Genomic DNA, 115,343 nt, shown 5'->3' on the forward strand with positions numbered 1-115,343 from the left:
ATTGTAAAAGCTAAGTCCTAAATGACTTAAAACCAAACAACCATTGTTCACTCATAAACCTCGCTATCTCTAGCGAGGTTTTTTTATGTCTGAATCATTTCGAATGGATGCCTCCGCCTTTGGCGCTTCACTTGACTACGCATATACAAGTTCTCACCAAAGATGAAGAATATAAATTCTGGCTGGATCTAATTGTTTTGGTAGGTTTTTTTCCAGGATCATGTCAATAAAAATAGAATTCCTGCCCAGTCTTTGCGACACAATGCCCAAGATTGGAAGTTAGTTATCGTTAAGGTGACTCTGTTTTATTTGAAATGGTTATTAACCGTTAGTCGAGTCTCTACCATGTTGGTACTGTTCTATGGAGTAGAAGGCTGTAATAAAAATATTCAATGAACTTTTAGATTCTGTTTTCCTATCTATCATACTCCTGTTCGCCAATAATTATTTTCTGATAGTTTTGTATAATTCGAAGTATACGAAAATATTTCTATGATTCCATAGGACAGATAGTAGTTTTCCACATTTGCGGAAATCCACTATTTTGAAAGAGTTTGTGTTATGCGAAAATGCAATTATGAAACGAACAATTTACCTTGCATTCAGTTTTCTCCTATTGACGATTCAATGTGCGAATCTTCAAATGAGATCAGAAGATCGATTTCACAATCTTTATTACCAGGTTGCAATAGGTAATACGGAAAGAGTAAAACAACTAATAACTTTAGGATACGATATCAATAGTCCCGAAGACACATTTGAAAGACTAACACCTCTTATGATTGCTTCTAAAGAAGGTCACACGGAAATTGTATCACTATTAGTTTTCATGAAAGTCCAATTAGATGCAAAAACTAGAAATGGACACACTGCCCTAATGATGGCATCTTATAACCGTTATCCGAAAATAGTTAGGATATTACTTGATGCAGGAGCAAATCCTAATTTAGCCACGAATGAGGGACACACTGCCTTGTCCGAAATTCTCTTTTCCGAAAGAGAAGAGATTGTTAGGTTATTGATGGAGAAAGGAGCTAAATGAAAGTCCTCAATTTTTCACCGATTTTATTCATTTCATGTTTGTTTTTATTGTTGTTTGTTAGATGTTCCAATTCATTTTCCAATCAATCGTTCGATAGTTGCCGGAAAAAGTGTGTTGCGGACCAATCACTTTGTTATATGATCACTATGCAAAGTTCCGCTACAAATTCCAACCAAGTGAATCTTACCTGTCCTGCCCTTTACATGGGTTGTTACTCCAAATGTGATTCGAAATATCATTCATCCTCATCCCACTTTACTTCCTCCAATCGGCCAGGGTCAGGTAGTCGCTCTGGAGGTGGTGGCCATTCCTCTTCGGGAGGAGGAGGTCATTCCTCATCAGGTGGAAGTGGCGGTGGTTCAAGTGGAGGTGGTCATGGAGGAAGTGGGCATTGAGAAATTTGATCCTATCATTCTAAATCGCCGAAGAAGGGATTTCCTCTGCTGAATCTTGATCATCAAATGATAGTGATGATAAGTTGAAATAATCAAATGCGATTCAGTAGTTTCTTGGTTCAATGCCGTTCCAAAAATTGATTCGCAAAAAAATAATGGGACTTATACAGATCCAGAATCACTTATTTATTTTTTTGGGGAGAAGCGATTTCCAAACTCTTTTTTTTGGCTTTTTTCTTTCCTGGTAGAGATTTTTGATTGTACTCGAGAGATAATTGAATCCAATATCCAATTTCTTTTTTTGTTTTTATATCTTCTTCCTTAACGAAAACAAATCCTTTCATCAGGTGTCCGTTATGGATCATCGGGCGCGCCTTTTTCTTCGATAGAATGGATTCAAAAGTTTCAGGATCGATTCTGCACATGATTTCATCACTTCTGACGCAGATACACATTTTACCGTTTACCATAAAACATAAGCCACCAAACATTTTTTTCTCTTCTACATTTGTTTGTCCTTCCATAGACTTCCGAACTCTATCTAATAATTTTTCATTGATGGCCATATGTTTGAAAGGAATAGAATCTATTTCGAGAAATGTAAACTTTTTTTAAAAACGGGAAACCTCGTTGAGATGATTGTTTCGCATTCGCGAGAGGGATAGTAAGGGCGCGTGAGCGGTCGCGCTTAGCGACCGAAGCCCTGGATAGCCCGACCCCAAATGATAAATTGAATTGATATTTGGCAATGTATGGAATCATCAAGACAAACTAAATTTTTGGGGGCTCGCCCACAATTAGCTAATTCACACAAAGGGGTTCAAATACGGTGGAACTGGTGAAGAGGGTAGTCTTAACAAGTTAGTTACAGAATGGATTCCAGTAATTTGCAGTGAGGTTCGTTCGACCTTCTTTTATAAAGGAAACCAATTACCTTTGTTCGATTTGTCGTCACGTTACTGAAATCGCTAGAGATTTTGACTGATGGCTTTTAAGGTTTTATTTTTTGATTTAAAATGGAATGTTAATTTCTCAGACTTTCTCTTTCTTGCCCCGCAACCAGTAATACCGAAATACACCGATGCAAGCAAAGAAAGCGCAGACAAAAATTCCCGTGGTAGAAAAAATCCCAACGATATCTTTTGCGCTGAAAATATCGATTGGATGTGGGCCGAATTGTGAAAGTAATGGATTGAGTATCCCCACCCAGACCACAAACACAAACATTAATGCGGAACCGCGGCCAGCCCAACGTCGAATGATTGTTGGATCGCCTGGTTCCATTTTTCCCCGGACGACTATATAGTCCACTAACAGACTTAATGTGATTCCAAGAAATATCCCTTTGATGAGTCCCAGAATTCCAGAGATGGTGAGTAAGGAAAAAAACGACAAGACCATTAGAAACAGGAATACAAGAAGGATCGTCAGTAGGAATGGTCCTCCCACTCGGGCGGCAGGCAAAGATCCCGATCCTAGTTCGATTGAAGAAAAGGCGCTGGCAAATCCACCAAACCCTGCGATGACTTCTGCTGCCAACGAAAAGAGAATGCTAAAGATAAATACGAAAATCCAAAGTTTCCGGCGCATTCGCTGATTTCATGGCCAGGACGGTTTCTCGCAAGTACTTTGTAAATGCAGAACTTACTTTCCTTATGTTTCTCCTCTTCTGCTGTTCGCTCGTAACTACCATCCTACCGAACTGATTTTTTAAAATTGATCTCTAAAAAGTTTAATCGAATTGCAGAATGAATAGAATGTGTTAAGATCCTCCCACCAAGTTTTGGGCAGGCTAAAATGATGAAAAAAATAATGAACCTTTTGTTTCTCGCCTTTCTTTTTTCCAATGTATCTCTTTCGAGTGAAACGATTCAACTTAAGTCCGGAGAAAAATGGGAAGGTTCCATCCTCGGCCAAGACAAAGATTCTGTGACAATTAAACTTGCAGACGGTAATACGAAAGTGATTTCGAAGTCGGTGATCCGTAAAGTTTCCTTTGCAAAGAAGTCCGAATCCTCTCCTCTTAAAATAGAACCTCAGATTTCGGAGAAAGAAAAGAAAATCAAAGAAGAAAAAGAACTCGCAGAAAAACAAAAACTGGAAGAAGAGAATCTCAAATCTAAGGAAGAAAAGCAGAAAAAAAGAGAGAATCAACTTTCCAATGCGAAACGACATTATCTAGAAGGTTCCTTTGGAGTCGGAAGTGGTGAGGGCCAATCAGAACTCCGTCCTTTCTTTCAAACCATTCAGGTTGCTGGACTTCTTTTTAGCAGTGGCGGTCAAGCCGAGCTCCAATCGACCCCGTATAAAAGTAAAAATCACAGTGCCACAACACGTTTGTTTTACGCTTGGGACCGGTTCACCGTTGAGGTTCGTGGAACAGAAGCGAAAGGAAATTTAGACATAGGTGGCATTCAGACTCTTGCTTACGGGAGTGGAGGAGGTTCTTCTTCTTCCTCTACTGACCGATCTGCAAATGTCCTTCTGGGAAACGGAGATACAAAGTTTCAAAAACTTTCCTCAAGGGTCGGTTTTTCTCCTTACCCACACCCGGTTTTAGACCTTCAAATTTTAGGAGGGCTAGAAAGAATTTGGACAAAGAGCCATCAAGAAGTTGATAGTGTCGGAGGGATTACTACCACTGGAATCAATCCCAACCGAGTGAGTTACCGGGAAACAAACAATTCGTTCAAAGGTTATAGTCTAGGGATTGGATTCGAATGGAAATTTTGGGAAAGGTTTACTCTACAAGGACAGGTTTTGCATTTGGATATGCGAGGTCCGTCCTCGTTTCGAAGTAACGAATTTCGATTAGATACCACTCCTTTTAGATACAATCATTATGGACTAGACTATCAATGGAAATCTACGGGAACCGAAGTGAATGTGAAATTCACAACAAAGATCAAAGGTGATTTCAGTTTATTCGTTGAAGCAAGTAACATGACCCTGAATAACAAATTACAGTCAGGTTATATAACAGAAAATGAAGGTGGAGGAAATACAGATCCATCCCAAATTTTACTAAAAGTGTATGGACCTCAAATATTAATTCCTATGTTATATGATTCTAAGACGATACTGTCATACGTTCAAGTTGGTGCAAACTATCGTTTTAATTTTTAGAATCATAAACTTGTTTTTGATTGTTCGTATATCGAACAAGGATTTAAGCTAAAAACAAATATTTGAACTCATTGCGGATAAATGTGAAAAATAAATTTGATCATATTTATCTTGTTAATTGGGAAAAGTTTCCTTCTCGAGTCTCCATTTCTCTGCGGATCTTAAAATTTCTTCCGCAAGCATTGTAAGTCCGGGGCCAGATTTTTTGCGATAACAGAGGTAAAATTTTCTTTCTACATTCCAATCTTCGAATTTAATTTTTTTTAGTTTTGGATTCATGGAATATTCAGATAAAAAACCGATTCCGAGTCCCGCTTCCAATGATTTGATCACGGATTCTACACTTCTCAATTCCATGGCAATGTTAGAACTAAATTCTTTTGAAAATGATTTGATCTTCTTTTCCACTGCCTTTCTTAGAGCAGAACCTGGGTGGAAGAATACGAAAGATTGTTTTTTTAAGTCTTCGATTCTAATTTTCTTTTTTAGAAAGATAGGATGATCTTTTGCGGCACATGGAAAGATCTGATCGGATAAAAATTCTAAAACATTCAGACTAGAGTCTGTTATAGGACCCGTCAAAATCCCTAGATCGACTTCACCTTTTAACACAGCGTTTTTCGTTTCTGTAGCGTCTCCTTCTCTGACCGAAAGAGAAAGTCCTTGTCTTGATTTTAAGATTTCCTTTAAGATTTGTGGTAAAATCCAAGCAGAAACGGTCCCTCCCGCAGAAATAGAATAGTTACCTTTTAGTTCATTTTCTTTAGAAAAGCCGTTTTGTATTTCTTCCCATAATTCTTTCATTCTAATCGAATATTGATAGAATTTTTCTCCTTCGTGTGTTAGGCGAACCGACCTTCCTCCTCTTTCCAAAACACTGACTCCTAATTCCTTTTCCAAAAGAAAAATCTGTTTAGAGAGTGCAGGTTGTGTTAATCCCAAACGGGATGCTGCCTTTTGGAATGTGCCTGATTCTGAGATTTCTAGAAAATAAACGATCTGTCTGAATTCCATACGACATATAACTTTTAGTTATACATTTTATAAAACCAATTTATTTGCATTATATCAATTAATTTGGTATCTTATTTACTAAGAGGGAAATATGGGACAAACTCTATATGACAAAATTTGGGAAAGTCATCGGATCTCGGAGAATTCTGACTCTGAATCTATTTTATACGTGGACCGCCATATCCTACATGAAGTGACTTCTGCCCAAGCATTCGAAGGATTAAGAACTAAGAAGAGGGACGTAAGAAGGAAGGATCTCACTTTTGGTGTTGTGGATCATAATGTTTCCACAAGAGATCGTAAGAACAGAGATGCAGCAGGACCTATCTCCCGATTGCAGATCGATACAATGGAGAAAAACTGCAAAGATTTTGGAATCCGTTTGTTTGGTCCGGAAGATCCTGAACAAGGGATTGTGCATGTGTTAGGTCCTGAGTTAGGGTTCACAACTCCTGGATCTGTGATTGTATGCGGAGATTCTCATACGGCAACTCATGGAGCCTTTGGGGCATTGGCCTTTGGAATCGGAACAAGCGAAGTCGAACATGTGCTTGCAACACAAACTCTCAAACAGGCGAAAACAAAATCAATGTCCGTTCGATTTGTTGGGAAACCTGGATTTGGAATCACTGCAAAAGATGTAGTCCTCGCACTCATTGGAAAGATGGGAACCTCGGGTGGAAGGGGTTACACTTTAGAATATTCAGGAGAATGGATTCGTTCTCTTTCTATGGAAGGGAGAATGACTCTTTGTAATATGAGTATCGAAGCGGGAGCCAGGGCAAGTCTTGTGGCACCGGACCAAATCACATTTGATTATTTGAAAGATAGAAAACTTGTCCCGAAAGGAAAAAGTTTTCAGGAAGCAATCGAATATTGGAAAACGTTTTTCACAGATAAAGATGCCGTTTTTGATGAGATAATAGAATTAGATATTTCTAATATAGAACCTCAAGTCACTTGGGGAACAAATCCATCTCAATCTTTATCTATCGATGGAGTGATCCCAAATCCAGAAGAATTCCAAGACAAACGTGCTAGAGAGACAGCAGAGAATGCCTTGGCGTATATGGATTTAAAACCAGGAACTCCCATTTCGGAGATCAGAATTGATAAGGTATTCATAGGCTCTTGTACAAATTCAAGGATAGAAGACTTACGGTCTGCGGCAGTTGTTGCCAAAGGAAAAAAAGTCCATCCTGGAGTGCAAGCTTTGGTGGTTCCGGGTTCAGGTGCTGTGAAACGACAGGCTGAGTTGGAAGGTTTGGATTTAATTTTTAAAGAGGCCGGATTTGAATGGAGAGAACCTGGTTGTTCTCTTTGTCTTGCTATGAACGACGACGTGTTAAAACCGGGGGAAAGATGTGCCTCCACTTCTAACCGCAACTTCGAAGGAAGACAAGGTAGAGGTGGAAGAACTCATTTAGTCAGTCCTTCGATGGCAGCTGCCGCAGCAGTGACTGGAAAATTTGTAGATGTGAGGAAATTAGCATGAGCTTAAACAATTGGACAATCCATTCGGGAGTTGCCGTTTCAATCCCTAGGGAAGATATTGATACGGACCAAATACTTCCAAAACAATTTATGAAACTCATCGATAAAAAGGGTTTTGGTAAACATTTATTTCATGATTGGCGGTATTTGGACTTAGAAGGAAAGATTCCTAATCCTAAATTCGTTTTGAACCAGGAAGGATTAAAAAATGCCAGCGTGCTCATTGCAGGAAAAAATTTTGGCTGTGGTTCGAGTAGAGAACATGCACCTTGGGCACTTTCTGATTTTGGATTCAGAGTCATTTTGGCTCCGTCTTTTGCGGATATATTTTCTATTAATTCTGCGAAGAATGGGATCGCACTTGTTCGATTGAAAGAAGAAGAAATCCATTCTCTAAATGAATGGGTTTCTAAAAATCCTGGATCTCAAATTAGGATCAATTTAGAAAATTTGGAAGTACAAGCGGGAGACCAAACATTCTTCTTTCTTTTGGATTCTGCTTCCGTCAATCGGATCCGGAATGGTTGGGATGATATTGATACCACTCTAAAAAATGAAAGTGAGATCTTCGAATTCGAACGGATACGAAAAACGGAAAAATCATTTTTGGAAGTGTTTTGGTAAACTTCCTAAAGACGGGAAGAGTGCATTGGTTGGAACAAAGTAACTGCGAGAGGGATAGTAAGGGCGCGTAAGCGGTCGCTCCTGCGACCGAAGCCCTGGATAGCCCGGCCCCAAAAATGAATCTAGTTTGAATGTATTAAAAATGAAATTCGATTCATGATTCAGAGTTTGGGGACTCGCCCAAACTAACGGCAACGAGGCGTTCGTATAATATGCATTAGGTGTTAGTTGGAATGTAATGTGACATAATCTGAACGCGAATCCAAAATCCCCCGCCCGAGTTAGGGTGGAGGGGTGTGGCTCGTGGGATGTGCGAATTTCCCCCTATCACGATTTTTCCATCCAGACAATTCCCTTCCTAAATTCCCCAATTTTATTCCAAATCTTTTCGCTTTTTCGAACCGCTTTGTCCATTTTTTTTATCTTCGTTTGATATAAAGACAAGGAGGTCGATATGACCCAAAATCAAAAAAGAAACCATCAACCTAGGAGGTTTCGAATTCTTGTTAAACTCTGTTACGGCGCGGTGATCGTTTTTACGTTGTTCCTCTTTGCTGTCGCTTTCGGAATCTGGTCTGCCAGTAACCAGATTTTATTTCCTAAGTGGAATGGGCTTAGTAAAAATTTTTTGGAATGTAGTTTTGATGGTGAAAAGGCCTGGGGTAGGTCTTGTGGGAACATTCGCCTAACAAATGAATATCGGTTTAAAGAAATTTGGATTCCATCCTTAAATGGATATGATTTGCCTGGATGGTTGGTTCCGGCTTATGAGAATGGTGGTTTGATGTCTAAGGGAGTGATCCTTCTTGTGCATGGTGGCGGATCAGATAGACGAGAACTCACACGTTTGATTCCCTTTTATCTGAATCAGGGTTTTGATGTTCTCAGCTTTGATCTATCATGTCATGGAGAGGCTCCCTGTGTCGTGCCAGGTTTGAGTTTCGGGAACCGTGAATCTAGAGATGTATTGTCTGCCTATTTATATCTATCAAAGAAATATAAGAACATTTTAATGTTTGGATCTTCCGTAGGAGCCTCTTCTTTATTGATTGCACTTCCTTTTTTGCATGGCGTGAAAGGACTTATTTTAGAAAATCCAATGATTAATTTTGATAGATTGATTTTAGATTCTCCCGAATCTGTTTCGCTACCGAATTGGATGGTCCAGTCTTTGATTGGTCTCGTCACAAGTAGAGGGAAATTTGATTCATTACTCAGTCCCGAAAATTCTTTACGATTTTCAAGTTCTGTGCCTTTATTATTGATTCATAGCAAAAAAGATTCTGTTGTTTCCTACAAACATTCAGAGTTTCTTGCAAATCTATATTCTGGCCCAAGTGAAGTTTGGTTCCCTGATTTAGGTTCTCATGGAAAAGTTTGGGATGAGAATCCAAGCGAATATGAAACTAGAGTTAGAAATTTTATAAGAAGAAATATAAATAAGTGAGACAAACCATGGAAGATTATTTGATTTTAATGCGACTCGATATCCTTACAAAAGAAGCCCAACCTTCACCTGAACAATTGCAAGTTTATATGAAACAATACCAAGAATGGGTAAACGGGATTGTTGCTAAAAAGAAGTTCAAAGGCGGAACGGCTTTGTCTACAGAAGGAAAGGTGATCCAATCAAATCATATCATCACTGATGGCCCTTTTGTAGAAACAAAAGAATCCCTTGCCGGTTTTATCATCATTCAGGCGGAGAGTTTTGAAGATGCTGTGAGTATTGCCAAAGATTGTCCGATTCTAATGGGAGAGGGAAATAGTGTTGAGGTAAGAAAAATTATGAACATACATAAAGAAGAATAAAATAATATATTCGTAATCTCTAATGGATCATTCAGATATTATACCAAATTTGTTTCGAACAGAGTATTCAAAAATTATTGCGGTTCTCTGTAAACAATTTGGGTTTTATCAGATAGAAATAGCCGAAGACATCGCAAGTGAAACCTTTTTAACTGCGGCTCAAACTTGGGGCTTCAATGGAATCCCAACAAATCCAGAAGCCTGGTTGTATGCAGTTGCTAAAAATAAAGCAAAGAATGTAATCCATAGAGATTCTATTTTCCAAAACAAAATACTTCCATTTTATCAGCGAGATCAGAATCCGTCTGGATCGGAATTGGATCTTTCGGAAGAGAATATCCAAGATAGCCAACTTCGAATGATCTTTGCGCTCTCCCATCCGTCGATTCCTACCGAATCACAGATTGGTTTGTCTCTTCGGATTCTTTGTGGATTTGGGATTGAGGAGATCGCGAGAGCTTTTTTTTCGAACAAAGAAACGATTGGTAAGAGATTATACCGTGCGAAGGAAAGGCTTAGGGAAAAAAATATAACATTGGAACTTCCGGCGCCGCATGAGTGGGACGATAGATTAACTTCTGTTCTAAGAACTATTTATTTATTGTTTAATGAGGGTTATTCTTCTTCAAGCGAGGAAAAGATAATCCGGAAAGATTTATGTTTGGAAGCAATTCGACTTTGTTCTATCCTCCTAGAAAATAAAAAAACCAATACACCTGAAGTGAATGCCCTTCTTTCCCTATTTTGTTTTCATATATCTCGATTTGATGCAAGGTTAGATTCAGATGGAGAAATGATTTTGTATGGAGATCAGAACCGCGCCCTTTGGAATACAGACTTTATTAAAAAAGGTGAGTATTTCTTTTTTCAGTCAAACAAGGAACCTATGTTTTCTAAATACCATCTGGAAGCAGCAATTGCTTATTGGCATACGGTAGCTGCAGAAACGGAACAAAAATGGGAAAACATTTTTCATCTTTATACAGGACTTTTGGAGTTGGAATCCTCACCTTTTCTTTTGTTGAATCGAGCCTACGCTCTTTTTCGGGCAAAGGGTAGGGAAGTCGCTTTAGTTGAGATAGAAAGTTTGGACTTAAAAACAAATCCTTATTATTTTTCACTCCTTGGAGAATTGTATAGGGAAATAGAACCTGTAAAAGCTAGAGAATCCTTCCAAAAGGCACTACTATTGACTAAAACTGAAAGAGATAAGGTTGTGATTCGGAAGCAATTGGCACAGTTACCAACTTAGTCATTGTGTTACGGGAAGGTTTAGATCAAATATTAAGTAGTGTCGCTAGTTATCAAATAATCCAGATAATCTTTATCTTTTTAATCGATATTCTAAACTGGACCTTCGGATGCCTAAGATTTTTGCTGCATGTGATTTATTCCCTTTTGTCTTTTGTAAGGCGGATTGGATGACTTTTAGAGCATACGCATCCATAATTTCGTGAAAATTACCTTGAATGTCAGCGGGGAAATCATCTCGTAAGAAGTGATTTTTATGATTTTGATTTTTCAGATACTCCTTAGCTAAAATAGGAAAATCTTCTAAACTAAGACCTTCTTCTTTTGTTGTACTCAATGCACGGAGTAAACTATTCTCTAACTCTCGTATATTCCCTGGCCAGGAATAATTTTGAAAAGCAGTAATCACAGCAGGAGGAATGTTTTGAATTTGGGTATTCATCTCCTTGGTAAAGGAAGATAATAAAAAATTTGCGAGTGGTAAAATATCTTCCTTTCGTTGTCGCAGTGGTAATAGATCAATCCGAAAGACATTGATCCTATAATATAAATCTTCTCTGAACTCTCCACTACGGATAAGGGCTTCCAAATTTCGATTCGTTGCAAAAATAAATCTACATTCTGCTTTCAAAAGTGTAGAAGACCCAATGGGTGAAAACTGTCTTTCTTGTAAGAGGCGAAGCATCTTCGCCTGCATCGACAGTGGCATCTCGCCGATTTCATCAAAAAACAAAGTTCCTTTTCCTGCCTTTTCAACGGCACCAGCTCTATCATTTTTTGCGTCGGTAAAGGCTCCTTTCACATGACCAAATATTTCATCTTCCCAAAGATTGGCAGGCAGAGCGGCACAATTGAGAGGAACAAATGGTTCACTAGGCCTCGATTTTTCATGTACCAAATTTGCAAAAAGTTCTTTTCCTGTTCCTGTTTCTCCATGGATAAAGACAGGGCGTGTGAGGGGAGCAATGCGTTCAATATGTTCTATAGTATTTTCCATCGTTTGACTTTTGTAAACGAGGGTTTTGTTTGCAACTGCTTGGAAAATAACCTCTCTTTCCGTTTGTGTTGTTTTTAAATCTCTAAGTTCTGCCTCTGCTTGGTTTTTGAGATAATGAATTCGGGTACGATCGTTGAGATTACGGATGAGGGCGGCAAATGGAATTCGCAAACGTTCTAAAAGCTCTACTTCATTTTCAAAAAATGGACGTTTTGATTTTTTATCTCCTAGAAATAGATAACCACAAATTTGATTTTGAAGAACCAATGCCATGACTACCCGATAACCTAAAGAAACTACTTTGGGTCTGTAACCTACTGTTCGCCTTACCAACCTAAAATAATTGGATGTAAAACTAGTTTTTTCTCTAAAAGGTATCGATGCATCTTCATCTAACAAAAAAAGCCGATCACTTTCTTTGACTAGTTCCATTGGTAACTTTCTATCTCGACTAACTCGACTAAAAACTAACCTCGATGCAATTTCTTTAATTTCAGCCGAATTTCCGCCAAAGTCATGTAAAATTAAATGGTCCTCATGGTCTACAACGGCTGCCAGGATTTTGGAAAGTCCTAAGTTTGTATAAATTGGTTTTAATAAATCTTCTAACATCTCATTCAAAGAAAAATAAGATCCTGAGGATTGTTTCAGAAAGACTTGGACAACTGCCTCTTCTACATTTGTTTTGGATTGAAAAATTAAATTTTCAAGTTTCGGATGGAGAATGCTACCGTATAGAATCCCTGCTGAAAATAATAATGAGAAAACGATTAAGTTTTTGTATGAGAATGTTTTTTCATCGCGAAAGGAATCTACATAATTGATTAAAAAATAAATTAATACACAGATGGTAATTCCAAATAACAAACGAATGCCAATTTGTAACATTGCTTCTCTTAGGTTGAGTAAGGGGTGAAATTGGATTGCGTAAATGATAAGAACAATTCCTAAAACAGAGGTTGCGGGGCCTAAAAAGAAAAACTCCCAAGATCCAAAAACTGGAAGTATGACTGAGAAAAAGACAGCAAGTACTAAATGGAAAATGATGGATAACAATAAACGAAGAATCCTATTTCTTTTCCGCGGATCATTGGTTTTCGTATACTTCCAAATTTGTAAAAAAACGCCAGAGATAATTGTGAATACGATCCAAAAACTTGTTACATAAAAGAAGGGGCCGACAATTCCTACCTGACCTCTATTTTTAATCCATAAATCTGAATAAGTGAGTGGGGCAAGGGATGCTGAAATAATTCCGAAAAAAAGAATTCTGTATTTCGAAGATTTGTTTTGTGATCCTTCCGGAAATAATTCACAAAAGATATACATTGCAGTACCTACACAAAGAACAGATATACCTGCGAGTGTAGCCACCATATAAGAAGGTTCATGATATTTCGAAAGATAGAAAGAAAGAGTATGAAAAAAATACCAGGCAAAAAGGGAAACCACAAGTCCAAGAAATGATTTACCAACTTTACCTAGATTCTCTTTTAAAAAAGTAATGACTGTGATTACGACGATACAAGTTAGAATAATAAATGCGATAAATATTCTAACTTGGTCTAGTCCCATATAATGATCAATCACCCATTACGGTATCTGTTGAAGCGCCGTGTGCTTTTTCCCATGCCGCAGCATAATCTTGTAAAACACGCAAACGTTCCTTTTTGTCGGATCCTTGGTATTCAAGTGGGGAAAATTGGGCCACATCATATCTGTTAAGTGTAATGTATGGTTCTTCCGGAAGAGGAATCCATTCTTGTAGCGGTTCAAAAGTGTCGGGGATTTCTATACCTTTGGATACCATTTCATTTAGTTTCCTTGGATCGTAAGGTAGGTTCATGCGGTGACCTCGCAAATTCCGTAAGATAAACCTACCTTCTTCAAAACCTCTGTCGTGAAAAATTGCTCCAAAAAAAGGTAAATCAATCCTTTGGGAAGTTCCTTTTTCTAGATATTTTCTCATATATACCCAATGATAAGGTGTTCCTGTTTCTTTGTCAAAAAGGTTTGCTTCAAAGATATACTGTCCTGGTTTATAAATATCGATTTCTGCACCTATCAAAAGAGATCCATTTTCTATAGATTCGCGATAATTACCTGTAAATTTTGCTGGAATGATCGGTGTTGAATTGAAAGTAAAACTAGCTTCCGTTTCTTTCAATTTGATACTTGGTGCATCAAACCGAACTTTCATCGTGAGTTCCCCCCAGTGAAGTTTTTCTCCTTTTCTCGGAATCCATGAAAAAGTATAAATACCATCATTGGCTTCAAGGTCATAACCGGCACCTGAATCGTTGTAATCAGCAACACCTACAGGTTTTTCTCCAAAGACCAAATCAGATTGGATTTCTGCAGAAAGGATTCTTGCTCGCACCGGTTTATCGGTTTTGGCATCGAATACTTGTAACCATGCAACAGCAGGTTTATCCTCTGTTACCATATACAAACTGCTAAACCATGAGAAGTAACCTTGAATTTCTCCGTTTGAATCTGGTTTAAAAATAGGAACTTTCTCTTGATTGATTTTAAATGGATCTAAAAGATCCGCCATTTTTTTAGTTAGTGGTCTCGAGTCGGAAGGATAACGGTATTCAAGTTGGTATTCCATAAAAAGTATTTTGGGTGTTGCCAATTCTGATTTTTGTAATACTTTTTCTGTTTCCAAAAAGTTCGGACGCCAGACTTTTGATCCGTCCCAACTCACTATAGAAGAATCATGAGGAATCCCTCTCGTATTTAATAACTTTTCTTCTTCTAATCTTACAGCCAGATGTTCCTTTTTATTAGAACCTAAAAAAAATAATATGAAAGCCAAAATGATAAATCCAGATACGGAACCAATACCTATCAAAATTTTTTGATTAGAAAGATACTTTTTCATAGTTTTTCCTATTATAGAATATGTATTTTAAATTTGATTTTTCGGATAAAAAATAAAAACACGAATCCAATAAAAAGAGCGAAAGGTAAATCTTTCGCTCTATCAAAATTAGAGTTATATATTTTTTAGTTTTTAATTATAAGTAACCAAGTAAACGATCTAAAGCATCTCTTGCAACAGGTTGCATGGCACTATGGTCTGCATTATATGCCCCAGAGCCCTTACTTGTGTTACAGGTAACAGCACCTTTTGTATTACAATAGGATACATGTTTTGTATATTTTGCGTTGCTACCATCTGCACAATTTGTCATCGAACCATGGGATGAATAGCCACAAGCTCCAGAAAAGTTTACGAGTTTATCGTCTTCACCTTTAATTGCAGTTGCTGCGGGTTGGGATGATTTATAACCAGCAAGACTATGTATTGTTACCTTGGAAGTGTTGTGATTAAAACTTCTTGCGGTTCCAGTTTTTAATGCTTTGGTCATATTGTTTGGTTCTCCGGCTACGGCCCAACCAAGTAAACTTAGAAGTGGGCTGATTAGAGTCGCAGTGGTTCCAATATCAGCGACTGAGGATCCACCCGCTGCACTTGCTCCGGCTACTACATAAAGTAAATTTGCTGGAGTCCCGGTTGTTGCTAGATAATACTCTGTCGCATAACAACCAGCGCTATGACAGATAATGATACAAGTATTGGATCCCGTACAAAACGAACTAATCGCACTTGCCAATTTTGTTTGTGCCCTTGTTGTTCCTGATGTACGTGGGTCCTGTGTTGAATCGTAATTTACAAAACGACTTGCTCCCCAAGCGTTAGAACGTCTTTGGTGGGCAGCACCATAGGAGTCAGAGTTTCCCCATCTGCTTGAATTTGTGTTGGCTAGACCACTGGAGTCTGATCCTTTTCCATGTACGTAAATTACGTAGTTAGCGGCAAATGCCTGGCTCGATACAAAACAAAGTAAGACCGCAACAGACAGGCCTCCTATTTTCAATTGGTTCCATAGACTTTTCATTCGATTTTCCTCTTAGTTTCGATTTTGGTAAAACACAGTGCAAAAGACGTACCAACGCCTTAAATGACCCTATTTTGCCATACTTTGGCGTTTTAGGCTGGTTTAGCGTTCTTTGAAGTGCCGAATTTTCGGACAAAGCCGAATTTTAAGGTGCCGAATTTTCTGCATCTCTGGAATTTTTAGATCTCTGATGAAGGTATGGTTTTATATTTAAGGATCAAATTGGCAAATAACATCGATAAAGTGGATCAAATCCGGAAACAATGATTGGACATTCGCATAACATAATTTTCTGAATTCGAGGCATGGATCTTGCTCTATGCCCGGTATGAAATTTACCAAAATCACTCAGATATTTTTTTTCCTAGTGTTGGCACTTCCCTTATGTTTGATCCAAATGGGATGTAATCAAAAATCAAAAGAAGATGAAACGTCAATGTTTCTTAGTGCTATGTTTTTAAACCAGATAGGTCCCATTGCCATGATCAATTTGGGCGACAGTTTGACCAATGGTGATCAAAGCGGAAGCACTCATGAATATTCTCAAGAGGTTTCCTTTCCACAACTCATCGCTAAACAAATCCGTATGAGAGGAAGTGATTTGGTTTGGAACAACCCAATACTTTATGCAACAGGGGCCAATGCTGGAACCAGAAAAGAACCAAATTTAATTCCATACAACTTAGGTGTGAACGGTCATACAACGAAAACATTGATGGGCACAGCAGCAGTTGCCAGCGGATCCAATCATATCGATAAAATACTTTCTCCCATTCCGACAATTTTAGGAAAATCAATCACACAATTGGAAGCAGCAGAATATGTAGGAAATCTTAATCCGGATAGAAGATTAATCGTGACTCTTTGGATCGGCGGAAATGATGTGTTAGGTGCAGTGACTGCCTCTAGTGGTTCTGCAATGACGACAACTTCGATTAATACTTTTTTGAATGATACGAGTGCGGAACATGACTTAACTTCTGTAAAGGCAAATTTGAATGCAACACTGAATCGTTTGAAGGTTTTACCAAAAGCTGAGATTTTTATAGCGACTTTACCTGATATTTCCGGAATAGGATTTCTTCTCACCCAATCGGATTTAACAAAAATTGCCCATACTTCGGATAATTTGAATATAACTAGTTTTGGTTCCTGTCAAGCTCTTGGTTTTGGCTCACTGATTGGAACTAGTACTGCCAATAGTCTATTAAACCAATTGGATGGAAATAACGCTACTTTAAACGCAGTCATTGGAGGTATTGCTGGAAACGATGGCACCTGTCTAACACAAGCCGAAGGAAATTTAGTTACAACTAGGGTGAATGAAATCAATACATACATACGAATGTTAGCGGAAACTAATTCGAATGTCCATCTTGTTGATATTGATGCAATGTTCAAACGTGTATTGAATCGCGAGGTAACTGTAGGTGGAAAAGTTTTGGGAAAAACAATCGGGTTAGGAGGGGTATTTAGTTTTGACGGAGTCCATCCTTCCCATACGGGTCATGGACTAATTGCGAATGTTTTTATAGAGGAAATGAATCGAACTTTAGGTTTGAACTTAGCTCTTGTTGATCTGGCGTTAATCCAGGCCACAGATCCTTATCGTGATGATGATAATGATGGATTTGCTCGAGGCCCCAACACGGCAGTGAGTCCGATCAATGCTTCCTTGAATCTACATTTCCTTGATTGTGACGATTCTAATGCAAATAAGTTTGCGAGAATTGTTCATGGAGGAGGAGGGGCCACTTCAGGAACTTGCCCTTGAGTCTGGAGGAAACTTTTGATGTATCTGATAAAATTCAGTCTGAAATATTGTGAAGAAGATCTTTTCATTCTAAAAAAAAGAATTTTTCTCCCTTTTTTTCTGAACCGAACTGAAGTAGGTTGGGACATTTAAGCGTATGAATGACAAATCCTATATAGAACTTCTGGACCAGGCAAAGTCTGGAAATCTACGAGCTTGGGCAGTTTTGCAAAATCGGTTTTCTCGTTTTGCCAACAAATTTGCATCAAAGATTTTAAATGACGAGGATCTTTCTCAGGATGTAGTCCAGGAATCTTTTTGGGATTTGTATCAAAATCTGGAAAAAATAACAACGTCAGCAGCCTTTCCTTCTCTTTTAAAGCGAGTGATCATCAAACATAGTGATCGTATCTTAAGGAAGAAGGAAAGTCAGAATTTGGTTTTTATCGATCCTTACCAGATAGACCAAAATTCTGAAGAATTACATTCTTCCTATTTAGAAAAAGAATGTTATGAAACAATTTTTAAAAATGTAAAAAAGTTGGATCTAGCAGACCAAAGGTTGATTGAACTTTATTATTATAAAAATTATTCGCTTGTAGAAATTTCAAAATCCGAAGGCAAAACCTTATCATTCATTAAAAAAAGACATATTTACGTCAAAAAAATTCTCAGGAACGGAATCGGTGAGACTTTTCGGCCGGAAGCGAATTCTAGTTTTATGATGGTCGCTTAGGGGAAATCATTTGGAAGCAACACTTGGGCATTCTAATGGACAAATTGAAAATGTATATTTGGAACAAAGAAAGGTTTTCCTTTGGGGAGAGGTAAACGATAACTCTGCAAGATATCTGATTGATCGTTTTTTATATCTTGAAGCTGTGGATCCAACAAGACCTATCACTTTATACATTCACTCACCTGGTGGGTCAACTTACGCAGGATTGGCGATACTTGATGTAATGAAGAGTCTCCACAATCCAGTTTATACTACATGTTTAGGAATGGCTATGTCCTTTGGTGCAGTTCTCCTTCTTTCCGGTAGTAAGGGATATCGTTTTGCTTATCCTCACAGTAAAGTTCTCATTCACCAACCACATGTTATGGGAGAATTTAAAGGCCCGGCTGAAGACATTCGCATTTTTGCCGAATCTGTTAAACGCGAAAAAGATTTGTTGAATGGAATTATGGCCGAAGCAACAGGACAACCTTTAGATAAACTCGCGGAAGATACCGAACGTGATACTTGGTTTTCGGCAACCGAAGCACTTGAATACGGTATCATTGATAAGATCATCGGGGTTTGATTTTAGCGAAGAGAAACAATACAAAGTGAGAATTTACAAACTTCCACCTGAGTTAGGGTGGAGGGGAGAGGTCTGTTCGATCTCTGAAAACCCTTTATGCCCGATTTGTTTTAATTTCTTCTTCTTTTCTGCGATTTCAAAACCTGGCGATTTGAATGATATCTTATCATGCCAATAGAACTCGAATGAATTGACAGGCGCTATATAGATAATTATATAGCGAATATGAGTCCGAAGCTGTCTTCTAATTTGTTGCAACTTTCAGTTGGGCTCCTATTTTTTTTTAGCTCTAGTTCTGTATTCTCCATTGAGATCATTACGGAAGATAAAAAATTATCGGTTCCTACGAAATTCACAGTGGATGGCACTCTTTGGGTTTCTTACGGATTGAATGATAAAAAGGCTAATGGTGCTCCTGATTACGCGGGACCTAATAACCAGAGTACGGGCTTTCGTGTGGCCAGAACTTTGATTAATATCCAAGGTGATATTGATGAAGGGGAACTTAAAGGTTATGGATTTCGGATCACTCCCGATGTCTTTTCCACTTATTCTCAGGAAGCTAACGGCTGTACAAATTTTGATGGAAGCCAAGTTTGTCAGGGTCATAACGATTATGCATTTAGTTTGAGATTTGCTTATTTCAAAGTGCCCTTATTCAATCAGTTTCTGAACTTAAGGGTAGGTCAACAACCCGCAGCGGTTACATTAAGTCCTGTCTTTAATCTTACCGAAAAAATGGGTCATCGTTATATTGACGGTGATCCCGTTGGTAGGATGGGAGCTTCTGCTGCCTTTCAGAACTTTGGATTTTCCACGGGAGTGGAAAGAGGGATTAGTATCTTTCGTAAAGCTGAATATTATGGATTTCAGTTTATGTTGGGAAATGAATCGACTCACCGAAGGAATAATGCACAAGACTTGGAGATTCTGACATTAACGGGATCTAATGATAAATTAAATTCATTAGCAAAAGGATCTGGAGATTCCTATGGTATGGACTTACAAGGGATCTTAAATTTTATTCCTACTGGTGATTCTAAAACTATTTCGGTCGGATTGAGTTCTCCGTTTATTTTCAAAAATATAGCAGGTGTTGATCGCGATGAGGTAGAGTATAATTCTGCAAATTTTGTATGTACAGCGGATTGCCAAAATCATCCTAGAGTTAGAATTTTTAGAGGAGAAAAAAGAGCCAAACAAGATATATTTTACGGATTCCAAACTGACTTTGCATATAACCAAGATTCATTTTCATTTTCAATGGGTGGCGGCCCTTTTTATTTTTTGGACAGGAGGGGAAAGTCTTCGCTTATTAATGAGCGAATATTGTTCCCTGAAGATTTTTTTAACCAAGGATTAGACACTACACTTGCTTCCAACGAGTTTCGTAAATTTTATGCCACTAATACCCGAGACGAAAGAGATTCTTTAGGAAAAGGATTATATTTTTATACTCATCTGCGATATCACAAGTTCGGTTTTTTTATTATGTACACAACAGGAACTGGAAATGGAAGAGGTAGGGCTCAGGATCCTGTCACAGGAGTAGTATCTTCTTCATCGAATGTCCCTTGGATTAATCAAGTAGTTCGTTATGACCTTCAAACAGATGGAGTTTTAGGTAACGTCGGGATTCGGGACATATTTGACTTAAGGAATTATGTGGATCATGGAAAAGCTAGATTTTATAAGACTGTTGCTTCAGTGAATTATTCTCCAATGGAAAGGCTAAGAATTTCCTTCGCCGTGATCCAGATTGTCTCCATCGACCAAACGGGAAGACCAACCAAAGTTAACTCTTTAGAAAGAATTAGAGGTGATGAACGGACCACCGGAATTGAATCACAAAATGTATCCGAACAATTTTCGCAAGTTGGATTTACTTCACTTGGTTTTCCAAATGGTGTGACAGTCAATGATCTAATTGGGAAACCTTTGGTAGAAACCCAGACTTTGATTGCAACAGAATATATATTTTAGAATATTATGAAATTGTATTTAAATTATAAGATTCAGTATTTTTTCTTTCTTTTGTTTTTTTGTGTGGTATGTAGTCCAAAACAGTCTAGTCCCTCCGATGGGCTCATAGCATTTGTTTTTTTGGATCTAGAAACGGAAGACGATCGGTTAAGGAGAATTCTTGCTACAAACCATGTGAGGCCATTGGATAAACATACACCACCAGCATTACCAGTTTATCGATTAGGGGAGGCTCTTTTTTTTGATAAGATACTTTCAGGAAATAAAAATATTTCATGTTCTACATGCCATAATCCGAGGTTAGTTGCTGGTGATACTCTTCCTTTATCCATCGGAGAAGGTGGGACAGGTTCTGGACAAACAAGAAATCTGGGTACAGGAGTCTTTATACATAGGAATTCCATCGAATTACACAATCGTTCGTCTTTGGAATGGAATCGTTTTTTCTGGGATGGTAGGTTAAGTATCGATGGAAATTCCAGTTTTACCACACCAATGGGAATGAGTTTACCTTCTGGAATAAAAAATTTATTAGCTGCTCAGGCGATGATGACAGTACTCTCTCGAACGGAGATGCTCGGCCAGAGTGGTAGTAATGTTTTGGCAGATTTTCCAGATTCAAATCCGCAATCCATTTGGAATGGGTTAATGGAAAGATTATTGTTAATCCCTGAATATTTGGTTTTATTTCAAAATGCATATCCGGGAGTCCAATCTTCAGAATTGAAGTTTAGCCATGCTGTAAATGCATTAGGTGAATTTACAGGTCATTTTTGGGATACTACGGATTCAAGTAACTGGGATTTATCACCTTGGAATCGTTATTTGGACGGAGATAATAGTGCATTGAATGGCAAAGCAAAATCTGGTGCATTTTTATTTTATGGAAAAGCTGGTTGCCATCGTTGCCATTCTGGATCACTCATGACAGACCAAAAATTTCATAATTTAGGTGTTCCACAATTTGGTCCAGGGTTCGGTTCCGATTCACCCTTAGACAAGGGAAGATCGGGGGTGAGCGGAAATCCAAATGATGTGTATGCATTCAGGACACCTTCTTTAAGAGAAGTGTCTTATACTGCACCTTACTTTCATAATGGAACATATACTTCTTTGAAGGACGTTATCAGACACCATCTTAGACCAAGGGATTCTCTATTAAATTTTGATTTAAACCAACTTCCAACAAATTTGAGGAGTTCTTATGTATCTAGTATTGTTATTCAAAACGAAATTTTAGGAAATCTAGATCCTTTATTAAATGTAAATATTGTGCTTTCTGCAAATGAAATGGAGCAACTGTTGGAGTTTTTAAATTCATTATCTTCGCCTACGACTCTAACATTAGGAAATAAAATTCCAACTTCAGTGCCTAGTGGCTTAAATGTGAATGATTGAATCATTCTGCTTTTTTTACAATAATGGTATTCAACCAACTCATTTTACGAGGGCCTAAGTTAATACCGGAGCTGACATCTCCTCCGTAAGGAGCTGTATCTTCACTAGAGATTGTTGCGATATATTCTGTATCACAAGTATTATTTGTTCCCGAACAAGAAGTGTAATTTGAAGGTGAGGCTGGAGGATTTGGGTAATCTCCTCCCAATCCTTTTTTGAATTCAGTAATCACTATGACTCCTGGAGTTGCTGAAGTTCCACTTCCAGATCCTACGATTGTATTGGAAAGTTCTGAATAAGAGTGAGTGAACCTATATTTATCAGTTGCTTCTAATATTACATAGTAACTCTGTAAATCATTCGGGTTTCTCAATGTGACTTTGGAAAGAATTTCTAAAAGAGAAACTCCTTTTCCTGATATATAATGTTTGCTATTTGAAATCGGCCCAATCCCTGTAAAGTCTATCGATTGAAAACTAGAAACGTTTTGAAGGTCGGAGAGAGAGTAATTTAAAGGAGTGACGATATCACCAGTAATACTAAATGAGGATGTAGTACCGGTCCCACTTTGGTTGAGCCATTCATTGGTGACGGTAATTTTAGATAAATATTTTACGTAACGAGAACCTTGGTTTTTATCTCCTTTGGATACGAATGCCATACTACCAGAATTTGCATCCAATAATGCACCATTCTTTTCAAATGCAATCAGCATTTCTGCACCTAATGTTGTTCGCATCAGTTCTGTATAAGAAACTACGGCTTTGAAACCGTCTTTCCCTTCCAAAATCACTACGGTGGCTCGTCCATCCTTTCCTTTATCAAACGGTTTGAATTTACCTCCTATATTAATCAGGTCTCTTAATAAAACTCCAGTAAAACTACTTACAACTTCGATTAGATTTCCATTTTTATCTTTAATGGAAAAATTATATAGTGTTACTCTTTGTGGAAATTTAGATTCATTCTGAAGGGAAGTGATTGTATACAAACCTGATTCGAAATATGGAGCAATGGTTTGATTCGTATTTCCATTGTTCTCTGGCCCTTTCAATGAGAATGAATGGCTATAAAATGTATTTTCGGAAGAAAGTAAAGCAAACGCTACTAAGTCAGAACCATCGCCAGTAACTTTGGGAGAACAAAAAGTAAACTGAATACCAAAAATAAGGAAAATGATTGATTTGTGAACAAAAGCAGAAAATCGCCTTGGGGAGTAAAACATAAAGTAAAGATCCTCGTAATGGTTATATCGTGACCCTTTCGCTATATAGTCAATTATATAACGGTTGAATCAATTGCTCGAAGTGAAAATACGGAATTTCCTCATCGGTAATTGAAAAATTTGATTCTCTTGAGAAGAGTTTCGGATAAGACTTAGAAAAAGGTTTAAGATGAAGGAAAAGTTACAAATTGATGGGGCTTTTTGGCTCAAACGAAACAAGGAAAGTAAATTAGGGAGAGATAAAATCGACCTACTTCTTGCCATCGAAAAATGTGGCTCTATTTCAAAAGCAGCCAAAGAAGTGGGAATTAGTTATAAAACGGCTTGGGATTCTATCGATTTATTAAATAATTTATACAAAGATATTTTGGTCGAAAAAACAGTAGGTGGTAATTCCGGTGGTGGTGCAAGACTTACTGCTAAAGCTAAAGAAATGATCCAACTCTATCAGATTGTGGAAGAGGAACATAAAAAATTTATTTCAAGAATCAGTGAAAGAATGGACGATCCATTTGAACTTATGAATTTTCTAAATCGGATCTCGATGAAAACAAGTGCTAGGAATCAATTCTACGGAAAAATAAAAAATATCGAAGAGGGAGCTGTAAATTCAGAAATTTCTCTTTCGTTAAAAGGAAACCAAGAAATTACAGCTGTCATTACCAATCAAAGTGTAACCAATCTAGGACTAAAAGTTGGAAAAGACGTCTATGCTCTGATTAAAGCATCATTTATATTTATTTCTAAAGATAAAAATCTATCGATTAGCACGGAAAATAAACTATATGGAAAAATATTTTCCATAGTCAAAGGGAGTGTAAACGACGAAATCATTTTGGAACTAAATGGTGGAAACAAACTTACTTCCATAATTACTAGACAAGCCACTGAACAACTTACATTAAAGGAAGGAGAAGAAGTCTGTGCATTTTTTAATGCATCATCTGTAATTTTGGCTACTGAATAGTTTGCTGAATTTGTTAAGATTTTATTTTCTGGTAATCATTGAGTTTTATCTGATTTAGTAAAAATTGAACGGAAACAATTGTGTTTCATTTTGTTAGTCAGAAATATTTTGATTCGAAATCCTTTTGCAGTCAAAGATTCATCTTCTGATTCATCATTGGTAGAGTGTTTTGATCTCTTGTCCTCACTCTGGATCCTGCGGCGCAAATGTTTTAAAAAACGAATCTTCTGCTTCTGTTCGAAACTTCCAAGTCTTTTGAAAGACTATTTTTCCTAACTGGTTTTTTACTTTTGTTCTTACGGTATACTCTGAGTTAGGTGAAAAAGGTTCATTGGCAACGAATGCAACAAATTTCATACTTTTTAAAAATGGTTTTGTGTCTGGAGGCGGATTTGCCAAACTCAGTGTACTCGTCGGAATCGTTTTTCCTTTTGAATCCAAGAGAACTGCCTCATCCCAAAACAATTCTGTTTCTGAGTTATCATCAAAAAATAGCTGTATGGTGATTGCTGTTGAATAAGAAAGATACTGTAACTGCGGAAATGGATTTGGTAATTCAGGAGGCATTCGTAGGCGAATTTGATCTTCGTTTGAGACTGGATAATGGACGAATGCCGGTTTTTTACCAGAAAGGCAATATTCCGCAAAAAAAACTAAAATATATTTTCCGTTTTCATAAGAAACTCTCTTCATACCAATTCGTTGAATGGCTGGATGTAGAACCATTGATCTATGGAAAGGTGTGTCGAGTAGTCCTCTAAACAAAAATTCTGGTGACTCTCTATGTTCCTTCTTCATCAACGGTAATACTGTGTTTCCTACGTAACAACCTGGGTCAGGTTTAAATCCGACTGCCAATGCTTGGTCTTGAGGAGTTTTTCCAATGAACCCGGGAAGACCTTCTCTTTCATTATGAACCCAATCAATGGTTTCCATTTGGCTATCTACTTTAACATTTGCATTTTGATTTACGGATAAATAGTTCCCATGTTTTTCAGCAGCAGTGTTTAAGTTGGAATCTATTGTTGGAGAAGGAAATTGGTTTGCTTGCAAAATTGTTTCGAGAATCTTTAAGCCACGTTTTTGATATTCAGATTCTGAAATCAAAAATGTTTCTGAAAAAAGAGGGAAGGAAAAAAGAAACAATGTACAATGAAAAATAAATGATAAAATAGATTTCATAGGTTTGACTCGCTAAAGTTTTGGATGAGAAAAAACTAGGTCAATAATAAGTTTCATATTTTAAATAGAATCCTTTAACCTGTCAACTTTTTTAAGAGGAATTGAATCGGCTATATACAAAACGAATTTATTAGTTTTATTGATTTGATTTAAGTCATAACGTTCACAAAATATCTGTATGGAAGATTTTTTCAAAAACAATCGGAAGTGGATCGTGGGTTATAAATTTTTCTAGTTTCTGGGTCAAAAAAATTATCTTTTGCTAAATAGGTTTCATTTTTATACAATACCTTAGCTTCAAACCCACCTAACAGATTTCGGTTGTAGGGATCGTTTTCTCCAACTACAAATATATAGGGTTCGGAAGATAAGTGGTCTAGATTCCATCCTTCCGGCTCGGGTTTTGCATACATTTTGTAGTTTTCGAGTCCATATAAAGAGAAATCATAGTGGCCAGTATAATTAGGATATTTGATTTTCTGATACTCGTTACCTGTCATTACTTTTGTTGTTTTATCAAGTACATCCGGTAGATCTTTATTTTTTTTCCATTCTGATTCGTTATATATTTCTACTTCCGATGCAATGAACTTGAAGTGCAAAAATTCTTTTTCTTTGTTTTCGTTGTGGTCAGAAAGAAGTTGTTCAAATTCTTTTTCTTTGATTTTTTCAGTTTTCCAACTGATGATTCTATTCAGGTTTTGGTTTGAACCACATTTGTAAAAATCGGTATTGATACTTGTACCTTGTTTCGGGATCTCGTTGAGATTTAATTCTAGTATAGGTGGCATTGTTTTTCGATAACAGAGAGAATTGCGTAATAAAAGATAAATACCTTCTTCCAGGGGTACAACAAATAAGTTTACTGATGATTTTGATTCTAAGGACCAGCCTGCAATGTTTGCCGAAAATTTTTTATAATAAGTGCATGCTCCCTTTAGTTGAATTTTACGTATCCGTTCTTTATAAACGTAATTGAAACTGAGGGAATGGTAAGAGTCGGAAGGGGTTATGTAACTGACCGGATAGGTTAAGGTAGCCAATATTAACATACAAGATTGAAAGTGTATGATCATTAAGAAAGGTAGGAAATATCTCATTTTGTTTAAAGTATGCATCGATTTTTTTGAAATCTTCAAATAAAAAAAGTCTATTGAGCCGAAATCCTTGAATCAACTGGATTACTTGGAGTTAAGAGAGTATTTGAATCGGATCACCAAAGATGAGGTAAATTCTTAAGTGGGCATATTTTGTCTGTAAGGTGAAGTGTTTTTTGCTACACTAGCAGGTATTACGTGAGTAATGGTAATGTTTTGTTTAGTTGTTTTCTTGTGTCGTTTGTAAAGTTGCCAACTAATGCGTATTTGATTGACAATTATATTGGAATATTCGTTTATCTCAATGTAATGAAAATTAAGATTCTTTTGGTCGTTTTAAGTTTGGTCATGTTGGTTTCTCAAAATTGTAATCAACCAGGTATTGCCGGATTGAGTTCGAATAACATTCTCGGGAAAGATGCAACTAAAAAGTTGTTGGATGCTGCTACACAAATTGATGCTATCTATTTGAGGGCAACAACTTCCTCATCTACAGTTTCGACCTCATCTGCATACCTTGCGGCTGCATTGTTGAACGGTATACTTGTTCCGATTGTTGCTGGGTTAGAAGACGAAAAGTATTACCTTAAAGATGGCGTAGATAAATGTGTTAAAGATATCTATGCCTTGGGCCTTGTGATTGATAATTACTTAACTGTTGCTTTAAGTTGTGACATCAAACCAACACCTGTTGTCGGATTACCGTAAACTTAGTTAGTTTTGAAAAGATTCCCTTTCTTTGAGGGGAATCTTTTGAGGAAATTAGCAATAAGTGTTTTTTTATGAAATTATGAAGTAGGGCAAATTTGTTTTTGATTTGAAGATGTGATAGGATTAAGTGAATAGTCGATTTTGGAAAGTAAGAGCGTGAGGTTTTCCTTGAATGTCTACAATCTCCATACTTAAACTTCCTTCTCTGATCTCTCCCGATTTGATTCGAAAACGATGGGGGTAGGAAATCAATCTCCCATTCTCAATCATTAAACGTTTAATTTCTTCCCTATCGTTAATGTTTTCATATAGGTTTAACTCTTGACTCGTTTTTCCTAAAACTTCCTCTGCAGTGTAACCAACTAATTTTGCAAAAGCAGGGTTGATGTTTACATAACGGAAATCTTTCGCTATGTCATGGATAGACATTGCTATGGGGCTAACATAAAAAGCTTTCTCGAAAAGTTGTTGTGCTTCGTTTCTTGTCTGATAACTTTCAAATAGCCTGAGAGCCATTTTAATAGAAGCAATTAACATTACTTCTCCGGATGATTTTAAAATATATCCGAAAGAAGTGATTGATTCTGTTTTTTGTACCACTTCCACTTCTGAATGTAAGGATAGAAAAACCAAGGGTAATGTATGTTTTTCTAGAATCGTTTTGGCCGCAACGGTTCCATCAATTCCATCTCCTAAATCGATATCCATTAGGATCAAATCAACATCGTTTTCGTTTAGGGAAACATATTCAATTGCCTCTTCCCCCGTCAACACATGGTGAACAGCAAAACCTGCGGCTTCTAAATGACGAATTTCTACCATGGCGAGCATCATCTGATCCTCAACTAATAGAATCAACTTTTTCGTATCATTGGAAATGGTTTGCTCCATGTAGGTTTAGATAGAATCTACTTTGAATCGAAACTGTTCTACGAGTACCATTAAATGTTCGGCCTGTCTACTCATCTCATTCGCAGTGGCAGACAATTCTTCTGAACTCGCTGCATTCGTCTGAGTGCTTTCGTTGACTTGCGTCATTGCGTCAGTGATTTGTTGAACGCCGGCTGCTTGTTCTTTGGAAGAAAAAGCAATTTCTTGAACTAAATCAGCAGTTTGACTAATGGAAGGAACTATTTCATTTAGCAAGGAACCGGCTTCTTGCGCTGTTGATAAACTTTCATTTGTAAGGTGGCTGATTTCTTTGGCAGCACCTTGGCTTCTTTCCGCTAACTTACCTACTTCGGAAGCTACAACGGCGAATCCCATCCCTTGTTCTCCTGCTCTTGCGGCTTCGATTGCAGCATTTAATGCAAGTAAGTTGGTCTGACCTGAAATTTCATTGATGATTCCAATTTTTTCAGCAATTTTTGACATTGCTAACACGGTTGCGTTTACTGATTCTCCACCTCTTAACGCATCATTTGCCGATTTTTTCGCAATTTCATCCGTATTTTTTGCATTCAAATTTGTTTGTGTGATTGAGGCAGACATTTCTTCCACAGCTGCAGTAGTTTGTTCAATACTTGATGCTTGTTCCGATGTAGCTTCTGCCAAAGAAAGGGAAGTCGAAGATATTTGGCTGGAGGCTTGTGATATGACGACGGCAGAACTTCTGACCTCTGCCAATGCCAATGAAAGTTTGTCTAATGCATTGTTTAAAGAGTTTGCTAATGTTTCGAAATCTCCAAGGTAGTTTAAAGAAACCCTATGGGTTAAATCACCCTCTGCCATTGCAATTAATACTTGATTGACATCATCAATGATATTGGAACTTGTATTTGCTAATAAATTAACACTTCCACCTAAATCTTTTGCAAACCCTTGTTTGTCTTCTAAGGAAACTCTCGTTTTTAAGTTTCCTTTGCCAGCAGCATCTACAACTTGTTGTGTTTCACTGATCATAGATTGCAGTCGATCGACCATTCCTTTGATCGAAAATAACATACTCATTTTATCTTTAGGAAGTGTTTGTATTTTTACATTCAAATTCCCGGCCGCAACTTCCGAAACAATTGCATTTGCATACGCAGGTTCCCCCCCAAGATACTTGAATAATAATCGTATTTCGTAACCTGCATAGGTTAAGATACAAAGTGTAATAAAAACAAAAACAATAACGACAGTATTCCAGAAATTTTGACTAGAAATTGCGTCATCAACTTTAGATTGGGTTCTTTGGTCTAATAAGTCAAAGAATTCAGAAACAGGTTTCATGATTGTTGCTTTGTTTTTATGATACTCATCATTGTGCATCAAACGACGTGCTTCGACTAAGTCGGGAGTTTTTTTGATTGTAAAGTTACCTGAGGCATCTGCATACAATCCTTTTACCATATTCATTGCAATGGTTTCTGTTTTTACTAATGCATCAGATTTATCTTTTGCTTCATCCAACTTTGCTAGTTCCTTTTCGGAAAAACCTTTGGCTTTCATTAAATCTAATAGGGCAATTGCTTTTGAAGCAGGTCTAGGTGTCAATTCACCGGCCGCAACGAAGTCCCAATAAATATTTTCATACTGAGTGGGTCTTGGTTTTTTTCCATTCCGAATATCTAAAATGTCGAAGTATTGATTTTCCCATTTGGGATCTCCACCTGAAATGACATAGGTTCGAGCCAATCTTGTTAGGTCATCAGAACTTTGGCGTAATTCATCAGCTAATAAATAAGATTCATATCTGGATATGGTGGCTTGTGCTACTGTTTCCGATGCGTTTCTTAATTGCATAGTAAAGAGAACAAGAGAGATCATTGCCAGTGTGATTGTAATGAAGACAGTTCTAAAAATGGAGCGCATGTTTTCTTTCATTTTGAATTTCCTTAGTTGATTTTTGGTTCTATGATAACTATTGATTTAAAATTTCATCGTATATCCGATTTGGATTACAAAGGTATTTTTTATAAAGTCTTGTTGTTGGTATTTATAAATTAGTTTTTGTTTTAAATCAGCATCAATTGGCATACTTTTGATTGTATCTATGTTGAACTGATTTTCCAATCCGTAACGTTTCGAAGGATCTGTAACTCGTTGATCATTTTGATTATTATCTGAATAGATGACTCCTGTTTGTGGATTAAATATAGCGTTATCCCAGAGGTAAGTATCAGGGCGATAAATATGAATTCCTTTGATAAAAACTCCTGAATAACTTATTTTTAAACTGGTATTGATGTCCGAGATTCCCCTTCTTTGGAGTTCATAGTCGTTTACATATTGATAACCAATATGTGTGGCAGGTGTAATTGAAAATTTATCAGTAACAGCAAAGTGATGGGAAAAGGATAGGTTAGAATAAACACTTCCTGTTCCATATCCATTAAATTCTGAAGTAAATTTATAGTAGGTAGATAAAGTAGGGTTTATGTATTTTAGAAAGGGAGTTCGCCAAATGAAAGTATAGTCGGAAGTTGCAAATCGAGAATTATCACCTACGTTAATCAGTACATACAATCCTGTTGAAAATGAGCCCGCGCGATTTTCCCAATTGTAATAAAATTCTCCTAATGCCGCATCTCCCAAAGCGTTTCGTTCTGCTCTTTTTTTGATACGGTTTTGATCATAACTTGCAGTTCCGGTAATGAGTGAGTGAATCACTAATTGAGTTTGGTTTTCCCCACCCGGTTTATCTTGGTAATAATAATCATTGTCTCTGTTTGTCCTTCCTACGGTTGGATTGAAAAAGAGCATATTGGAGGTAAATTTCTTATCTCCAGTATTAAAAGCTAATTCTGTTGTTAAAAACCATGCGTCTGGAACCGATTTGTACTCAGTATTATTTCGTCTCGCATATCGATCACCGTAAACACTGATTCCTCGAAAGTTATTTTCGTTGGCCATATATTGGGTTATGGTCACTACGGGATCACTATTTGCTGGTGTTGGTTCGAGTGTTTCCTCTTTCTTTGAGACAGAACTTGAATTTGTCTCTTTTTTCTTCCTTTTTGAGTTATCTTGTGCGGTCGATTCTGCAAAAACGGATCCGGCAAAAAGTAAAAAGATTAAAATTTTAAATTTCATAGTATAGTTTAAGATCCCTCTGATTGACTTGACTTGTCTTTTGAATTGCGTACGAAACGTAACTAGAAATTTCCGAGATGTTAAGTTAGTGATGTATTTAAAATTTGCAAGTGAAATTATTTTTATACTAATTCCATGGGAGACTCATTCGAATCAAAATTTCCCTTAGGGTTTTTCGATAGGATAAACACTAAGCAAATGTTCTTGTTTACTAAACTGAGGATTAGTTCTGATTTTTTGAATCAAATCGGCCGGTCTCTGGTCGGTGTTAAGATTTAGGAGAGTGGATCGTTAAAGGTATTTGCGTTGGGTAAGGCTACTCAGAACGGTGGCCTTGGGAACATATGGGTTAAGGGTAGCCCCGTTTAGTTCAATGGGAAGGTGATTCTTGTAACTCACGGATGATGGAGACTAAGTGATCTCTCGACCATGGTTTGGTAACAATATGATCTACGTGGCCGTCTTTTTTCGCACGGTCTAAAGACTCAGGATCTGCATGTCCTGTTAAGAGAATTTTTTTGATGTTAGGGAAATTGTTTTCCAGATAAACCATAAACTCATCTCCCTTCATTCCTGGCATTAACCAATCGCTAATGATGATGACAATGGCATTGTTTGCGTCTTCTGTATCATTGATAATGTCAATCGCTTCGGCCGCAGATTGAGCCATCTCATACAAAAATTTTTGCCCGAAAGTATTCCGCAGTTGTTCTTTTAAACTGAGTAGAACAATTTCTTCATCGTCGACACATAAGAAAGTATATTTTTGATCTTTGTTCATACGGGTAACCTCACGATGAAGGTGGTGCCAAAGCCAACCTCCGACTGAAAATATATTTCTCCTTGATGTTTTTCAATGATTTTTTTTACAATTCCAAGCCCTAAACCCGTACCTTCCCCTCTCATTTTAGTAGTGAAGAAAGGTTCGAAGATTTTTTCTTTATCTTCTTCTTTGATTCCTTTTCCCGTATCACGAATGGAAACGGTGACAAAATTAGATCCTATTTCTTGCGTAATATCAATCGAAATTTGGCCTTTTCCTTCGATTGCTTGGACCGCATTGTGGATTAGGTTTGTCCAAACTTGGCTTAATTCATCCGGATAAACCTCAATCAACTCCACCTCATGGAAGTTTTTTATCACTTCGATTCCTTCTTTTAATAAACTGTTATATATGATTAATACAGTATTTATGTTTTCTGATAATTGAATTTTTTGTTTTTCTCCAGTAAAATTATGATGAGAATAGTTTTTTAAGGCAAAAACAATTTTGGAAGCACGATCCACCGAGTTTTGGATGGTTTTTACATTTCCGTTTAATCGAGATATTTTATAAATGTATTCGATCCCATTTTCGCCATTGGATTCTTGTAATATGGATATCCATGATTCTAATGTTTGATTGGATTCAATGTCCAAAAGTAAATCTGCAAAATGATCTGGATTATTGATATTAGCTTTTTGAAGGAGATTCGCCATATTTTTTTTAAGGAGTCTTCGTTCTCTGGTGGCTAAATTTGCGTTTTTTAATTCACTATGATTGGTTATCATCTCATTTGCGATACTGATAGCTCTCATTGGAAGTTTGCTAGTAGGGAAGGTTAAAACATAGGAAAATGCATCTTGAAGATTCGAAATTGCAGTTTGTATGGAACCGAGGGGAGTATTGATTTCGTGGGCGATTCCTGCAACTAACTGTCCCAAGGTAGACATTTTTTCTGAATGTATGAGTTGTGCTTCCGCAGCTTTTAGATCTTTTAAAGCTTGTGATAGATCTAAGTTCGTTTGGGAAAGGTTGGAATTGGAATGATTTAAGTCATAAATTAGATTCGAAATTTTTTCTTTTAAGATCCTAAACGCAGTAGCCAGTTTACCAATTTCATCGTTCGATTCATAAGTGATTGGTACATCCCAGTTTTGATTGCTGATTTCATGAGTAACAAGAATCAATTTATTGATTGGGGAACTTACTTTTTCCCGAATCACTATAAATGAAAAAGATAAAGATGTGATAAGGACTATAATGACACTAAACATCGAGGTAAGTAAAAATATGCTGTAATTTTCATACTCTTTGACCTTTGCGTTTGTACGGTTTTCCAGTAATTGGAAAAACTGATCAATCGGTAACATGATTTCTCTTTTGTGTTTGTGATAATCAATGCCATACATCAAAGAGATTGCAAATTCTCTATTTGGTTTCTTTCTGATTGTGAACTCTCCATGGGAATCTTTGAATAGCCCTTTCATTGCATTTTTTGCGATGGTTTCTAAATTCACGAGTTCATCTGAATGCATTTGGGCTTTGTTTAATTTGGATAATTCTTCTTTAGTGAACCCTGCTGCAATCATTCGATCGTGTAGTGACATTTTAGTACCTGGTTCCTCTTTTTGATCCGAAGGATCAACGATGAAGTCCCAGTAAATTCGATCGTAATTTTCTGGTCTTGGTTTTTCTCCGTTGCGGATGGCCAAAATTTCATTAAATATTTTTTCGTAGAAATGATTCCCAGTCACTACGTAAGTACGAACAAACCGAGTTAGGTCATCGGAGCTTTGTCTCAGTTCATCTGCCAATTTGATGGATTTTAATCTAGTTTCCTGACTTTCTACGAGTGCAGATTGTACTTTAAAGAGTGCAATGGTCAGAACGCCAAGGATCATTAATAGAATGATATTGACCGAAAAAATAAGATAGAATAAACGCTTTAAGCTCATAAAATTTCCGTTTCTAGTTTTATCCAATGATCATTTGAGAAAGAGATAACGAGCCTTACTAGTTAAACTCTATCCTAAAATAAATTAAGGATATATATCCGGGTCATGACGTCGTATACGGGTATAGAAAATTGATCAATAGTCAAATCGGATTTCTATCTGTTTGAAAAAAGTAATCTAAAAAATGGACAAACCGTTCCGTTTCTGGATCAGTGATTTTGGATTCATCGTTTTGAAAAATATAAAAAGGCCAAAAAGTAGAAGTATTGTTTCATTTGTTGGAATTGTGTTTCGTAAACTGAGGAAAAGAAAAACATACAAATTAGATGTTTCTTAAAATCTATTTTTTAATAGGTAGAAAGATCATATCTTTGTGGTCATTGGGCTACGCGGTACGGTTCCGGTCCACTGGGAGTGGCAGAAGCTGGATAAGGATTCCCTGAATTCATAAGGCTTGGAACCCCTGTGTCTGCGTTCACTTTGAATTGGTAAAAATTGTTTCCTGCAATATTGCTGACAAATCCATACGTTCCTGTGGGATCCAAAGTGACGAATTGTAAATTGGATCCAAAAGTCAAAATGGAATTGGGAGCGGAAATGGATCCATCGATCGGAGAAATATCATGTTTGGCTAAGTTAGCTCCAGCGATATTCACCGTATAAAAGTACTTTCCCGATGGATGCATCACCGCACGGAAGTTTCCCGCTGTTCCCGGAAAGGGACTTCCGGGTATTGCTGTTAGATTTCCTGTAATTGGATCAATTTGTTTTCCAATAATCAGATTTGTGCCCGCTACAGAATATAAATATTGAGATGAGGAATCAATGATAAGAGCTTCCATATTGGTAGTGTTTCCCGCAGTAAATGGAGAATTCGCTAAATTCGATAAGGCGCCAGTTGTTTGATCGATGGAATAACCGATGATGGGTTCGGCACCTCCATTTCCATTGACATATAAAAATTTTCCATTCGGAGTGATGGCCAAATGGTTGAGAGTACAGGAGCAGGGTTGGCTGAAGTCATTAATTTTTGTGAGCATCCCGGTGTTTTGGTCCAGGACAAAGGCACCGATCGTGGCACTGCTATGAGTGGATGCATAAAAAAAATTGTTTGAGGGATGAAAGGCAAAAAATATGGGATCGAGAGCTGTCGTACCTGCATTCGTGTTTAGAGAAGATAAAAATCCTTCCGTAGGATTTACCATATAACTAGAAATATTTGTGATTCCAAATCCACCAGAAAAGGCAAACCGACCATTGTTAGAAAACTTTGCTGAATTGGAAATGAGCGGATAGGGTGATCCTGTGGCCTGAATGATAGCACCAGTATTCATATTGAGTGTGTATAATTCCGTATTGGTTCCGGCGGAAAAACTGACGAAATATCGATAAACAGTAAAAGTTTCGAAACTTTGTGTTACGCCTTGTTTATTTTGAATTGTGACTGCCCCTGATTTGGCACCTAGTGGTACTTGAACGCTGAGCCTTGTGGTAGAGGCCTCGTTGATTGTCGCTTCTATAGATCCAGAAAAGAATACTCTGTTTTCTGAGACCTGCTCTGAAAAATTCACTCCTTCCAGGAGAATCGTTTCCCCTTCCACACCTGAATTTTTTGAAAAAGAAAAAATCCTAGGTTGTATGAGAAAAAAAATAGAAGCAATTTGTAAATTGAGTTTGGATACGGAATCGTTTTCGGGAAAAAAATAGGGTCTCCAGAGCGGATGGTAGACACAAGAAGTAAAAGAGAATAAGATGATCGTAAGTAGGCTGGGTTTTCGCATTTTGATTGGCCAGAAAGGGTGATTCATTTAGCCATCCGATGGTTTGATTTTGCAATAATTTATTTCCAATAGTCCAGATTTCCGAAGATTTCTTCGGCTTTTACAGATTAGGGATTGAGAAGGTTCTTAAAAATGAATCGACTGTTTGGATTTTCTGTGGAATGTTCTAATCAAAATTTTTACCTTGGGGTTTTTACTCATAGGGGGTACATTTTGTTCCAACGTATACTATCCATTTTATTTCTTTGTTTTCTGGCTTTAACCTGCCAAATCACTTCTCATAATGTAAAACCTTTTTTGGCAGAGAAAACATTAGAACAAATTCCTCTCTCTCCCCAACCGAAAGTTTGGGTCGATTTCCAAGTTGTCAAAGTTGCCGACTGGGAAACAACTCTGGCTGGGCTTTTAGATTTAGATGATCCTAAAGCAAAGGCAGCAGGTTTAAAGGATCGTAAAGAACCCATTTCCATTTACTTTTACCTCGTCAAACACCCGAAATATGGAAGTTTTATGATTGATTCCGGAGTGGGAGAAAGTTTTGCAAAAGGCCAATCCGGAGAATTGATCAGTTCTCTTGTAGAATCTCAAATGCATTTGAGCCATATGAAAGTTTTTGAGACAACCAAAGCCTATTTGACCAAAAACAAAATAGATTTGAAGGGAGTTTTTTTCACTCACTTACATTTGGATCATACTTTAGGTGCATATGAAATAGAAAGATCGGTTCCCTTTTACGTTGGACCCAGGGAAGTGACAAGTAAACATTTTATTAATTTATTTGTACAAGGTTCCACCAATCGTTTGCTAGGTGAAAATCCGAACTTAATCCAACTCGATTTTGGCACAAATCAAAGTCAAATCACGGCTTTGGATTTTTTTGGCGATGAAAGTTTCTATATTCTTTCCGTACCAGGGCATACTGTCGGTAGTTTGGCTTTTTTTATTCCTTCAAAAGAGGGTGCCCATTTGATCCTCGGGGATACTTGTCACACTAGGTGGGGTTGGAACGAAGGAGTGACACCTGGGTCTTTTACTTCTGATCACAAACTCAATCGTAAAAGTTTGGATTTTTTAAAAGGGTTGGAAAAAACTCATAAACTTAAGTATGTCTATCCGGGCCATCAAGAACGAATCTCTGTTTTAGGAAAATAATAAACCACCAGATTTTTGTTCTTTTATTGGAGTGTATCTCTCGAGAACCCTTGGCGCATTGTATTTTCTGTAAATGTTTTTCCTTCTACGAAAAGATGTAAGTAATCAGGTCCTCCCGCTTTTGCGCCAGTACCTGATAGTTTACCTCCGCCAAACGGTTGTCTATGGACTATAGCTCCAGTAATTCCGCGGTTGATATATAAATTCCCAACATCTATTTTTAACTTTGCCTCCAATATATGTTTTGGATTTCTAGAGATAACACCGCAAGTAAGCGCATAATCAGAATTATTTGCGAGTTGAATTCCTTCTGCGAAAGTAGAAATTTTTTGCATCGCAAGTATCGGTCCAAAAAATTCAGAATTCCACATTTCTGAATCTTCAGGAGGTTCATACAGACTTGGTGCTACGTAAAATCCTTCCTTAGGATACAAAGAAGTAATTCCTGTTAAAAACTTTTCATTTTCTTTTTGTAAACGGAGAAGCCTTAAATAACTTTCTTCATGAATGACTGGGCCAATTCGATTTGCGAAATCGAGAGGTGAACCAATGAGTAAACCATCCAAACTTGCGATTAATCTTTCTTTCAGTTTATTGTAACAATCATTATGTACATAAAGTCTTGAGAGGGCACTGCATTTTTGACCCTGGAATCCAAATGCAGAAGGAATGATGGATTGGATTGCCACGTCTAAATCAGCATCTGCATCCACAATCATTGCATTTTTTCCACCTAATTCGCAGATCACTTTTTTGATCATACGTTGTTTGGGGGAAACTAGGGAAGCTGCTTTTAAAATGGAAAGCCCTACATCTCTTGAACCTGTGAAATTGACTACCGCTACTTCTGGATGGGTTACCATGGCTTCTCCAATTTCGGATCCAAGGCCTGGTAAAAAATGAAGAACTTCTTTTGGTATTCCTGCTTCCCAAAAACATTTGGTAATCTCAAAAGCCGTTGCCGATGTTTCTTCTGCTGGTTTTGCTAGTACAATATTTCCGACTACAAGAGGTGCGGCACACATTCCAGTAAAAATAGCCATAGGAAAATTCCAAGGGGAAATGGAACTCACAATCCCTTTTGGTTGGTAATAATACAAATTGTCTTCACCGAGTAAATTTATGTTTTTGGGTGACAATTGATCATTGGCAATTGTTGCATAGTAACGACAAAAGTCTACGGCCTCCGCAAATTCTATTTCTGCTTCCGTTATCTGTTTTCCTGTTTCCCAAATGCAGACAGAAATAATGAAATCTTTTTTACTGACTAATCTTTCGGCAACTTTCATGAGTAAGGTGGACCGTTCTTGTTGCGGACGTTCTTTCCACGGTCCCCAATTCATTTTGGAAATTTGAATTGTTTCCTCTAAATCATGGACATTGGAATAAGAAACTCGAGAGACCACAAGTTCTGGAGACCAAGGGTTTTTCTGGACAAAACGATTTGCCGAAAATTTTTCTGTCCTTCCAATAGAGATAGGAATTTCAAAAGGTAATGATTTTTCGATTGAGTTTAATGCAGAACGAATCGCATTCCTTTCTTTCTCAATGGAAAAATCTCTGATCGTTTCATTTTTAAATTCCATTCAAACTTTCCTCTTTAGGGTTACTCATTAAAGAGTCTAAATTTTTCCCCAAACTCATTTGGTACAAAAAACCTTGGTTGGATGTATTTTCTAATAATCTACGAATCAAATAGGCCATTCCTGGAAGTAAAGCCCCGATAGGTGAATATTCTCGTAAACCAATTCCCATGGAGTCTAAGCTGGCCTTGTATTTCCCAGCCATTCCATACAACATTTGAATTTCAAAATCAGAAATAGATTTTTTTGTTGTATGATATAGGATAAATGAAAGTGAACGAAGGTTATGTGTTCCAAATGCAGATCTAAGATAAGGATATGATTCTAATAGAAATAAGACATTCTCTTCGAATTTGATATCGGTCTCTCTTTTTGTATCAAACACGGGAGATGTCCACCCACGTTCCTCTGCTTTGATCCGTTCGTATTCCAAATAAGCTCCCTTTACAAGTCGAATGGTGATGGGGGTTCCTCTACGTTTTGTATATTCTTTCCACAAAACTAATTCGTCTTTAGATGTTTTTAGATAAGATTGTACAACGATGCCAAAATGCTGATAAAATTGAAATTCCGGTTCTAAAAATAGATCCTTTGCAGTTTGAGTGATGATCGATTTAAGATCATATTGTTCCATGTCTAAATTGATTCCAATTCCTTTGTTCATTGCGGAACGAAGGATGGGTCGAAGTGCTTCTTTCAAATACTGAATGCTTTTTTCTTCGGCTTCTGGATAAAGCCTTGTTTCAATTCCCGAACATTTGATGGAAATATTAGTTCTTAGTTTGGAATTTATCTCTGGATGGACTTCTGGTAGAATTTTTATTAGTTCCGAATATTGTTTGAGATATTCTTTTGCTTCCTTTGGAGAGAGGGCAAGTTCACCTAAAATATCGTAGGTGCGAGGTCGTGTTGTCACGTTTGTTGTTTTTAAATTTCGAGGTGAATCGGTCAGAATAAATAATTTAGCAAAGATTTTTACAATTTTTAATATCAAAAAGGAAACTATCAAATCTAAGAAAAGGATATGGATTAGAAAGTGAATGGATGATTTTAAGAATACAGGAATTTCTGTATCTTCATCAAATAAGTAAATTTTAAAATAACGATAGATTTTTTTGGGTTCGAGAGAAGGAAGAACATCGATAAATTTAAAAATTTGTAATTTTAGTTTTGGGTAACGAAAACCAAAAAAAATTATTTTGGAAGATATAAAAAATATAAATTTTTGATATAAAGAGCCACCGCTGGCATCAATTGTTTTGGCAATGGAAAGAATTTCTTTATCATCATCTTGCATTTGTTTTGTAAACATAATGTAACAACCAAATTCGATCCTAAAACTTTTAATTCTGTAAAAAATGAGATTATAAAATCTGAAAGGAGTTGTAAACAATAAGTTAGATGTTTTTATTTCCAAATGGGAAAATTAACAGATTTGTATATCGAAAAAGAATCTAAGTTTGGTGCTTTTAATTACTCTCCTCTACCGGTAGTCATCACCAAAGGGGAAGGAATTTATCTTTGGGATATCGAAGGAAAAAAATATTTTGATTTTCTTTCAGCATACAGCGCTGTGAACCAAGGCCACTGTCATCCAAAGATCGTTGAAGTTTTTCAAAAACAATCAGCATTACTTACCCTAACATCCCGAGCATTTCATAACGATAAACTTCCGTTATTTACAGAATTTATGACTCAAACTTTCGGATATGATCGAGTGTTACCCATGAATACAGGAGTGGAAGCTGGCGAAACTGCTGTTAAATTAGCGAGAAAGTGGGGTTATCAAAAGAAAAAAATACCTGAAAACCAGGCAAAAATTATTTTCTGTGAAGGAAATTTTTGGGGTAGGACGATTGCTGCTATATCCGCATCCACGGATGCAAAAAGTAAAAATGATTTCGGGCCTTTCCTTTCTGGTTATGAAATCATACCTTACAATGATTTGGATTCTTTGGAAAAAGCAGTTTCCGACAAAAATGTTGCGGCCTTTATGGTGGAAGCCATTCAGGGAGAAGCTGGTGTCATTGTTCCTGATGAGAATTATATAAATGAAGCAAAAAAAATATGTAAAATTCATAATGTTCTGCTGATCGTTGATGAAATACAAACAGGATTGGGTAGAACGGGAGAACTTGTTTGTTCCGATTACTCTCAGATTAAACCTGATTTGTTGCTTCTTGGTAAGGCACTTTCTGGTGGAATGATGCCCGTATCTTGTGTGTTAGGTTCTGATGAAGTTCTATTACTTTTAAAACCAGGGGAACATGGATCTACATTTGGTGGAAATCCACTAGCTTGCGAAGTGGCGATGACCGCAGTGAAAACGGTCTTAGAAGAAAAAATGTCCGAAAATTCGAAAGAAATGGGAATTTTGTTTCGAGAAACAATTGAAGCCTGGAAACATCCTTTGGTTCATTCTGTTCGTGGTAAAGGTCTCTTAAATGCAGTTCAATTTACCGACAGAGTGGATGCCAAAACCTTATGTTTGGAACTGATGAAGTTAGGAATTTTAGTTAAAGAAACTCACAAAAATACAGTTCGTTTTGCACCTCCTCTTGTGATTCGGAAACAAGAGATGCAAAAAGCATTAGAAATCATTAAAGCTGCGATTGATTTGTTTTGATCAGTAACAATTATCTATCATATGCTTTTAAGAAAAAAAATGAAAATGAACTAATCAGTTTTGGCACCTCGAGTAATGTCTTAAAACTAAAACCTGTGTCTCCATGGGAGATCAGTGATGTAATACAGAGTTTACATTCAACACCCAGAGCTACGAGTTTTTGATGTAGTAATAAGGACTCGTTTGCTGGCACCACATCATCCGTAGTTCCATGAATTAACAAAATGGGTAAATTGAGTGAATGGATATAATTAGTAACAGATAGTGCTGTCAATAGGTTGCGATTTTTGCCACCTTTCTTTAAGATGATTTCCCAATGTTTCATTCGGAATGCACTATCATATTTTAAATTCTCAAAAAAATCGCGATCTGCTTTTTTCATTTTTGAATAATGAGGTTCTAGAAGATTGTTTTTGTATTTGTAGTAATTGTCTAAAATGGCAAGTTTAATAGCTTTGAATAAACTTTTGTTTTCTCCAATAGATAAAGGAAGAAAATTTAAAAGTAGGATCATGCGACCATATTCATCTAAGTTTTGGTTTGCGAACAAATTGCCAATGATATCATCTACATTGGTAAAGGCTCCAATCGCACAAAGGGTATTGATTCTTTCTGCAATTTGTTTGTCACTTGCGGCGATGAGACTTAAAGAACCAGAAAAAGATGGTGCAAAAATAGATACTTTTCCTGTGGGACTAATTTCCTTTTTGCCGGAGATATAAAGAATCGAATCTTTTATGTCATCGATGTTACGAAGTGAAATTTTATAATCACAAATTTCTTCGAAGAAGGGACTGATGACTGTATAACCAAGTTTACTTAGACTTTTGTTGACAATGATAAACCTGGGGTCACGGTTTCCTAAAGGTGCCAATCCATTAATTGTAACAATGGTTCCTAATGATTTTGTTTTTGGTGTGTACCAATCTGCACGCAAGTTACCGTTACGTATGGGGATCTGAATTTCTTTAACATCAGGTAAGGTTTCATCCTGATTTTGTAACCCTAATAAGAATTGGATTGATTTTCCCCAAGCTGTTAATTGATTCATTGATTTAGTTTGCCTAAAGTGATGTTCTTTATCAGAAACATTCTAAAAACGATGTTTGAAATCAATCGAAATCCATTTTTAATACAAACAAACAATCAGTTTTACTTTGATTTACCGAACTAAATATTTTGTTTTGTAATCTAAATGAGATTTTATGTATAGGATGATTTTTCGCGTTAGGGATCAGAAGGGCTTGGTCCGCTTCTTGCGGACGGGAGCGAAGGCGCACCCCTGGAGAGCCCGACCCAGTCATAAACAAATTTGATAAACGACGAACCAATGGGGAACGCCCCATTTATTAAAAAAATGAACCTGCCTTTTTGGTTCATTCTCCTTTCGAATTTTGAAAAATAAATTGATAGAATTTTGAAATATATAGGAATAACCTTTGTATTTATTTTTATCAGAAAGAACTTTCTGCCAATGGAAAAGGAATGAGGTTTGAAACGAAAGGAATTGATGAGTCCCAGTAAAAAGATTCTTTCTATTGTTATTGTCGCAGCGTTTTTGTTTCAATGCCAACCTTCTGCACTCAATTCTAAATGTGACCCGAACGGTTCGTCCTATTTCCAAACTTTGATTCTTCTTTTGGGAACTAGTGAAAATACGCAATTTTGTGGTGCGAATATTAGAAACCCTTTCTTTGGAAGAACCAAGGTTCCCCGTTTTGTATTGGTTACCAATGTCGGTGTGTCCACAGCAACTAGTAACATCAATGTTTTTCGGATCCAACCTAACACAGGCGAACTATCGCAAGTGGCTGGCTCACCATTTGCGTTGACAAATCGTCCTCGTTATTCTGTAACCAATGCAGCAGGAAACACTGTCTATGTTGCTAACGTCGGTAATACTTCGGTCTCTGTACTAAGTCTTGATCCGGATACGGGTGTCTTATCCGTAAAACATTCTGATCTGGTTCTTAGTTCTACTCCTTATTCTTTGGTTTTAGATCCCAATGGGAAATATTTATTTGCGAGTTCGGAAACCACTCAGCAGATCCATCGAATGGCCATTGATTCCACTGGAAACATTTCCACCATACCGCCCGCTACGAATACATCCAATCCAACTTCTGGTGCTGTTGGAAAACTTGTTTTTGATTCTCTGGGTAGGCATTTGTATGCCGCCCTTACTGGTGGTAGCGGAAATATGTCTGGAGTTCAGGCGTTCTCATTCGATTCGGCGACAGGAGGATTCACTTCTATTAACGTTTATCAGACAAGTCAAAACAACCTTTCCCTTGCCATTTCTGCCAATGATCAGTTTGTTTATGGGGCCAATTATTTTTCACAAGATGTGTTTCCATTTGTGAGAGATGGAGGTAGCGGTGGTCTTACTATCCAAACTAGTATTTCTGCAGGTATTGCACCAGGGTATACCATTGTAGACCCTCTCAATCGATTTGTTTATGTTGCCAATAGTGGCACAGGCCAAGGAACCATTTCTGCTTATGTTATCAATTCATTGACGGGAGGATTAACGTCTGTTAGTGGCTCTCCGTTTTCATCAGGATTTAGTCCGATTGGACTTGGTATTGATCCAAGTGGGAAGTTTTTATATTCCTCCAATACACAAGGAGGAAATGTTTCAGGTTATTCAATCAATGGAGATGGGTCTCTTACACCACTTGTTGGATTTCCTGTGACTGCTGGGACCAATCCATTTTCGATAGAAATAGTTTCTTATTGAAACTAAAATCAAGAATCATAGTCTATCAACTTTCGGACATAGTTAATTGTTTAGTTCAACAAAGTAAAATCCACCTTTCGGTCGATTGTTCACTTGGTTGATTTTACCTCCGAAGTAATGTGTATTTTTTACTGCGAAAGATTTGTATACATCACCTGAGGAAGGGACGTTGGAATTTAATAATCTACCGTTTAGAAAATCATAATATACAAATCCTTCTTTTGTGGATCCATTGATGGTTGTAAAATAACCACCGATCATTCCTTTGCCATTTTCTCCAATACTTATAGTGGATACTATGTTATCCGTAGTCAACAATTGATTGGAATAGGAACCAGTAGTAAGGTCAAATGAACTAAATCGAGAAGTGGATTGTCCACCTACTATAGTAAAATTTCCACCAATAAACAATTGGTTTTGATAAGTGGCAATGGTAGAAACGTAAGCATTCGGAAAACTTGTCGCTGATGGAAACAGTAAGTTGATACCGTTTATTGGATTCAGTGATGTGATATAGGATGTATTTGATCCACCTATATTTGTGAATGATCCTCCAACAAACACTTTATCTTTTAATAGGTGGATGGATGAAACGTTTCCATCTCCAATAGGATTCCAACTATCAAGAGTTCCATTTGTTAACATCAAACGTGCGATATTTGAACGTGCTGTCCCTGCCACATTTGAAAAACTTCCGCCGACATAGATATAATTTTCATCAGTAGTGATGGATTCGACGTTGGAGTTAAATGTGGGTGCGGGGCCTTCTAGATTCAGAGTGTTTAAATTTAAAATAAAAAAATTAGTTCTAGAACTATTTAAAACAGAAGTAAATTGTCCTCCTGCGTACAAAAGATGATCTCGAACATGTAAACTTCTTATCGCAGTCCCTGTCAATTGAGGGTTGAAGTCTGTTGGTTTTCCTGTGTTTAAATCAATAGATCCAAATCCATTACGTTCTACCACATTGACACTGTAATAACTCCCTGGAACTAACACCTTACTTCCGTCAGATGAAAATGCGATTTTTCCATTTGGGTAGGAAAAACCAGTGGTAAAACTTGGATTCCAATCGGAAATTTTTCCATTGGAAGGATCTACGGAGAATCCATGTCTTCTCGATTTACCACCGATGGAAGTAAAATTTCCCAGCATATAAATTTTACCACCAAACTCAGTGATGGAGGCAATGGTATCACTACCGCTAAGTCCTAAATCCTCACCACCAACAGTGCCTGTATTATCAACGGCAGCAAAATTGATTCTCGCAGTGGAGCCCAATAGGTTAAAGGTTCCAATTAAATATACTTTTGATCCTAAAACTGCAATATCATTGATTAATCCATTTGGTGCAGGATTCCAAGCTGACATGTTTCCATCCATTTCAAAAGCTTTGACATTGGCCGGGGAGACTGCAGTAAAACTTCCCCCTGCATAAATTACTTTATTGTTTGAAACATCTCTTCCTATTGCAATGGTCCGAATCGCTCCGGCAGAGATATTAGCAGAAAAACTTCCGTAAGTGGAACCCGTATCATAAGAAATTTTAGCTAACCTACCAATGCCACTTGCATTAATACTTGTAAACTGTCCGGCGATAAAGATTCCATCGGTATCTCCAAGAATTGATTCAACGGTTGCATCGGCACTAGGCACCCACGTTGTATCTAAAACGCCTGTAATACGATTGACTGCTGCGAGGTTTTGGCGAGATGATCCGTTCCAGGTAGAAAAACTTCCAGCAATATAGATCTTTTCACCTACTAAGAGTAAATCTCTAATGTCTGATCCACCGGATCCGGTTCCCACATCAAAATTTGTATCCAACTTACAGTTGGATTGGATATGAACTAAACTTTGTTTTGCGATTCCTTGGAGATGGCTAAAATTCCCTGCTAAATAAAATCCGCCCCTTTCATCAGAAATGGCTACATTACTAAAACTAAGTAATTCTAAGTAAGGGCAGGAGTTGGAATCCAGTAAAGTCCCATCCACAGTATTTAAAATGGCTGCTCCCCCAGTATTTGGACCTAAGAATTGAAAAATGCCACCTAAATAAAGTTTATTGTTATGAATGGCCATACCTAAAACTTCAACATTGGTTAAGGAGTCACTATGGACCCCCCAGGTGGGAGGTTTTGGAAATCCGGGCAGGCAAGACGGGGAATTGTCATTGGTTAAAAACCTAAGTATGGAAGATGTTATATACGATTCCGATTTTGGATCGCAGGGATTGGACAGTTCTGCTGGTTTACAAATGACAATGAAACAAATAAGAAATATCAGATAGGAAAATTTTGCCAGTCGCATCATCATTTGGTCCTTACAATGGGAGGATTTGGGATCCAAGAACATTGACAACTGTTATTTTGTATTTAGATTCAAATCAATCTAAGTGCTGTCAAAAATTTTCTAAATTAAGTAATTTGTTTGGGGACTTTTTAGGAATTTCCTAAAGAGTAATTGATTCTCTCTAAAGTAGGTGGTGGGAACATTGAAAAGAATAAGATTCGATGATTCCTCAATGAGAGTGTATGATCGGGGAAACTTTTTTATTTTTCTCTTTCAAGATCGAAAACAGTTCGAATCATTTAACACCAAACGGAATCTTTTACTTTACAACCTAACTCAAATAGAGTAAATTTTGTCAAAATGTCCTGTGTTCGGCTTAGTTTAATTTTAATTTTTTTAAGTGGATTTTCGCTTTCTGCCTTTCCTAACCAGTCTCGATTTACAACCATTTTAAAAAATGGAACTGGTGAATATCCAATTGGTTTCCATATGGAAATCCTTACCCTAACACCTGATAACAATCTGAAATTTGAAGAGGTTCGAAAATCCAATCTATTTTATGAAAGTAAATCTCTTTCCCCAAATTTTGGGTTCACAAAAAATATATATTGGGTTCGGTTTGAACTACAAAATGAATCTAATGTTCGAGATTGGTTCATTCATGTATCTTATCCATTACTAGATAAAATCGAGTTTTATGAATCGAACGACAAAACATGGAAAGAGATCATCACCGGAGATTCTTATGTATTTTCCCAAAGACCGTTGGAAGAAAAAAGTTTTATATTTCCAGTTAAACTCGGCTCTCAAAAAAGTAAAAAATATTATTTTCGATTTGAAAGTGAAGGAACTGTACAATTTCCGATTACTGTTTATTCACATGAGAGGTTTTTGAAACTCAAAGAAAAGGAAAATTTATCACTCGGGATTTATTATGGAATTCTCTTTGTATTAGTGATTTATAATTTAATTCTTTTGTTTATGTTGAGGGACTTAGGTTATTTATATTATCTTTTATATATTAGTTTTTATGGCCTTTCTCAGTCAGTACTGAATGGGCTAGCTTTTCAAATATTTTGGCCTAACTCACCACATTGGGCCAATATCAGTTTGCCTTTTGTCGGAGGTTTTTCCCTGTTTTGGGGGCTTCAGTTTACAAGAAGTTTTCTAAACACCAAAAAAAATACACCTACTTGGGATATAATCATATTTGTTTTAATGGGATTGATGTTATTTTTAATGTTATCTTCCTTCGTTTTTTCATATTATGTGAATATATATTTATTGGCCTCACTGGTTATTTTATTTGCGCTCTCTGTATTTCTTGTAGCGGTTGTTTGTTGGGACAAAGGATACAAGCCGGCCCGGTATTTTTTAATTGCTTGGGTTGCACTTTTGTTTGGTGTCGGCATTTATTCGCTAAAGGGATTTGGTATTTTACCTGCAAATATAGTTACTGAGTATGGGCTTCAAGCAGGTTCCGCTATTGAGATGTGTTTACTATCCTTGGGACTTGCTTATAAAATCAAACTCACTAATTCCGAAAAAAATAGAGCCGAAAGGCGTATGGCATCTTATAAAGTCAAATTACAAGATGCAAAGTTAGTATCTTCAAGACTTGAAGTAGAATTGTTAAAAAACAATATCCATCCCCATTTTTTATTAAATTCGATCAATGCTACAATTATTTGGTTGGATGAGGATCCAGAAACAGCAAAGCAGTTGCTAAGTGCACTTTCTGATGAATTAAGAGCCATTTTAAAGTTAACAAATAAAAAAACCATTTCCGTTAACGAAGAAATTAGTATTTGTAAACGTTATTTAGAAATTATGAGTCTTAGAAAGGAATCGAAGTTTGAATTCAAAACAGAAGGTATCAGTGCCAAAGATTTGATTCCTCCGATTGTTCTACTGACATTGGTTGAAAACGGACTAACACATGGTTATCAAGGTAAAAATTCAGGAACCTTCACCTTAAAGAAAAAAAAGGACAAAAATAAGACAAAATTCATTCTTTTTAATGATGGTCTTCCAACAACAAAGTCGGATTCACTCGGGACTGGTATCAAATATATAAAATCAAGATTACAGGAAGCGTTTCCGAATAAATGGGATTTTTCTTCCAAGATGGTCACAGGTGGATGGGAAAATACCATCACACTTATGGAATGATTCTGTGCGTCTCACGCTAGTTTAGTGCGTTTCGCTCCTTTATTTTTGTAAATTCTCATCATACCTTTAATCTATCCCCAAGGATATAGGTATGAATACAAAAAAACTAACAGTAGTAACATTGATTTTGTTATCCGCAAAGATCAGCTTTGCAGATCCTCTCATTAAAAAAGAAGACAAACCAATCATAAACCAAGTCTCAGAAGAAACTCAAAAAAACAATGCAGAGTTGGAAAAATATTACGCAAAACTAAAATACCCGCCAGGTTTTTATGAAGGTGCATTTTTAATTAGTTTTATGGGCGGAGGAACCTTGGCACCTAGCGGATCTTTCATTAGTCATGAAAAAAACTATGATAATTCTCTCCAATATAAGGTTGTAACAAAAGAAGTCGGCCAGGATTATTATCCGCAAAGTTCGATGCGAAATGATCAGCCCGGTTTGTATTTTAAACCAACATATACTCCTGGTGTTGCTTCTCAGTTTGATTTTGAATATGGATGGAAAGAAAAAATCGGTCTAGGGTTTACTGTGATGCAAAATTCGATGAATGCCAAAAGACAAGATGTAATCCCTGGATTATCTTATTATAAAGAATATGTTGATCCGATTCCGAGAGAACGTACCATTTACCGTGGTAATTCTATGAGTTTTCTTGCAACATACCATCCTGTTCCCAGAAATTTCTTTGATCCTTATCTTGTCGCAAGGGCTGGTGTTGTTTCGTTTACTGGGGAAGCACATTCTGGTTTAACACATGACCGATTTGTTTATAGTAATCAGATCACAAGTGGGATTGGGAGTATTGTTGGTGCGGGCGCAGGTTTAAATATTTATTTAGGCCGATACTTTGGAATCAAAGCAGAAGTGGATTATTACAGAGAATTTTTGAAAGCTGATCAATTTTCAATGCGTACATTAAATTCGTATCAAGCAATGATTGGTGTATTTGTAAATCTATCTAACGTACAATACAGATTGGAACAATATTAAAGGTAGGATTGGATTTTGAAAATTTTAATCGTAGAAGATGAAATTGTTGCGGCTCGGGGTTTAGAACGAATGTTACGTGAACTTCTGGGAAGTAAAATTTCATCTCTACGAATCGAAAAAAGCCTAATTGGTTCCCAGTGTTTCATTCAGGAAAACGAAATTGATTTGTTGTTTTTGGATTTGAATTTAGATGGTGATATAGGTTTTGATTTGTTACAAGAGGCTTCGGCTGCTTCTTTTTTGACAATCATCACATCAGGAAATACGGCAGAGGCTATCAGAGCTTTTGAATATGGAGTTTTGGATTTTGTTCCCAAACCAATTTCAAAAGATCGAATTACAAAAGCCCTGGAGAAATACAAAACTAACAACGGACAGACAAAAACGAGATACATTGGGATCAAACAAGATGATCGCCTAAACTTAATTGCAACAAAGGATATTCTATATGTTCAGTCCTTTGATAAACGTGTTAAGGTGTTCCAAAAAAATGGAGAGATGTTGGTTCACAACAAAAGTTTAGATTCTATTTTGAAAGTATTACCTGCCCATTTTTTACGAATTCACCGTTCGTATATAGTGAATTCCAAACAAATAAATAAAATCAAAACTTCTGCTGGTGGTTCTTACCAATTGGAGCTGAATACGGGAACAAAACTGAAAATGGGTAGAAATTATTATAAAGAGCTGAAAGCAAAATTGTAAATGTATCTATAAAACCTTATTATTGTAACTGTTCGATTTTTGATGTTGATCGTGCTGAAGTATACTTTTTATCACTCAAAACCTATTAATACTCGCATAACATGATCAAAAAATATTTTATTTGTTTTTGTTGATTCATTTGTTTATCAGATTAATCTTTTTGTATTCAGATTTTTTTTGTCCAACCTCACTCTTTTTTACCCATCTCTCGGTAGAGGTGGTCACAATGGCAAAAAAAAACATTTTCCCTATTACACTGAAGGATTGTTCTTTGGTTTTAATTTTTCTTTTTACTTTGAGTTGTTTCACAAAGGAAGCGCATCAGAGTGGATCTTGGGTTACTCATCTTCTTGGGATTGTGTCTACTTTCACAGCAGAGAAAAAAATGCCGGACTCTTCCGATTCTACTCTTGAAGGATCATATAGCGTTCGTTCTGTTGCTCCGAATGTGGTATTAGAAAATTCTCAATTTTTAATAGAAGGTGAAAATTTAAGGCATTTGACAGTGGGTCAATTGTTCGGCGAAGGATTCGAGAAGTTTTTGGAATTTACGGAAGTGACTGAATCAAAAATAATTGTTTCCCTTTTTCGGTGTCCCGATTCTTCCTTAGTTTTAAGATCTTCCCCTAATCAGGAAAACAATCACCCCATTTCCATACCTTGTCTTGGTTCTTTTGATTATTCGGTTCGGACTTTGAAATTGGATTTAGGTCAGCCGTTCTCTCCGGTTATTCCTATATTTTCGACCAATGTTTGGGAAATCTTGCAAACATTAGGTGAAGTAGAATTTGTTTCGTCGCCTCCATTGCCTGTTGGTATTCATTTACATCCGGATACCGGTGAAATCAAGGGAATGCCGACGATAAGTACAGAAAATCAGTTTCGATCTTACACCGTGGTTGCACGATTAAAAAAGAATCCAGAAACAAAACTTTCCTCTTCGGTTCAGTTAATTGTTCTTTCTGAAGAGGATAAAAAAAGTCGTATTTGTAAATCGATTGCAGAGACATCGATATGTCGTGGTTCTACACCACATAGTTGTGCTAACTCTTCTGTATGTTTTATAAGTCAGTTCGCTTGTGAAACGGATTTAAAATGTGGATTTTAATGAAGAAAAAAGCGCCAGCGATTGTAGCGGAAATCCTTTCCAAACTAGGATAGATTTTCTATCGGAGTTTGGATGGGAAAGATTGCAGCGAAAAGCGCGGTCGCAAATAAAAATCTGATCCATATCCGCCAAACGATTGCGAGGCGCCAAAATTTTAAAAAATGGAACCAACCAAAAGATTTTAGAACCTAATTAGAAAACAATAAGTAGGTTTTGTATGTTAAAATATTTGGTTTGGTTCACATTCGCATCTCTCTTTTTTTGGAGTTGTGCAAACGGCAAAGAAGAGGGTTTGATCCCCGGCACAAGGCTTACGGGTGATCCCATGGCAGATGCCCTTGTACTTTCCGTTCTTGCCAATCCACCTTGTCAGAATCTGACAAACGAAAATGTTGGAGTATCTTTCGTTTTAGAGGGTTCTCTTTCTATTTGTAGTGTTTTGGCAGTCAGCGGGTCTCTATCAGTAAGGACCAGTGGAACTTATGAAGTGACTGCGACTTCAGGTCGCCAGACTCTCACATCAAACAATTGTAATTCGAGCCGGTTTGATTTTTTGATCGCTTTGAAGGATGGAAATACCGAACTTTTCAGTTCTTCCTTTGTCGGCGCCAAACCGATTCTCTTGGAAGCAGGGAAGTTGTATACATTACAAGGGACTGGGCTTGTGGATCCCTCTGGTTACCAATGCCAAGGAAGGCCCGTCTCCTCGTCGGTTACTCCTTACAGGATCAATCTTCGGAAATTGTGATTTGGAATTTGATCTCAAAAAAAACATGCTTTCGTTTTAGGTAGTATCCGCAATTGCGGATACCTCTCATCGCATTCCTGTTAGTTTTTCAGTAGAATGTTTGTATGAAACTTCTCGTTGGCATTTTGGTTCTCCTCATTCAGTGCACAAGTTTTGACAGAAGGTCTTTTTTGGGGATAGGGAATTCCATAGATAACGATAGGCGGAACTACCAAAATTCTTTGGTTACAGAAACAGGACATTTCTCAGAGTGTTTGCTTCCACCTGATGGGCAGTATCCCTTTCCTCGTTTGAGTTATTGTTATGTGGGAAGTCGACCAATCAGGTCTCAACTAAGTTCTGGCAAAAAACAGAACGGAACAGTTCGCCCTTTCCTCTCGATCATTCCTGGATATGCTTTGGAAGGGCATTCCCATTCAGAGTTATACAAAGATGTGGCCTTGGGGCGAGGGCCTTTTCATAATCGTTCTTTAAAAGAAAATATCTTACGCCAATCCATGCAACAGAACCTTCCGGGAAAAATCCCATCTGTTTCGTATTCGCGGGGAGGTGGGTTATGAAACTCTTTCTCCACAAAATCAATGTATGGCGGGTTTTCTTTTCAGTTCTTATCTGTGCCACTTCATTCGAATGTACAACTTTGGATAAAAAAACGGCGCTTAGGGGAATTTATCGAACTTCTCAATACCGACCACACCAACAATTGGCCTATGCAGAAAGGTATGGATACAACTCGGAATGTTTGGTTCTAATGGAAGGTCCGGTTCCCAGTCGGATGGAACCTTGTGCGATTGGGGATCGAAGGTCTGGTCGAGATATGTATCAGGAAACGGAAGTAGAAGTGGCAGGAGATTTTTTTCCAGTGGAATGGCCGGTCGCTGGATATATTTATGGGTTACATGTGAATGAAGGTTATTATTACGATGTAATTCTTTTTAGCAGTTCCTATCAACGAAGGAACTACCCCTGGTTTTTTGGTATGAATTCTTATCGCAATATCTATGGGAGGGAAGTGGTGCAAAGTAACAATCGGTATTCGAATCCGATGTCACCCTATAGGTTCAACCCGGCAGGACGCTAAGGAGATTTCCGATTGACGAATAGGGAAAATTGGTGAGAATTCAGATACATTCCTTAATTTTGTGGACCCTTTATGAAACTCCAATTCCCCTTCGTTTCTATTTTCCTATTGATAACATTTTTGATTCTGTTTCAATTTCCCATCCAGGGAAAGAGTGTAGAAAGTTTAGAAATCGGTTTTGGGTCCTGTTTGCATCAGGACAAAGAAAGTCCAATTTTAGCACAATGGAAAAAAGAATCTTTCGATCTATTGCTTTTGTTAGGTGATAATATTTATGCAGATAGTTTGGTTGCCACAGAAAAGATTCCGGCTTACAAAAAACAATTAGCTCGGCCGGAATGGAAGAACATTCGCTCTCAGACAAAAATTCTTGCTACTTGGGATGACCATGATTATGGAATCAATGATAGCGGTGGTGAATTTTTAGATAAAGAAAAGAGCCGAGAGGTTTTTATATCCCAATTGGGACCACTCATGCCTAAAGGGCAAAAATTGGGAACAAAGGACGGGAAGGGAATTTTTCATTCTTACTGGATTGAATTCAAAAAGAAAAAAATTCATATTCTGATTCCGGACACTCGGTATTTTCGATCTCCTTTGAAACGGTCTTTTTTTTCTTACTTTACTGGTAAAAGCCAATACCGTGCAAATCATGCAGAGGATGCCAGTCTTTTGGGAGAGGAGCAGTGGACTTGGCTTACTGAGGAATTGGGCAAACCTTCTGATTTACTTGTTTTTGTTTCTAGCATTCAGGTCATTCCCACCGAACAACCGTTTGAAAAATGGGGAAACTTTCCTAAAGATAGAGGGAAGTTATTCCAACTTTTGGAATCAGCCAAAACATCAGACTTAGTCATTCTTTCCGGTGACCGACACATCGCAGAAATATATGAATATCCTTTGTCTGAGACTCGTAAGTTGGTAGAGGTCACTTCGAGTTCTCTCAATGTCCCATTGTCTTTTTTGCAATTGGAATATGATTCTGAATACAAACTAGGCTCTGCCTTCCGAGAGGAAAATTATGGAACTTTGCAGATTCAAATGAAAAATGGAAAATTGGTTTGGCGATCATCCGTCAAAGACAAAATTGGGAATGTAGTCCTCGATTACCCGAAGAATGATTCTAATTAAAAAAGTATCTTAGAAACGAAAGGAGCCGATTCATTTTGAAACCAAAACAAAAAATTTTAGAAAGTTCCTTTGCATTGTTTCGTGAAAAAGGTTTTCAAGCCACTGGAATTGCAGAAATCTTAGAGAAGGCCGGAGCATATAAAAAAACTTTATATGATCATTTTCCTTCCAAGGATGACATTGGGTTTGAGTATTTAAATTACCTATCCGAACAACAACGAGTTGTTATGTTAAAGGTATTGGCAAAAGCAAATGATATGGCGGACTTCATTGAAAAATGGGTGAATTTCATTGTCAGAAACCAAAGGAATACTTCTAGAAAAGATTGTCCCATTGCCCTTTTCTCTGGTGAAATTTCTCATCTCAGTCAATTTGATACCTACAGAAATAAAGCCGTACATCATGTATTGGAAACTGTGGAAACTTGTATTCTAAACTTTGCACCGAATCTCCGATCAGATCTTGTAAAGTCTTTAAGTTATGAGTTGTATATGAGTTATCTTGGTGGGCTTAGGTTGTATGCTTTAACCAAAGATCGTAAGGTCATTGAACGAATGAAATCGCAGATGACGTCTTCTGCAGAACGTATTATCAAAAATTAATTTTTGTGATACGTTCTGTTTGGAACGGAAGGATTTAAAATTGGTTCAATCCGGAATTTCTGTTTTTTCTTTAGGAATTTCTTGGACGAAGAGCCAAACAAGCCCATCTTTTACTTTTCCAATTCCTAAATACAAATAGTAAAAAGGATACCCTAATGGACCTGGTTTGTATTCTTTTTGAACCACAGGTTCCCATTTCTGACGAACTTGCACTTGGACAGAAGACAATTGTATGGCGTTCGTTAGATATTTTAATCTTCCTTCCCATCTTTCGATAGATTCAGAAACTTTATTTAGTTCCGCTTCTACTTTTAAAGTTTCTTCCAAAGTTTTTGCCGTTTTTAGAATTTCTAAAAGTCGGACTCGCATTTTGAGGGAGTTCTCCATTCGAATTTCCGTATCCGTATAATCTTCCGTGACATCTTTTGCAGAAACTTCTTCCGAGTAGTTTTGTGATTGGTTGCGTAAGGTAAACAAAAACTGTTTTAACTTTTCTGCTGGAATCTTTAATTGTACAACTCCATTAGAACTGTATTGGAGTGCATAACCACCATAAGATTCTGCCAGTTTGATGATTTCTGTAACTTTGGATTCAATTTCTTTGGACTGCAAATTGACATTCACAGAATAAATCATCATTCTTTTTTGTGCTTTTGGTTCACTCGGTGTATTTTCTGGTTTGGGCGATGGTGATGCCGCTGATGATACAGATTCCTCCGCTTCATCGTAAGAGTATTTCATGGATCGTTCCCGTTCCATTCCTTTAGAGGAGGAACACTGGACAAAATAAAAACAAAGGCTAAAAAAAAGTAGGAAGGAGAGTTGGTTCTTTGTAATTTTCATGTTGGATACTGAGATTATTTGATTCAGTATCCAACCGCAAATCTTTTTTAAGTACCGATTGTCGACTCGAGGAAACTACCATAACCTTTTTCTTTTCCGAGAGAGATGACAGGTTTTCCCTGATCCACTGCGAGTTTTCCATTGATATAAACTTTTTTGACGGTTTCATCGTTACGACGAACCCAACGTTTAAAGTCCTCCATAAATGGCATCGGCGCTTCTACGTCTTTTGCAAGTGAATCGTCCAGTTTGGTTTGATCAATCAAAACGAGGTCTGCCCTTTTTCCTTCTTGGATATATCCTGCATCAATTCCGAACCAATCACCGATCTCTCCTGTTAGGCGGTGGACAGCTTTTTCCATTGTCATAAATGGTTTTTTTTCCAACTCAGCATCTCTCACTAGTTTTAACATCCGAAGAGGAAAATTATAATGTGCCATTCCCCGTAAGTGAGCCCCAGCATCCGAAAATCCAATAAGGATATCGGGGTAGGAAACTATTTTTTGCAGCGGTTCTTTTCTGTGATTTGCCATCACTGTATACCAACGTACTTTGTTTCCATGTTCTGCTACTAGGTCTAAAAAGGCATTCACCGAATGGACTCCCTTTTCTTTGGCAACTTCATCAATTGATTTCCCTATCAACGATTTGTCAGGAGCATCTACAATTTTAGTTTCTTTGAAGTTTCTGTGAAAAACCCGAGGTAAAAACCAATTGGTCCATTGTCGTTTGAACCAAGACCTGTAAGTTGGATCCTTCATTAGTTGTTTTCTTTCCAATTCATCTTCGATATGATTTGCTTTGGCACCAGCTGCAAATTCTTCAAAGACCACTACATCCATTCCATCGGCATAGAGATCAAATGGTTCTGGGAGTGCTTGGAACTTAAAGTCAGACTTAAAAATAGTATTGGTAATCCTTCCAATGATGTTGAGTAATTTATACAAACCCGGATCAAACTTCACATCCATAAGAGAAATGACTGTCGTTTTCAAAGGTTTACGAAAGAGTCCGAAACCTTCTTTTAAAAACATAAGGACATTGATTTTGGTAGAAACGTTCGGAACACCCTGAAAGATTTTTCCTCTTTTTCTCAATGTTTTGTTTAGGTATTGGTATTCACTCCAATTGGCAAATGTAGAAGGTAGTGGTCGTGATCTAAATCTGGATCCGTCCATTTTATCCCATACAAGAGTATTAATGGAAAGACCCATAAACCCAGCATCCAGTGCTTCTTCTAGATGTTTGTTCATCGTCTCTAACTCTTGTTTTGTGGGAGTTTCTCCTTTTGTGAGGGAACGTTCGAGTCCCATTACATGTGCGCGAATGGCGGAGTGACCTGCAAAAGAGGTAACGTTGGGACCTAAGGGTAAATTGTTTAAATGTTTTTTATATTCGGTTGCAGAGTTCCAATTTTTTTTACTTTCGAGAATGGATAAAACATTCTTTCTAGGGATGGCTTCCACACGACTAAACATATCTGCTAAATCTGTTGGATCACCGAGTGCCAAACTTAATGAACAACTACCAAGAGATATTGTGGTAACACCATGACGAACCGATTCAGAAAGATCGGGTGCCATTTCTATCTCTGCATCATAATGTGTATGAAAATCGATAAAACCTGGTGTGAGCCAAAGTCCTTTGGCATCGACCACTGTTTCTCCAGAGTTGGGTTTTAGTTCTGTTTTGGATACAGATTGGATGATTCCATCTTTGATTCTTACATCGCCTACAAAGGATGGATTTACGCTACCGTCAAAGATTCTCGCCTGTTTGATGAGAGTGTCTGCCATGATACCTCCGGAAAAACCAAACAAAATTATGGCAGATTGACAAAGATTTGTCAATGATTCGATCCGAATCACAGAAAAGATTCTCTGGACGAAAGTCCCCCTTGTTCAGGAGGCAATTACATAACCGTTCACTAAATCCACTAACTCTTCTTCGGTGATTTCTCTGTTGTTTTCATGAGAGGAAATGGTTTTAGCTTTTTCAAACAATCTGTGTATTTCTTCGTTTGGAACCACAATCCCGCGTTTTTCCAATAAAAACTGAATGGCCCTATGTCCTGATTGGTTGGTAAAAGAAATGGTTTCAGAATCATTCCTTCCCACAAATTCAGGAGAAAAAGTTCGGTAGGCACCTTTAGTTTGTTTTATGGTCTTAGCAACACCATCTTGGTGGATTCCTGATCGATGTGAAAAGATATCTTCACCAATGATCGGTGTTTTTTCTCCAATGGGAATACCTGTCATCTCCGCAATTCGTTTGGCCGTCGGATAAATTCTCTGAAAGTTAATTCCTAATGTCTCACCATTTTGGTGTAAGGCGATTGCTGTTTCATACAAATTGGTATTACCTGCTCGTTCTCCCAATCCGTTCAAAGCCACTTCAATTTGTTCGGCACCAACATAAACACATTCCACAGAAGTTGCCGTTGCCATTCCTAAATCATTGTGAGTATGTACAGAAACTTTGGCTTTGTCCCCAATAAAATCTTTCATCTCTTTTACCATATTCACAAATACCATGGGCCGATAACGTTCTACGGTATTTGGTAAGTTGATGATATTGGCACCGGCCTCAATCGCTGCAAGAAAGGCATCCTTTGTGAATGCAAAGTTTTCAATGGCATCTCCAAAATGTTCTCCAGAAAATTGAATTTCAACTTCCGGTCCTACGATGGATCGGGCAAAAGAAACAGACCTCCTTATCTTTTGGATGACTTCCGATTCTGAGATTTTCAAAACATGGCGAATGGAAAAATCACTGACAGGATATACGATATGCATTCGAGGTTTATTTGCATATTGAATGGCTTCCCAAGTTCTAATAATTTCTGTTTCATTCGCGCGGGAAAGTCCTGCGATGGGAATTCCTACCGGAGCTCTTTTGGCTAAGGTTTTACTGGCAACAAACTCTGTATCGTTGGAAGAGGGGAAACCCACTTCAATCCCATCGACATTCAATTCGATAAGCAAATCGAAAACTTCGATTTTCTCTTCTAAGGTCCAGGGTCTACGTAATGCTTGGTTTCCGTCCCGCAAGGTAACGTCTTGGATTTTAATTTGGTTTGGTTTCATAGTTCCTCCGAATCCGCTGCCACTACTGACCGAGAGGAGGACCAAAAATAAAAAAAGCCCACTTCCCGGTTGGGAGTGGGCTTTGTCACACAGCACGTTCTCCCTCGATCTATAAAAGTTCGAGGAGGAGCAGTAACTGAATGTTAGCAGATAATTTCATTGTTAATCTTTAGACGAATCGATAGCGGAGATCCTGTCAATTTTTTTTAAACCTAATACGAGAAATTTGTACAAGAGAGATTTGGATTCCAAATCCGATCGGGATGAGAAGGGTAAACGAAATCTTGAAACCAAGTCCAATGGCCACAGTGAGAAGGATACTGGTTAGGAAGAAAATGGAAAATAAAAGGCCCGATACAGGTAAATCAGCCTTTCCTCTTGCTAAAAAGAAAACGGCAATCGATGGCCCAAGCGTATAAGAAAATATGGTGAGACCCATTTCCAAAAGGCCTTTTTCCCAGGTTTGGATGAGGAAATAAGGAATGAGGCTCGAGACAAAGAGAGTGACTCCAAAAAAAAGAGAGAGTGTGCGGGGACTAAACCATTTGTCCATACCCCAATCCCGGGCCCAGGTGAGAGAGAGGGAATTGATGGTGGAGCTAAGTGTGGACATGGCACTGGCAAGAATCGCAGCGACAAGGATTCCAAGGAGCGGGGAAGGGACTTCATTGACAATGAATTGGCTAAATACTTTGTCAGGCGCCATGGTTTGGCCTGCATAAAAAAGATAAAGAAGGGATCCAATCAAAAGAAAAAGAAGGAATTGAAAGAAAACTAAGACCCCACTTCCAATGAGTATCTTCTGGCCCGAAATTAAATTCTTGGTTGCGATCACTCGTTGTACAAGCATTAGGTCTGTGCCATGTGATCCAATGGAGATAAAAGCTCCACCAATCAAAGCAAATACGATAAAGTAACTATTGTCACCTGATGGAAGATAATCGAAGATAAATAAATTCCATTTGCCTAAAGTTTGGAGATTCGAAATTCCTTCTAGGATAGGAATATTTAATTTATATAGAAGAAGCCCTAATGCAAAAAATCCACCAAAGATATATATGAACCATTGGAGGACATCAGTAAATACAATCGCTCGGAATCCTCCCACAACAGAATAGATTATGGTTACGATACTTAATGTTGTCAGAGCAATCATTCCCAGCAGTTCTTGCGAAAATGGAAGTCCCATCCTTTCCAAAAGAAAAGCTATAGGAAGTGAACTCACATACAACCGAATTCCATCTCCTAAAAGTCGTGATATGGTAAACACTAAAGAGATCGTTTTTTGGGGAGATTTTCCGAAACGATTTCCCACATACTCATAAACAGAAATTGTATTTCCTGAAAAATAGGATGGCAAAAGATACAAAGCCACAATGGTTCTTCCGATCAAATACCCAAAGGCAATTTCTAAAAACCGGTAGTCACCTTTGAAAGACAAGGAGGGAATACTTAAAAAAGTTAAACTAGAAGTTTCTGTTGCCACAAGGGACAATAAAAGAAAGATCCAATGGATTTCTTTTTTTGCGAGATAGAAGTCTTCTTCTTTTTCATTGTTCTTTGCGAAATGAAATCCAAAATAAAAAACGAGGATAAAATAAAAAATAAGTACAAAGACATCCCAGATCATAAAATTCCTTATGCGATAATATTTAAGTTTGGATATTTTAATAACAAACGGAGTAAATCCGATCTTGTGATTATACCAATAGGATGATTATCGTCATCTACTACGGGAATACATCCAATTCTTTCTTCCAAAAGCACTTGAGTGACCCTTCTAATTTCGGCCCCCGGCGATCCAACTAATACACGTTTGGTCATAATATCCGAAACCATCCAATCCCTTTCATAGGATTTACTTTTTTCAAGAATGTCCCGGTCAGAGACAAAACCGACAAGAATCCCTGATGTATCGGTGAGGGGGAGGTGTCGGATTCTTTTTTCCACCATAAAGTCCAGACAGTGGGAGATGGTTTCGGTAGAGGGAAGGAAAAGGGCAGGGGTCGACATGATTTCGTGGAGGAAATAGACTGTTTTTTCCGTTTGCCCTGCCGTTTCTCTGTAAACATCCCCCGGAGATCGGTGCAAAAAAGAAGCGCCGGATGAACTGGAAGACCCTTCCCCCTCGCTAGAAACTGGGGTGCTCCCACCTCCTGGGTGGATTTTCTGCACCCGATCTGTCTGGGTGGTGGGTGGATTGGGGGAAATACGCCCCTCATGGATCCAAAAGAACATAGTTATGCCCTACCTTTCTGAAAAGTTTGTCAAAAAAAAGAAAAAACTTGCAAAAAACGAACAGTGGTTTTTTATCCATCCTACATTTCCGAATTCCCAATCCATACGAAAAGGCAAGACCCATGATCCAAAACTACGAAAACCTCTACCAAGCATTGGCCCAACTGGCAGAAACCCTTCCTAATAAAATTTCCTTTCGGAAACGAAAGTCAAACACCGAATTCCCTGGGATCAGTTTTGGAGATTTGAAACAGTTTGTCGACCAATTGACTTTGGGTTGGATCGATCTCGGGGTCGAGGTGGGGGATCGGATTGGGTTTTTCTGTGATGCCACTGTCAATTGGCTTCGGACAGACATCGCCATTCTAACTTCAGGGGCAGTTGTGGTTCCCCGTGGAACAGACATTGTCCGAGAGGAAATTCTTTATATTCTAAACCATTCGGAAGCCAAATATTTGGTGGTCCAAAAACCAAAGGATAAAAAACGCATTGAAGATTTGTTAGGTGATCTTCCTCATTTAAAACAAATTTTTATTTTGGAAACGGACCAAGGGGATTTATATGATGGTGAAAATTCAATTCTATCGATTGCCAAAAAAGGAAAGGAAAGATGGAGTCGTGACGGCAAACAGGAGTTAGATAAAAGAATCAAACAAACAGATGCTGATGCTCTTGCTACTTTGATTTATACCTCAGGAACTACTGGAAATCCCAAAGGTGTAATGTTGTCTCAAAAAGGTTGGATCACAGCCATTGGAAATACTATTTCCAGGTTGGATATGAACTCTAACGACAATGCAGTAAGTTTGTTACCACCTTGGCATGCATTTGAAAGAGCAATCGAATATGCTACTATCTTTCTTGGGATTGATTTTTTGGTATCCAATATGTCATCCTTAAAAGATGACCTAAGGGACTTTCGCCCTACCATTTTTCCATCCGTCCCTCGGATTTGGGAATCGGTGTACAATGGAATCATTGCTAAGGTTGCGAAAGAAGGTGGGTTTAAAGAAAAATTATTTCATTTCTTTTTGAAAGTAGGTGCTACTTGGGCTCATTATTATGCTATGTGTTTTGGGTTTGAATTTGAAATCAAAAAACCCAACTTCCTTTTATCTTTCATTAAAAGAACCTATGCATTCTTGATTCTGATTTTGCTTTCTCCTTTAAAACTTCTAAGTATCAAAATCTTTTCGGCAATTCATAAAGCCTTGGGTGGTCGGATACGAATTTGTATTTCTGCTGGTTCTGCTCTGCCGAGTGTCGTGGATGGATTTTTATCAGCGATTGGACTTAAAGTACTCGAAGGGTATGGAATGACAGAAACATCTGCTGTTGTTTCCATTCGTTCCAATACCAAACCTACCAAAGGCACTGTTGGAATTCCTATCGATGGATATCAAATTCGTTTGAAGGATGAAACAGGAAAAGTTGTGACGGCCATCGGTGCGAAAGGCACCCTATGGATCAAATCCAAACAAATTTTAAAGGGTTATTACAAACGTCCAGAACTCAACCAAGTAGTTTTCGATGCAGAAGGTTTTTTTGATACGGGGGATCTAATGATGATCTCTCATAGAAACGAATTGGTTTTTGCAGGCCGTTCGAAAGATACCATTGCTCTCATCGGTGGTGAAAACGTAGAACCAATCCCGATAGAAGACAAACTTCTTACCTCTCCCTTTATTGACCAAGTGATGGTAGTGGGTCACGATAAAAAAACTTTGGGTGCTCTGATTGTTCCTAACTTCGAAGCAGTAGAAGCTAAAATTGAAGGTATTTCCAAGGAAAAAGCTGGGGAATGGAACCTAAACCCGAAGGTTCGGGAATTATACCGAGCAGAGATTTCACGTATTATTTCTCGCGAAAACGGATTCAAAGGTTTTGAGACAGTGCCAGCTAACAACTTTTATGTGGTATCTCGTCCCTTTGATCCCGATGTCGAAATGACACGAACTTTGAAAATGAAGAGAAATGTTATTTCGGAAGTATTTTTAAAACAAATTGAAGGAATTTACGAATGATACACCCGAAACTGAATCCCTATTTAAATGAGGAGGAGAGAAGTTTTTACAATACAGTATTTCAGTTTTCTGAAGATAAAGTGTTCCCATCGGCAGAAGAAAGAGACGAAAAAGAAATTTGGTCCGATGAATTGTGGAAAGAATTTAGCAAAGCAGGCCTTACAGGTCTTACCATACCTTCAGAATACGGCGGCGAAGGAGCCAGTTGTTTACAATGTTCGATTGCAACGGATGCTTTTGCATCCGGATCTTTGGATGGGGGAATGGGACTTTCCTGGGTCGCCCATTTGGTGATTGGGACTATGCCAATTATATTCCAAGGAACCAAAGAACAAAAATCCAAATACCTTCCGAAACTTTCTACAGGAGAATGGATGGCAGGATTTGCATTAACGGAACCAGCTTCCGGGTCAGACGCTGCCTCCCTTTTAACCAAAGCTGAAGAAGTAGATGATGGTTGGAAACTCAACGGAACTAAAATGTATATTACTAACGGCCCCGTTGGACAGGTGTTTGTTGTGATGGCACGAACTTCCGAAAAAGGAAGAGGACCTATGGGAATATCAGCCTTCATCGTCGAAAGTAATACACCTGGTTTTAAGGTAAGTAAGGTTTTGAAAAAACTAGGCCATCATACTTCTATGACCGCCGAACTTGTATTTGAAGATATGGTCATTCCGAAAGAAAACTTACTCGGACCCATGAATACAGGGTTTATGAGGATTGGTAAAGAAACTTTAGAATGGGAAAGAACTGTATTTGTAGCCGGACTTGCAGGAGCTATGGAATTTTGTTTTCGTAAAGGTCTTCGGTATGCGAATGAAAGAACTCAATTCGGAAAACCTATCTCTAGTTTTTATGGAATGCGTGATATTTTGGTTCGTAACTGGGTTTATATCCAAGCCGCACGAAGACTGATTTATTGGGTTGCCGAACGAAAAGATAAGGGAATTGCATCTCCACTAGAAAGTAGTTTGGGAAAACTCATTTCTTCTGAAATTGCAGAAGATGTGGCAAAGGATTCCGTACAACTATTTGGTGGATACGGATATATGAAAGAATACGCAGTGGAGCGATTTTATAGAGATGTAAAGTTGGGAACGATTGGCGGCGGGACAAGCGAAATCCAACGTTCCATCATTTCTTCTTTATACCCAGGACAAGATAAGTTTCAAAAAGAATTTTCTAAACTTGAAGAAGAATCTGATATCGCAGATAAAATTCAAAATGTACTCTTTGCTATTATCTTATCGATGGATGCGGAGCCGAATCGGAAAAAACAACAATCGGTTGAATTTGCCTTTGCAGACATTTTGTCCATTTTTGTAATCCTTTCTTTATCCAAAATTGATACACATAAATCTTCGGATTACTATTCTTTGGATGAAAAATTGATGGATCGAAAGTTACTTTCGTATTATCTTGTGGGGAAGTATCTTATGTCCTTCAGTAGACTTACAAGTTATGTTCCTTCAGAACTCACTCAGTTGTGGAATCATTATTCCCAATTGGGGAAATCTATCGAAGATTCTGTACACAATCGTTTCCAATCCCTTCAGGAACTTCTGTAACGAATGAAAGCCGCTAGCCGAATTGCATTTTTTTATTTGTTATTCGGCTATATCTGGATTTATTTTTCAGATTATGCGATTTCCCTTATATTTCAATCGGCAGAAGACATTCGAGAGGTTCAAAGTTTTAAAGGTTGGGGTTTTGTTACTCTCTCGGCTGCTATCATTTTTGTATTACTTGTTCGGGAATTGCGAAGGCAGAAGAAAGTTCTATTTGAAAAAATAGAATCAGATCAACTTTTCCAAGTCATTTTGGAACGTATCGAAGATGCTGTAATTGTTTTCAATTTAGATACTTGGAAAATCGATTTTTTAAGCGAACAGGTTTCTCGCCTTTTTGACATTCCAACAAAAGAAATCCTCATTCATCCTGAACTTCTTATTGAACGTGTTCACGAATCTGATAGAGAACGTATGACAAATATTTGGATGAACCAACTAAGAGAAAATCATACAGGCCTATTGTATCGAATTCGTATGTTAGATGGTCAAATTAAATGGGCTTTGGAACATAGGCTATTTATTCCGTCCAAAGAAGTCAGTGCTAACAAGGCAGTTGCCGTTATAACAGACATGACAAGTTACATGGAGAACCAGTCTAAACTGGAACGTTCCTTACGAGAGAACGAAACCTTACTCACAGAAGTCCACCATAGAGTAAAAAATAATCTAGCCGTTATTATTTCTTTTTTGCAACTCCAAGTATACTCTTCTCCACCGGAAACGGCGGATATTCTAGAACAAAGTATTGTTCGAATCAAAGCCATTGCCCTGGTTCATGAAAAATTATACAGTAGTAAAAACTTGTCAGGGCTTAGTTCCATTGATTATATTACAAGTCTTGTTGAAAATATTAAACTTATGTATATGAGAACTGATATTCAAATTGAATTGGATATTCAACATTTGGAGTTTAATATTGTAGATGCGATCCCAATGGGACTTATGATCACAGAGATGTTGACCAATAGTTTTCGCCATGCTTTCACTGGAGGACAATCGGATGCTTTGATAAAAATTGATTTTATTGTTACCGATAAATTCAATTACGAATTAAAGTACAAAGACAATGGAGTTGGTTTCCCTCCGGAACTTAATTATAAAAAGGTAGAATCCATTGGTTTGTCTGTTATTTTTTCTTTATGCAGTCAAATGAATGGGCGTGAAGTAGAGTGTTCTTCTAAACCAAATGAAGGTGTATTCTATCACTTTGCCTTTTCACCAAAAAAATTCATACCTAAAGGTAGTTCGAATGTATCAAAAGGGTAAAAGTTTTTTAGAAATTCAAGTTGGTGATTCTGCATCCTTTACTAAAACCATAACAGAAACGGATGTATATCTATATGCTGGGATCAGTGGTGATTTTAATCCTTTACACGTAGATGAAGAATATGCAAAAACCACAAGTTTCGGAACAAGAATTGCGCATGGGGGCCTTGCTGCTTCTTTACTCGCTCCAGTTCTCGGAATGAAGTTACCTGGGCTTGGGACTGTAGCTTTAGAAACCACAACTAAGTTTCGAAAACCAGTTTATTTTGGAGATACAATCACTTGTTTGGTGGAGGTTGTTGAAAAAGTCGAACGACTGAAAGCAGTGAAAATGAAAATTGTTTGGACCAATCAAAAATCAGAAGTCGTGAGTAAAGGGGAAACTCTTGTCATTCCTCCCGGTTGAGAAATTGGCCTACAAGTCCGATTTCATCTTCCACAAATTCGCGAATTTCTTCTAATTCGTCTTCATCTAATATCTCTTCTAAAATTTCTTCCCCAGACTCGTCCTGTCCAATTCGCATCACGATGTATCCTGGTACATCGGAATCAGGATCGTCCATTTCTACATTGACAAATTGAAATTCCTGTTCTGTTGCGGGAAGAAAAACTAGATAATCATTTCCCATTTGGGAAAAGGAGTAAAACACTTCCCATTGGTAACTGTTTCCTTTTTCGTCTACGAGATCAATTTCTTCCGTGGCACGACTTGGAAGAAAGTCATCTCCTTGGAATCCCAAATCTTTCATATCCATTAGGTAAAGAACTCCTTCTCAAAAGGGAGACTATGTTTCTTTTTGAAATTACATTCTTTGCAAGCAGGAACCAAATTGGCTTTGACCGATTTTCCTCCTCGAATAAGAGGGATTAGGTGGTCCATTGTGATTTCTTCTACTTTGAATTTTTTCCCACAGTAATGACAGATTCCAGAGGATCGTTTGTTTTTCCACCAGGCACTGTTTTTTAGTTCTTTGGCTTTCCTTCTTTCCCGAGCTATCTCTTCATCGCTTACATCGGAAAAAAATGAATCGGAGGGAGTTTCCGTCATAATTTAAAAAAACCTGTTTTTTTCTCTTCGTCAAGAAAAAGATGGAGGAATGGGAAGATTGGTCTACCTCGATAATTTGCGATCCTTTGCGCTTCTACTTGGAATTGTCTTCCATGCTGCGATTGTTTATGCTTCGGATATCAAATATGCCATCCAAGACCAAAATCGGAGTGAGATTCTTTCTTATTTTTGTTATTGGATTCATAGTTATCGGATGCCTATGTTTTATATGATTTCTGGTTTTTTTTCTGCAATGGTTTGGGAGAAAAAAGGTCGGAACTTTTATCTAGAAGCAAGGTTCAAAAGGGTTCTCGTTCCTACAATCTTGGGACTTCTTTTTTTGGCCCCCATTCAATATTACCTCACTGAAAAAATGCGGACTCCAGAGATCCAGATCCTTCCATTTTTAAAATATTTTTTCACAAAGGAAAATTTCCAACACTCTCATATTTGGTTCCTAGTTGATTTGTTTTGTTTTAGTATTTTGTATAGTTTAGTTCCCAAATCTTTTTTTTCTTCCAAGTTCTGGGATAAAATCCCTAAAGGGATTTATCGAAATTTAATTCTTGTTAGTTTTTGTTTTTTGGTTGTATTATTTTCCCATACTCAAATTTCAAAAGGGGAGTCTTACTACGGAATTTTCAAACTCACCTTTGTATTTCAGTTTTCCTATTTTCTTTCAGGCGTGTTTTGTTATCATTGGAAAAACATTCTTATACCGAATGATCCCTCGCAAATCAAAACATTGGCTGTTTTTATTTGGGCTCTCTTTATCTATTTAGTTTTTAAAGATATGGAAATTGAAGATCCACTTTGGATTTATTTTCAGTATGTGAATGTATGGGTGCGAGCTTTTCATATTTTTTTATGGGTGTTATCTCCCTTTTTATGGACTCATTTCCTCATATCAGTTTTTCAATATTTGGGAAACAAAGAAGGAAAATTAGGATCTTATTTGATTGAAGCAAGTCTACCTATCTATTTAGTCCATCATCCCATATCTTTGATTTATGCATATTGGGTGCGGGATATGGAATGGGGAGTATGGGTAAAATTCATTTCCCATACTCTAGTTGTCCTGGGGCTTAGTTTTTTCTTATATGAATTTTTAATCCGGAAGATCAAACCATTAAGGTTTCTCTTCGGATTAAAAAATACATAGATTTATGTTCTGCTGACGGCTTGGATCGCAGAAGCTACTGCTGAGTCCATACTTCCCGTATGAAATGCTAAATGTTCGCCGGCAAAGAAAACTCTTTCGAATGGCTCCGCCCAAACATCTTTGATTCCAAAACTTCCCGGAGGGAATAAGGAAACAAATCCGGCTCGGCCGGTTGTTTTTTGAAAACTATGGAAAACAAAAGGGGATTCCAGGATCAATTCCAAATCTCCCACTTCTTCCAGAGAGGATGTCATTAGATTTTTTCTTTGACGATCACTTCCTTTTTCAAACAAAGAGGCTCTATCACCAGTAGATATAGAGGTAACGGCTGTTACGTTTGATCCAATGGCAGATTCTGAAACATATAAAGTTTCAGCTGCAGTACTTGTAGATAAAAAGAATTTGGTTAAAGAGTCTTTGGATTTCACGAGACTCAAGTTTTTAGAAATTTTACCCGTTTGCATCCGTAAGGCTGAGTAAATCAAGTCTTTCGGTAGGCCGGGTGTCCATTTAATATCGAGAACTGCTGCTGCCGGTAGTGAACAAACTACCAAACTTCCTTTTACCGATCGCCCAGAAGCCAACTCTACTGTGACTTGGTTTTTTTGTTGGGAGACTTTGGTGACTGTATCACCTAAAATCACTTCCTGGTTTCGAAGAGAGTTTGCGAGTTCTCTGATGATTCGTTCAGCTCCTCCTCTTACTTGAAACTTGGGTTTGAGAGCTGATTGTAATGCAGAGAGATCATCTAATACTGATTCGCTGGAGATTTGATTGAGGTCGGCTCCAAGAATGACTCTGTATAAATCGTTCATCGAGCGAATTTCATCTTCTGTCAAACCTTGGTACCGTGCATACGAAGAAAAATTGATTTTGTCTAAACCTTGTTTTTGTGTCGTACCTAGAGATTTATGTAATTCAATGACTTTGTCTAGGGTCTCAATAGAGGTTGAGGAAATTTTTAGAAGATCGGCATTTGATTTTTGAAGGGAAAAACGATCCGTTACATTTGAAGTTGTTAGGTCCAGGTTCAGTTGTTTTACCAAACTTTTGATATCTGATTGGCCTTCTCCGATCCACTCACCACCTAAATCTTGTAAGATTCCTAGCTCCGAGTTTTCGTAAGTGGCAATCCGTCCACCCAACTTTTCCCCTCGTTCAATGACAGTTACATCGTACCCTGTTTGTTTCAAAAGATAAGCAGAGTAGAGTCCTGAGAGCCCACCGCCAAGGACGATGGCTTTTTTGCCACCGCTAGACTTTGGTTTGGTTTCTGCAGTTGTCGTTGTTGTGGTTTGTCCGAATGATTTTTTAGGAAGTAATAACCCTGCCCCGAAGGTGACAGCGCTGAGTTTTTGTAGGAAACGTTTTCGATTCATAGAACTTTCCCCTATTTTAACAATGGAAACAAAAAAGGCTAGAAAAATTAGAAAAATACAATCTAGTAGCTTTGTCTTTTTAAGCGAATTGGGAGATTTCAAACTTTGTCTTTCCACCAAGTAAAATATTTATTCGTAAGCCTCTTAGTGTTTTTGCCAGGAATTTTGTTCTCAGAATCCGTCATTCCACTGCAGTCCCAAATTTCGGGAAAAACCATCTGGCAGGATGTATTGGTTCTAGAGGACAAGGATCAATCCTTACCCGTCGCAAGTATCACTAGTGGATCCAATGATTCCAGGTTCCAGAAAATATCTACGCCCAACCTGGGTTTTTCCAAATCCACTTTTTGGGTAAGGCTCCAAGTCAAAAATCCCACTGAAGATTTGATTCGATGGAATTTGGTTTTTGATTTCCCTCTTTTGGACGAAATCCAAATATACGGAGATCAACTTCCTAAAACGATCATTCCCATTTTAGGGGACAACCATCCTTTTTCAGAAAGAAATTTAGATTACAGAAACCCTGTTTTCCCATTGGAAACAAATCCAGGTTCTACCTCTATTTATTATTTACGAATCCAATCGGAGTCAACCATTCCTCTAACTCTTGCTATATGGACAAGCAGGGAGTTTTATGATCACTTGAACAGAGAACAAATGATATTTGGTTTGTTTTATGGAATTTTATTTGTAATGGTTGCTTATAACTTTTTTATCTATATTTTTACTTACGAAAAAAGTTATCTTTTGTATTTGTTTTTTATAAGTTCTATTTTCTTTTTTCATTTGGTCAATAACGGTTTTGCCTTCCAATACCTTTGGTCGAATTGGGTTTTTTGGGGAAACTATTCTTTGCCTTTTTTTATCTGTCTTTCTTGTATCACAGGAATCTTTTTTACAGATAATTATCTAAATTTGAAAAAACATCTCCCTCGCATTTCTAAACTAATGTGGTTTTGGGTTGGTGTCCTTGTTATTTTTTCAATTGTCACATTCTTTTTGAATTACCGAATCGCAATGGTTACTTCCATTTTGTTAACAGTACCTACTGCACTTATTTTGGTTTATAGTGGAACCTATACTTATTTGTTAGGAGTTCGAACGGCTCGGTATTTTTTGATCTCCTGGGCATTTTTCCTTTTAGGAGTATTACTTTATTCCTTAAAAAGTTTAGGAGTTCTTTCGGATAATCATATCACAAGATGGACCATTCAAATAGGGACTGCCTTACAAACCATTTTGTTATCACTCGGTCTTGCCGACAGAATCAATTTTCTCACAAGAAGTTTAAGAGAACATATCCGAGAACTCTCTCAGGCCAAATTAAAAATTGAAGAGTCTGAAAAACGGTTTCGAGAAATTTTCCAAGGTTCTGATGAAGTGATTCTAATGATGAATGAAAATTTTGAAATCATCAATGCAAACCGAGCTCTTTCTAAACATATGGGCTTTCGGTTGGATGATTTAAAAGGCAAAAAAATCACCGAGTTTTTATACACCGGTCGTGACCAAAGTTCTGATTACAATGTTATGTATGTAAATGATAAACTCACAGATCTGAAAATGACAGGATCCATTATTAATTTTAAAACAGAGTTTGGACAAAAGTATGTGAAGGAACCCAAAGAGATGTATTGTCGATTGCAATACATCGACTTTGATGAAACAAGGGAAGTCCTTGCAACCATGTCTTCTCAATTTGAAGACACTATCATTCAACTTATAGAATCAGAAAAAATTGAACTTTCTATGAATAACTATTTGAGAAATGCCGAATTAGTTTCTCAAAAAATAACCTCCCAACTTGCAAAGTATCTTTCGACTGTAGAACAAACGGAGGTTAGGTCATCTGTGCGTGAAATCATCATCAACGCGGTGGAACATGGAAATCTAAACATTAGTTTTGATGAAAAATCCAAAGCACTAACAGAAGGAAATTATTTAGAGTTTTTACAGAAACGACAAGAAGACCCTCGTTATAACCAAAAACGTGTTAAAATTGAATATTCTTTTACCAGAGAATATGTTGCTTATCGAATTTCTGATGAAGGTCGAGGGTTTGATCATAAAAAACATATGGAAAAATCGATCGAAGAAATGAACGAAGCTCATATCCAACATGGGCGTGGGATTCTTATGACAAAGTCAGTTTTTGATCGGATTGAATACAACGATCGTGGCAATCAGGTGAGTTTAATAAAGTTTCTTAATAAGAATTAATTGCGAAGCCAGTCAAGAACCCACCACTCATTCCATTCTTTGGAATAAAGGAGTTTTCCTGGAAGATGACTTTGTAATAAACCGAGGAATTGGTCTTTTTTGTCTGTTATGATTCCTGAAAAAATAATTCGTGGCGCTTCGATTTTTGCCAGATGACGGATATTCTGCGAAAGAACTGCGTAAGTAATATTGGCAATGGCTAAATCGTATTTTCTATTGGATAACTTTGGGTTGTCAATTCCTGATTCTTCCACACTGAATTGAAAACCTTTTGGGTATTCATTTTCCGTCCAGTTTGACCAAGCTGCTTTCACTGCGTTGGGATCAATGTCCAAGGCAAAAATTTGGGAAACACCAAACTTAGCAAGACCGATGGATAGAATTCCTGATCCCGTTCCCACATCACAGGCAGAAGTAAACCGGAACTCACCTTTTCCATACAACTCATCCAAATACTCTAAGATAAGTTTTGTGGTCTCGTGATGGCCCGTTCCAAATGCTACACCAGGATTGATGAATAGAGGAATACCGGCATTAGGTTTCCAAAGTTTTATGGTATCTGGTTCATTTTTTTCCCAAGTAGGGATCACCCAAAGTTTTTTTCCAATGGGAAATGGTTTGTAATATTCTTTGTAGGCTTCTTCATAATCACGAGTTTCAATATTTCGTGATTCTGTATTCGAATTATCAGGTGCGTGTATTTTTAGAAAGATAAGAACCTTTAGTTCTTTATCAATCTCATCTGTTTGTAAATAAATGCGAATGTTTGTATTGTCTCTGATGAGGCCTTGGTCTTTTTCTTTAGGCGCTTCACCATCAAAAAGAATCTCGTAGTAACCAGCACATTGAAGTGTATCTAACAGTTCGTAAAAACTGTCAGATAAATCTTTCGGTAGATTGACTTTGAGTTCTCTGTATTCCAATCTTAACCTATTTCGTCCGTATAATCCATAACAAGATACATTAATGTTTCTTGGTCAGTAGGATTAGAATACTCATGCGAAACATCGGCTTTAAAAAATACGGAATCTTTTGGTTCTAGTTCTACAACCTTTTCACCAACACGTAACCGTAGTTTGCCGGAAACAACAACCAAGTTCTCTGTTGTTCCCGTTTTGTGTGGTTCCGCAACTTCGTGTCCGCCAGGTTTTAACATCAGTTCATAGAATTCTGTTTTACGGTTTCCGAGAAAAGGAAAGAGGGCTCGGCTTGCAAAGACTTTGGAATTGGAATACAAAACTTTGGAGTTTTCCACTTTGAGGATATGGATTCCGTCTTGGTTTTTTTCTTTGAGGAGTTCGGAAAACGGAACATTGAGTCCGTTTGCAATCTTCCACAAAACGGAAATCGTAGGAACCGATTTCCCTTGTTCGATTTGCGATAACATCGCTCGGCTCACGCCACATCGGTTTGCGAGTTTGTCCAAAGAAAAACCTTTTGTATGACGGATGAGTTTCAGATTCTCTTTGACGACATCTGTTATATAATCGCCAGATTCTGAAATCAATTGTTCAATTCCGTCAGTCGGTTGCTCTACTTTACTTACCATTGTCCAACCGTCCAATATAACAGAGGTACTGTCAACAAACTAACGTTTCAGCTTTTCTTTTTTCTCTTCAATCACAAAGACGGGAGGGAGTTTTAGGCCCGGGGGAAACTTTTTTTGGATCTCCTTAGCCGATCCGCGGTAACTGGTTTCGTTTGCCATGGAGATCCCGAGGGCTAGGAAAATCTGACGGTCTCCAGGCAGGATTTTGGCCAAGGTCTCGAGGCAGTGTTTGGCCCGGTAAGCCGTCTCATAAAAGGCGATGGTCACACCGAGGCCAATGTATTGTTTGAGTGTTCGTTCCCTTTCTTTTTCCTCTCTAGGCAAAAAACCCAAAAAAAGAAAGGGTGAGGTAGCAAATCCAGAACTAGTGAGAGCGGCGATAAGGGCTGTGGGACCTGGGGCGGAGCGGACTTCTACACCCATTTCCCAAGCGAGTGGGACAAGCCATTTCCCTGGATCTTCGAGGCCTGGACTTCCGGAATCAGAGATCAGACAGGTTCTTTTCGTTGTCGCCAGTTTCATCCCAATTTCATCCATTTCCTTACGCGAGGTGTGTTCATTCAAAAGGTCAAAGGGTTTTGAAATCCCCAACCTTTTCAGTAAGGTGGAAGTGGTTCTTTGTTCTTCTCCGATGATCCAGTCAGCTTCCTCTAACAAGATTTTGGTGCGAGGGGGAATGTCCGCATCGTTTCCAATCGAATTGGATACTAAATAAAGTCGGTTCATCTGGTTACTGCAGGAAAGGTAAAGTAGGGTTGGACATAAATTCCCTTGGCAACACAAGCAGAGGCAAATTCTGGATTGTCACGGTCAATTGCCACGGCCATTTGTTTGGCCCGACAAAGCATCGGATAATCATTAAAAGAATCTCCGAAAGCAAGATCAGGATATACACCGATTCTTTCTTCGATGGCTTTTACTTTTCCTTCGCCATAAGTATAAGGTTCAATCAATTTATGACTGAATTTGCCATCTCCACCTAACTCTTGTCTCATTCCAATCACTTTGGATTCTTCTACTGGGAAATGGTGAGCTATGGCCGCAATCCCTGGTTCTGGAGAGGCGGTCACAATGTATACAGTCCAATCATAATGATTTAAATAAGCAATGAGGTCTTTCATTTCCACTTGCGGAAGGACTGCAGAATCTTTACCTAAAGTACTCACCCTCTCCCAAGCACGTCTCGACACTTCATAGTATTCTTTTTTGTCCATACCTTGGAAGATAAAACTCGTCCAACGATATCCTCTTTCGATTCCATATTCTTTGAGTTGGTATGTGTATTCTTCCCAAACCAATCTTTCTTTTTCAGCAGGATCTAATTGGGAATGATCCTTCCAAGTTTCTTTATCACGAAAAAAATCAGATAAGTTTTTTTGGACGTAAACAAGTCCACCATGGAGAAGTTCATCCATGATCTTTTCACCAAAATCGTTGCGAATGAGGGTATTATCAAAATCAAAACAGGCAATGCCTGGTTTTTTCGGTATGATGGTAGTCAGACGGTCGTAGATTTCGTCCGTCCAACTGTTCTTTGTCAGGTTAGTCACTAATACTTAGTCTGCAAATCCGACGATGCTTGTGGCAACTCCTTCTTCGTAGGGAGTGAGAAAGTTTTCAGGATTTAAATACACATTATGAAATCGGACTTCGAAATGGACATGGGGACCAGTCGACTTTCCTGTATTTCCAGAGAGAGCAATGATTTGTCCCTTACGAACCACATCCCCTGGTTTTACGAGTAACTCTTGGTTGTGTCCGTAAACCGTATGAAAGTGGTTCATGTCGTGGTGATAAATTTTGACCGCGAGGCCATAATCTCCACCGCGACCCGCTTCTTCGACCACTCCATCTGCAGCGGCAAGAACGATTGAATTTTTCGGAATGGCGATGTCGAGACCTGTGTGCCAGGTATTCCAACGTCTTCCAATCCGTGAAGAAATGCGAGATTTGTGATTGGGAAGTACAGGCCAGATGAATTGGTCGATAGGTGATTCTACCGTTTCGCGAAAGAGTTCCTTTTCTTGGAGTCCCCGCATGTATTCGGCAGAATAAGGAAAGAAAATGGAACGCTTCAGATGTTTGAGATCGGTTTCTTTCAGTTGGTTGATCTCCATTACCTCTTGGGCAAGGATTCCAAACTCTGATGCCTTCTCAAGGAGGCTCTTTTTTTCGGCATTTAGATCCACCCAGAGACCCCATTGTTCATTGTAACGCTGGAAGACATGGTTGTCCAAAAAAACAGGACCATTTTTTTGTTTCTGGTAGGCCGCATAAGCGGAGTAGGTCACTACGAATAGGATTAAGACCAGAATGATATAGTAACTGCGGTTTCGCTTCATCTCATTTCGCCTCATAAACTATGGTGCAATGCCAAATTCTCACGACGACCCATCCGGTCAAGGCGAACGGTCTGGGAATTCGCCCCAAACATGGCATTTATGTGACATAACACTGCGACTCGTTTTCAGGTCATCTGTTTTTCTTTTGGCAAAATGATTAGGGAACGGTGTTTAGAGAAGGTGGGATGAGCTTTTATCGAACAGGTGTGGAGAGAGAAAGGAAAAAACCCTCCTGTCAGAAGAGATCCAGACAGGAGAGGGAAAGGATTTGTTTTCTTAGCGAAAGAACTTTGGTTCAGGCAGCTTGGGCTTTCTGGCTGTTTGTCCGGTAGAGGTAGATACCAGCGACAAGAAGGCAAACAATGCCGATCACATAATAGGCCCAACTCAGGTCGAAGTAGGCAATCACCAGAAATCCAAAAAGAAGGCGCCCGATTTCCATCGCTCCCGCCCAAGATTTCCCTTCGATCAGGGCATTGATGGAAAGTAAGGAAAGGGTTACCCAAACAGTCACAAGGATTTGAGAGATAAGGGAGAATTTTGCCACAAAAAGAAGGAAGGCAAAAGACAAAAGGAGAACAAGCACAAACCAAGTGGTTGTATAGGTTCTGACTTCTGGCTGCGGTTTGGGATCATACTTATAGAAAGTTGCGGGACTGACTTCTGGAATCGGTAAAAATCCGGACGGTTTAGATCCTTCTCTTGGGTACCAACCTGGTGGTTTGAAAAACACCTTAATTTTATCCAAGAAATAAGGAGCACTTACCGCTTGTTTGATCAGTTCCCAATAATAATGAACATTCGCATACACAGGATTGAAACTACGAAGGGGTTTTACCGTTCCATAAACACAAGGTTCTGTTTCTTCTCGGAAAGTTCCAAACATCCGGTCAAAGATGATAAAGATTCCCCCATGGTTTTTATCAATATAGATGGGGTTGATCGCATGGTGGACGCGGTGGTGCGAAGGAGTCGAAAGTAAGTATTCACCAATCTTTCCGATTTTACCTATCGCTTTGGTATGTACCCAAAATTGGTAGATAAGGTTGATCTGTCCGCTGGCAAGGTACATCCAAGGATGGAATCCGATAAGGGCCAAAGGAACATAGAAAATCCAAGAGATAATTCCCCCAAGTCCAGGTTGGCGGAGAGCCACAATCAAATTGTATTCTTCACTGTGGTGGTGGATCACATGTCCTGCCCAAAGGATATTCACTTCATGGGCCAAACGGTGGGACCAGTAATAACAAAAGTCTTGGCCGACAATACAAAGGACCCAAGCCCAAGGGTTGGTCATCGCAAATTCAAAGAATCGGAAATGTTCGTAGATGTAAAAATAAGCGAAAAGTCCAATTCCCTTTTGGAAAAGACCCCAGATTTGGGAAATGATTCCGGTGCTTAAGTCGGCAATGGAATCGTTTAGCCGATAGAGTGCTTTATTTTTTCGATAACCAATATAGACTTCGATCCCTATCAGAAGGAAGAATATGGGGATGACGTACGTGACTATGGGCGGAGGTGTAAAATTCTCGAACATGGCGGAAATAATTTTGCCATCATTTTGACAAATAGTCAAGCAAATGTTGACCCAAAGTCAGAAATTGTTCACGGTTCAATTCTTCCGGCCGAGCCGTGGGGGGAATTCCTGCCGACTGGATGGCTTTGCCCAATGCCTCGCGAAAGAGAACATCTTCAGAAAAAGGAGATTCTCTTAGGCTTACTTGGATTTGTTTTCGTTTCCCCCAAAACAAGGTGCGTAACATCCGTGACCAGAGTTCTACTTCTCTTTCTGTTTCCAGTCGCCATTCCTTCGGCCTTGTTTGGCTTTTCGGTTTCAAAAGGATGAGGGCGGAATGGATTTTGGGAATGGGAAAAAAACAGTTTTTGTGGACGGTTTTCAGATACTTCACATCACAAAAGGCAGAAAGAAACACTGACAGGGAGGAGGTTTCTTTGACAAGTCGTTCGGCGAATTCTTTTTGCACCATAAAAATTCCACCTTGGAAATTACGACAATGCACCACCAGGGTATTGATGATTTCAGTCGTTAGGTGGTAGGGTAAATTTCCAAGTACAAAAACCTTCTCATTATAGATATGGAAAAGATTCTCTAAGGCATCTCCTTCAAAAAGTACTGCCTTGGGAAACTTGGGTAAAATTTCTTCTTTTGTTAATTGGATGTAGGCATTGTCGATTTCAAATAAGTAAGTTTTTTTATCTAAACTGAGGACGGGGTAGGTTAAAGTGCCAAGGCCAATTCCAATTTCAGCAAGGACCGTTGTATTGTCATTTAGCAAATGTTCGGCGGAGCTGACTATGAAATTGACTATGTTTTGGTCGATGAGGAAGTTTTGGCCAAATTTCTTCTGTGCTCGAATGCCTTTGGCTTCAAAGAAGGTTTGGATGTTGGATATGGTTGCGTAAGGGGATTTCAAAAGTTTCCTCAACGAGTATCATTTTCCAGGCAGTCGAAATCCCAAGTAGTTTTTGGTATTGAATCCATTCTTTCGCTTCCTTTTTTTTCCAAGGAGGGAAGTCCAAAAGTAGGATTCCTTTCCAATTTGGGTTGGTTCTGGACTGGTCGGCCTGTTTTGTTTGTTTTAAAAACCGGTCTACCTCCTTTGGATTCCCATCAAATCGAATGATAGAAAATATTGGGTTCATCCGAGCCCCAAGGATTTCTTTTTCTATTGGTTTTATGGGAAGTTGGAATTTAGAAATCCATTCTTGATGTTTTTTATTTCCATACCAATAAACATCCGTTATTTTGTGTTTCTGGGTAAAAGAAAAAATATTGGCCAAACAAGATTCGGATTCGAAAGAAATTTTTTTAGGAGGGGAAATTCCCGGAGTTGGGTCTATCATTCCTTTGGTATAACAATTGCCAAATAAAAACAAATGATCTCCATGTTGAATGGAAAAATTTCCCTTTCGAAATTTGATTTGTAAAAAAGCAATCTTCTGCGCGGGAAAAAAATAGGAAGTAAGGAAAAACGAAATCGGTAGTAGGTAAAGAAGAATTTTTAGAATCGAGTGTTTGGGAAACCAATGTTTGGGATACAGTGTGAAAACTATGGATATGAGGATGGAAACAAAACAGAGACAGGGCTCCGTTGTGGCCCAAGTTTTATACCCCCTCCCCAGGTTTGTTAATTCGTGAAAAAGTCTTAAGAAGATAGACAATTCAAAGGAAGCGGGGACCCAAATCCAAGAAGACAACTCTTCGGAAAGAAAAGCAGGCACCAATGATTGCAAAAGAAAACTCATATACAATGTGGGAAGAAGGATTCCGGCCATAGGAACTAATAAAAAATTGATTCCTATCCCTCCAAAGGAAAAGGAACGAAAGAAATAAACTAAAACGGGAAAAGTGCTAAGAGAACAAGCAAGTGTTAAGTGAAAATTTTCTTTCAATAAAGATTTTGATTTGGGAAGGAGGATTTGGTCTAAACTTGGTTTTAGAAAAAAAATTCCAAATACGGCTCCAAAGGATAATAAAAATCCAATACTTAAAAAATCATAAAACAGAAAAAACGCAATCATGGCGGAAGAGATGGCAAGTAAATCTGCCGATCCAATCTTTCTGAAAAATAAGGATGCAACAAGAGATAAAAAAACAAAGAGATAGGCACGCAAAAAAGAAACAGGGAAATCAAGGGCTGCCAAATACAGGAAACCACCACCTAGTGAAAGTACAATGGATATCCATTTTCTTTTTGGAAAAAAAAGATTTCCAAAAAATTGTAAGGAACCAATAAAAATTCCCAAGTGGAGACCCGAGGCAGCAAATAAATGTAGGATTCCAGATTCTTTGCTTAGGTCTTTGAAACTTCTGGGAATTTCTTTTGTAGACCCCGTAACAAAACCCATCACAATCCTTGATTCAAACTGGCGGAGAGGAGATTGTTTCAGTTGGGTTTCTAAATAGGTCCGAAAGTTCGGATGGATGGAACGAAGGCGAGGACCTGAATGTAGGTTAGCGAACAACAAAAACAAAATAGATGCTAAAAGAAAAAGATAAATCCTTCTATTGGGAATTTGGGGAAGGAGTGGGGGGATTAAGGTGTAAAGAATGAATAGAGTTAGGAAAACTAAAATTAAGAAAGAATGAAACCCGGGAATTTTCATTCCCAGTTTGAGAAGGAATGCTGTCCCACAAATTCCCAAGCAGAACCAACTGAAATCAGCTCTGGGGAGAAGATAGATCTCCAACTTCATACAGAAATAGGTGGGGAATAATGGCTTTTGGTTCTTTAGAAATTAGAAAGGATAAATACCTAAGGTTTTTCTGAGATCTTGGATTTTCTCCTCGGCCACAGCTTTTGCTTTTTCCTTTCCTTCTTTTAGAACTTGGTGTACGTAATCCAAATTCTGTGCCAGTTCCTCTCTTTTTGTGCGGTAAGGTGCAAAGTGGTTTAGAATGGATTCTAAAAGATCTTTTTTTAGATCTCCGTAACCGGCACCCCCTTTTCGGTATTTTTCCATTTGATCGGACTTTTCTTTTGGTGATAAAAATAATGAATGGATTTGGAAGATAACAGATGTTTCTGGGTCTTTTGGTTCTTCTACGGCTTTAGAATCACTTACGATAGACATCACTTTCTTTTTGATTTCTTTTTCTGTTCCAAAGAAGTCGATGGTGTTTTTGTAAGACTTGGACATCTTTGCTCCGTCCACACCGGGAACGGTTGCCGTGTTTTCGTCGATATCGGGTTCTGGAATTGTTAAGGCCGGCCCAAATTGCGTATTAAATCTTTCCGCGATGTCTCGAGCAAATTCCAAATGTTGTTTTTGGTCTTTACCAACGGGAACTTTTTCTGCAGAAAAAAGTAGGATGTCACTTGCCATAAGGATTGGATAAGTAAAAAGCCCGGCCCCAGGAACAAAACCTTTAGCCACTTTGTCTTTAAAAGAATGGGCTAGTTGTAATTGGGAAACAGTAATGGATTGAGATAAATACCAAGTGAGCTCCGTCACTTGGGGGACATCACTTTGAATCCAAAATACGGATTTTTTTGGATCGACACCTAATGCGAGTAAGTCGATTGCGCACTCTAGTGTAAAATCTTTTAATTCTTCTTTGGATCGGAATGTTGTGAGTGCATGTAGATTCGCAATAAAAAGAAATAAGTCCTCAGTTGATTGGTAATCTAAGATTTTTTTGATCGCAGAAAAATAATTACCTAAATGGAGTTTTCCGGAAGGTTGTAATCCAGTCAGGACTCTCATGTTTCTCCTTCTGTATCAGAAAGGTCTATTGGTTCGGAAGAGTTTTGGTTTTCTGAAGATTCGGAGCTGGAACTTTCACCGCCGGCTTCTTTGTTGAAAGTTGAATAAGTGAGCCTTTCATACTCTTTGTTTAGTTTGATTAGTTCTTGTTCAATTTTTCTGTGAGCCGTTAGTTTCGATGTTGTTGCTGGATCTTTGAAGATCACCGCATAATTATAAAGATACTTAGTAAACTGAATAAAAACATCTTCTACTTTAACACCGTTGATCCGTTCTTTGGCAACAACAGCTTTATCAAAATGGGGGATGAACCTTTGGGCAATTTTGACTTCTTCGATTACCTTATCTTTAGTAGAAGCAATTTTATCGTTCGCTTTCCCTTTGGCTTCTGTGGCTTTTGCCATCAAATGGTTTTCCACAATGATATTGAGTTTTCCTGCAAAACTTCCAAAAAATTCGGAAGCTTCTTGTAGGGCTTGGACTATAGGTCCTGCAATTTGATCGTTTGCCGCATTACCTGTGCTATAGTCCATTCCATATTGTTGAAAACTATATTGGAAACTCGGGAATTTTTTATTAAAATTATCAATGGTTCGAACCAGGGAGTTGAGTTGGTCAATTTCATTTCGGAAAAGCCCTGGTTGGATGAGAAGGAGTTCTTGGTTTTGGTTTTTGTCTCCAAGGCGAACATATCCTTCGATTAGGTTTACGTATACGGTTTGTAAATCCCTTAGTAATAAATAAACTAGTCTATGTGGTTGTGATTTGAAACTGTTTTTAACCGTTTGGCTTTTTGCAGACTCCGGCATATGGTGAGCCATAAAGTCATCTACAACCACATTCAAAAAATCAAAACTGATTTTTCCTTTATCATCAATAGTAAAATAACGAGTCCTTAAGTTTTGCAGTTCCTCTTTTTTGAAGGATCTTGTGTTGATATCGTCAGAAATTTTTGCAACAGTGATTTCTACTTCCTTTTGAATTTCCCTTGCTGCTTGGAATTTGTGTTCTTGGATGGCAGGGACTCTTAAATCGGTAATGATTTCTGGCCAAGTGAACATCTTCTTTTTTGCTACAATGTAAAATGCGGTAATCGCTTCAGATAACCTAGGTTTGGTGTTTTCTAAGCTGAGTGCATAGTTTACACCTTCCATAATTTTACTCAGTTTCGGTGTGAGTTTATCATCCATCTTTACGATGTCTGGAAGATTAGAAAGAATGATGTCACTAGCATCATTTCTTTGAAGGAACCGTACATAAAACATTTGCATCTTCAAGGAACGTTCCAAAAAGATATCAGCAGAAATTTTATCCAAAATCAGTGCATCCAATGAAGCAAAGGCATTGAAGAACTTATTAAAGTTATTGATGATATTGTAAACAAGGGGGGTCCAAATTCTCCAACCTTGTTGTTCTGAAACTCGAAGGGCCTGGATTGTCGGGATAAGAACATCTTCTTTCATCCCGCGAAAGAGTTTTTCTACTTGATTGGATATGGCTGGGTTACGACCAAAAAGACCGATGTCAATGGTACCTGTTTCTTTTCCAAATTTACCAATGGAATTGTTTACACTGCCCGCACCACCACCAAAAAGACCTGCAAGAAGGCCACCACCACCTTGTCTTTGTTCAATGACCCTTTTTTTTGCTGGGTTTTGTTTTTGTTTGGCGCTATCGATAGTGACTAAATCACTGGAACGTTTTGGTTTAGGTTCTGGAGCTGCAGGTCGAGAAATGACTTCTCTTCTTGGTTGTTCTTTTTCGGGAAGTCCGCGATCGCGACTGTCTTCTTTTTTTGGTTTGTTTTTGTTTTCAAAATCCTCATCGACTTTTCGGATGAGGTCAATGCGTATAAAGACATCGTTCGATTTTAAAATGGCCTCATCGATCAGCGCCTGGTGTTCGGGTGTCCGTGTTTTGCGGTACAAGTCGGCAAAAACGCGGTGAGCTTCTGTACGAGAGACTGGAGTCACAATCACTCCTTTTGGTTGAGAGGGTTCTCAACAATCTGTGAGCTTGTGGGAGGTTGGAAATTGAATAGTCCGGTTCCAAGACCAATATTCGTAGCAATGCCAGAGAAGGCCACTTCGGTTATTTCTTCATCGGAACGTTTCATTTTGAGTACACGAGGTAGGTCGTTATCGGAAACAACCAAGATAATTTCATTATAACGTTTGGTATTAGAAGTTAGACGAAAAGTTCTCCCACTAACCGACACATTTTCGTATCCGGATAAAAGTCCACCAAGTCCTCCGGATGTGCCTTTTAGATCCTGTTTTCCCGCGATGGATGAATCTGGATTATAAAACCACAAGATTCTACCGTTGGAGGAGATGATCCTTCCGTCGCTGAAACGAACATGGAGTTGGTTTGGGCTTTTGAAGGAAACAACACCTGTCAGTCCACCGTTGATGGTGACAGAAGCGCGAAAACTTTCGAGAGAATTCATTTTGCCAATGACGGCATTCAGGCGATCTCTTCCTTCCTCTGCCCAAAGCATACCCGTTTGGACAGAGAAAAAGAGAACAATCGTAAATTTTGGAAGGAAATTCCTCAAAGGACGAAGGTTCGTATTGGGAATTAACCCAATACTTTTTTGAACTCAGAAGTAAGTGCAGGCACTACTTCAAAAAGGTCTGCAACCACACCGTAAGTTGCTACTTTGAAAATAGGAGCGTCTCCATCTTTGTTGATGGCAACGATGTATTTCGAAGATCCCATACCCGCTAAGTGTTGGATGGCTCCGGAGATACCGCAAGCAATGTAACAGTTAGGGGAGACAGTTTTTCCTGTTTGTCCTACTTGGTGAGAGTGGGAAATCCATCCTGCATCTACAGTCGCACGGGAAGCACCAAGTGCTGCTCCGAGTGTGTCTGCTAGGTCTTGGATGATAGGCCAGTTTTCTGGTCCTTTGATTCCGCGTCCGCCAGATACAATGATAGAAGCATCAGCGAGTTGCACTTTGTTTCCACCAGAAAGATCTTTAGAAAGAGACTTAGTTCTTACTTCACCAGCTGCAGCGCCAGATTTTTCAACAGCACCCGCTCCGTCTTTCGGAGTGACTTCTTGAGAGTTTGCACGCACTGTAAAGATTTGAATGTCAGAAGTTACTTTGAAATTTGCATACGCTTTTCCAGAGTAAATCGGTTTCTTTGCTACTACTTTACCACCGTCAACAGAAAGAGCCACTGCATCAGCAACGATACCAGCATTTGCTTTGATCGCTACTCTTGCAGAGTATTCTTTTCCTTGTGCGGAGTGTGGTAGAAGAACCACTGCTGGTTTTTTCTCTTGGATGATTGCAGAAATTCCATTTGCATATCCTTCAGGAGAAAATTCACCAAGGTTCGCGCCGATGACTGTATCAGCACCAACTGCTTTCAAATCACCTGCAAACGCATCCACGTTTTCAGTAATGATTACTGTGTGAACTTTACCACCAATAGAGTCCGCAATTTTGCGAGCTGCAGAAGTGAGTTCTTTTGAGATTTTTTTAAGTTCGCCGTTTTTTAATTCACCAACTACTAAAACATCAGCCATGTTCGTCTCCTTAGATGACCTTCGCTTCTTCGCGAAGAGCTTTTACAAGTTGAGATGCAAAACCTTGTGCATCTGCTGCTTCCAGTTTTCGACCAGCGATACGTGGAGGAGGTGGTTCGAGAGATACAACTTCGAGTTTAGATCCAGTTGCTCCGAGTTCTTCCGGTTTTTTAACATCTACCGGTTTTTTCTTCGCAGACATGATCCCTTTCAAACTTGGGTATCTTGGTTCATTCAAACCTTTTTGCGCTGTAACTGCTAAAGGAGCTGTAGTTTCTACTACTTCAGTTCCACCTTCGATTTCTCGAGTTGCAGTCACTTTGTTTCCGTCAAACTCAAGTTTGAGGGCCATAGCTACGTGAGGAACATTCAATCTCTCTGCAATTTGAACAACTACTTGTGAACTGTCAGTATCGATGGATTGACGACCACCAATCACTACATCTGCATTTTCAGCTTTGATGAGGTTTGCAAGAAGTTCGGAAGTGTATGTAGAGTCAAAAGTTACGTAGTCATCCACTTTTACATGAACAGCTCTGTCTACACCCATAGCGTAGGCAGTACGAAGTGCTTCTACGGCGCGGTCTGGGCCGAGGGACACTGCAATGACTTCTCCACCGCTTTTTTCACGAATTCTAATTCCCTCTTCGATAGCAAATTCATCATAAGGAGAGATGATCCATTTTACGCCAGCTTCGTTGATCGATTTGTCGCCGACTTTGATATTGGTTTCCGTATCCGGAACCTGCTTTACTAGAACAACAATTTTCATTCCTTAACCCCGTTATCGTGGATTACCTAAGACCAGAAAACGGGAGCGAAGTGATAAGGGAAGTAAATTATTCTCTCCAGAACGTGTATTTACTCCAATTGTAGGCCCAAATGATCCAAAGAATGACCACAAGAACGTTTGCATCGGTCTGGAGGTAGAAGGCAAATCCCAGAGTTAGGGGAAGGAGGAGGAAAAGGGAAAAAGCAATCAAGAGAACCAAATAAGGAGTGGATTTCCAGTCCTTTGTGGCGACTTGGATTTGCGCTAGGATATTTTGTTCGGGATTTGGCACTAATTTTCGGAATCGGAAGCTATAGAGTAGGACAAAGGTTAAAAGTGCGAGCAAATGTAAGATGAGTAACCACATAAACCCACCCTAATTTTTAAGGAAGTAGGGAGAAGAAAAAAAAGATCTGGGGTAGGAACATCGGTAGGTAGGAAAGTTCACAAAGAGATTTGAAGGGGAAGTCCCCTCCTTTTCGAAAACTGCACACACCCAACCAAAGATAGGTGAGACCTAGTCCTAAAAGAACTCGGCCGGAGTGGGGTTCTAAAATCCAAAAAGAGAGGAGTAAAATCATTCCGAATCCGAGAAGGCAACGGCTTACCATTCGTATTGTTTGGGGATTCCAATACTGAGTGAGGGTGTAGGTTTGATTTGTCCTGTCAAATTCTCTGTCGTTGTCATAGGTAAGAAGGACATTCGCCTGAACATGGAGATAAAAAATCCAGACAATCGTGTTTAGTTCAAAAAACAGAGAAAAGGGAGCAAACACCCCCAATGTATAAAAGAGAGATACCAAAATTTCCTTGGGGATTGGAGATCGTTTGATCACAATTAAAACAAGAAAAAATAAAAAGGAGAGGATTAGGGGAAGTTTATTCCAAAGGAATACGGATTCCAAAAAAAATCCTATGTATAAAGATAAAAAAGCGAGTAGGACAAACAAACTAACAATTAAAAGTCGGAATCGCAAATAAAACCTTGCCCTTTCTGAGAAAGGTTCTTCCTCTCTGCTTGCATCCCATAAATGGTCTGCCAAATAAAGGGCCCAAACGGAACTTAAATAAAAGAGAGTGAGTGTGGGTTGGATTTTTTGGTGTAGATAATGAGAAAAAAAAGATAAGTTTGCGGCAAGGGAGAAAAGAACATCCAAAGCCAAAAAGGAGGTAAGTTTTCCGATTCGAATCAAAAATCCGTTTGGGAACATCATTCATTGAAACATCAAGGTTTCTAAATTGGCAAAAAGAAAATTCCCTTGCAACAAAAACTTTCTCTGTTGGAATGTCTGGCTATGTTCGCCCCCATTGTTCGCGCCATTCGTTCTGTTTATTGCATCCGAGACCAATTCCCTCGTTATATGTCCGATCTTTTATTCCAGGAAGAACAAATGGGCGCCTTATTCGCGGTTCGGTTTCGGTATGTGATTGGAGTGGCTCTTGTTGCGAGTGCCATTGCCAATTTGAGTAATATAGATTCTATATTTGGTTATTTAATTAACTTTGTTGCGATCGGCATTTATTTTTTGAATACATACATTCATTATCGTATCCTTAAAAAAAGTAGAGGTCATTGGAAAACAAAGTATGATTATATCAGTTTGTTTATCGATAACTTACTCATCTCTGTTACCATTTTTAATTGGTACATTTTGAAAGGAGATGGAAACCCAAACTTTCTTGTCAAAACTCCTTTGGTTGTGTTTTATCTTTTGCCTTTATCTTTAAGTTTATTTCAATACAGATTTTCTCTCGTTAATTTTTCCTTTGTTTGTTTTCTTTTGAGTTATTATGGATTTCTGATTTATGCATTGGTGGATGCAAATTCTGTGAGTGGTTCCGATTGGCATCAGTATGTGCTCGGAGACCAAATTATTTTGTCAGATGCTTCTGTGACAAAACCTACTGTGTATTTAGTTTTGGTTTTCGCAATTTCTTATGCAATCTTTCGTAGCCTTCGTATGTTGCTAAAGTTTGCGGCCGCAGAATCACAAAAAACAACATTGTCTCGTTACTTTTCCCCTGATTTAGTTTCTGAAATTGTTTCGGAACCAGAAGTTATCGCGAAAGGCAAACGACAAAAGGTTACCGTACTTTTTAGCGATATTCGAGGGTTTACTCAATTTTCAGAGCCAATGGATCCAGAGGCACTGTCGGTTTTTTTAACGGAATTTCGCCGTCGTATGGTGCGTGCTATTTTTAAACACAATGGTAGTTTGGATAAGTTCATTGGGGATGCTGTGATGGCTACATTTGGGACTCCTACCCCTTCCGAATTAGTCGGTGAAGATTCTAAAAATGCAGTTCTTGCCGCAAAGTCTATGTTAAACGAACTTTCGCAGTGGAACAAAGAAAGAAACGCCGAAGGTCAATCCGAAATCAAAATTGGGATCGGGATTCATACGGGTGAGGTGTTTTGTGGAAGTATTGGTTCGGAAGAAAGAATGGAATACACTGTCATAGGTGACACAGTGAACACGGCATCAAGAGTTGAATCCGCTTGTAAAGATTTGGGAGTTTCTTTTTTGATTTCTGAAGTTGTTTGGTTGGAGATTGGTTCGCCCATTGGTTGGGATAAAAAAGAATCAGTCAGTCTTCCGGGAAGGGAACAAAAAATTCATTTGTATACCATGAAAAGTTAGTTAAGAGGCCATATTGATTTTGTAAACAGCTTCGTGAAGGGCAGGGTTTAGTTCTGGATCGATGATATAAATCACACGAGTGGTCCCTGCTTGTAAAGCAAGATCCATAATGGCCTTTCTACGATCAATTTTGATACTATGTAAATCAAAGTCAGCAATTTTGAATTTGATCCCTTTTTGAAAAACTGGATTGATACTACAAATTCTTTGGAGTTTAGGCCGTGTTTGGTATCGACCCACATCCAAAACAATACAAATATCAAAATGGGCTCGTCGTTCGGAATCGACAGAAGCAGTAATCACAAAGTCCCCAAAGTTCACTATGTTTTCATTATTGGTGAGAGAACTTCCAACATAATCCAAAAGATGTCTGATGTTTTTATTGCTATAAGAGAAAAACGAATCATTCAAAATCATTTTTAAGGCAATGGAAGATTTGAATGCTGGTCTCCAAGGTTGGTTGGAGGTAAGCGATGCATATTCGCTGGCCAGGGATAGTATAGCGATGTCTTCTTCAAAACTAGAAGAGGTCACATTGTTTTCTTGTAAGTGGAGTTGGAGTTCGATGTCCTGGGATATTCTCTCTTTCCCTACTTCTTTATTGTATTTGTCGCGAACAGACATGAGTTTTGTGAAAAGTGATCTTGGATCAGGAAAGTTATTATTCACTCCATTGCCACGGTATGGTCTGTGATGGTTTAGAATTAAAGTCCGAACATGAGAATCAATTTCTGGAGCAGGGAGAGTCATCAAATAACTGATGATGGGATGTTGTTGGACAACAGCATATTCTTCTTTGGTCAGTTTTGGATTGTTTTTAATATCAAGTCTCGAATACCCAACATCTGCCAAATAACTGGCCATCATTAGACTCAAGTGATCTTTTTTATTGGATTCTTCTTTTCCTTCATTCACAATCTTTCTTGTACGAACCTTCATTCCCATAGCAACAACTGTACGTTTGGTCATAAGTTCAGATTCTACAGAAACTCCGGCAACACCCAAAATTTCTAGAATGTTGAAGATACCCAACTCGAAGTCTGGATTACTTGTAAAGTCTGTGAGGAGCTCGTTTACGGAATTTTGAACAAAGACGGCTTGGTCGGAGGAGAATGAAGTTTTTCGTAAATCTTCGATGAGCGCTTGCGATTGTTTTGCGAAACGTGAAGTCTTTTCTTGATCAAATAACTTTGTTGTTCTGCCAGGTTCTAAAAATGTATGATCGTGACTCGAAGGTTTTGCTTTTTTTAATTCAGAGATAAGAAAGTAAACACCTTGCATTTCAAATTTTAAGAGTTTACCAAAATCGGCTTCTGAAGGGTTTCTTTTTTTATGAATGAGGATTTGCCCGTCTTTATTGTAAAGATCGAGTGGGATATTGTTGTTTTTACGGAAACTATTTAAAGACTCTTCCGTTAACTCGAATTTGGCGAGCTTTTCTCTTGGTACTATGTTTGTATCGTTCGTGCTCATTGGATTGCGGTTGTTGATTCGACGAAAGAAAAATTCGAATGTTTTAGTGATGATTGAATACAATCAATAAATTGTAAAGTATTCCTGTGATTCATGAATACTTTTTCATCCATAGGAATTTCCTCATAGGATAATCACTAGTTATAAGTAGTTGTTCTATCAATACGTGTAGTTTTTGTTTTATCTTATTGCAAGTTGTGTCAATGTTTTTTAGTAGAATAACTATAGTTAGTGTGTATTTGAAAGTTTCTATTTCTTCCCTATTTTTCTAAACTCGAATCTGTTCTTTTTTGTAGCGATTTCAAGCATGATGCTGTCTTAGGTCTTGGTTTTTTCGTTTACAGGCTAAGGAAAAGTACGGAAAAATTATCGAATGAGTATCGTTACGACAAAAAAATCATCTTTAGATTTATTCAACCCCACAGAAGACCACTTGGCTCTTAGAGAATCTGTGGCTTCCTTTGCCGAAAGGGAAATGGACGAACAAGCAAAAGAAAACGATGAAAAAGAATCATTCAACACCCTGCTTTTCAAACGGCTTGGTTCTGAACTCGGAATTTTTGGAATCACTGTCCCTGAAGCTGATGGTGGGCATGGACTCGATCCACTTGCCTCTGTCATCATTCATGAAGAGATGTCTAGGTTTGATCCGGGATTTACGCTTTCTTACTTAGCCCACGAAGTACTTTTTGTGAATAATTTTTTCTATAGTTCGAATCCATCTCAAAGGAGTCGTTACCTAAGTAAGGTCATTACTGGAGAATGGATTGGTGGGATGGGGATGACGGAACCTGGTGCAGGAACGGACGTTCTTGGAATGACTACTCATGCAGTTAAAAAGGGTGACCGTTACATCATCAATGGTGTGAAACAATACATCACTAATGGATCCATCGGTCAGGTTTTTGTTCTTTATACCAAGTTAGAAAAAAATGGGAAAAAAATGACCTCCTTTGTGATCGAGTCGTCTTACAAAGGTTTTTCGGTTGGAAAAAAAGAAGAAAAGATGGGAATGCGTTCTTCTCCGACCACCCAACTTGTTTTTGAGGATATGGAAGTTCCGGAAGAGAATTTGCTCGGTGTGGAAAACGGAGCTGTCACTCATATGATGCGCAATTTGGAAATCGAACGTGTAACCCTTGCGGCACAGTCTTTAGGAATTGCTCGCCGTTGTATTGACATCATGTGTGATTATACCATTCGTCATAGAGAAGCCTTTGGCAAAAAACTTTTGGAGTTCGGACAAATCCAAAGAATGGTCGCTGAGTCTTACGCTGATTACCAGGCCGCACGGGCTCTTGTTTATCATGTAGCAAGTGAACTTGGGCCTGATGTACGTAATTCTCTCGGTGCCGCCTCTGCAAAACTTGTGGCCACTCAAATGGCAGAACGAGTTTCGCGAAATGCCATTCAAGTTCTCGGTGGGTATGGATACTGTCGTGAATACCCAGTCGAACGTTTGCATAGGGATGCCATCTTACTCAGCATTGGTGGTGGTACCAACGAAGCCATGCAGAAGAACATTGCGAGTGATTTAAAAAAACTTTGGTCTGAATAAAGGCCAGGGAATCCTTTCGGGATTTTTTTGTGGGTATCAGAATTCAGGAACCAATCTTAGATAGAAAGAGAGGTTGATTTTGGAAACCAGTCTTAGAGCCTGGGCGAAACGATGATTCGCCTTCCTAAGATTTTCATTCAAGTGCCGGGAACATCCGCAAACTTGGGACCTGGTTTTGATCTCATGGGTCTTGCTCTTGATCTTCGTAATGAATTTGAATTTACTTTTTCCAAAGAAATTACAGAACCAAAAACAGAATTAAAAAACGGCAACCAGTTGCCGTTTACTGTTAAAGAAGATTTGGTTTATCAGTCTTATCTTTCCTATTTCCAGAAGTTTTTACCAGGTATTACTGCTCCACCTTACCATTGTAAAATGAGCTTGTCGTTACCTCTAAAAGGGGGGCTTGGTTCTAGTGCCTCGGCCATTGTCGCGGGACTTTCTTTGGCAAGAGAAGTTCATAAACGAATGGAACCGGCGACTGTGCCAACCGAATCGACCTTTACCCAGTATTTGGCTGAATTCGAAGGTCATCCAGACAATACGTTACCCGCATATTTAGGTGGATTCGTTTTCGCTTATTCTACGTTTGGTGAGCCTTTGCGATACTTCCGTAAAAAATTCCCATCCTCAGTTGCTATTTTTGTTTTAACGCCGGAGTTCCATGTTTCAACAGAGGAATCTAGGAAGGCTCTTCCTAAAACCTATGCAACTGCTGATGTGATCTTTAATTTATCTCGCGTTGGTGCTTGGATGCATTTTTTAGACAAACGTAAGTTTGGTGACCTTCTTATCAGTTTGGAAGATAAAATGCATACTCCTTATCGCATTTCTCAATCATCTCCATTGTATCCGCTTGCAGATTTATTCAAAGGGGCTGGGGTAGGGTATTGTTTGTCTGGTTCCGGGCCAAGTTTACTGGTATTTTTGGAACGAAAGGCTGTTAAAACCAAACAAAGGGAACTGGAAGAGATGGTATCCCAAGTGATGGGGACTTCCAAAATTGCTTATAGTTTTAAACGGGTCAAACCAGATGGGCTTGGGGTTCGCATTCAGACGAAATAGTTTTAGTCTTCGTCCGTTCCTTCTTCCTTTCCAAATCCGTATACATCACCACGAAATCTTACCTTTCGATTGATTCCTGGTTGGATTTTTCCCACTTCAAATGTAAATTTCATCCGTTCCTTTCCTGACCTGTTGAAATAAAAGGAAGAAGTAAGAGAGATTTCTATGAAGTTGACCATCCTTTCTTTGGCGATTTTATCAGAAATTCGAAATTCCGCAGGATGGCCGATCACTTCATAGGATTCAAAGGTTTCTTTGGATTCCATCTTCCCGTAATGTTCCATACGTGGTGGTTTGTAGAAGGTAGGACCATTTTTTAAAACAGTAATGGTGTAGTCTTCGCTATCGCGACTTTTTTTGAATTGGAAGATTAGGTGGTCTTCGGAGATCGCATTACAGCGGGTAGCCAGTTGACCTGTTTTACTTCCAATTTGAAATGTGGCAAACCGACTGAGTTCATCTACGACGAGATCGTATTTATCTCCGGTTTGGACAGGAATGAAACGATCCGAATCCTTTCGTGAAATGATGGGGTGAATGAACTGGTTGTACACAACAAGTCCTAGTCCTAAAACGGCAACAGTCAATACTCCGCTAAGAACTAGGATGAAACTATCAAGAATGGCAATGCTAAGGAACAAACTTACCTTTTTGTATCTACCTTATGACTTTTAGGGGATGGTAGAGGAGTTCTTGTGACTAAAGAAAGTAAGTCCTTCACTTCTTCCGGTGAAATGATTTGGTTTAGTTTTTCTTCCAGAGACGCAGGTGTTGGTTTTAACACCAAATCTTCCGGGTTTATTTTGGTCTCTTTTTCCGCCTCTACCTTCTTGTTGGTTCGTACCACTGGAAATCTTTCGGGTAAGGACTCATTTCCTTCCTCCGATTGTTTCCCCGTTTGGGTTGGGACCTGGGGAGGGATCGATGCGTGTGAATTTCCTTGAATGTTAATTGTGTTCATTTTTCCCAAACCTCCGTGTTCAGGATTTGCTTTTGAGAAAAAATTTCCTTTTCCCTCCCTCAGATTTTCGGTTATTTCGAGGAAGGCTTTAGCGAAAATCGTTTATTTTTTTTCAGTTTTTTCCGTTTGATTGCCCGCTTTATGGCCGGGAAGCTGGCAGGGATGGAAAATAATTTTAAAAAATGGGTGGAAAATCCCATCTCCAAAATCGTCCTTGCGACCAACTTTGTATTTGTCGTTCTCTTTTTGGTCAGTGTACCGTCCTTTGTTCAGGATTATATTACCCAAGATGCAGTGAGTATCGGTGGGAAAAAATATGACTTAAGTGATGTCAAAGAAACTTCTCCTATTGCTTATTCCAAATTCCAATCGGAATATAAAGGACTCATTAAAAACACTCTGGGTGAATTTGCTCAGGACAAATTATTTGAACTTGTTGCCAAAGACAAAAACATCAAACCATCCGAAGTATTAAACGAAGGGTTCACTCCAAGAGAGCCATCTGAAGAAGAAATCATCAATGTATATATGTCCAATAAAGCTCAGTTAGGTGGAAAATCTCTAAATGAGACAAAGGACAAAATTGTTGGATTTTTAAAAAACCAACAAGAACAAGAACATAGCCGAACTGTTTATCGTGAAATCGTTACAAAATATCCTGTTGAATTTTTAATCAAAGAACCAGCAGCAGTTCGAGTGACAGTGGAAGAAAAAAACAATCCATCGATTGGCCCGAAAGATGCAAAAATCACAATCATCGAATTTTCTGATTTTGAATGCCCTTTTTGTAAACGAAGCCAAGATGTGAACCAAAAACTTCGCGAAAAATATAAAGGCCAAATTCGTTGGGTGTTCCGTGATTTCCCACTTCCTTTCCACCAAGATGCAATGTATGCTCATATGGCTGCCAATTGTTCTGTATCAGAAGGAAAGTATTGGGATGTATTCAACATACTTTTTGAAAACAGTGGGAACTTAGGTAAGGCTAATGTGGATGCCTTAGTTTTAAAAGCAGGTATGCCTAAAGACAAATACCAAGCTTGTATGAGAAATGCTTCTAGTTTAAAAGCAGAAATTGATGCGGATATACAAGACGGTCAAAAAGTAGGTGTGAGTGGAACTCCTGCATTTTTTATTAATGGGATCTTTGTTTCGGGAGCGTTACCTTTCGAAAACTTTGATGAGATCATTCAAAAAGAACTAAAACAATAATAGATTATAAAATTTAAGGAAAATTTATATGAGCAAAAAAGTAAAAGTTGCTGTTACTGGTGCTGCCGGACAAATCGGATACGCACTTCTATTTCGTATCGCTTCAGGACAAATGTTTGGACCTGACACTGCAGTAGAACTCCAACTATTGGAATTGGAACAAGCTCTTCCAGCGGCCAAAGGTGTTATCATGGAATTAGATGACTGCGCTTTCCCTCTGTTGGAAAAAGTGTCTGTGTCTTCTAACATTGATGAAGCGTTCCGTGACATCAACTGGGCTCTTCTTGTTGGATCTGTTCCAAGAAAAGCGGGAATGGAAAGGGGAGACCTCCTTAAAATCAACGGTGGAATTTTTACAACTCAAGGAAAAGCAATCGAAAAGAATGCTGCAAGTGACGTAAGAGTTCTCGTTGTTGGTAACCCTTGTAATACAAACGCTCTCATTGCAATGAACAACGCAAAAGGTGTTCCGTCTGACAGATGGTTTGCGATGACAGGTCTTGATGAAAATCGTGCAAAAACACAACTTGCCCAAAAAGCAGGAGTTCTTGTAAAAGACGTTTCTAACGTTGCGATTTGGGGAAACCACTCCGCAACTCAATACCCAGACTTCTATAACGCAAAAATTAAAGGAAAAGTAGCCACTGATGTGATCTCTGACCACGACTGGTTGAAAGGTGATTTTATCTCTACTGTTCAAAAACGTGGAGCCGCGATCATTGCAGCAAGAGGGGCATCTTCTGCAGCATCGGCAGCAAACGCAGTAGTTGATACAGTACATAACATTGTCACTCCTACGAAAGCGGGAGACTGGTTCAGTGCTGCATGTCACTCTAATGGTGAGTATGGTGTAGACAAAGGTCTTATCTTTGGATACCCATTGAAATCAGATGGAAAAAAAGTAGAGATCGTGACTGGTCTTGAAATCAATGCGTTTGGTAAGGAAAAATTTGACATCACTCACAACGAGTTGAAAGAAGAAAGAAACGAAGTAAAAGATATGTTAGGTTAATTCTTAAACATTCAACTACTTGTAAGAAAAGAACCCGTTCGCTGAAAAGTTGACGGGTTTTTTTATTCCCTACCTTGTAACCAATTTTCCAATTGATATAAAAAATCATCCGATTTTTCAAAAAAGGGTAAGTGGCTACTTTTTTCTATCACAGTCATTTGAATTTCCGGAAACCTTTTTAAAATTGGATCCCAAGTGTAATAAGGTGCGACTTGGTAGTCTTCTTTTCCCATACAAATCCAAATGGGAACCTCAAGTTTTTTGAAATACTCACTAACATCAATATCTCGAAAGACTTCTCCAAACAAATAATCAAAGGCGAGTTTGTTTGTATGGATTCCTTCCCAAAACTTTCGAGAAGGAAATGGAACTTGGTAGAATCCTTTTGCTTCCAAACTCACACAGTAATGAATGAAAAAATCTGAAGGTGTCTCCTTTATATTTTTTTGAAACTGGATTTGGTTTTGTAAATGTGCCGCTTTACGTATGTTAGATGCTTGTCTGTCGAAATAAACTTCTGCTTCAAACATTGGACTGCCGTGGCTTGGGCCTGTGGAGATCATTCCGAGATGGGAGACTTGGTTTGGATATTTTGCTGCATAGGCAAGGGCCATATATCCATGTCCTGAATGGCCAATGACAGGACAGGCCGGGATCCCTAACTCTGTTTGTATGGAGGAAAAGTCTCCTAATAATTTCTCTAAAGCGTAATCATCCGTTGTTTCTTTTTCCGAACCAGTTCGTTTGGCAAACCCTCTTTGGTCCACCACAGTGATTTGATATCTCTTCGCGATTTCTAAAGGGATGACTCTTGGATAATACAAAGCACTTCCGATCCAAAATAGAGGAGGGCCCTCTGTGTTGTTCCTCGCCACTTGGAGGGAAAATCCCTCTCTTTCGATTGTTTGGTATTTCCATTCAAACATTCCTAACTCCTAGAAATTACTAAAAAGGCAAAATTCCATATAGTTGCAATATACAACTATATGGTTGCTATTTGCAACTAAAAAAGACTTGAAAAATGTAGGGGAAATGGGTGGAGTGGAAGTTGTGAAAGGAATCTCAAACCATCTCGGGATTTATATGAGTGAAACCTTACTTCTTATGAGACGGTTTCTTGCGGATGAATTTTCAAAAAATAAAATCGGAATGCGGTTTGAGGAATGGATGCAGATTCTCCCTTTGCTGGAATCCGAGAGTTTAAACCAAAAGGAACTGAGCGAACGTTTGGTAAAAGACAAAACCACTGTTTCCAGACTTGTGGATGGTTGGGTGAAAAAATCATGGGTGAAACGAGAAGTTTCTCCGCAAGACAAACGAAATTATGTTTTACGACTTTCCAAAAAAGGAAAAGAAATCTGGGAGAAGGGACTTCCCATTGTCACCACGGCTGATCTCGTGTTTCGAAAGGACTTTACAGAGGCAGACGAAAAGGAACTGTATTTACTTCTTTTTAAAATCCAATCTTCTGTGCAACTGAATGGGAATGGAAAATATAATTAGATTGGTTAAGTAACTTCGGCAAAGAAAAAACGTTCTTTATTCGAACTGTCTAAAATTCTTTTTGTAGAAACAAAACCCAAACTCTTCGCAATCTCTTCCACATCATCCATATACAAAGGATGGGTTTCCATCATTAGTTTCCCACCCGGAAGTAGTCTGGATTTAATAGCAGATAACAATCGTTTGTGGAATTCTTTAAAATCAGAAACAAATAAGGCCATATGGGGTTCATAGTCGAGAACATCCGGCATAATCTCTGGTTTTTCTGACTCAGGGATATAAGGAGGATTAGAAACAATTAAATCAAATTGTAAGTCTTTTGGGAGAGAGGAATCCAAATCAGAAACATAAAAATTTGTTTTTTCTTGAAGGTTGTATTTTTCTGCATTACGCCTGCTCATTTCGATGGCTTTTTCGGAAAGATCAGAAAGAGTCACTACACTGGATGGAAGAAGTTGTGTTAGGCTAAGGCCAATACATCCACTTCCCGAACAAAGATCCCAAATTTGAATTTCTTTTGGCTCTGCGAATGATAACTCTTCTTTCTTTTTCCAAAGGTAATCGACTAGTTCTTCAGTTTCCGGTCTTGGGATGAGAACATCTTCCGAAACAAAATATTCAAATTTATGAAATCCTTTTTTACCAGTGATATAAGCGACTGGTTTTCTTTTACTTCGTTCAACAATTCGTTCTCTATAGACATCAATTTCTTTTTGGCCGAGTGGCATTTCAAATTGAGAATAGAGTTTGATACGGGGTAGGTTTAAAAGATCAGAAAGGATCCATTCTGCATCTACACGGGGATTTGGAATTTCCTTTTTTTCCAGAAATTCTGTAGATCGTTTTAGGTAATAAAGAAGAGTTCCTGGTTGTTCCGCCATATTTTTTGCCCCCAACAGGATTCGAACCTGTGTCCCCAGTTTAGGAAACTAGTGCTCTATCCACCTGAGCTATGGGAGCTTTTTTACGTAGGTTTACGTTTCTGATTCACTATCCTTTGGAAATCGGAGATATTGTGAATAACAATTTTATCTGGATAAAGATCCAATTTGCCCGTTTTTACATATTGCATCAGTACTTTTTGGACTTCACCTACGGGTTGGGCACACCAATTGGCAATGTCATCCACAGTGGCAGAAAGGATAATTTCATTGTATACATCATTGTTATACTGCTTTTCGTATAACATAACAAAGACGTCACAGACCTTTCCAATGATATCATCCATGAGAAGGATCATAAGTCGACGTTTTTGATCATAAATTCGAAAGGAAAAAATATGAAGGAGTTTCATCGCGAGTGCCGGGTTTTTGGTCATCAGCATTTCGAAATTGGCACGATTGAAGTTTAGAGCTTTGACTTCTGTCACAGCAATGGCAGTTGCCGAACGAGGTTGTTCCTCTAAAATGGCCATCTCTCCTAGAATATCCCCAGCTTCCAATACATCTAAAGTTTTGATACTGGTTCCAATGGTTTTAGTGATTTTTACTTTTCCCTCTTTGATGAGGTAAAAGTCATTTCCGGGTTCATATTCACAAAACAATACTTCGTTTGGTTGGAATACCTTTCCAAATTTGCCAAACATAGCTTCCAACATTTGATCGTTCACTATTTGCCTCCTTTGAGTTTGGATTTAGCATCTTCGGAGATACTATCATCCAAAGGTGGCATTTGAGTAACCTTTTGGAATAGTTGTTTGGCTTTTTCTTTTTCACCAGATGCTTCTGTAGCAAGTGCTAGGTGATAAAGGTTTTCTTTGAGTAAAAGACCTTTTGGGTATTTTTTGATAAAACTAGAAAAATGAGTGATGGCGCTCGGATAGTCTTTGGCTTTGAAACTAGACTTACCCATGTAAAATAATGAGTTTTCTACAAACTGTTCTTCTTCTTGGGTGACTGAGTCTGTTCTTTCCGAAACTGTTTTGAAAAGATCGATGGAATCTGCGTATTTCCCAGCATTCATTAGAGTAGATGCTTTGTCATATTGGGAAAGGATGGAGTTGGGATCTACACTCGAAGTGGCGTTTGGAGAGGGAACAGCCATCGTTTTTAACATCTCTTGGAGTTTGCCCGCTTGTGCACCAGGTTCTGGTTTGTATACTAACTCTTGTATGGTGAGAGGGAACGGCGTTTTTTTACGAGCTAGGTCAACCAATTGTTTGGCCCGGTCAATGTACATTCCGTCTGGATAATGTTGTAAATACTTTTCAAAAGCATAGGCCGCATGTTCGAAATTGCCATTTTTGTAAAAAACTTCGGCCACATTCATCAGTTCAAAAGCAGGATTCTTCGCTTCCCCTTGTCCGAGGATTTCCCTAACCTGGCGGTGGACTTGCCGAAGTTGGCTTGAGAACACTTTTAACATTTTGATGATGAGATGGGTTTTGTCTGAGACGAATTTTTCAAATTCGGGGACTTTAAAGACAAGAACTGTAGCGGCTCCTATGACTTGAGCTGTTTCTTCTCTAGGGTAACGACCGATGGCACTCTTAACTCCGAAAAACTCACCGAGTTTTACATCCTCTTTCAGCTCCACACCGTTGATATTCGTGTAAGTTAGTACAACACGACCTTTTTGTAGTACAAAGATATCCTCCGCCTTGTCTTTCTCGAAGTAGACGATGGAACCTCCTTTGTAATTACGAACTATGGGACCTGACAACTCATGCCTCGCTTGCGCTTCATTTTCAAAAATTAGGTAAAAAAGCCAAACTCTTTTTATAACCGACGCTGTCAGAAACTTGTTTCAAGAGTTTTTTTGGTGAACCAGCTACCAATTTTGTATTTCCATCAATGGATAATTCTTCTGTTTCTAAACCGAAACGAAGAAAGAGTGACTTGTATTCTTGTGACCCATAAATCGGATATCCATCGATCACAACCAAATCAATCTGTTTCCATGATAGATCGGATACATTGATTTCTTTTGTATTTTTATCATCGTTGATTATAAGTAAATCTGCAGAAAGGCCTGGCATAAGTGCATCTGGATTGCCTAATCGAAATGCTTTCCTTGGGTTTTCTGTAATCATTTTGAGTAATGTAGATTCTGGTAATTCTTCCCCATACAACCCAAAGTAAATTGATTTTGCTGTTTTTAATTCTTCGAGTAAATGAACAGATCCACTGGGTGAATAATCTGTCCCCAAACATACGTTAACTCCCATATCTAAAAAAAGTTTGATATTGGTTGTTTTTCCAAATATATGAAGGTTGGAAGTAGGGCACCATACAACGGAGGCACCTTTTTCTACAATTTTTTCCACTTCCTTTTGTCCAAAAGGTAAACAATGGACAAGTACAGAATGTCCGCCAAGAGCATCCATTTTTTCTAAATATCGAAGGGATTGTTTCGAGTCATCATCGAGTCCTTCGGCCAGATGGGTCACAAAAGGAAGTCCTGCGTGTTCTGCCATTCGGTATTCTAGTGCCGGGCCTTCGCCCCAACCCAAACTATAATTTCCAACAGAATGGGCTAAAGTGTAATCGGAGATCAGTTTTACCGGAAGGATCCCTCGAAATGGATTTTGAACATGATGAGGAATATGATCAAAGACTGTTGTGACACCTGCAAAAAGGTTTTTATAAGCACCGAGGTAATATAAAATTTCAGGATCCACTTGTTGGCGTTCGGCAAAAACTCCTGAACTTTTATATAAGTTGTCATAGGACAACCAAGACTGGTGTTTTTCTGTTCCTCCTACTTTGGGAAGGTAACTTGCGAGTAAGTGGTCATGGGAATTGATAAAACCTGGATAGAGTTTTTTCCCCTTCAATGATAGAGTGATTGTATCTGGTTTTGGAGAAAGAGAGGAATCAACCGCTGTGATTTTTTCCCCTTCCAAAAGAAGATCCAAGGTTTCTAGTTTTCCGTTGCGATAAATAGAACCTGATTGGAATAGGACAGAGTTTGTCATTAGATTCCGTTCTCCAGAATTCGTTCGGGATTTAGACTTTGTTTTTGTTTATTCACTTGGAAGTAGAGGCCTTTGTCTTTGGATAAAATTCCGAGTCTGTCTTTTGATTTCACTTGTTGGCCTTCTGTGACTTGAATTCGTTCTAGGTTTCCATACACAGTATAGAGACCATTTGGGTGTTCTAGAACCACAAAATTTTCATACCCATCCATATAATCTAGGTGTACTACTTTTCCTGGAAGGCTAGCTCGTACAAGTGATGAAGTTCCTCTTTGTAATTGAATCCCTTTATGGGGATCATAAGTGAGTTCTGAAAACTTCTTTAGGACTCGTTCTTTCCTCTCCAACGGGTAAGAAGGTTTTTCTTTGATAAGGGATTCTGGGGAGATGGAAACCTTCTCATTCTCTTTTGGGATTCGCAGTAGTTCTCTTTCGTAGAGATTTTCAGTGGTAGTGCGACCATTTAACTTGGCTAAGGTTTCAGCAGAGATTTTGAATTTTCTAGCAATCCCAAACCAGGAATCCCCTTTCACCACACGGTAAGAAGATGGAATTTCGGGTTTTTGACTTTGTTTGGCAGAAATGGGGGAGAGAAGAGAAATACCCAAAAAGAATAGAATGTATCGAAGTTTTCGCATTCGCCGTCCCTTCTAAATGTATCGACAGCTAAAAGAGAGAGGGCAATAAAAAAGGCGGGAGAACCCGCCTTTTCCAAGATTGAACTTGAGTAAGAATGGTGATTATTCTTCGTCTTTGTTGTTAACCTTGTATTTTTTCATAAGCTCGTCTGCTACGTTTCTTGGAACAGGAGCATACTTGGAAAATTCCATAGCAAACTCCGCTTTTCCTTGAGTAGAAGAACGAAGAACAGTGGAGTAACCAAACATGTCCGCTAGTGGAACTTCCGCTTCGATCTTAGCATAACCGTTTTCTTCAGTTGTGTTTAAGATCATACCACGTCTTTGGTTGACAGAAGCAAGGATTGCACCTTGGAATTCTGTAGGACCTTCTACTTCCACTCTCATGATTGGCTCTAAGATAATAGGAGCTGCTTTTCCGAATCCTTGGCGGAATCCGTAACGAGCACCAATTTGGAATGCCATATCCGATGAATCCACATCATGGTAAGCACCGTCATTGATCACACAACGAACTCCGATGATAGGGAATCCGATGAGAGATCCTCTTTCTAAACAAGAACGGAAACCTTTATCACAAGATCCGATGTATTCGCGAGGGATGGATCCACCCACGATTTTATCTACGAATTCGTAATCCTTTCCTTCTTCTTGTGGGATTGGTTCGATGAAACCAGCCACACGAGAGAACTGACCTTGACCACCCGTTTGTTTTTTATGAGTGTAATCAAAGTCTGCAGACTTAGTGATGGTTTCACGGTAAGCAACCTGTGGTGCTCCAGTGACCAGATCCACACCGTATTCACGTTTCATACGTTCGATGTATACTTCGAGGTGAAGTTCTCCCATCCCTTTGATGATGGTTTGACCAGACTCTTTATCAATTTCTGTTTGGAAGGTAGGATCTTCCTTAGTGAAACGGTTGAGGGCCTTCGCAAGGTTTGGAAGTTGTTTTGATTCTTTACATTCAATTGTAAGAGAGATCACCGGGTTTGGAACAAACATGGACTCCATAGTCACTTTTGCTTTTCCATCAGTGAAAGTATCCCCGGAAGCACAATCAATACCGAATAGAGCTACGATATCTCCAGCTTCTGCTTTCGAAATATCTTCCATATCGTTTGAGTGCATACGAACAAGACGTCCAATGTTGTGGCGTTTGTTGTTAGACGAGTTGTAGATCGTCATACCTTTTTCAAGTCTACCTTGGTAAACACGAACGTAAGTTAACTGGCCATAACGACCGTCTTCTAGTTTGAATGCGAGACAAACGAGTGGTTTCTCTGGATCTGATTCTAAATTGAATTCGTTTTCTTCGTTTCCGATTTCTTTTGCTTTGTTCTCAACATCATAAGGAGATGCAAGGTAATCAGCAACTCCGTCTAGAAGTCTTTGAACCCCTTTGTTTTTAAAGGCAGAGCCCATAAATACAGGAACAAACTTAAGAGCAAGAACACCACGGCGAATCGCTTCTCTGATTCGAGCTTCTGTCGGTGCACCTTCTAACATTTCTTCAGTAAGTTCATCACTGAAAAGAGAAACTGCATCAAGAAGTGCTTCGCGTTTTTCGTTTGCTTGGTCTTTTAACTCATCAGGGATATCTGTGATTTTGATATCTTGTCCGTTTGGACCTTCGAAATAATACGCTTTCATTTCCACTAGGTCAACAATCCCTTTGAGATCGTTTTCTAAACCAATAGGAAGTTGAACAGCATGAGCATTAAGATGGAGTTTTTCACGAAGTTGTTCGATGACTCTCCAAGGGTTAGCACCTGTACGGTCAAGTTTGTTGATAAAGGCAACACGTGGAACGCTATAACGTTTCATCTGACGGTCTACAGTGATGGACTGAGACTGAACACCAGCAACCCCGCAAAGAACCATAATCGCAGAGTCAAGTACACGTAGAGAACGTTCTACTTCGATTGTGAAGTCAACGTGACCTGGAGTATCGATGATGTTGATGGTAATGTCTTTCCAAGTTGCATAAGTTGCTGCTGATTGGATAGTGATCCCTCTTTCTCTTTCGAGGTCCATACTGTCCATAGTCGCACCCACACCGTCTTTACCACGAACTTCGTGAATGGCATGAATTTTGTTCGTATAAAATAAAATACGTTCAGTAAGGGTTGTTTTACCCGAGTCAATGTGTGCGGAAATTCCGATGTTACGGATTCTTTCCAATTTAGGGTCGCGTTTTGTTTCTGTCGCAGAGGTCATATTTTCCTCAAAAATAAGGTTAGAGTTGAATTGATTCTACCAAAATCTGAAATAGACTGCGTTTGTAAAGTACTTGGGATTTTTGGTCAAAGGGAAAATCCTGGAGAAAGTAGAGATTAGGGGAATATGCCACTAGCGCGTTTCAATCGATTTTTTCGAACATTGTCTTTTGCCCGAGTGGTCTGTTTGGGCTTTTTTGCCGCCATTCTAATTGGTTCGGTTGCCCTCTATATTTCTGAAGAAGGAGAACTATCCTATGTGGACAGTTTTTATCTTTCCGCTTCCTCTATTTGTGTGACGGGCCTCTCCCCAGTCCCTCTTTCGGGTCTCAATCCATCCACTCATTGGATTATGCTTTTTCTCATCCAACTCGGTGGTCTTGGAATCATCAGTTTTACCGTGATCGTCGGATTTCTCATCACCCAAGGAATTTCTAGAAACGCTCGTTTCAAAGCCTTTGTGGGTGCTGCCATTGATACCCAGGCAGAAACCGAGTCCCTTGATACAAATGAAGTGAATCGGATGTTACTTTCTATTATCAATATCTCCTTTTCTTTGGAGATTTTAGGTGCGATCGGACTTTACCTGCATATGCCGGATGGAGTGGAGGGGGGGAACACTCGTTGGTTTTTTTCCATTTTCACTGCAATCTCTTCTTTTAACAACGCTGGGTTTTCGATCACAGATGATTTGAGTGCCTTACGTTTAGATCCCTTTTCTTTATATATCGTGTCAGGGCTTGTGATCTTTGGAGGGATAGGATTTCCCGTGATCATCCTTCTGGAAAAATTCCTACTCACTGTTTTTGTTCGGATTGTTTACCGAATCGAAGTGATGGCAGAAACTCTGATGATGGAAAAAGCATTAAAAACCGGGAATGTTCCGAGACTTTTGTTACTTCCCGCTCAGTTTTCTGCATTTTTAGAAAACCGCTTAGGTGATTATAATAAACATTTAAGAGGGGAAACTACAAGAATCCAATCTAAAGTTCTTGTTTATGGATCTTCCACCTTGTTATTGTTTGGTGCTATTGGTATTTATTTTTTAGAAAGGTCCAATCCTCATACTTTTCATGGAATGGCTCTTGTTGATAAAATCTCCAATGCCTTTTTTATGTCTGTCTGTTCTCGTACAGCTGGATTTTCTACAATGGATCTGGGCCATTTGAATGATGCTACTGTTATTATCATTACTGTGCTTATGTTTATTGGTGGTGGTCCCCAAGGAACTGCCGGTGGTATTAAAATTACCACCTTTGTACTGTTACTTGCCTATTTGAAGAACGTGATTCAACCATCGAAACCGGTAATGTTATTCGGAGAGATAGTGTCTAAAAATTCAGTTGCTGTTGCCATTCGAGTGTACTTTCTTGCCACCATTGCTTTGGCGTTTATCTTTATTTTTCTTGGGATTTTGGACCAAAACCAACATTCCTTACACGTTATCTTTTTTGAGCTGATTTCTTCATTTTCCACAGTTGGTTTTAGTTTGAACCTCACCTCCCAATTGGGAGATATCGAAAAGTTGTTTTATGCAGCTGTGATGTATGTGGGTCGGGTAGGGATTTTTACTGTTCTCATTGCCGCCACAGGTCATTCTGGAGTTCCTAAGATGGGAACGATTGACGATGGCGTGAAGATCCAAGTCGGTTAGAATGGACATAAAAATCAGTTTTAGTATTTTGAGGAAGGTTCAGACTTGGTATTTGTGAAATTACGCATTCGAGATCTATTTTTTTCGCCTTGGAAACCTCCACTTTTGACCAATCCAGAACTGGAATTTGAGAAACAAAAAGAGATTCAAAAAAAAGGCCTATCGCAATTGGAATCCCGATTGGAATCAATAGAACTTCTTTTGACAAGTGATAAATGGGAAGATGCAAAACTTCTATTCCATCAACTCACTTATGACTTAGTCAATTTTCAATTACAAAGAACAGGTCAGAAAGAAATTCCCTTCGGAGCAAACCTCTCCAGTTTCTCTATTCCAGAGTCGGATCGTAAATCAAAACCATTTCGTTTTTTAGAATTTTCGGACAAACTTTCTGAACTCAAAAATACGGAACTCGACAAGATTTTGACCTTTGCCATTGATACTTATGAATTCCTTTTGGAAGAATCTAATAAAGAATTCAAATCACGTTTAATGACGACCCTTGATTCCTTTCGTTTGATCAAACGAATTCGCATTTTACTGGTTAGTTTGGTATTTACTTTTAGTTTTGTGAGTTTTTTCTATTACCAATACAAATACCCGGTAATGAAAGATCAATCGATCAAGTTGTATACTTTTGTAAGTAAGGAAAATCAGCAGACTTCCGAATCTCGGGTGGTGTCATTGCCCGTATTAAAAAAAGACATTGGCAATTGGGTTGAATATGAATTTCCTCTTGATGAATCTATGTCTTCCTTTGGCGGATTACGTATCGATCCTTTAGAGCAGAGAGGAATTCGTTTCGTTTTGGATCAAATTAGTATTTGGGATTCTAAAGGAAAAGAAATCTACTCTAAACGGATAATCGTCAGCCCGAATCTGTTGCCGGAAGATTACCAGGATTTTTTGAAAATTGTGGATGTTAAAACTGCCAGCAAACAAATGCCAGGTGAGATTGTGGAAATGATCACAACTGGATCGGATCCTCAAATCCAATTGGTATTCGCAACCTTAAATGATGCAAAAATCATTAAATTAAAAATGAAATACATTGAAGCCCATAAAGTGAAGAAAAAATGATCTACCTATATCTCAAATTAATGCGAGTCCCTCAGTGGGTGAAAAACATTATCCTTTTTGCAGGATTGATTTTTTCTAAAAAAATCTTTGAACTTCCTTCATTAACAAAAGTTTGTTTGGCTTTTCTTTGTTTTTCTCTAGTGGCCAGTTGCCAATATGTGTTTAACGATTTTTTAGACCAAAAAGAAGACGCAAAACATCCTGAGAAAAAAAATCGACCACTTGCAAGTGGAGAACTTGATTCCGGAATTGCTTTGGCCATCACCGGAGTGATATTACCCGTGGCGTTAATTGGTGCTTATAAATTGTCACCAGTTTTCTTTTACCTAACCATCTTTTACCTTCTTTTCAATATGTTATATAGCAAAGTTTTAAAACATATTGTGATTTTGGATGTGATGAGTATCTCTATTGGATTTGTTTTACGTGCCATAGCCGGTGCCGTAGTCATTGGAGTCGAATTTTCTCACTGGTTATTACTTTGTACTTTTATGTTGGCTCTCTTTTGGGGATTTTCCAAACGTAGGGGAGAGATTAATATTTTAAAAACAGATGCCGGCAAACATAGAAAGATTTTAGAAGAATATTCTATTGAGTTCCTGGATTTGATGATGGCTGTTGTTGCCACCTTAACTCTTGTCAGTTATGTGATGTACACAGTGAGTGCTGAAACTGCAAAAAGTTTAGGAACCCCATATATGGTGTACACAGTTCCTATTGTGGTTTATGCTATCTTTCGTTCATTATACATTATCTATATTAAGAACATGGGTCATAACCCGACCAAAGCCATTCTCACCGATGTGAGTGTTTTGGTCTCTGGGTTTATTTGGCTCCTTCTCATCTTATTTTTGATGTTTGGGAACTTATCCGGCCAACCACCAGTCTTACAATAGAGACTATGAAAATTTGGAAGCAGTTACCGTATGGCTGGAAGGTGGTCTTCGCCTTTGTTTTCTTTTTTTCGACCACCCTTTGTTTTGCTTACTTTAAGGGTAGGGACACACGTCCCGGGGTTCCCATCGAAATTCTTGCAACTACCCCTACCGAAGCCAATTCATGGAAAGGCCACCCGAAGGTAGTTTATTTTTGGGCGACCTGGTGCACCATTTGTAAGGCCTATGCCCCCATTCTCGAGGCCAATTTGAACTTTTTGCCAAAATCCACCATCTTTCTTTCTGTCCTAGAAGCTGAGGATTCTTTGGAAACCAAAGAAATTATGGCCGAACTCACACCTGAATCCAAACATCCCATTTATGCCGCCAACTACCGAATCCTAAAAGAATGGCGAATTTCGGCCTATCCTACAACGGTTTTTTTAAACGGAAACGGGGAGGTAGTCTTTTCTGATACGGGAATTCTAAGTCCGATTGGATTTTGGCTCCGCACTTTTCTTTTGCGCTTTTTATAAATTGTCGATGATATAACATGGATTCTTCCTTCAAACCCAAACCGCTTTTGAATAAGTCGGAACTCCGACAAATCAAACGCAGTAAAACTCGGGTCGAAGGAAAGAAGGTCATCACTGATGACGTTAAAAAACTAAAATCACTCAAAGTCACACCGGAACTGAGTTTCCAAGAATCCATCGATTACTACAAAGAACCAATTTGGATCGAATACTACATTCCAAAAGAATCCCGATTTGCTTTCGAAACAAAATATCTTTTTATTCTGCTCGTAGATCCAAAAATCACAAATGATCCGAGTGATGCGGAAAGAAAACGGGCCTCGGTCAATCGTGAAATTGTAGATGTGTTTGCTTATATGGAATCTCATCCCGATGCCATAAGGCTCATTGAAGATTCGTATCATTCCACAATTTCGATGCATGAAACAGTCCATCATATCTTCAAAGCTTACAAAGAAACTGGGGCCACAGAAGATTTAAAAACTGCCTGTTATCTAACAGAAGCATTACTTAAATACGAACCAACCATTGCAGGTCTTACATACTTTCGTGACTATGTTATCTATAACTTAAATTTTTTCATTCGCACTTTGAATCGTTTGAAGATTGAGTTTGCCTTGGAAGATGCTACAGTATCTCTTCTCATCAAACGCCGGAATGAACTTTGGGAAATGGAACACCGCGAAGAAGACGAAGATTTTGATTTGTTAGCGGCTCTCTTTTTTGAACAAGCTTTCCCAAATCGTGGGGCCGGTGAACTTTCTAGCGATGATATGTTACTCTTCGAATGAGTTTGTTCGTTACAAAAACCAATGAAATAAATCTAATAAATTATGAATTTGTGGGAACAGTTGTTTTTTCTTTAGAACTGTTGTTTCTGTTAATTGCATAGCGATGGGAATTTGTTTTTCTTGGAATGTAAAACTGAGTTTGGAAACTGATTTTGATGTCTCTTTCCAATCAGTGAATCCGTTGGATTCTTCGGAAAGTGGAAAACTATTCAATAATATATCCCAGAAATCTGACCAAGAAACAAGAACTTCCGATATGGTTCCAATTCCTGTTTTTAAATCTCTATAGAGATGTTCTTTCATAAAGTCTTTGATTCCAATGGATAAAAACTGTTTTTCTCTCTTTAGTTTCGCGAGTTCAGGAATGACGGTTCTTGGATCTAATACATCCCAATCCAAAATGAGAAAATGGCATGGTCCTGTTTGGATTCGTTTTAAAAGAAACTCCATATTCCCTTCCGTAAATACAGTTTGACCCATCGTTTTCAAAAACACTGACAGTTGTTTGTCGAAAATAGGATTTTTTGTGTAAACAACCCAAGTCAATTTTGACATACCCAAGGTATTCATAGGCAGAGTGTGAATTTCTGAATATGATTTTTCCCAAAGTAACGAAACACCTATGTTTTTATAAATTTCTTTATCCTCTTTTGTAAAATTACCACATAATATTGGTTCGATGCTCCAATCGAGTAGTTCTTTTGCAATTTCAGGAGTTGGTTTGGAGAAAAGACGAATAGAATCTGGATAGTCTTTCCAAGTTTTCTGTGTACATTCTTTTACGACGAATCCTTGTACTTGTAACCATGCGGTGATCAGGTTTTTTTCTGAGTCAGGAACTTGTGTCAAAACAGCACCGAATAGAGAGTCCATTACGATTGTATTTTAGTTGACCCCCTAGGCTTGAAAGTCATTTTAAAAAGCATCTCCGATGAAGCTCCTCAAGCGATACGCAAACCGTAGGCTCTATGATCCAGAAACCAGCTCCACCATCACTTTAGAAGATGTGGCCAAGATGATCATCGGGGGAGAAGAAATCAAAGTCCAAGACAATATGACTGGAGAAGACATCACTCCTAAAATCTTAGGACAAACCTTTCTCAAGGTCAGTTTGGGGCAAAGAAACGAAGATTTTTCTAATTTTATGTTAACCTCTCTCATTCGAGAAACGGGTAGGGATGTTTCGGGACTCTTCGAACGTTTGATTCTCGGTGGCATCGGTGCTAACTACCTTACCTCGGAACGCCTGGAGAAAATTGTTACCTCTATGGTGGAACTTGGGGAATTGCAGGAAGCGGACTTTAGCAATTATCGCGAAGACCTGTTACGTAAAATGGCTTCTCGAGCCAGCGAAAAAAAAGAACAGATCCAAAGGGATTTGGAAAAATTCAGCCAGTCCATTTTGGAAGAAAACAAGGCTACTCTTGGCGATCTTTCCGAAAAATTAAAAGAAGTCGCAGAAAAATTAAAAGAAAATTAGCGAGAATCGGTTAGAATGGCCACCCCGTGAGGTCATTTAGAATGGTTCGAAAGATAGGCTGGTATTTCATTTTTCTTTTGGTTCCTTTTTCCCTTTCTGCAGAGAGTGAAGAGCGGTTTTTCGAGATTCAACGTACACGTCTTTCCTCTTCCAATCTTATCGAGGTTCGGGATGCGATAGACCAACTTACCTTTGTTAAATCGAATCAAGGGATTCGTGATATTATATCGGTGATGGAAGGGGCTCCTAATTTTCCAACAAGTCCGGGGAATCTACCTGCTGTTAAATTTTATGCTGCTAAAGCTTTGGGAATCAAAGGAGACAAACTTGCGGTTCCTCATTTGGTCAAAACCTACCAAAAGGAGTCTGTCAACATTGCCGAGCACAATCCTCCGAAAACAAGAACTTGGAAAGATGGAGTTGCCGATAGTCGTTCTCTTTCCAGTCCTTATTTTTATGAAGATGGAGAGATCCCGATCACTCTTACTTGTGGAGAGATCTTAAGAGCCTTAGGTTCTTTACCTTTAACTTCAGAATCGGAATCAACAATCAAATCGGCCCTTATCAGCCCCAATTTTTATCTTAGAAGTTCTGCAGCAGACGCAATTTATCTTTCTCGTAAAAAAGAGGCGTTACCCAATTTAGTCGAGGCTCTTGGTAAGGAATCGGTACCCTACGCAAAAATTTCCATCTTATCAGCAGTGGTGGGACTCGAACGATTGCCAAATCAAAACTACAAAGCGGTTTTGGAATCACTGACGGACACAGACCCAGAAGTTCGCGCCAAAGCATCGGATGCCCTCCGTAGATTGGACTTCCGGATTTCGGCACCTTACTTAGAAAAGGTGATTCAGTCTGAAAACGACCCTAAGGTCTTAAAACAAATGAAATCTGATTACCAATTTCTCGTTTCCTTTCATACCCCGTAAGTTTTCTTTATTTTCATTGTGGACAAATCCGCTTTTTCTCTTAAAATGTGACAGAGCGGAGAAATTATGAAAATAAATAGCATTCTAGAAGCCATCGGAAATACACCTCACGTAAGATTGTCGCGACTTTTTGGAACTGACCATGAAGTTTATATGAAACTCGAAAGACAAAATCCTGGTGGATCCATCAAAGACCGGATTGCTCTTGCGATGATCGAAGAAGCTGAGAAATCAGGAAAATTAAAAAAGGATTCTTTTATTGTCGAACCAACTTCAGGAAATACCGGAATTGGTCTTGCGATGGTAGCAGCTGTTAAAGGGTATGCTATCACTCTCGTTATGCCTGAACATATGTCTGTAGAAAGAAGAAGGATTATGGCAGCCTACGGTGCTAAGTTTGAATTAACACCTAGAGAAAAAGGAATGCCGGGAGCGATTGCAAAAGCACAAGAAATTGTTGCAGCCAATCCAAATGCTTGGATGCCGCAACAGTTCGAAAACGAAGCGAACATTGCAGTTCATAGAGAAAAAACAGCAGAAGAAATCGCAAAAGATTTTCCAGAAGGTTTGGACTATATCATCACTGGAGTTGGTACGGGTGGTCATATTACTGGATGTGCGGAAAATTTAAAGAAGAGATTTCCTAAACTAAAAGTATTTGCTGTGGAACCAGAAGGTTCTCCTGTTCTTAGTGGTGGAAAACCTGGCCCACACCCGCTCCAAGGAATTGGTGCTGGATTCATTCCTAAAAACTGTAAAACAGAATTACTCGATGGAATCATCACTGTTGGGAAAGACGAAGCTTTCACTATGGCTGTTCTTGCTGCTAAAAAAGAAGGAATTTTTATCGGAACTTCTTCTGGTGCCAGTCTTGCTGCGGTTTCAAAAAAACTAAAAGAAATTCCTGCAGGTTCTAAGGTTCTTACTTTCTGTTATGATACAGGAGAAAGATACTTATCTGTAGAAGGTCTTTTCGTTTAATAGGGATTTACAATCACCAAACTTTTAATAGTCGAATCACCGACAAAAGCAACAACAATCGCTTCTTATTTAGATAAGGATTGGGTTGTTGTTGCTACCAAAGGTCATATCAAAGACCTTCCAACCAAATCCTATGGGATTGATTTTCAAAATTCATTTGAACCGGAATATGAATGGTTAAAAGGTAAAAAAACTGTTTTTTCCGCGATTAAAACCAAAGCAAAATTAGCTTCCATAATTTATATTGCTAGTGACCCTGATCGCGAAGGGGAAATTATCGCCAAACATTGTTTTGATGAATTAATTAAACTAAAAAAACCTATCTTTCGACTTCGTTTAAAAGAAATCTCTAAAACGGAAGTTGACCGTCAGATCAAATTAAAATCTGGTTTGGATTTGGCAGAAATTGAATCACAAATTGCGAGAAGAATTGTAGATCGAATTTTTGGATTTGAGGTTTCACCTGATTTATGGAAACAATTAAAAATTTCTTCCTTATCGGCAGGACGTGTTCAATCCACCGTCTTACATTGGATCTGTGAAAGGGAAAGGGAAATTCAAAACTTTTCCAAAGAAATTTACTACCAATTAAAATTACAAGGCTCTGTTTCTGGTGAGTCTGTGGATTTGGACCACCAAACAAAAGATAAATTAGATTCTAAATCGATCCAAAAAGTCCTTGCGGATATAGGAATTCTGCCGGAACCAAATCGGTTAAAAGAAATTCTATTGTCCGAGATCAAAAAGAAAAATATCAAACGAAATCCCCCTCCGGCATTTTCGACAGCAAGTTTACTTGAAACCAGTTTCCGTGTTTTAGGTTTTGATTCCAAAAAAACAATGAAAATAGCTCAGACGCTCTTTGAGGGAAAATCCATTGGTTCTGGAGAACGAATTGGACTGATCACTTATATGCGTACGGATAGTACTCGTGTGTCCGATTCGAAACGTGAGTTAGGAGTGAGTTACTTAAAAAAACATTTTCCTAGTTTGGTTTTGGAAGGATCCATCACTCCTAAAAAACAAAAAAAATACTCGCAAGATGCTCATGAAGCCGTGATTCCCATTCATCCCGATTATAGTCCAGAGACAATTGGTTCTTATTTATCTAATGAAGAAAGAAGTTTGTATGCCTTGATTTGGGAACGTTTTTTGACATCTCTAATGAAGCCAGAGTTAGGTGAAGAAACCGTTTATGAATTCCATAAAAATAATCATGTTTTTATCTATAAAAATGAATTCATCACAGATTCTGGATTTAAAGCCTTTGGAAAAAGAGATCAGAAAAAACATTCGAAAAAGTTTGATTGGAAAATCGGAGATCCGTTTTTATATGAGTCGCACTCTATCGAAGAAAAACAAACGGAACCACCCGTTCGGTACACACAAGGCAAACTAGTACAAAAGATGGAAGATACAGGTGTGGGACGGCCATCCACTTATGGAAGTATCATTGAAACCTTAAGAACAAGAAAATACATCGTAGAATACCATAAATCCATTGGACCAACATCGCTTGGAATGATAGTGGATGATTATCTTTTTCTTAATTTTCAAGAGATGATTGGAGAATCATTCACCAAAGACTTGGAAAACAAGTTAGACCAAATCACCGAAGATAAATCATCACGTATCAATCTGATCCAAAATTTTTATGATAGTTTGGTTGGTTTGTTGCGTACACCGAGAAAAAAATATACGAGTACGGAAAGAAAATATCCAAAATACAAAGAAGAAACACTTCCCAGTACTTACGCAAAACCCAACCCAAATCGTTCCGCGAAGATAAAGGCCTCTACAACTAGAATTTCCATCCCCACAGAGCAGACGAATGCAAAACCTTGTCCCGTTTGCAAAGAAGGTGTGGTGAAAACGAAACTAGGCAAAAAAGGAAAAACCATTTATTTTTGTTCTCGTTACCCGCATTGTGACTACATCACCTATGAATCCTAAACCACCTAAACAAAAGAAAACTTTGATTCTTGTGAATTTAGGTGGTCCAAGGTCTACCGAGGAAATTGAAGTTTTTTTAACGGATTTGTTTACCGATCCCTATGTTTTTGATTTGCCCTTACCTGAATTTTTACGCCTTCCTCTTGCTCGTTTTATTGCAAAGAAACGAACTCCGAAGGTAAAAAAAACTTACGAGTCAATGGGATTTGGTGGCGGATCCCCTTTGGTATCTGAAACTGAAAAACAAGCGAAAACTCTTGAAAGTATATTAAATCAAAAAACAAATATTGATTGGATCGTAAAAATAGCGATGACTTGTGGGTATCCACATATCCGTGATCCCGAATTTGAGAAACCAAGTCCAGATACCATCTATCTTCCGTTATATCCTCAATATTCGCGTTCGACAGTTCTTTCCACTCTCAATCATTTGGAAAAAAAATTTAAGGAATGCCCTGCTGGGAGTGGGGGTTATGTTCCAACATTTTCATTGGATCCAAAGTTCCATAAAATCTCTGCTAAATTCATTTATGAATTCTTTAATGGTGAATTGAACTCAAAAGATTTTTTGCATTTTCCGAAAGAAAAACCAAACATCGATTGGAAAGGTTTGGATTTGGTTTTTTCAGCTCATGGTGTTCCCATGCGACTCATTCATAAGGGTGATCGGTATATGCAGGAAATTGAATCCTCTGTAAAAGGAATTACAGAACAACTTCGATTGTTTGGCTTTCGGGGGAACACTTATATCTCTTATCAAAGTAAGGTGGGGCCAGCAAAATGGACGGAACCAAGTTCTATATCAATGATTGAGTCCCTTAGTCAAGAAGAGAAAGAAATTGCTGTTTATCCCATTAGTTTTGTAAGTGATCATTTAGAAACTTTAGAAGAGATTGGTGAACAATTTAAAGACATTGCTTTAAAATCAGGTGCTAAGTCTTTTACGAGGATTCCTGCTTTTGGCACCTACCTTCCGTTTATGGAATATTTGGCAGAAAGAGTGTTGGTCGGAGATTCTTCAATCCACCATTGTATTTGTAAGGAAATGGGGGGGGAATCACTCCCTACTTGTCGATTCAAATAAGGATCTAAGTCCTATTCCTTTTCTGTAATTTCCATAAAACCGAATGTCGATTCCATAAGATATCCATTCAGACTCTAATACATCCAAGCTTTGGTTGAAGATAAATAATTTTCTATCATAGGCAGGAAACACTCCGCTCCAAGAAGTAACGTAAACGGCGACAGATGGATCTAATTTTTTTGTCACCAATTCACGATCTTTTTCAAGAATAGATTCCCAAGTCTCTGTAAGATTTTCTTTGGCTGTTTCTGGATAAATCCAAGTTTCTGAATGAAGTGCTTCTTTGGCTCTTCCAGAAAAAATATCGGAATTGGATAAAACTCCGAGGGCACGAATTCCTTCGTTTTTTGCAAAAAGGATTCCGAAACATGGTTTCTTTGTTAGGTGGTTTTTTCCAAATCTAGTAATCGTGGTGATGGAAAGTAAATTGGGAGATGCGTGGGTTTGGATTTTATTACCAAGCAGTGGAATTAGATTTTTTAATGAAATACAAATTCTAATTTTGCCTTTTAGTTTTAAAATTTCGTCCAATGACTCGAATTTAAAGTTTGTTTTGATTTGAATTTTTGATTCTAAATAATGAACCAAATGGTTTACCAAATCACCCATTCCATTGGGAAAGGAAACGGTTCCGTAAGATTTTTTACCGTTTTTTTTCATTTCTTCCAAAATGGTTTTTGTTCCCGATCCATCCCATTTGGAAAAAATTGATTCTGCTTGTAGGGCCTCTAACCTCGTTCCATAAATACCACCTATTGCTGGTTCAATGATGT

At 38.4% G+C, this 115,343-nt stretch carries 103 protein-coding genes and 1 tRNA gene (1 of these 104 running past the window's edge); 49 read left to right on the plus strand and 55 right to left on the minus strand.

Going from position 1 to position 115,343, the window contains the following annotated elements; all coding sequences use genetic code 11:
- Positions 1–643 precede the first annotated feature (643 nt).
- Together EHQ49_RS17765 and EHQ49_RS17770 are read left to right on the plus strand one after the other, a co-directional pair.
- Entirely contained in the window at positions 644–1,042 is a 399-nt protein-coding gene (locus EHQ49_RS17765) for an ankyrin repeat domain-containing protein (protein ID WP_244241543.1), read from the plus strand.
- Positions 1,039–1,437 (plus strand): hypothetical protein, encoded by a 399-nt coding sequence (locus EHQ49_RS17770; RefSeq protein ID WP_135581213.1) that lies wholly within the window; start codon positions 1,039–1,041, stop codon positions 1,435–1,437. The genes EHQ49_RS17765 and EHQ49_RS17770 overlap by 4 nt, the downstream gene beginning before the upstream one ends.
- Positions 1,438–1,619: 182 nt before the next feature.
- Here the strand turns inward: EHQ49_RS17770 and EHQ49_RS17775 are convergent, their stop codons facing one another.
- Positions 1,620–1,961 (minus strand): TfoX/Sxy family protein, encoded by a 342-nt coding sequence (locus EHQ49_RS17775; RefSeq protein ID WP_135581215.1) that lies wholly within the window; start codon positions 1,959–1,961, stop codon positions 1,620–1,622.
- A gap of 508 nt (positions 1,962–2,469) precedes the next feature.
- Positions 2,470–3,027, minus strand: coding sequence for a hypothetical protein (locus tag EHQ49_RS17780; RefSeq protein ID WP_135581217.1), 558 nt, complete (start codon positions 3,025–3,027; stop codon positions 2,470–2,472).
- 210 nt (positions 3,028–3,237) lie between these two features.
- Here EHQ49_RS17780 and EHQ49_RS17785 point away from each other — a divergent pair, with 210 nt between their 5' ends.
- Complete coding sequence (locus EHQ49_RS17785) at positions 3,238–4,563, plus strand: LA_0442/LA_0875 N-terminal domain-containing protein (RefSeq protein ID WP_135581453.1); 1,326 nt, start codon at positions 3,238–3,240, stop codon at positions 4,561–4,563.
- Positions 4,564–4,677: 114 nt separating this feature from the next.
- Here EHQ49_RS17785 and EHQ49_RS17790 read toward each other — a convergent pair whose 3' ends face one another.
- Positions 4,678–5,577 carry a LysR family transcriptional regulator gene (locus tag EHQ49_RS17790; protein WP_135581219.1) on the minus strand — a complete coding sequence of 300 codons (900 nt, stop codon included), beginning with the start codon at positions 5,575–5,577 and terminating at the stop codon, positions 4,678–4,680.
- Between the two features lie 91 nt (positions 5,578–5,668).
- On the opposite strand from EHQ49_RS17790, the gene leuC reads away from it, so the two are divergent.
- The 5 genes from leuC to EHQ49_RS17815 all read left to right on the plus strand — a co-directional run bounded on the left by leuC (position 5,669) and on the right by EHQ49_RS17815 (position 10,759).
- On the plus strand, positions 5,669–7,072 hold the full coding sequence (gene leuC, locus EHQ49_RS17795) for a 3-isopropylmalate dehydratase large subunit (protein ID WP_135581221.1): 1,404 nt from the start codon (positions 5,669–5,671) through the stop codon (positions 7,070–7,072).
- A complete protein-coding gene (gene leuD, locus EHQ49_RS17800; RefSeq protein ID WP_135581223.1) occupies positions 7,069–7,695 on the plus strand; it encodes a 3-isopropylmalate dehydratase small subunit in 627 nt (208 codons plus the stop codon). Before leuC ends, leuD begins: the two co-directional genes overlap by 4 nt.
- Before the next feature lie 454 nt (positions 7,696–8,149).
- On the plus strand, positions 8,150–9,142 hold the full coding sequence (locus tag EHQ49_RS17805; RefSeq protein ID WP_135581225.1) for an alpha/beta hydrolase: 993 nt from the start codon (positions 8,150–8,152) through the stop codon (positions 9,140–9,142).
- Positions 9,143–9,150: 8 nt separating this feature from the next.
- Complete coding sequence (locus EHQ49_RS17810; protein ID WP_135581455.1) at positions 9,151–9,507, plus strand: YciI family protein; 357 nt, start codon at positions 9,151–9,153, stop codon at positions 9,505–9,507.
- A 22-nt stretch (positions 9,508–9,529) separates the two neighbouring features.
- Positions 9,530–10,759 carry an RNA polymerase sigma factor gene (locus tag EHQ49_RS17815; RefSeq protein WP_135581227.1) on the plus strand — a complete coding sequence of 410 codons (1,230 nt, stop codon included), beginning with the start codon at positions 9,530–9,532 and terminating at the stop codon, positions 10,757–10,759.
- A gap of 72 nt (positions 10,760–10,831) precedes the next feature.
- Here the strand turns inward: EHQ49_RS17815 and EHQ49_RS17820 are convergent, their stop codons facing one another.
- The 3 genes from EHQ49_RS17820 to EHQ49_RS17830 all read right to left on the minus strand — a co-directional run bounded on the left by EHQ49_RS17820 (position 10,832) and on the right by EHQ49_RS17830 (position 15,663).
- Positions 10,832–13,330: a sigma 54-interacting transcriptional regulator gene (locus tag EHQ49_RS17820; protein WP_135581457.1), complete on the minus strand. Its 2,499-nt coding sequence runs from the start codon at positions 13,328–13,330 to the stop codon at positions 10,832–10,834.
- A 7-nt stretch (positions 13,331–13,337) separates the two neighbouring features.
- The gene (locus EHQ49_RS17825; protein WP_135581229.1) at positions 13,338–14,642 is read right to left on the minus strand and encodes a hypothetical protein; all 1,305 of its coding nucleotides are present in this window, start codon (positions 14,640–14,642) and stop codon (positions 13,338–13,340) included.
- Between the two features lie 136 nt (positions 14,643–14,778).
- Entirely contained in the window at positions 14,779–15,663 is an 885-nt protein-coding gene (locus EHQ49_RS17830; protein ID WP_135581231.1) for a hypothetical protein, read from the minus strand.
- A 319-nt stretch (positions 15,664–15,982) separates the two neighbouring features.
- Between EHQ49_RS17830 and EHQ49_RS17835 the strand changes: the two genes are divergently transcribed.
- The 5 genes from EHQ49_RS17835 (at position 15,983) to EHQ49_RS17855 (ending at position 22,104) form a co-directional block, all read left to right on the plus strand.
- Complete coding sequence (locus tag EHQ49_RS17835) at positions 15,983–17,437, plus strand: SGNH/GDSL hydrolase family protein (RefSeq protein WP_135581233.1); 1,455 nt, start codon at positions 15,983–15,985, stop codon at positions 17,435–17,437.
- 136 nt (positions 17,438–17,573) lie between these two features.
- Positions 17,574–18,152: an RNA polymerase sigma factor gene (locus EHQ49_RS17840; RefSeq protein WP_135581235.1), complete on the plus strand. Its 579-nt coding sequence runs from the start codon at positions 17,574–17,576 to the stop codon at positions 18,150–18,152.
- Positions 18,153–18,162: 10 nt separating this feature from the next.
- The gene (locus EHQ49_RS17845; protein ID WP_135581237.1) at positions 18,163–18,723 is read left to right on the plus strand and encodes a ClpP family protease; all 561 of its coding nucleotides are present in this window, start codon (positions 18,163–18,165) and stop codon (positions 18,721–18,723) included.
- Positions 18,724–18,948: 225 nt separating this feature from the next.
- A complete protein-coding gene (locus EHQ49_RS17850; protein ID WP_135581239.1) occupies positions 18,949–20,706 on the plus strand; it encodes a hypothetical protein in 1,758 nt (585 codons plus the stop codon).
- Between the two features lie 6 nt (positions 20,707–20,712).
- The gene (locus tag EHQ49_RS17855; protein ID WP_135581241.1) at positions 20,713–22,104 is read left to right on the plus strand and encodes a cytochrome-c peroxidase; all 1,392 of its coding nucleotides are present in this window, start codon (positions 20,713–20,715) and stop codon (positions 22,102–22,104) included.
- Between the two features lies 1 nt (position 22,105).
- Here EHQ49_RS17855 and EHQ49_RS17860 read toward each other — a convergent pair whose 3' ends face one another.
- Positions 22,106–23,329 carry a molybdopterin-dependent oxidoreductase gene (locus EHQ49_RS17860; RefSeq protein ID WP_135581243.1) on the minus strand — a complete coding sequence of 408 codons (1,224 nt, stop codon included), beginning with the start codon at positions 23,327–23,329 and terminating at the stop codon, positions 22,106–22,108.
- Between the two features lie 169 nt (positions 23,330–23,498).
- On the opposite strand from EHQ49_RS17860, the gene EHQ49_RS17865 reads away from it, so the two are divergent.
- Positions 23,499–24,296, plus strand: a complete 798-nt coding sequence (locus EHQ49_RS17865; protein ID WP_135581245.1) for a TOBE domain-containing protein — start codon at positions 23,499–23,501, stop codon at positions 24,294–24,296.
- A gap of 183 nt (positions 24,297–24,479) precedes the next feature.
- Here the strand turns inward: EHQ49_RS17865 and EHQ49_RS17870 are convergent, their stop codons facing one another.
- Entirely contained in the window at positions 24,480–25,478 is a 999-nt protein-coding gene (locus EHQ49_RS17870) for a spore germination YkwD domain-containing protein (protein WP_135581247.1), read from the minus strand.
- Positions 25,479–25,669: 191 nt separating this feature from the next.
- Positions 25,670–26,578, minus strand: a complete 909-nt coding sequence (locus tag EHQ49_RS17875) for a hypothetical protein (RefSeq protein ID WP_135581249.1) — start codon at positions 26,576–26,578, stop codon at positions 25,670–25,672.
- Between the two features lie 306 nt (positions 26,579–26,884).
- On the opposite strand from EHQ49_RS17875, the gene EHQ49_RS17880 reads away from it, so the two are divergent.
- Positions 26,885–27,283, plus strand: a complete 399-nt coding sequence (locus tag EHQ49_RS17880) for a TIGR04452 family lipoprotein (RefSeq protein WP_135581251.1) — start codon at positions 26,885–26,887, stop codon at positions 27,281–27,283.
- A gap of 126 nt (positions 27,284–27,409) precedes the next feature.
- On the opposite strand, the gene EHQ49_RS17885 is transcribed toward EHQ49_RS17880, so the two are convergent.
- From EHQ49_RS17885 to EHQ49_RS17910, 6 genes are all read right to left on the minus strand, one after another.
- Positions 27,410–28,177 carry a response regulator gene (locus EHQ49_RS17885; protein ID WP_135581254.1) on the minus strand — a complete coding sequence of 256 codons (768 nt, stop codon included), beginning with the start codon at positions 28,175–28,177 and terminating at the stop codon, positions 27,410–27,412.
- 6 nt (positions 28,178–28,183) lie between these two features.
- Entirely contained in the window at positions 28,184–30,094 is a 1,911-nt protein-coding gene (locus EHQ49_RS17890; protein ID WP_135581256.1) for a methyl-accepting chemotaxis protein, read from the minus strand.
- A gap of 45 nt (positions 30,095–30,139) precedes the next feature.
- A complete protein-coding gene (locus EHQ49_RS17895; protein WP_135581258.1) occupies positions 30,140–31,303 on the minus strand; it encodes a hypothetical protein in 1,164 nt (387 codons plus the stop codon).
- 370 nt (positions 31,304–31,673) lie between these two features.
- On the minus strand, positions 31,674–32,084 hold the full coding sequence (locus EHQ49_RS17900) for a response regulator (protein WP_135581260.1): 411 nt from the start codon (positions 32,082–32,084) through the stop codon (positions 31,674–31,676).
- Positions 32,081–34,021 (minus strand): sensor histidine kinase, encoded by a 1,941-nt coding sequence (locus tag EHQ49_RS17905; RefSeq protein ID WP_135581262.1) that lies wholly within the window; start codon positions 34,019–34,021, stop codon positions 32,081–32,083. Before EHQ49_RS17905 ends, EHQ49_RS17900 begins: the two co-directional genes overlap by 4 nt.
- Before the next feature lie 377 nt (positions 34,022–34,398).
- The gene (locus tag EHQ49_RS17910; protein ID WP_244241544.1) at positions 34,399–35,829 is read right to left on the minus strand and encodes a beta-propeller fold lactonase family protein; all 1,431 of its coding nucleotides are present in this window, start codon (positions 35,827–35,829) and stop codon (positions 34,399–34,401) included.
- Positions 35,830–36,015: 186 nt separating this feature from the next.
- Here EHQ49_RS17910 and EHQ49_RS17915 point away from each other — a divergent pair, with 186 nt between their 5' ends.
- On the plus strand, positions 36,016–36,954 hold the full coding sequence (locus tag EHQ49_RS17915) for an MBL fold metallo-hydrolase (protein ID WP_135581264.1): 939 nt from the start codon (positions 36,016–36,018) through the stop codon (positions 36,952–36,954).
- A gap of 23 nt (positions 36,955–36,977) precedes the next feature.
- On the opposite strand, the gene EHQ49_RS17920 is transcribed toward EHQ49_RS17915, so the two are convergent.
- Both EHQ49_RS17920 and EHQ49_RS17925 read right to left on the minus strand, forming a co-directional pair.
- The gene (locus tag EHQ49_RS17920; protein ID WP_135581266.1) at positions 36,978–38,540 is read right to left on the minus strand and encodes an aldehyde dehydrogenase family protein; all 1,563 of its coding nucleotides are present in this window, start codon (positions 38,538–38,540) and stop codon (positions 36,978–36,980) included.
- Positions 38,530–39,849: a proline dehydrogenase family protein gene (locus tag EHQ49_RS17925; RefSeq protein WP_135581268.1), complete on the minus strand. Its 1,320-nt coding sequence runs from the start codon at positions 39,847–39,849 to the stop codon at positions 38,530–38,532. Before EHQ49_RS17925 ends, EHQ49_RS17920 begins: the two co-directional genes overlap by 11 nt.
- Positions 39,850–39,954: 105 nt before the next feature.
- Between EHQ49_RS17925 and rocD the strand changes: the two genes are divergently transcribed.
- Positions 39,955–41,163 carry an ornithine--oxo-acid transaminase gene (rocD, locus tag EHQ49_RS17930; protein WP_135581270.1) on the plus strand — a complete coding sequence of 403 codons (1,209 nt, stop codon included), beginning with the start codon at positions 39,955–39,957 and terminating at the stop codon, positions 41,161–41,163.
- Between the two features lie 10 nt (positions 41,164–41,173).
- Here the strand turns inward: rocD and EHQ49_RS17935 are convergent, their stop codons facing one another.
- Positions 41,174–42,214: an alpha/beta hydrolase family protein gene (locus tag EHQ49_RS17935; RefSeq protein ID WP_135581272.1), complete on the minus strand. Its 1,041-nt coding sequence runs from the start codon at positions 42,212–42,214 to the stop codon at positions 41,174–41,176.
- 441 nt (positions 42,215–42,655) lie between these two features.
- Between EHQ49_RS17935 and EHQ49_RS17940 the strand changes: the two genes are divergently transcribed.
- Positions 42,656–43,903 carry a lactonase family protein gene (locus tag EHQ49_RS17940; RefSeq protein ID WP_244241545.1) on the plus strand — a complete coding sequence of 416 codons (1,248 nt, stop codon included), beginning with the start codon at positions 42,656–42,658 and terminating at the stop codon, positions 43,901–43,903.
- A 42-nt stretch (positions 43,904–43,945) separates the two neighbouring features.
- Here the strand turns inward: EHQ49_RS17940 and EHQ49_RS17945 are convergent, their stop codons facing one another.
- Positions 43,946–45,985, minus strand: coding sequence for a delta-60 repeat domain-containing protein (locus tag EHQ49_RS17945; RefSeq protein ID WP_167483028.1), 2,040 nt, complete (start codon positions 45,983–45,985; stop codon positions 43,946–43,948).
- 570 nt (positions 45,986–46,555) lie between these two features.
- On the opposite strand from EHQ49_RS17945, the gene EHQ49_RS17950 reads away from it, so the two are divergent.
- The 9 genes from EHQ49_RS17950 to EHQ49_RS17990 all read left to right on the plus strand — a co-directional run bounded on the left by EHQ49_RS17950 (position 46,556) and on the right by EHQ49_RS17990 (position 54,736).
- Positions 46,556–48,367, plus strand: a complete 1,812-nt coding sequence (locus EHQ49_RS17950; RefSeq protein WP_135581276.1) for a 7TM diverse intracellular signaling domain-containing protein — start codon at positions 46,556–46,558, stop codon at positions 48,365–48,367.
- 91 nt (positions 48,368–48,458) lie between these two features.
- Positions 48,459–49,361, plus strand: a complete 903-nt coding sequence (locus tag EHQ49_RS17955; protein WP_135581278.1) for a VIT1/CCC1 transporter family protein — start codon at positions 48,459–48,461, stop codon at positions 49,359–49,361.
- A gap of 15 nt (positions 49,362–49,376) precedes the next feature.
- Positions 49,377–50,066 (plus strand): LytR/AlgR family response regulator transcription factor, encoded by a 690-nt coding sequence (locus EHQ49_RS17960; RefSeq protein ID WP_135581280.1) that lies wholly within the window; start codon positions 49,377–49,379, stop codon positions 50,064–50,066.
- Between the two features lie 226 nt (positions 50,067–50,292).
- Positions 50,293–51,174, plus strand: a complete 882-nt coding sequence (locus EHQ49_RS17965; RefSeq protein WP_135581282.1) for an Ig domain-containing protein — start codon at positions 50,293–50,295, stop codon at positions 51,172–51,174.
- A 217-nt stretch (positions 51,175–51,391) separates the two neighbouring features.
- A complete protein-coding gene (locus tag EHQ49_RS17970; protein ID WP_135581284.1) occupies positions 51,392–51,922 on the plus strand; it encodes a hypothetical protein in 531 nt (176 codons plus the stop codon).
- A 104-nt stretch (positions 51,923–52,026) separates the two neighbouring features.
- The gene (locus EHQ49_RS17975; RefSeq protein WP_135581286.1) at positions 52,027–52,482 is read left to right on the plus strand and encodes a hypothetical protein; all 456 of its coding nucleotides are present in this window, start codon (positions 52,027–52,029) and stop codon (positions 52,480–52,482) included.
- Positions 52,479–53,003, plus strand: a complete 525-nt coding sequence (locus EHQ49_RS17980) for a hypothetical protein (protein WP_135581288.1) — start codon at positions 52,479–52,481, stop codon at positions 53,001–53,003. Before EHQ49_RS17975 ends, EHQ49_RS17980 begins: the two co-directional genes overlap by 4 nt.
- A 72-nt stretch (positions 53,004–53,075) precedes the next feature.
- Entirely contained in the window at positions 53,076–54,134 is a 1,059-nt protein-coding gene (locus EHQ49_RS17985) for an alkaline phosphatase D family protein (protein ID WP_135581290.1), read from the plus strand.
- 35 nt (positions 54,135–54,169) lie between these two features.
- Positions 54,170–54,736 (plus strand): TetR/AcrR family transcriptional regulator, encoded by a 567-nt coding sequence (locus EHQ49_RS17990; RefSeq protein WP_135581292.1) that lies wholly within the window; start codon positions 54,170–54,172, stop codon positions 54,734–54,736.
- Positions 54,737–54,781: 45 nt separating this feature from the next.
- Here the strand turns inward: EHQ49_RS17990 and EHQ49_RS17995 are convergent, their stop codons facing one another.
- The 5 genes from EHQ49_RS17995 to EHQ49_RS18015 all read right to left on the minus strand — a co-directional run bounded on the left by EHQ49_RS17995 (position 54,782) and on the right by EHQ49_RS18015 (position 60,756).
- Positions 54,782–55,477, minus strand: a complete 696-nt coding sequence (locus tag EHQ49_RS17995) for a DUF4349 domain-containing protein (RefSeq protein ID WP_425269890.1) — start codon at positions 55,475–55,477, stop codon at positions 54,782–54,784.
- A 149-nt stretch (positions 55,478–55,626) separates the two neighbouring features.
- On the minus strand, positions 55,627–57,375 hold the full coding sequence (locus EHQ49_RS18000) for an N-acyl-D-amino-acid deacylase family protein (protein ID WP_135581296.1): 1,749 nt from the start codon (positions 57,373–57,375) through the stop codon (positions 55,627–55,629).
- A 105-nt stretch (positions 57,376–57,480) separates the two neighbouring features.
- Positions 57,481–58,665 carry a 2-isopropylmalate synthase LeuA2 gene (leuA2, locus tag EHQ49_RS18005; RefSeq protein ID WP_135581298.1) on the minus strand — a complete coding sequence of 395 codons (1,185 nt, stop codon included), beginning with the start codon at positions 58,663–58,665 and terminating at the stop codon, positions 57,481–57,483.
- A 196-nt stretch (positions 58,666–58,861) separates the two neighbouring features.
- Positions 58,862–60,295, minus strand: coding sequence for a sodium:solute symporter (locus EHQ49_RS18010; protein WP_135581300.1), 1,434 nt, complete (start codon positions 60,293–60,295; stop codon positions 58,862–58,864).
- 8 nt (positions 60,296–60,303) lie between these two features.
- Positions 60,304–60,756 (minus strand): CBS domain-containing protein, encoded by a 453-nt coding sequence (locus tag EHQ49_RS18015; RefSeq protein ID WP_244241546.1) that lies wholly within the window; start codon positions 60,754–60,756, stop codon positions 60,304–60,306.
- A gap of 269 nt (positions 60,757–61,025) precedes the next feature.
- Here EHQ49_RS18015 and EHQ49_RS18025 point away from each other — a divergent pair, with 269 nt between their 5' ends.
- The 4 genes from EHQ49_RS18025 to EHQ49_RS18040 are packed head-to-tail and all read left to right on the plus strand — an operon-like array spanning position 61,026 to position 66,173.
- A complete protein-coding gene (locus EHQ49_RS18025; protein ID WP_135581306.1) occupies positions 61,026–62,927 on the plus strand; it encodes an AMP-dependent synthetase/ligase in 1,902 nt (633 codons plus the stop codon).
- Positions 62,924–64,498, plus strand: coding sequence for an acyl-CoA dehydrogenase family protein (locus tag EHQ49_RS18030; protein ID WP_135581308.1), 1,575 nt, complete (start codon positions 62,924–62,926; stop codon positions 64,496–64,498). The genes EHQ49_RS18025 and EHQ49_RS18030 overlap by 4 nt, the downstream gene beginning before the upstream one ends.
- Before the next feature lie 3 nt (positions 64,499–64,501).
- Positions 64,502–65,767: a sensor histidine kinase gene (locus EHQ49_RS18035; RefSeq protein WP_135581310.1), complete on the plus strand. Its 1,266-nt coding sequence runs from the start codon at positions 64,502–64,504 to the stop codon at positions 65,765–65,767.
- Positions 65,751–66,173, plus strand: coding sequence for a MaoC family dehydratase (locus EHQ49_RS18040; RefSeq protein ID WP_135581312.1), 423 nt, complete (start codon positions 65,751–65,753; stop codon positions 66,171–66,173). Before EHQ49_RS18035 ends, EHQ49_RS18040 begins: the two co-directional genes overlap by 17 nt.
- Here the strand turns inward: EHQ49_RS18040 and EHQ49_RS18045 are convergent.
- Together EHQ49_RS18045 and EHQ49_RS18050 are read right to left on the minus strand one after the other, a co-directional pair.
- Entirely contained in the window at positions 66,157–66,522 is a 366-nt protein-coding gene (locus tag EHQ49_RS18045; RefSeq protein ID WP_135581314.1) for a DUF1292 domain-containing protein, read from the minus strand. The two genes, EHQ49_RS18040 and EHQ49_RS18045, sit on opposite strands and share 17 nt — an antisense overlap.
- Entirely contained in the window at positions 66,522–66,815 is a 294-nt protein-coding gene (locus EHQ49_RS18050; RefSeq protein WP_135581316.1) for an HNH endonuclease, read from the minus strand. The genes EHQ49_RS18045 and EHQ49_RS18050 overlap by 1 nt, the downstream gene beginning before the upstream one ends.
- Positions 66,816–66,864: 49 nt before the next feature.
- Between EHQ49_RS18050 and EHQ49_RS18055 the strand changes: the two genes are divergently transcribed.
- Positions 66,865–67,977 (plus strand): acyltransferase family protein, encoded by a 1,113-nt coding sequence (locus EHQ49_RS18055; RefSeq protein WP_135581318.1) that lies wholly within the window; start codon positions 66,865–66,867, stop codon positions 67,975–67,977.
- A 2-nt stretch (positions 67,978–67,979) separates the two neighbouring features.
- Here EHQ49_RS18055 and EHQ49_RS18060 read toward each other — a convergent pair whose 3' ends face one another.
- Positions 67,980–69,356, minus strand: coding sequence for a flavin monoamine oxidase family protein (locus EHQ49_RS18060; protein WP_135581320.1), 1,377 nt, complete (start codon positions 69,354–69,356; stop codon positions 67,980–67,982).
- 105 nt (positions 69,357–69,461) lie between these two features.
- On the opposite strand from EHQ49_RS18060, the gene EHQ49_RS18065 reads away from it, so the two are divergent.
- Complete coding sequence (locus EHQ49_RS18065; protein WP_135581322.1) at positions 69,462–71,576, plus strand: 7TM diverse intracellular signaling domain-containing protein; 2,115 nt, start codon at positions 69,462–69,464, stop codon at positions 71,574–71,576.
- Here EHQ49_RS18065 and EHQ49_RS18070 read toward each other — a convergent pair.
- The 15 genes from EHQ49_RS18070 to EHQ49_RS18140 all read right to left on the minus strand — a co-directional run bounded on the left by EHQ49_RS18070 (position 71,573) and on the right by EHQ49_RS18140 (position 86,222).
- Entirely contained in the window at positions 71,573–72,499 is a 927-nt protein-coding gene (locus tag EHQ49_RS18070; protein WP_135581324.1) for a 50S ribosomal protein L11 methyltransferase, read from the minus strand. The two genes, EHQ49_RS18065 and EHQ49_RS18070, sit on opposite strands and share 4 nt — an antisense overlap.
- Positions 72,500–72,501: 2 nt before the next feature.
- Positions 72,502–73,125, minus strand: a complete 624-nt coding sequence (locus EHQ49_RS18075) for a helix-turn-helix domain-containing protein (RefSeq protein WP_135581325.1) — start codon at positions 73,123–73,125, stop codon at positions 72,502–72,504.
- 39 nt (positions 73,126–73,164) lie between these two features.
- Entirely contained in the window at positions 73,165–73,851 is a 687-nt protein-coding gene (gene rsmI, locus EHQ49_RS18080; protein WP_135581327.1) for a 16S rRNA (cytidine(1402)-2'-O)-methyltransferase, read from the minus strand.
- Positions 73,848–74,675 carry an HAD family hydrolase gene (locus EHQ49_RS18085; protein ID WP_135581329.1) on the minus strand — a complete coding sequence of 276 codons (828 nt, stop codon included), beginning with the start codon at positions 74,673–74,675 and terminating at the stop codon, positions 73,848–73,850. Before EHQ49_RS18085 ends, rsmI begins: the two co-directional genes overlap by 4 nt.
- A gap of 6 nt (positions 74,676–74,681) precedes the next feature.
- Entirely contained in the window at positions 74,682–75,467 is a 786-nt protein-coding gene (locus EHQ49_RS18090) for a M23 family metallopeptidase (protein WP_135581331.1), read from the minus strand.
- Between the two features lie 295 nt (positions 75,468–75,762).
- Positions 75,763–77,004, minus strand: coding sequence for a sterol desaturase family protein (locus EHQ49_RS18095; protein ID WP_135581333.1), 1,242 nt, complete (start codon positions 77,002–77,004; stop codon positions 75,763–75,765).
- Positions 77,005–77,023: 19 nt separating this feature from the next.
- Positions 77,024–77,902, minus strand: a complete 879-nt coding sequence (gene rsmA, locus EHQ49_RS18100) for a 16S rRNA (adenine(1518)-N(6)/adenine(1519)-N(6))-dimethyltransferase RsmA (RefSeq protein ID WP_135581335.1) — start codon at positions 77,900–77,902, stop codon at positions 77,024–77,026.
- Entirely contained in the window at positions 77,856–79,685 is a 1,830-nt protein-coding gene (locus EHQ49_RS18105; RefSeq protein WP_135581337.1) for a ComEC/Rec2 family competence protein, read from the minus strand. The genes rsmA and EHQ49_RS18105 overlap by 47 nt, the downstream gene beginning before the upstream one ends.
- A 42-nt stretch (positions 79,686–79,727) precedes the next feature.
- The gene (gene trpS / locus EHQ49_RS18110) at positions 79,728–80,696 is read right to left on the minus strand and encodes a tryptophan--tRNA ligase (RefSeq protein WP_135581339.1); all 969 of its coding nucleotides are present in this window, start codon (positions 80,694–80,696) and stop codon (positions 79,728–79,730) included.
- Positions 80,693–82,669, minus strand: coding sequence for a hypothetical protein (locus tag EHQ49_RS18115; RefSeq protein ID WP_135581341.1), 1,977 nt, complete (start codon positions 82,667–82,669; stop codon positions 80,693–80,695). The genes trpS and EHQ49_RS18115 overlap by 4 nt, the downstream gene beginning before the upstream one ends.
- Before the next feature lie 2 nt (positions 82,670–82,671).
- Positions 82,672–83,196 carry a LolA family protein gene (locus EHQ49_RS18120; RefSeq protein WP_244241548.1) on the minus strand — a complete coding sequence of 175 codons (525 nt, stop codon included), beginning with the start codon at positions 83,194–83,196 and terminating at the stop codon, positions 82,672–82,674.
- Between the two features lie 80 nt (positions 83,197–83,276).
- On the minus strand, positions 83,277–84,236 hold the full coding sequence (locus tag EHQ49_RS18125) for an electron transfer flavoprotein subunit alpha/FixB family protein (protein WP_135581345.1): 960 nt from the start codon (positions 84,234–84,236) through the stop codon (positions 83,277–83,279).
- Positions 84,237–84,246: 10 nt separating this feature from the next.
- Positions 84,247–85,008, minus strand: a complete 762-nt coding sequence (locus EHQ49_RS18130; protein WP_002971965.1) for an electron transfer flavoprotein subunit beta/FixA family protein — start codon at positions 85,006–85,008, stop codon at positions 84,247–84,249.
- 67 nt (positions 85,009–85,075) lie between these two features.
- Positions 85,076–85,375 carry an LIC10362 family protein gene (locus tag EHQ49_RS18135; RefSeq protein ID WP_135581347.1) on the minus strand — a complete coding sequence of 100 codons (300 nt, stop codon included), beginning with the start codon at positions 85,373–85,375 and terminating at the stop codon, positions 85,076–85,078.
- A gap of 16 nt (positions 85,376–85,391) precedes the next feature.
- A complete protein-coding gene (locus tag EHQ49_RS18140; RefSeq protein ID WP_244241549.1) occupies positions 85,392–86,222 on the minus strand; it encodes a hypothetical protein in 831 nt (276 codons plus the stop codon).
- A gap of 81 nt (positions 86,223–86,303) precedes the next feature.
- Here EHQ49_RS18140 and EHQ49_RS18145 point away from each other — a divergent pair, with 81 nt between their 5' ends.
- Complete coding sequence (locus EHQ49_RS18145; protein WP_135581349.1) at positions 86,304–87,650, plus strand: adenylate/guanylate cyclase domain-containing protein; 1,347 nt, start codon at positions 86,304–86,306, stop codon at positions 87,648–87,650.
- On the opposite strand, the gene EHQ49_RS18150 is transcribed toward EHQ49_RS18145, so the two are convergent.
- Positions 87,651–89,123 (minus strand): HD domain-containing phosphohydrolase, encoded by a 1,473-nt coding sequence (locus EHQ49_RS18150; protein WP_135581351.1) that lies wholly within the window; start codon positions 89,121–89,123, stop codon positions 87,651–87,653.
- Between the two features lie 373 nt (positions 89,124–89,496).
- Here EHQ49_RS18150 and EHQ49_RS18155 point away from each other — a divergent pair, with 373 nt between their 5' ends.
- Positions 89,497–90,681: an acyl-CoA dehydrogenase family protein gene (locus EHQ49_RS18155; RefSeq protein ID WP_135581353.1), complete on the plus strand. Its 1,185-nt coding sequence runs from the start codon at positions 89,497–89,499 to the stop codon at positions 90,679–90,681.
- A 111-nt stretch (positions 90,682–90,792) separates the two neighbouring features.
- Complete coding sequence (thrB, locus tag EHQ49_RS18160; protein ID WP_135581355.1) at positions 90,793–91,746, plus strand: homoserine kinase; 954 nt, start codon at positions 90,793–90,795, stop codon at positions 91,744–91,746.
- A gap of 2 nt (positions 91,747–91,748) precedes the next feature.
- Here the strand turns inward: thrB and EHQ49_RS18165 are convergent, their stop codons facing one another.
- Positions 91,749–92,387, minus strand: coding sequence for a hypothetical protein (locus EHQ49_RS18165; RefSeq protein ID WP_135581357.1), 639 nt, complete (start codon positions 92,385–92,387; stop codon positions 91,749–91,751).
- A gap of 2 nt (positions 92,388–92,389) precedes the next feature.
- The gene (locus EHQ49_RS18170; protein ID WP_135581359.1) at positions 92,390–92,707 is read right to left on the minus strand and encodes a hypothetical protein; all 318 of its coding nucleotides are present in this window, start codon (positions 92,705–92,707) and stop codon (positions 92,390–92,392) included.
- Positions 92,708–92,869: 162 nt separating this feature from the next.
- Here EHQ49_RS18170 and EHQ49_RS18175 point away from each other — a divergent pair, with 162 nt between their 5' ends.
- Both EHQ49_RS18175 and EHQ49_RS18180 read left to right on the plus strand, forming a co-directional pair.
- Positions 92,870–93,919, plus strand: a complete 1,050-nt coding sequence (locus EHQ49_RS18175; protein WP_135581361.1) for a DsbA family protein — start codon at positions 92,870–92,872, stop codon at positions 93,917–93,919.
- A gap of 28 nt (positions 93,920–93,947) precedes the next feature.
- Positions 93,948–94,931, plus strand: a complete 984-nt coding sequence (locus tag EHQ49_RS18180) for a malate dehydrogenase (protein ID WP_015680985.1) — start codon at positions 93,948–93,950, stop codon at positions 94,929–94,931.
- 62 nt (positions 94,932–94,993) lie between these two features.
- On the opposite strand, the gene EHQ49_RS18185 is transcribed toward EHQ49_RS18180, so the two are convergent.
- Complete coding sequence (locus tag EHQ49_RS18185; RefSeq protein ID WP_135581363.1) at positions 94,994–95,857, minus strand: alpha/beta fold hydrolase; 864 nt, start codon at positions 95,855–95,857, stop codon at positions 94,994–94,996.
- Positions 95,858–95,963: 106 nt separating this feature from the next.
- Here EHQ49_RS18185 and EHQ49_RS18190 point away from each other — a divergent pair, with 106 nt between their 5' ends.
- Positions 95,964–96,434 carry a MarR family winged helix-turn-helix transcriptional regulator gene (locus tag EHQ49_RS18190; RefSeq protein ID WP_244241550.1) on the plus strand — a complete coding sequence of 157 codons (471 nt, stop codon included), beginning with the start codon at positions 95,964–95,966 and terminating at the stop codon, positions 96,432–96,434.
- Between the two features lie 5 nt (positions 96,435–96,439).
- Here the strand turns inward: EHQ49_RS18190 and prmC are convergent, their stop codons facing one another.
- From prmC to fusA, 7 genes are all read right to left on the minus strand, one after another.
- The gene (gene prmC, locus EHQ49_RS18195) at positions 96,440–97,315 is read right to left on the minus strand and encodes a peptide chain release factor N(5)-glutamine methyltransferase (RefSeq protein WP_135581365.1); all 876 of its coding nucleotides are present in this window, start codon (positions 97,313–97,315) and stop codon (positions 96,440–96,442) included.
- Positions 97,316–97,321: 6 nt separating this feature from the next.
- Positions 97,322–97,394: transfer RNA gene (locus EHQ49_RS18200), tRNA-Arg, on the minus strand.
- Between the two features lie 4 nt (positions 97,395–97,398).
- Complete coding sequence (locus EHQ49_RS18205; RefSeq protein WP_035983956.1) at positions 97,399–98,031, minus strand: Crp/Fnr family transcriptional regulator; 633 nt, start codon at positions 98,029–98,031, stop codon at positions 97,399–97,401.
- A gap of 11 nt (positions 98,032–98,042) precedes the next feature.
- On the minus strand, positions 98,043–99,095 hold the full coding sequence (locus tag EHQ49_RS18210) for a tetratricopeptide repeat protein (protein WP_135581367.1): 1,053 nt from the start codon (positions 99,093–99,095) through the stop codon (positions 98,043–98,045).
- Positions 99,096–99,120: 25 nt separating this feature from the next.
- Complete coding sequence (locus EHQ49_RS18215; protein WP_135581369.1) at positions 99,121–100,350, minus strand: amidohydrolase family protein; 1,230 nt, start codon at positions 100,348–100,350, stop codon at positions 99,121–99,123.
- Positions 100,350–100,988: an LIC_10271 family cell wall hydrolase gene (locus tag EHQ49_RS18220; RefSeq protein ID WP_135581371.1), complete on the minus strand. Its 639-nt coding sequence runs from the start codon at positions 100,986–100,988 to the stop codon at positions 100,350–100,352. The genes EHQ49_RS18215 and EHQ49_RS18220 overlap by 1 nt, the downstream gene beginning before the upstream one ends.
- Before the next feature lie 102 nt (positions 100,989–101,090).
- Entirely contained in the window at positions 101,091–103,208 is a 2,118-nt protein-coding gene (gene fusA, locus EHQ49_RS18225) for an elongation factor G (RefSeq protein ID WP_135581373.1), read from the minus strand.
- A gap of 126 nt (positions 103,209–103,334) precedes the next feature.
- On the opposite strand from fusA, the gene EHQ49_RS18230 reads away from it, so the two are divergent.
- From EHQ49_RS18230 to EHQ49_RS18250, 5 genes are read left to right on the plus strand one after another with little or no spacing between them, the layout of a single operon-like run.
- Entirely contained in the window at positions 103,335–104,861 is a 1,527-nt protein-coding gene (locus EHQ49_RS18230) for a TrkH family potassium uptake protein (RefSeq protein ID WP_135581375.1), read from the plus strand.
- Between the two features lie 54 nt (positions 104,862–104,915).
- Positions 104,916–105,941, plus strand: a complete 1,026-nt coding sequence (locus EHQ49_RS18235; RefSeq protein ID WP_341867083.1) for a hypothetical protein — start codon at positions 104,916–104,918, stop codon at positions 105,939–105,941.
- Positions 105,938–106,837, plus strand: a complete 900-nt coding sequence (locus tag EHQ49_RS18240) for a decaprenyl-phosphate phosphoribosyltransferase (RefSeq protein ID WP_135581379.1) — start codon at positions 105,938–105,940, stop codon at positions 106,835–106,837. Before EHQ49_RS18235 ends, EHQ49_RS18240 begins: the two co-directional genes overlap by 4 nt.
- 5 nt (positions 106,838–106,842) lie before the next feature.
- Positions 106,843–107,352 carry a TlpA family protein disulfide reductase gene (locus EHQ49_RS18245; protein ID WP_135581381.1) on the plus strand — a complete coding sequence of 170 codons (510 nt, stop codon included), beginning with the start codon at positions 106,843–106,845 and terminating at the stop codon, positions 107,350–107,352.
- Positions 107,353–107,369: 17 nt separating this feature from the next.
- Positions 107,370–108,143 carry a hypothetical protein gene (locus EHQ49_RS18250; RefSeq protein WP_135581383.1) on the plus strand — a complete coding sequence of 258 codons (774 nt, stop codon included), beginning with the start codon at positions 107,370–107,372 and terminating at the stop codon, positions 108,141–108,143.
- 9 nt (positions 108,144–108,152) lie between these two features.
- On the opposite strand, the gene EHQ49_RS18255 is transcribed toward EHQ49_RS18250, so the two are convergent.
- Positions 108,153–109,016 (minus strand): hypothetical protein, encoded by an 864-nt coding sequence (locus EHQ49_RS18255; RefSeq protein ID WP_135581385.1) that lies wholly within the window; start codon positions 109,014–109,016, stop codon positions 108,153–108,155.
- A 58-nt stretch (positions 109,017–109,074) separates the two neighbouring features.
- On the opposite strand from EHQ49_RS18255, the gene EHQ49_RS18260 reads away from it, so the two are divergent.
- The 5 genes from EHQ49_RS18260 (at position 109,075) to hemH (ending at position 114,570) form a co-directional block, all read left to right on the plus strand.
- A complete protein-coding gene (locus EHQ49_RS18260; protein ID WP_135581387.1) occupies positions 109,075–109,623 on the plus strand; it encodes a polyhydroxyalkanoate synthesis regulator DNA-binding domain-containing protein in 549 nt (182 codons plus the stop codon).
- A 41-nt stretch (positions 109,624–109,664) separates the two neighbouring features.
- Entirely contained in the window at positions 109,665–110,552 is an 888-nt protein-coding gene (locus EHQ49_RS18265; protein ID WP_135581389.1) for a HEAT repeat domain-containing protein, read from the plus strand.
- A gap of 66 nt (positions 110,553–110,618) precedes the next feature.
- The gene (gene cysK / locus EHQ49_RS18270) at positions 110,619–111,533 is read left to right on the plus strand and encodes a cysteine synthase A (protein WP_002972008.1); all 915 of its coding nucleotides are present in this window, start codon (positions 110,619–110,621) and stop codon (positions 111,531–111,533) included.
- Positions 111,534–111,590: 57 nt separating this feature from the next.
- Positions 111,591–113,486 carry a type I DNA topoisomerase gene (topA, locus tag EHQ49_RS18275; RefSeq protein ID WP_244241554.1) on the plus strand — a complete coding sequence of 632 codons (1,896 nt, stop codon included), beginning with the start codon at positions 111,591–111,593 and terminating at the stop codon, positions 113,484–113,486.
- The gene (gene hemH / locus EHQ49_RS18280; RefSeq protein ID WP_135581393.1) at positions 113,476–114,570 is read left to right on the plus strand and encodes a ferrochelatase; all 1,095 of its coding nucleotides are present in this window, start codon (positions 113,476–113,478) and stop codon (positions 114,568–114,570) included. Before topA ends, hemH begins: the two co-directional genes overlap by 11 nt.
- On the opposite strand, the gene EHQ49_RS18285 is transcribed toward hemH, so the two are convergent.
- A protein-coding gene (locus EHQ49_RS18285; protein ID WP_135581395.1) for a protoporphyrinogen/coproporphyrinogen oxidase crosses the window boundary here: on the minus strand, positions 114,544–115,343 show its 3' portion. 412 nt of this gene lie beyond the right edge of the window; only the last 800 of its 1,212 coding nucleotides appear in the window; its start codon lies off the right edge, out of view — the gene reads right to left on this strand; its stop codon occupies positions 114,544–114,546. The genes hemH and EHQ49_RS18285 overlap by 27 nt on opposite strands.

This window comes from Leptospira perdikensis, assembly GCF_004769575.1.
GTDB lineage: Bacteria > Spirochaetota > Leptospiria > Leptospirales > Leptospiraceae > Leptospira_A > Leptospira_A perdikensis.

What these genes read in the sequence shown, in the direction of transcription:
- EHQ49_RS17965 (WP_135581282.1), top strand. Translation starts at nt 50,293, where the DNA reads ATGGCAAAAAAAAACATTTTCCCTATTACACTGAAGGATTGTTCTTTG.
- EHQ49_RS18150 (WP_135581351.1), bottom strand. Translation starts at nt 89,123, where the DNA reads ATGAGCACGAACGATACAAACATAGTACCAAGAGAAAAGCTCGCCAAA.
- EHQ49_RS18125 (WP_135581345.1), bottom strand. Translation starts at nt 84,236, where the DNA reads ATGGCTGATGTTTTAGTAGTTGGTGAATTAAAAAACGGCGAACTTAAA.
- EHQ49_RS17895 (WP_135581258.1), bottom strand. Translation starts at nt 31,303, where the DNA reads ATGAAATTTAAAATTTTAATCTTTTTACTTTTTGCCGGATCCGTTTTT.
- EHQ49_RS17790 (WP_135581219.1), bottom strand. Translation starts at nt 5,577, where the DNA reads ATGGAATTCAGACAGATCGTTTATTTTCTAGAAATCTCAGAATCAGGC.
- EHQ49_RS17920 (WP_135581266.1), bottom strand. Translation starts at nt 38,540, where the DNA reads ATGGAATTTAAAAATGAAACGATCAGAGATTTTTCCATTGAGAAAGAA.
- EHQ49_RS17815 (WP_135581227.1), top strand. Translation starts at nt 9,530, where the DNA reads ATGGATCATTCAGATATTATACCAAATTTGTTTCGAACAGAGTATTCA.
- EHQ49_RS18230 (WP_135581375.1), top strand. Translation starts at nt 103,335, where the DNA reads ATGCCACTAGCGCGTTTCAATCGATTTTTTCGAACATTGTCTTTTGCC.
- fusA (WP_135581373.1), bottom strand. Translation starts at nt 103,208, where the DNA reads ATGACCTCTGCGACAGAAACAAAACGCGACCCTAAATTGGAAAGAATC.
- EHQ49_RS17925 (WP_135581268.1), bottom strand. Translation starts at nt 39,849, where the DNA reads ATGTTTACAAAACAAATGCAAGATGATGATAAAGAAATTCTTTCCATT.
- EHQ49_RS18185 (WP_135581363.1), bottom strand. Translation starts at nt 95,857, where the DNA reads ATGTTTGAATGGAAATACCAAACAATCGAAAGAGAGGGATTTTCCCTC.
- EHQ49_RS17865 (WP_135581245.1), top strand. Translation starts at nt 23,499, where the DNA reads ATGAAGGAAAAGTTACAAATTGATGGGGCTTTTTGGCTCAAACGAAAC.
- EHQ49_RS18220 (WP_135581371.1), bottom strand. Translation starts at nt 100,988, where the DNA reads ATGCGAAAACTTCGATACATTCTATTCTTTTTGGGTATTTCTCTTCTC.
- leuC (WP_135581221.1), top strand. Translation starts at nt 5,669, where the DNA reads ATGGGACAAACTCTATATGACAAAATTTGGGAAAGTCATCGGATCTCG.
- EHQ49_RS18265 (WP_135581389.1), top strand. Translation starts at nt 109,665, where the DNA reads ATGGTTCGAAAGATAGGCTGGTATTTCATTTTTCTTTTGGTTCCTTTT.
- EHQ49_RS18075 (WP_135581325.1), bottom strand. Translation starts at nt 73,125, where the DNA reads ATGGTAAGTAAAGTAGAGCAACCGACTGACGGAATTGAACAATTGATT.
- EHQ49_RS17950 (WP_135581276.1), top strand. Translation starts at nt 46,556, where the DNA reads ATGTCCTGTGTTCGGCTTAGTTTAATTTTAATTTTTTTAAGTGGATTT.
- EHQ49_RS17855 (WP_135581241.1), top strand. Translation starts at nt 20,713, where the DNA reads ATGAAATTGTATTTAAATTATAAGATTCAGTATTTTTTCTTTCTTTTG.
- EHQ49_RS17870 (WP_135581247.1), bottom strand. Translation starts at nt 25,478, where the DNA reads ATGAAATCTATTTTATCATTTATTTTTCATTGTACATTGTTTCTTTTT.
- trpS (WP_135581339.1), bottom strand. Translation starts at nt 80,696, where the DNA reads ATGAGAGTCCTGACTGGATTACAACCTTCCGGAAAACTCCATTTAGGT.
- EHQ49_RS18155 (WP_135581353.1), top strand. Translation starts at nt 89,497, where the DNA reads ATGAGTATCGTTACGACAAAAAAATCATCTTTAGATTTATTCAACCCC.
- EHQ49_RS18090 (WP_135581331.1), bottom strand. Translation starts at nt 75,467, where the DNA reads ATGAAGCGAAACCGCAGTTACTATATCATTCTGGTCTTAATCCTATTC.
- EHQ49_RS17955 (WP_135581278.1), top strand. Translation starts at nt 48,459, where the DNA reads ATGAATACAAAAAAACTAACAGTAGTAACATTGATTTTGTTATCCGCA.
- EHQ49_RS18205 (WP_035983956.1), bottom strand. Translation starts at nt 98,031, where the DNA reads ATGTTGGAAGCTATGTTTGGCAAATTTGGAAAGGTATTCCAACCAAAC.
- EHQ49_RS17985 (WP_135581290.1), top strand. Translation starts at nt 53,076, where the DNA reads ATGAAACTCCAATTCCCCTTCGTTTCTATTTTCCTATTGATAACATTT.
- EHQ49_RS18130 (WP_002971965.1), bottom strand. Translation starts at nt 85,008, where the DNA reads ATGAAAATTGTTGTTCTAGTAAAGCAGGTTCCGGATACGGAAACCAAT.
- EHQ49_RS18025 (WP_135581306.1), top strand. Translation starts at nt 61,026, where the DNA reads ATGATCCAAAACTACGAAAACCTCTACCAAGCATTGGCCCAACTGGCA.
- EHQ49_RS17770 (WP_135581213.1), top strand. Translation starts at nt 1,039, where the DNA reads ATGAAAGTCCTCAATTTTTCACCGATTTTATTCATTTCATGTTTGTTT.
- EHQ49_RS18240 (WP_135581379.1), top strand. Translation starts at nt 105,938, where the DNA reads ATGATCTACCTATATCTCAAATTAATGCGAGTCCCTCAGTGGGTGAAA.
- EHQ49_RS18060 (WP_135581320.1), bottom strand. Translation starts at nt 69,356, where the DNA reads ATGAATCGAAAACGTTTCCTACAAAAACTCAGCGCTGTCACCTTCGGG.
- hemH (WP_135581393.1), top strand. Translation starts at nt 113,476, where the DNA reads ATGAATCCTAAACCACCTAAACAAAAGAAAACTTTGATTCTTGTGAAT.
- EHQ49_RS17885 (WP_135581254.1), bottom strand. Translation starts at nt 28,177, where the DNA reads ATGGAGCAAACCATTTCCAATGATACGAAAAAGTTGATTCTATTAGTT.
- EHQ49_RS17805 (WP_135581225.1), top strand. Translation starts at nt 8,150, where the DNA reads ATGACCCAAAATCAAAAAAGAAACCATCAACCTAGGAGGTTTCGAATT.
- cysK (WP_002972008.1), top strand. Translation starts at nt 110,619, where the DNA reads ATGAAAATAAATAGCATTCTAGAAGCCATCGGAAATACACCTCACGTA.
- EHQ49_RS18140 (WP_244241549.1), bottom strand. Translation starts at nt 86,222, where the DNA reads ATGATGTTCCCAAACGGATTTTTGATTCGAATCGGAAAACTTACCTCC.
- EHQ49_RS17780 (WP_135581217.1), bottom strand. Translation starts at nt 3,027, where the DNA reads ATGCGCCGGAAACTTTGGATTTTCGTATTTATCTTTAGCATTCTCTTT.
- EHQ49_RS18245 (WP_135581381.1), top strand. Translation starts at nt 106,843, where the DNA reads ATGAAAATTTGGAAGCAGTTACCGTATGGCTGGAAGGTGGTCTTCGCC.
- EHQ49_RS18095 (WP_135581333.1), bottom strand. Translation starts at nt 77,004, where the DNA reads ATGTTCGAGAATTTTACACCTCCGCCCATAGTCACGTACGTCATCCCC.
- EHQ49_RS18045 (WP_135581314.1), bottom strand. Translation starts at nt 66,522, where the DNA reads ATGGATATGAAAGATTTGGGATTCCAAGGAGATGACTTTCTTCCAAGT.
- EHQ49_RS18135 (WP_135581347.1), bottom strand. Translation starts at nt 85,375, where the DNA reads ATGTGGTTACTCATCTTACATTTGCTCGCACTTTTAACCTTTGTCCTA.
- EHQ49_RS17905 (WP_135581262.1), bottom strand. Translation starts at nt 34,021, where the DNA reads ATGAGCTTAAAGCGTTTATTCTATCTTATTTTTTCGGTCAATATCATT.
- EHQ49_RS18030 (WP_135581308.1), top strand. Translation starts at nt 62,924, where the DNA reads ATGATACACCCGAAACTGAATCCCTATTTAAATGAGGAGGAGAGAAGT.
- EHQ49_RS17810 (WP_135581455.1), top strand. Translation starts at nt 9,151, where the DNA reads ATGGAAGATTATTTGATTTTAATGCGACTCGATATCCTTACAAAAGAA.
- EHQ49_RS17860 (WP_135581243.1), bottom strand. Translation starts at nt 23,329, where the DNA reads ATGTTTTACTCCCCAAGGCGATTTTCTGCTTTTGTTCACAAATCAATC.
- EHQ49_RS17825 (WP_135581229.1), bottom strand. Translation starts at nt 14,642, where the DNA reads ATGAAAAAGTATCTTTCTAATCAAAAAATTTTGATAGGTATTGGTTCC.
- EHQ49_RS17995 (WP_425269890.1), bottom strand. Translation starts at nt 55,477, where the DNA reads ATGAAATACTCTTACGATGAAGCGGAGGAATCTGTATCATCAGCGGCA.
- leuA2 (WP_135581298.1), bottom strand. Translation starts at nt 58,665, where the DNA reads ATGAAACCAAACCAAATTAAAATCCAAGACGTTACCTTGCGGGACGGA.
- EHQ49_RS18035 (WP_135581310.1), top strand. Translation starts at nt 64,502, where the DNA reads ATGAAAGCCGCTAGCCGAATTGCATTTTTTTATTTGTTATTCGGCTAT.
- EHQ49_RS18175 (WP_135581361.1), top strand. Translation starts at nt 92,870, where the DNA reads ATGGAAAATAATTTTAAAAAATGGGTGGAAAATCCCATCTCCAAAATC.
- EHQ49_RS18215 (WP_135581369.1), bottom strand. Translation starts at nt 100,350, where the DNA reads ATGACAAACTCTGTCCTATTCCAATCAGGTTCTATTTATCGCAACGGA.
- EHQ49_RS18145 (WP_135581349.1), top strand. Translation starts at nt 86,304, where the DNA reads ATGTTCGCCCCCATTGTTCGCGCCATTCGTTCTGTTTATTGCATCCGA.
- EHQ49_RS17970 (WP_135581284.1), top strand. Translation starts at nt 51,392, where the DNA reads ATGTTAAAATATTTGGTTTGGTTCACATTCGCATCTCTCTTTTTTTGG.
- EHQ49_RS17785 (WP_135581453.1), top strand. Translation starts at nt 3,238, where the DNA reads ATGAAAAAAATAATGAACCTTTTGTTTCTCGCCTTTCTTTTTTCCAAT.
- EHQ49_RS18180 (WP_015680985.1), top strand. Translation starts at nt 93,948, where the DNA reads ATGAGCAAAAAAGTAAAAGTTGCTGTTACTGGTGCTGCCGGACAAATC.
- rocD (WP_135581270.1), top strand. Translation starts at nt 39,955, where the DNA reads ATGGGAAAATTAACAGATTTGTATATCGAAAAAGAATCTAAGTTTGGT.
- EHQ49_RS17910 (WP_244241544.1), bottom strand. Translation starts at nt 35,829, where the DNA reads ATGAATCACCCTTTCTGGCCAATCAAAATGCGAAAACCCAGCCTACTT.
- EHQ49_RS17775 (WP_135581215.1), bottom strand. Translation starts at nt 1,961, where the DNA reads ATGGAAGGACAAACAAATGTAGAAGAGAAAAAAATGTTTGGTGGCTTA.
- EHQ49_RS18040 (WP_135581312.1), top strand. Translation starts at nt 65,751, where the DNA reads ATGTATCAAAAGGGTAAAAGTTTTTTAGAAATTCAAGTTGGTGATTCT.
- EHQ49_RS17850 (WP_135581239.1), top strand. Translation starts at nt 18,949, where the DNA reads ATGAGTCCGAAGCTGTCTTCTAATTTGTTGCAACTTTCAGTTGGGCTC.
- prmC (WP_135581365.1), bottom strand. Translation starts at nt 97,315, where the DNA reads ATGGCGGAACAACCAGGAACTCTTCTTTATTACCTAAAACGATCTACA.
- EHQ49_RS18055 (WP_135581318.1), top strand. Translation starts at nt 66,865, where the DNA reads ATGGGAAGATTGGTCTACCTCGATAATTTGCGATCCTTTGCGCTTCTA.
- EHQ49_RS17835 (WP_135581233.1), top strand. Translation starts at nt 15,983, where the DNA reads ATGCCCGGTATGAAATTTACCAAAATCACTCAGATATTTTTTTTCCTA.
- EHQ49_RS18255 (WP_135581385.1), bottom strand. Translation starts at nt 109,016, where the DNA reads ATGGACTCTCTATTCGGTGCTGTTTTGACACAAGTTCCTGACTCAGAA.
- EHQ49_RS18170 (WP_135581359.1), bottom strand. Translation starts at nt 92,707, where the DNA reads ATGAACACAATTAACATTCAAGGAAATTCACACGCATCGATCCCTCCC.
- EHQ49_RS17880 (WP_135581251.1), top strand. Translation starts at nt 26,885, where the DNA reads ATGAAAATTAAGATTCTTTTGGTCGTTTTAAGTTTGGTCATGTTGGTT.
- EHQ49_RS17830 (WP_135581231.1), bottom strand. Translation starts at nt 15,663, where the DNA reads ATGAAAAGTCTATGGAACCAATTGAAAATAGGAGGCCTGTCTGTTGCG.
- EHQ49_RS17945 (WP_167483028.1), bottom strand. Translation starts at nt 45,985, where the DNA reads ATGGCCATTCATAACAATAAACTTTATTTAGGTGGCATTTTTCAATTC.
- EHQ49_RS17890 (WP_135581256.1), bottom strand. Translation starts at nt 30,094, where the DNA reads ATGAAAGAAAACATGCGCTCCATTTTTAGAACTGTCTTCATTACAATC.
- EHQ49_RS17900 (WP_135581260.1), bottom strand. Translation starts at nt 32,084, where the DNA reads ATGAACAAAGATCAAAAATATACTTTCTTATGTGTCGACGATGAAGAA.
- rsmI (WP_135581327.1), bottom strand. Translation starts at nt 73,851, where the DNA reads ATGAACCGACTTTATTTAGTATCCAATTCGATTGGAAACGATGCGGAC.
- EHQ49_RS18010 (WP_135581300.1), bottom strand. Translation starts at nt 60,295, where the DNA reads ATGATCTGGGATGTCTTTGTACTTATTTTTTATTTTATCCTCGTTTTT.
- EHQ49_RS18105 (WP_135581337.1), bottom strand. Translation starts at nt 79,685, where the DNA reads ATGAAGTTGGAGATCTATCTTCTCCCCAGAGCTGATTTCAGTTGGTTC.
- EHQ49_RS17980 (WP_135581288.1), top strand. Translation starts at nt 52,479, where the DNA reads ATGAAACTCTTTCTCCACAAAATCAATGTATGGCGGGTTTTCTTTTCA.
- leuD (WP_135581223.1), top strand. Translation starts at nt 7,069, where the DNA reads ATGAGCTTAAACAATTGGACAATCCATTCGGGAGTTGCCGTTTCAATC.
- EHQ49_RS17840 (WP_135581235.1), top strand. Translation starts at nt 17,574, where the DNA reads ATGAATGACAAATCCTATATAGAACTTCTGGACCAGGCAAAGTCTGGA.
- EHQ49_RS18260 (WP_135581387.1), top strand. Translation starts at nt 109,075, where the DNA reads ATGAAGCTCCTCAAGCGATACGCAAACCGTAGGCTCTATGATCCAGAA.
- EHQ49_RS18190 (WP_244241550.1), top strand. Translation starts at nt 95,964, where the DNA reads ATGGGTGGAGTGGAAGTTGTGAAAGGAATCTCAAACCATCTCGGGATT.
- thrB (WP_135581355.1), top strand. Translation starts at nt 90,793, where the DNA reads ATGATTCGCCTTCCTAAGATTTTCATTCAAGTGCCGGGAACATCCGCA.
- EHQ49_RS18120 (WP_244241548.1), bottom strand. Translation starts at nt 83,196, where the DNA reads ATGCTTTGGGCAGAGGAAGGAAGAGATCGCCTGAATGCCGTCATTGGC.
- EHQ49_RS17875 (WP_135581249.1), bottom strand. Translation starts at nt 26,578, where the DNA reads ATGAGATATTTCCTACCTTTCTTAATGATCATACACTTTCAATCTTGT.
- EHQ49_RS17820 (WP_135581457.1), bottom strand. Translation starts at nt 13,330, where the DNA reads ATGGGACTAGACCAAGTTAGAATATTTATCGCATTTATTATTCTAACT.
- EHQ49_RS18050 (WP_135581316.1), bottom strand. Translation starts at nt 66,815, where the DNA reads ATGACGGAAACTCCCTCCGATTCATTTTTTTCCGATGTAAGCGATGAA.
- EHQ49_RS17935 (WP_135581272.1), bottom strand. Translation starts at nt 42,214, where the DNA reads ATGAATCAATTAACAGCTTGGGGAAAATCAATCCAATTCTTATTAGGG.
- EHQ49_RS17765 (WP_244241543.1), top strand. Translation starts at nt 644, where the DNA reads ATGAGATCAGAAGATCGATTTCACAATCTTTATTACCAGGTTGCAATA.
- EHQ49_RS18000 (WP_135581296.1), bottom strand. Translation starts at nt 57,375, where the DNA reads ATGGCAGACACTCTCATCAAACAGGCGAGAATCTTTGACGGTAGCGTA.
- EHQ49_RS18250 (WP_135581383.1), top strand. Translation starts at nt 107,370, where the DNA reads ATGGATTCTTCCTTCAAACCCAAACCGCTTTTGAATAAGTCGGAACTC.
- EHQ49_RS17975 (WP_135581286.1), top strand. Translation starts at nt 52,027, where the DNA reads ATGAAACTTCTCGTTGGCATTTTGGTTCTCCTCATTCAGTGCACAAGT.